Below are 115,343 nucleotides of genomic sequence, written 5' to 3'. Positions count from 1 at the left end.
AAGTTTCGCTGTTCAAGTACCACACATGGCGTGGACGCACGCCGGCACCAATTTCACCTGTAGGAGCGTACAAGTCCAACATGGCAGCCAGGCTAAACACCTTGGACTTGAAAGGAGCGCGGATCTTCATCCACATATCCAGGTCACCACGGCTGGTGGTCCACTGGTTTGCATCACCGGAAGGACCGTCGGAATTGGCGTGTTCATAGTACAGAGGCAGAACGACACCGATATCCCAGAAGTCAAGGACACCCATGCCAAAGAAAATGTTACCAGCCTGGGAATAGTCAGCAGCGTTGTAGGAATAACGCTTGCCATCCATTTCAAATACGCCGCCACGAGAAAGACCCCATGCACTGGTAGAAATATTACCACCAGTACCCAAAGTCATATTACCTATACCAAGGGTTTTGGTATTGATCTGATGAAGACCGTCAGTTCCGCCTTCAATACCCGGCTGGGCCAATGCAGCACCGGCAGCGAAGCCTAGAGCCATAACAGCCGTTCTTAAAGCCTTTTTCATAGTCCATTCCTTCCTAGATGAAAAAAAAGGTGAATTTCACAAAAATATGTAAAAAAAATAACAAAACAAACCGTTTGGCGAATAGAACAATTCAAATTTCACACCAAAATAGGGCGATTTCAGATTATAGGGGACTTTTAAAAGCTTCTCTCTCTCGATTAATGATTTCTTCAAGAAATGTTGAAAAACAGATTGCATAAACCTTAACAAAAAGAACTCAACAAGCAAAATAAACTAAACATACAACATATCACACAACACACAACATTAAAATATATTTATCTTATTTTAAAATATTACCATCATTTCCCATTGCGGTACAGAACAAACTATTGTATATTTGCAAACGCATCTAACAAATGCGTAGGGTTACATCGAGGTCAACAAAGAAACTACAGATAAAGCTGATAGTATACTCAGCTCATACCTATACTACCCCCCCCACACACATAAGATTTTTACCAATCGTAGTCCAAATACGGATTACAACGTATCAAGCTATACCCTACGCAAAACAAAAAAGCGTCCAGCCGAATGGCTGGGCGTTTTTTGTACAAAATCAAAATAAAAAATTAAAACAAAGTAAGAGGTAAAAAAAAGAACCCGCCGACAGCAACGTCGACGGGTTATTTTTGAGGTGTAATAGTCTCAGCAGGGATGCTACCAAGACAACGCAAAATTACTATAAATTTGTCCCTAGCAAAACTTTCTTTTTTCTTATAAAGTTAAAAAATTAAGGACAGACTAAAAACCTACGAAAATTCGAAGTAAATAAACCATTTTTACAAAGATTTCACCTTCTCTACATTTTTTCTTTCATTTTAACCAACCACCATTGCCACAATTAGATAGTTATGCTATATTTGTGATATTCATCACATTTGGGTTTTGTTGGAGAATAAAATGAGCATTGTCACAGGTACCTCTTCAAGGTACTGGATTGGCGGCAATAAGTCGCATTTCAAGCCTGATGCCAAAGGCAAGGGCGAATACATCTACATAGAAGATGCCGGTGAAGTTGAGCCCGGCAAGATGTGGCAGATGTCTATAACCTGGCAGCAACAAGACGATTCTCCTACTCACAGCAATAAATTACAGCAAGAAATGACCCTGACGGTCAATATTATTGGCGCTGGCAGCAAAATTATCAAGACTTACACGTCATCTCACAAGAACAAGGGGTACCAGAAGGTCAACTTTTGCATGCCCAAGGGCGCTGAACGCGTAGAATACAAGATTCAAAGAACACGAAATGCAGGCGGCAAGGTCAATTTAGGCTACAGCCTGCAGGTTTCCGAGCCGTAAAAGCTCCGAAAAATCGCATTTTCAAGGATTTTTTCATACACACTCCCGAAAAGCTGAAAGGAGATGACGAAAGCCATCTCCTTTTCAGATTCATCATTAAGTTAGCGATTCCCTAGAGCCACCCTCCCCCGCCTTATTCTTCGAGGAATCAAGGAAATCGTGGTCTTCCAATAACGCAATTCATGCCAAATCGCCTCTGTGGCATCAAATTTCAACAGCCAAATAAAACGTTTGCGGTCAATAATCCAGCGTTTTAGCACAGGAACCCGATAATCAGCCGCATATCGTCCAAAATTGCCCCCGTTCATAACAACATTAAGCAGTTTCTTCCCTCGTTTTTTATCTACAGGGCAAAGTAGCTGATTTTCACCGAGACCAAACACTTCACGCATCAACCACATAACGGCACCGGCCATGTGAAACAAGCCAAATTCACCCAGCATTTTCGACACGCGCACCCGATCTTCTTCGGTAGAATTCTTTAGCAGCTGGTGATAGTCCACCAACTGGCGCAAACCCACTCCGGTACTGAAAAAATGCTGTCTCAAATGGGACAACTGCATTACCAGGGCAAAGGGAATACTCGGAACGCAAAAACCTTGAGCCACCTTCCAGGAACTACAATCCGCACAGGAACGAAGTTCTTCCAGCTCACCATCTAGAAAACGAAGCATGGCTCTCGTCTTATAGGGAGAAAAGCTGGACGTCGGACAGAAATGGACTTCCACCGTAATACCACCAAAAAGGCCCGGCTCAAGATGCACATGATGATCGCTAACATCATCCTCGGCATCTACGTGCAGGTTCATCTCCGTTAGAGTTCGCAAAACACCTTCGCGGCCACCTTCCAGCAAAATATCGATATCGCCGGCCTGACGGCAAAACGGATCGGGATACAGAAGCGTATTCGCCTGCCCCTTTAATATAACAGGATGCAACCCTCGGCCACAGAACATCTCCGTTAAATCGGCAGCCGTTTTATTCATGCGTTCATTTACCAGCTGAATCTTATGAGATTCAAACGACCACCGTAGCAATAGTTCTCGAGGGGGACGCTGATCATGAGGCAACTTTTCCACAGCACGAAACAGCACCCCAACCAGGCACTGCTTTACGGAGTAATCATGAACCCACCGCCATTCGTCATCGGACAAGGCCCGAGGCAAGCAGGATTCTGTGGTCACATTCAAGGCAATCCGTAGCAACGAAAAATACAAGCCGTCTAAATTCTGCATACGTTCAACAAATGTATTAATAATTCACGCAACTTTTGTATATTGGAGCTAATGAAAGACAATTCCGTTACCATGATTTGCCCTCACTGCGGGGCCGAAATCAAGCCCGACGCCACCTTCTGCCGCCACTGCGGTAGCGACAAGAACACCGGCTGGAAAGATGGAGCCGAATTCGCAGACGAAGAGCTCCCCGACTACGAGGAAATCCTGGAAAATGAATTTGGAGACGATCCTAACAGCCCTTATGCCAAAAAGAAAAGCGGCTTCGGTGGCATTGTAGGCACCGTCGCCGCAATTATCGTAGTCCTGGCCTTTATTGCGGCCATGGTCCTTTAGTTTTTAGGCAATCGTCTTTTCCAGACTTTCCAGAACTTCGGCGGCTTCGCTAAAGTCATAATCGTCTACCAGTTCCTTCAGCTTGCCAATAAGCACGTCATGGTTGTTCTCGAAGGAGATTCCCTCCACTTCATCCAGGCTGCGTTTGCAGCGGGTGGCGGAGCAGATATCCAAGGCGTCCTTCAGTTCCGTTACCAGCTTCTGAAGCTTTTCCTTGGCGTTGGGATCTTTCTTCTTGGCGACAACAACCTGCTCAGACGCAATACCTGACAGTACTACATCCAAGTCAGACGTAATTTCCTGAAGCAACTTCTCAAAGTTACTGAAATCAATGGCGTTACACTGCCCCTGGGAAAGCTGACTTTCTAGAGTTGCGCCCAGATTCTGCAAATGGTTCGCACCGATGGTTCCGCACAAGCCCTTGATGGTATGCACAATTCGTGCAGCCTCATCGTAACGGACAGACTCGATCATCTGGCGCAAGTTGAAGGATGTTCCGCCGTAATCGCGGACAAAGCCCTGCAGAATCTTGAGGAACACGTTCCTATTGCTATTGGAATGGTACAGACCCGCTTCGGCATCCAGGTCGCGAATCTTCTGGAACTTGGCAAGGAATTCACTGTCTTCCTGGGACAGGTCCGAACTATCTCCGTCCGTAACCACCTTGCTGGATTCCGCAGCCACCGCCAGGAACTTGGCCAATTCCTCGTAAAGGAGGCTGGGGTCAATGGGCTTGACAATATGGGCATTCATACCGGCAGCTAGACATTCTTCCGTATCCTTCTGGAAGGCACGGGCACTCATTGCCAGAATGGGCACATTCTTGAAGTACTCGTCTTCGCGGGCACGGATTTCCTTAGTAGCGGTCAGACCATCCATAATGGGCATCTGGATATCCATGAGAACCAGGTCGAAGGAATCCTTCTGGAGCATGTCCAGGGCTTCCTTACCATTGTTAGCAATCATGGAACTGAGACCCACGCTATTCAGCAGGGACACCGCCAATTCCTGGTTCATCTGGTTGTCTTCAACCAGAAGGATCTTGGCTTCCTTAAAGTAAATCTTGCTCTTTTCCTTCTTGACAGCCTTCTGGTAGGTTAGCTCATAGCCCATGGCTTCTTCCATGCTACTGAGCAGGGAACTGATCTGCAGAGGCTTGGGAACAAAGCTGCTGAATCCCAGATTCTGGGCCGCAGTCAGATCCTTTTCGTCAAAATGGATGGGGTGCATCAACACCTTGGGAATCCGTATCATCTTTTCATCGAGACCATGAACGAAGTCGAAGCCGTTCAAGATCGGCATGTCATAATCCACGATGAACATATCGTAGGGAGCTTCGCCAGCCTCTTCATGCGCCTGAATAAGATCCAGGGCCTGGTCAACGGACTCCGCCTCTTCTACAATGCATTTTAGCTTGGTCAGATAGTGGCGCAATACGTCACGGAGGTTTTCGCAATCATCCACCAGCAAGACATTCTTTCCGGCAAAGCGAATCTGATTCTTCCACTTGGGATCCACAGACTGGGCCGCAACAGGGAGTGTAATACTGAAGAAGAATCGAGATCCAACGCCAGCCACGCTTTCCACCTGCATCTGACCGCCCATCAATTCCACCAGGGACTTGGAAATCACCAGGCCAAGGCCAGTACCGCCGTACTTGCGGGTCGTAGAGCCATCAGCCTGAGTAAAGGCGTTAAAGAGACGCCCAAGCTGTTCCGGAGTCATGCCGATACCCGTATCCTTCACGGAGAAATTCAGTTTGACGCTGTTCTCGGTGCGGGATTCCAGGGAAACGATCAGGGAAATATCGCCCTTCTCGGTAAACTTGGTAGCATTGTTAATCAGGTTCGTAAAAATCTGGGAAAGGCGCAGCGGGTCACCCATCAAGATTTCAGGAATTTCCGGATCCACATTCACAATCAGTTCGATGGGACGTCCGGCAATACGGACTTCGGCCAGGGCAGCCACATCGCTGACCACATCGCGAAGCACCAACTGGGTAATTTCCAGTTCTTGCTTCTTGGCCTCGATCTTGGAGAAATCCAGGATGTTATTGATGATTCCAAGGAGGGACTTGGCCGCCGTACTTACACGGTCTACAAATCCTCTCTGATGTTCATCCAACTGGGTTTCTGAAATCAGGTGCGCCATACCGATAATGGCATTCATGGGGGTACGGATTTCATGACTCATGTTGGCCAGGAATTCACTCTTGGCCTGGGTAGCCTGCTCCGCAATTTCACGGGCAGCCACCACTTCAGAAATGTCGATCATGGAAAGCATGTAGCCCACGACGGACCCCTGCACCATCAATGTACAGCCTTCCCCACGGAACCAGGTTTCACTCTTGCCGTCCTGGGATTTAAGCACGAAGGAATCCTTCCAGATTTCACGCCTGCTAAAGGTATCCTTTAAGGATGTAATCACCGATTCAGGCAGTCCCTGTTCCTTCAATTCATCCAGAGACAGGCCGATCATCTTGCGCCATTCCTTGCCCAGGAAGTCTGCCAACTGCTTAGACATGTACTTCACACGCTTGGCTCTATCAAAAATCACCAGGATAGAATGGTCTGCGGAAAGCATAATGGTATCCAAAATGGTATCCTTCTGGATGCCGCTAGTTTCATCGTTGATCATGAACAGATAACGCATTTCGCCGTTATCTTCCACAAGGACCTGGAAGAAAATGCCCCACCACGCCACTTCCCCGGAAGAACTCTTCACAGGCACAAGAATCTTGCGTTCGCTGGCGTGCATTTCGCCACCCATGGCCACACGATGCACAAATTTATTGAACTGGTCCGACGGGAAGAACTTGAACAGGATCTGTCCCTTCAAATCTTCACCACCATTCAGGAAGTCCGCAATAAAGGCGCTGGCATGCAAGATATCAAAGGTATCGTTCGTCAGGATAATCCTAAAATTATCACTCCCCAGAAGCGTATCGAAAAGGGTACTGGAGCTGACACTTTCGTTCAAGTCCCGCTGAATGAACTTGGTAAACAGTGTATGGGAAACGATAGCGGCACCACCCATCAACAGGAGCACCACCAGAGCCACCAACAGGAAGGTCTTGGAGGAATTTTCGTCTACGCCGGCAACGATCTTGTTCTGCTGACTCACATGAACCACATAGAAGGGCATCTTCTTGATGGGAGCCACCATGAACACCAGACGCTGTCGATGGTCGTTGGTCAATTCAAAACGGACAACCTTCCCTTCCATCAGAGTATCGGGCTTAAACTCGCTCAAGGCAAGCAGAAGCAGGTTTTCTACACTATCTTGCAGAACCTTGCCGCGGTTGGTTTCATACGGGAAATAGGTAAACAGGTTATCGTTGTCATTACCGGCCAAAAGGGTAATGCCACCTTCTTCCTTGGCTACAGCACCAAGAGAAAGTCGAACCTTGTGCAAGTCAATATCGGCAGCCACAGCGCCGCGGAACTTCTGATTCTTATCCCAGATCGGGTAAGAAATGGTCATGACCTGCTTACCGAAATCCTTACGGATTGTAGGGCCAGTTAGAGCGAGCCCCCTCTTACGGGAAGCCTCCAGATACCAGGCCTTGGTACGATATTCCGCCTGGCCACTTTCCAGCTTTACCCCCCTAGCAGATATAAATTCGCCTTCATTGCCCCCATAGTAGACATCCACGAGATCTTCACTAGACTGCAAGACCCTGTAGAGAATGGAGCGAATTCCCGATTCCTTGGCATTCTGAACACGCTTCGCCGCAGCGACAAATTTATCTTCGTCGTTTTTCAGCAAGGCTTCCACTTCAGAGAGAACTTTGTCCTGCAAAGCCGATTCCGTATTGGCGTATGCGGAATCAATCATCATTTCCTTGACGGTCAATGAGAAAAGGAAGACCAATAGAATGGAGGCGATAATCACGGGGACGGCAAAAACCGTCAGAATTCGGATTCTGAGCCTACGTCGCTGGGCGTTTAAAGGACTATGAGTCAATAGCTACTCCTTACTGAGCGCCATCCTTGAACTGTTCGTAAATACCGGGAAGAATGTCTGCAATTTCCATAAAGGCGTCGACCACATCGGGGTCGAACTGAGTTCCCCTACCGGCCTTGATTTCGGCCACGGCAACTTCATGGGGATATGGTTCCTTATAAGGCCTGCGAGATACAAGAGCGTCATAAACATCCGCCACAGACATAAGGCGGGCCCCCACAGGAATATCTTCTCCCTTAATCTTGTTGGGATAACCTTCGCCATCCCAGCGTTCATGATGGTTCAAAATAATATCTGCGCAAATCTTGACCAGAGGATGATTGCTCAGTTCCCTGGTCGCATTCAGAAGTACGTCATAACCCATCTGGGCATGGGTACTCATAACCAACCTTTCTTCATCGGTAAGCTTAGCCGGCTTTCTTAAAATATCGTCGGGGATACCCACCTTGCCAATATCATGGAGTGGTGCAGCCGTAGCGTAAAAATCAATATATTCCTTGCTAGAAATAGCGTGACTGAACTTCGGGTGGTTCTGCAGTTTCTCGGCCAGCATCTGGACCAACACCTGGGTACGCTTAATATGAGCGCCGGTTTCCGGGTCGCGGTATTCAGCCAGGGCACCCAAACTGGTCAACATGACCTTCAATGTCTTACGAAGATCCTTGGTTTTCTCGTCAACCAGTTCATGAAGATGGTCACGCTGCTGCTTAAATTCCAACTGATTCTTGATACGGAGACGTACCAAATCAGGATTGAATGGCTTAGTAATATAGTCGACGGCGCCTAAATCCAGTCCCATCTGCTCACTTTTGGCATCTGCCTTGGCAGTCAAGAACAGAACAGGAGTATTATTCACCAAATTTAGGGCATGCATCTGGCGTAATGTTTCGTAACCGTCCATTTCGGGCATCATTACGTCCAGCAAAATCAGGTCAGGTTTAACCTTTTCTGTAAGAACAAGAGCCTTTTTTCCGTTCAAGGCAACAAAAATATCATAGTCGTTAGATAAAATGCCCTCCAGGACTTCAATATTCGTCTTGGTATCATCAATAACTAAAATCTTTGCTCTTGCTCGTTCCATGTTCCATAATATATGTTTAGAATTTCAAATAGAACAATCTATTTTATTCCAATTTGGAACATTTTTCGCGAAATTCGCTTAAAAAACGCATTTTGTAATTATTTAGTAAACACTTTTACAAAGTCTGTGATTAAACGCACAGTCTGTTTAGCTTAATAAAGGCATTTATGGAGTCGGCGTAGTTCCAAATTCCACCGATTACAGAAGCGCCAGACACCCCAAATTCCCTGGGAAGTTCCTTGAAAAGGTGGACATTTTCCTCGTCGATACCCCCAAAAAGGATAACCGGGCACTTGGGAGGATTAGAAGATAGGTGGGACTGCAGGAGGTCTAGTCCAACCGTTTTGACCGGCTCAAGGCCGGATAAAGGTTGAAAAATCGGGCCAACAAGAGCTCCAGACACCCATTCGGGCAATTGGGCCAGCTGCTCCAGGTCGCGGCAGTAAGCGATACAGTTTACGCGTTTCCAGGATTCGGGAACCGGTCCCATCAGGGATTGAGCCTCGGCCACGCAACCACGGACATCCAACTGCTCCGCCAGATCGGGAGTACCACGCACCCAGATTCGGTCGCGGTATTCCATGGACAAGGACAGGAGCCAACGTTCATAGGACTCCGGCGTATTGCGACGTTTCTGAAGGATCAGGCGGGTAAGGCCTCGCTTGAACATCTCTTCGATGTCATCATATTCACCGGCAAAATCATCGGGGCAAGTGGTAAGCCAAAGTCTAAACATAATATCAGTTTGGAGTCAGGAGCGTCGGTTTAAGTGCTGATGCGTCGGGCTAGATGCGGGACTCGTCGGGCCAGTTCTGCCGCGTCAATAGGTTACAGCGCCAGGAAGGCAGCCTTCAGTTCGCGGGCGGCAGCTTCGGGATCAGCGGCCTTCTGGATGGCGGAAACAGCGCAAATGCCAGCGATTCCAGAGCCGGCGAGAACGTGGATGTTGTCCTTGTTCAAGCCACCGATAGCATTCACGGGAATAGGCACCGCCTTCACGATTTCCTTCAGAGTATCCACGGAAGTGAGGATGGTGACGACCTTTGTGGTTGTGGGATAAATGGCGCCCACGCCACAATAGTCCGCACCCTGTTCGTAGGCTTCCAGAGCCTGGGGGACAGTCTTGGTCGTAGCACCGATGATTTTACCCGGGCCCATGAGTTTGCGGGCTACAGCAACGGGCATGTCGGTCTGCCCCACATGAACACCTTCGGCACCGATGGCGAGAGCAACATCCACGCGGTCATCAATAATCAGAGGCACGTTATAGCGGCTGGTGATTTCGTGAACAGCAGCGGCCAACTCCATGTACTCACGGGTAGACTTGTTCTTTTCGCGGAGCTGGATGATGGTGGCACCGCCCTTGCAGGCAGCCTCCACAGAGGGCAGGAACTTTTCGGCGGGAACGGTAGAACTGTCGGTAATAAAGTAGAGGGTTGTATCAAGTTTCATGGGCTGCGCCAATATCCTTTACGTACAAATACAAGGTCTGATTTTCTGCGGTGTAATCATCGGAGGGAATCATTTCCATCATCACACGGCGGTAACCATCGGCAGAGAGTCGCCTATAGAAAATGCTCAGAGAGGTGTTACCCTTCGTAAAATAACTACGCAAGAATTCCAGGGAAGTTTTTTCCAGATAACCATCCAAGTCCTCAGCATGAACCTGCCCAGACTTTCCAAAGCCATGAAGCCATTCGGAAATCTTATGGGAGAAGCCCTTCTGTTCTGTTTTCTCATCCTGGTTCATCTTGATGATTCCATAGGAATCAGCCGTCAGGTTGACCTTCAAAATCTTGGTGTAGGAATTGCAGACGGCATCAAAGGCTTCGCGCTGTCCTCGGCGGTCTACGCCCTTGGATTTGTAATACTGTTCCTTATCATGATACATCATCTGGTCAGCAGACTTTTTCAATTCCATCAGGCTGGCGTTAGGCATATCCCGTTTGGCGGCATAACCAACAGAAAGAGACATGTCCTTTATTCTCTGGCCTTTCCACTGGTCAACTTCATTTTCAAGCCTGTCCTTATATTTCTTGCCGGATTCATCGGAATGTACAACAACAATAAATTCATCGCCACCCACGCGATAAACCTTGCCGCTGCCGGAAAAAGCGTTGGTAATGCAAAGGCTGGCCCCCTGGATCAGTTCGTCGCCAGCAAGGTGACCTAGGGTATCATTAACCTGTTTTAAGCTATTCAAGTCCACAGAAAAAAGAATCAAGTCATCTTCTATGGGATGATCCTCGTATCGCTTAAGGTCTTCTTCGTAGGAACGTCGATTGTAAACCTGGGTCAGTTCATCGGTAGTAGACGCCAGCACCAGGCGATCGTTATGCTCCCTTGATGCAATGAATACGTGAATGATTGTACAGCCTACCGCATAGCCAACAGCATAGAAAGGTGCGTTGGGGAAGAAAAACTGGAATATGCCGCACAATATGGGAGCCAACACGAAAACAAAGACGGCGGCATACTGTTTACGGGTATCCCCCTTCTTACTTAAAGCAGAAATTGCAGTAATCAAGCCAATCAACACATAGATAAAGTACTGGTTAAAGAACGCAACCTGCCTAAAGGCTTCGCATCGGTATTCGTTATTGGGACCAATGGTAAAGATGGTGGGAACGAAGATATTCCTTATAACCAAGGCCGTCTGAAAAACAACCGCCAAAAGAACCAGCGCACTGTAAAGCCTTTTGTGGTGAATTTCACTGCCCAGATAAACCAGAACAAAATGAAGCCAGACGTACGCCGTGATTACCGTGAAAATATGGAATCCGGTAGTGATCCCAAAAAGGAGCGACGGATGGCCAACTTCGGGCATGGCCGCAATTCCCCACAGGGCATCCTGCAAGCAAAAGAACACGCACCAGGAAACAAGAATTCGATAAGCCTTATCTACAGGCGAGGCTTCGTTCTTGTAGGTATAGGCATGCCACAAGAAAATCGCCAGAATTATGGCGAAAGTCAAAGAAGCAATCCAGTAAAGCGCCTGTTCCATCGCAAATAATCTAAATAAAAATCAAGTCGACGGCATCCCGATGGTTTAAACTACACGTACAAATAGTCATTTAGCACGGGCTGGAGGCCTTCGCCGCTAATATCCTTGTACATGGCGTTGAAACTACGGTTGTCGTTGATTTCGAACTGCTCATCGCCCTCGGCATCGGAAGTCTTCTTGCCGGCGTTTACGTCGGCGGTCTTGGTTTTAACCTCGTCGTCGCTGTCCTTGTACTTTTCCTCGTGGTCGCCAACGCCTGTGGATACACCTGCGGAAACCTTGGTAGCGGCAATCTTTACGATGCCGTTGCGGAATTCCTTGGATTCGCGGCTGGAGACGGTAATGCCAACAAAGGGCATGAAGATGCGGTAGGCGCACAGTACCTGGCAAAGTTCCTTTTCGTGAACGTCAAGAGGATTAATCTTGTCGTTGTTCACGATGGGACGAAGGCGTGGGCAGGACAGGCTCATTTCTGCATGAGGATACTTCTTCTGCAGATAGAACACGTGGAGGGCGCTGGCCAGGGCATCTTTGCGGAAGTCGGAAAGGCCAAGCAATGCGGAGAAACCGCAACCGCGCATGCCACCCATGAGGGCGCGTTCCTGGGAGTCGAAACGGTACGGATAGATACGCTTGTGACCCAGCAGGTGAAGTTGTTCGTAACGAACCTTGTCGTAGGTTTCCTGAAAGACCGTCACGTAGTCTACCCCACATTCGTGCAGGTACTTGTACTCGTCGGTGTTCATGGGGTAAACTTCCACACCCACCATACGGAAATACTTGTGGGCAATCTTGCAGGCTTCACCGATGTATTCCACGCTGCTCTTGGCGCGGCTTTCGCCGGTGAGGATCAGCACTTCTTCCATGCCGCTGTCGGCGATGACCTTCATTTCGTGTTCAATCTGCTCCATGGAAAGCTGCATGCGCTTGATTTTGTTGTAGCAGTTGAAGCCGCAATAGACGCAGTAGTTTTCGCAGTAGTTGGCGATGTACAACGGAGTAAAGAAATAGACCGTATTGCCAAAGTGCTTGCTGGTTTCCAGCTTTGCCTTCTGGGCCATCTTTTCAAGGAACGGAGCAGCTGCCGGAGAAAGGAGCGCCTTGAAATCTTCCACAGTGCAAGTGTGATGATCCAATGCAGCCAGCACATCACGAGCAGTGTACTTACTGAAGTCTACGGAATCCACATGTCCCATGACCTTGCCATAAATGTCGGACTGGATGACTTCCATACCCTTCATGTATTCCATGTGGTTGGAGCGCGCGGAAGGATCTGTTTCGATACGGTGCTTACGGGCCAATGCCTCGGGAGACAAGGTATCGGAATCAATAAAATAACGTTCGTCGTGATAATTGTTCATAAGCTATCAGTTATCAGCCCGCAGCTTCGCTGCTATGAGTTGTGAGATAAATAATCGCGGCGAAGCCGCCTTGCTTTAAGCTCAAAGTGAGCATCCGCAGGATGCGAACGTGCTCATACCTGAAAGCGAAGCGACCTCGTACCTGTTAGTCTCTCAGGAATCCTGTAAGGGGATCGCTGGCGGCGGCACCACGAACCAGCACGCGGCCCATACCGGAGAGGTAGGCGTTACGGCCAGCTTCGATGGCGGACTTGAAAGCGGCGGCCATGCGAGGCAAGTCACCGGCGGTAGCAAGAGCAGTGTTCGCCATGACGGCGGCGGCACCCATTTCCATGGCTTCACAAGCCTGGGATGGCTTACCGATACCAGCATCTACGATAATGGGAAGTTCAATTTCGTCGATGAGAATCTGGATGAAATCCTTGGCGGAAAGACCGCGATTGGAACCAATGGGAGCGGCCAGAGGCATCACTGCGGCAGCACCGGCATTCACCAGGTCGCGTGCCACGTTCAAGTCGGCGTGCATGTAAGGCAGCACCACAAAGCCTTCCTTGGCAAGAATTTCAGTAGCCTTGATGGTTTCGTAGTTGTCCGGCAGCAGGTACTTGGAGTCGCGCATGATTTCGATCTTCACGAAATCGCCGCAGCCCAGTTCGCGGGCAAGGCGTGCTATACGGACTGCTTCGTCGGCGTTGCGGGCGCCAGAAGTATTGGGCAGAAGGGTTGCACTCTTGGGAATGTAATCCAGGATGTTTTCGTGTTCCTTGGTATTGGCACGGCGAACGGCGCAGGTAATGATTTCTGCACCGGCGTACTGCACCGCAGCCTCAATCAGCTTCAGGGAGTACTTACCAGAACCGAGAATAAAGCGGGAGTTGAACTCATGACCGCCAAGAACAAGTTTATCGTTTTCCATATATTAGGGCGCGCCAAAGGCGCTTTGAGGTTTGAGGTCGCTGCTTCGCAGCTTCGAGGTGCGAGGGTTACGAAACCAGCTACACTTCAACATTTTTCTTGAAAAATAAAAAAGTGGGACTACTTTGGCTCCATTCCACAGATCAAGCGCACTACGGTTTGCGCCTGGTGGGCAGCACAGGCCATGACGCGGGGAGCCACAAGCCCTACCCCATCATTTACATCACTGACGCCATCGCCGCACAAATAAAACTTCTTGGATACGCGGCGAGTCTGGATGCTGTTGGCATCCCCAAAGCCAGCCATTCCGGAGGCCGCCACCAGAGTCTTTCCATTTTCCAGCACGGCGTTCACCAGCATGGCCTTGGCTTCCGCATTATCAAAGGCTTCCACCACGACGTCCGCCGTCCCAACCAGTTCCATCACGTTTTCCTCAGTGACGCGAACCTGATGGGATTCCAGTTCAATATACGGTGCAATTTCTCGCAAGTTTTCGGGCAGAGCAACAGCCTTCGCCACACCAACCTGGCTTGCCTTGTACTGCTGTCGGTGCAAATTGGTAACGTCGACGCAGTCAAAGTCAATAAGAATAAGCTTGCCTACGCCGGCACGAGCCAGAGCGATAGCCACATTGGACCCAAGGCCTCCCAGACCACAGACCGCCACCGTGGCCGCCTGCAATTTCTGAACATTCTCAGCACCTTGTCGTTCCACCAAGGCAGAGAGCATTTCCTCTCGTGAGGGCATGCGCGGTTCCAAACTAGCCCCCTCCCACAAAACTGACAACTTCCAGAGAATCCCCTTCTGCAAGGAGAGTTTCGCCATACTTGGCCTTAGGTACAATATCGCCATTCTTTTCAACAGCGATGCGCTTGCAGTCAAAATTTGTGGTGGAAAGGTATTCCGCGACGGTCTTGCCAGCAAAAACGGTTCCGTCTGCTTCGATGTCAATACCATTTACTTTAATCATCATACCTCCGTTGGCATTATCCAAATCAGGTGCGGTCGAAATCTACGCGGCGCCAACTCGGCTACCAGGCGAAATTTCCTCTCAGCCGGTTTAACCAGCTCCCGTATAGCTTAAAATTAGGAAATCTTAAAATTCTCGGCAACAGGTTACTTCACCTGTACAATGAAATTGCCCTTGGGCAAGTTTTCAAAGCGAACTTCTGTACCTGCCAAAGCGCCGCGAACGTTGCGGGCACCTATGACCCGTCCCATGGAATTCAAGAGGTAGACATTCTGGAAACCATTGCGGTTCAAGCGAACGCTATAAGTATCACCCATGCGGGCAACCGTATAGCGAGCTTCCACCGGCCAAACCTTCGCATGAATAGCAGAACCTCCACACTCGCCATCATCAACAACACATTCGGTGTTGCCAGATTCCGCGTTTTCACTAGAACTGGATTCCGATTCTACCGCCTTCGACTTGAACATGATGTTTCCCACAGCCACTTCGCCAGAAACCTCACTTGCAGTAAGGAAGAAATCCTGCACGCCAGCCAGCTTCTCGTCGCCACCAAGAGCGGAACATTCCACTTCATTCCAGCCACCAGCAGATGCAATTCCTTTGCCCAAGTCACATTCAGAAATTACGGTACCGGACTTGGAGCCTGAGCGAAGAGTCAACTTACCAGAAGAACCCTTCACCTGAACGCGAACTGAATTGCTGGCAATGGAATCAGTAACCACATTTTCGAACAAGGCGTAGCCGCCATCCTTCATGGCGAGTTCATCCTTTTCGTTCAAACGGATGCGGATACCATTATCGAAGCCATTACCGGGAATGGCATCGCGGTTAACGCGGAGGAAGTCGATGCGGTCCAGTTCCGCAAAGTTGGAACCATTGGGCACAGGACTTACATCAATGAAGTTGCCGCCACGCTTAAGTGTGGCAGGAATCAACACTACAGACTTTTCCGAGAATTCTCCCCAGGCACCAGTTGCAGGAAGCTTAACATCCTGAGCCACGCCGTTGACCGTTACGTTATGCGTAGCGGTACCTGTACCGCCGTTGGCGTAACGATAGCGCAGCAGATAATCGCCAGCCTGCATAATGTTCATAGGCAGGTGAATCTTGGAGCCCTTGGTATTGATATAGCCCAGGTATTCATTGCCGGAGGCCTTGGTACCGCGAGTCACTTGAAACAATAAAAAAGAGCCTGCATTTTTCAGCAGGCCCATTCGCTAAAGAATCATAAGTTAGTGAGTTACAATCTTCAAAGTTTCGCGTCCAACTCGCACAAGATAGGATCCCTTGGGCATGCTCTTCAACGCAATCCGAGAACCGAATCCGCACTGGACGACATTGCCATTCAAGGTAAAGATGGTCCAATGAGAATCATTTTCCAAGCGGACAATCCCGGCAGACATGTCGTAGTTCATAGAAGGTTTCTCGACCTTCAAACGCAATCCCGTTTTGCAGTTTTCGTCACTGGAATTTTCACAGTTACTGGATTCTTCGCTACCGCTCAGAATGACGCTGGAAGAGGAGTTCGGAACTACGTCAGAAGAAGAACTTTCAGGATCCTTAGGCAATTCAGCAGCTTTAAACTGAATCTTCTGATTATCAGTTCCAGTGCGAACCCAGGTGATCAAGGGCACGCCAGGATCCTTGGAAATATTCAGGATGTCGCCAAGATAATCATCATCGTAATTGGCAAACAGGAAGTAGCCCTTCTTTTCAGAAGCATTCTCAATGCGGATTTCGCAGGGCGTAGCGCTGGTGCGAACCGTATCCAGCAAGGTTGCAGACGGGCAATAATACTTCTTGGTACCATAATTCTGCAAAGTGTAGTGACGCTTGGTTTTCCCCTGAGCGATTACCCAAAGTTGATTATCTGCAGTTTCATCAGCAGTCTGCTGAACAACCATATCCCCATCATCCTGTAAAGCCAAGTTGCTATGGCTTACCGTAAGACGATAACCGCCATCCTTTACAAGGGCATTATTTACTTTGTCTACACCAGCGGTACGTACAATCTTCTGAATGTTTCCATCTCGATCGTAATACAGATAATCAATGTTCACGGAACGTCGATAAGTCCAGCCACCTGGAGAATTGGCGCCGTGATGCATAAAGTACCAATGGCCCATATATTTGAAAATGGCCTGGTGGTTAGTTTCGGAATTATCTTCCTTGGCGTTAATCACGCCCTTCTGAGTCCAGGGGCCGTTAATGGTCGGAGCCATGGAATAATTTGTGGTAGACGGATAACCGGAAGCGTAACTGAAATAGTAGTTTCCGCGAAACTTGTGCATCCAGGGAGCTTCAAAGAAATCCTTGATGCCAATATCTTCGGGCTTGCTTGCCAGCTCGATCATGTTCTCTTTCAATTTGACACGACGGCCAGCACTCCAGGAGCCCCAATAAAGCCAGATGTCGTCCCCATCGTAGAAGATGGCGGGGTCGATATTCAACTTAACATCGTTTTCAGTAAGGTCCGTAATGAGGGCAGAACCGATGGCGTCTTTCCACGGGCCAGACGGATGATCTGCTACGGCCACACCAATGGCAAATCCTTCATCCTGTTTAATGGATGCATGATGAACCGCCACATACCAGTAGAACTTTCCGTTACGATATTCGCAATGGCCTGCGAAGGCACTGGCATCAGCCCACTTGAAAGTCTTGTAACTGAGAACGGCACCGTAATCGTGATAATTTTCCATATCATCGGTGACCATCACATGCCAATCGTTCATCAAGAAGAACTTATTGTTGGCTCCTTCAGGGCCCTGTTCGTCGTGGCCAGCAAAAATAAACAAGCTATCGTTGTAGACAAGTGCCGCAGCGTCTGCAGAATAAAAATCCGTAGTCAAAGGATTAGCAGCCTGTGCAAGGCCAAACCCAAACACAGCGGCCATTGCACAAGCTGCAACCCCCAAATGCTTCCTTATACCCATATCCCAACTTCTTTTTGAAACTACGCCATATCCCTTAATTACTTCACGCGAACAATGAAATTGCCCTTGGGCAGATTTTCAAAGCGGACATCTGCACCCACCATAGAGCCACGAACATTGCGCACGCCCACAATTTGACCCATGGAATTCAACAGGTAAACGTTATTGATGTTAGAGTCATTCAGGCGAACACTATAGACACCTTCCATGCGGGAAACAGAGAAGCGAGCACCTGCAATTTCGCTTACGCGAATACCCGTACCGCAATCCTCGTCAGATTCGCAACCGGAGTCGCTAGATTCTACAGTTTCATCACTTGAGGAAGAAGCTTCCACGCTTGCAGCCTTAAAGATGATATTGCCAATAACAACTTCTCCGGACTGGCCGCTAGCGGTAAGGTAAAAATCCTGAACCCCAGACAACTTGGACTCGCCACCCAGCGAGGAACACTCAACCTCGCTCCAGCCGTTTTCGGCCTTTACGGTCTTACTCAAGTCGCATTCAGAAATTACCTTACCGTCCTTGGCTCCAGCGTGCAGGGAGAGCTTGCCAGAACCATTCTTAACCTGCATGCGAACCGCGGTACTTGTAATGGAATCCGTCACCACGTTCTCGAAAATGGCATAGCCCCCATCCCTGATAGCTAGCTGATCATTTTCATCAAGACGAATACGGATACCATTATCAAAGCCGTTACCCGGAATCGTATCACGGATCACGCGCAAGAAATCGATGCGGTCCAGTTCAGAGAAGAAATCATTGGGAACGGGGCGAACTTCAATAAAGTTACCACCACGCTTAAGTGTAGCAGGAATCATGACCACAGAATTTTCGGGGAAGGTCCCCCAGGAACCCGTAGGCGGCAATTTCACAATCAGCTCTTTTCCATTGACAGAAACCCCGTGGGTAGCATCACCCGTACCGCCATTGGCATAACGGTAGCGCAGCAAATATTCACCCGCCTGGGGAATATTCATAGGCAAACGAATTACAGTACCCTCGGTATTGATATAAGCCAAGTATTCACCGTTAGACGCAGTCTTGCTAGAGGTAATCACCAAATCGCCGCTAACACCGCGAGTCAAAGCACCATGTTCCACTTCGGCACTCAAATAACGCCCCAAGAAAGGCTGGCCCATTTCGGCCCAGTTGTCATCCGTGAAAACGACATCGCGAATATGGATGTGATTGTACTTGTCGCCGGCATTATCATAGTAGTGATGGACAAAACGGACGCGGTTAATATCCTGGAACGGTTCGCCACCACCGGGGCCCACATAGCGACCATAACGTTCCAGCAAGATAGTGCCACCGCCAGTCGCCATGTTGTAACCAGCCCTATCCTTGTAAGGACCGGTCACTTTATCTGCGCGGCCATAGGCGGTTTTGTAAGTGGTCTGCTCAATGTTGTTACCCTGCTGGCAGCACTTATCCCATGCAGTAAACAGGAAGAACTGGCCATTATGTTCAATCAGGGCCGGGCCTTCTTCAGCGCCACCACTGGCAGTACTTGTACGACGGGCAATGTTATAGACAGTCATGTCATCGGAAGCCTGGTAGCCAGTCTTGCCATCAATCTTGATCAGCTGAATGCCCAAGCCAAAAGAACCGAAGGCCATCCAGTATTCACCCTGGCTAGTCTTGATAATATCGGAGTCAATGGCGTTATACTTGTCAGTACCTTCCTTGGTGTGGAACACATGACCCTTGTCGGTCCAGCCGTAGCCAGCCGTACCTGGAATCATGGACTTGGAAGCGGTATAACCGATGGCGGAGTTACGCTTACCAAATTCAGAACCGCAGTAATAAACACGGTATTCGTCATCAAACTTGTAAATATCCGGAGCCCAGACGTCTTCCATGCCGGGGGCGTACTGAGTAAGCCAGGACGGCACAACCTGCATGGTACGACCGTTATCCTTCCAAGTGTAGGCGTCTTCGGAAGTCCAGAGCTGCAGATGGTTATTGGTACTCATGAGAGCATAGCCATCATCCAGGCGAATCATGCTTGGGTCATGCCCAGGCTGCAAGTTATCCTTGGCATACCAATCGGCAGCCAAAGCAGAACTAAATGCGGCGTTTAACACCAGCATTCCCACCACAGAACCGGTAAAACGTTTCATGACCATACTCCAGACAATAATATTTTCAGTTATAAACCAAATCCCAATTTTATAGGGAATATAAAATTCCATTAATTAAAAGTCAACATTTTTATTAAAAACAGACCCTAAAGTAAGCTAAAAATACACTTCAAACCTACCTAAACAGAAATTAAACATCAAAATTAGACGTCCACACTTCAACATTTAATGTCCACACTTTTAATCATTCCACATTGGACGTTTCCTCATGTTACACAATCCATACAGAAATTATTTTAAAAAGAAAAGTTTTATTTACAAAAGGCAAGGAGAAAGTCCATGAACATCTTCCGTTTTGGAATAGCCCTGGCATTGAGTCTAGCCACCACCACAATGGCCGCCACTCCCAACCGCATCGGCCCCGTCACCCAATACGGTCAGCTGCAGGCAGATAAGAATGCCAGTAACCAGGGCCGAATCTATGGATCCTGCAAAGATTACAACAAGCAAAGCGGAAACGCAGTAAAGGTCAGGGGTATGAGCCTTTACTGGAGCCTACTCAAGGACGCCACCGACAAATATTATACAGAACAGGCTATCGACGCCATGGTCAGCGAAATGAACATTGAAGTCATCCGTTTCGCCATGGGCACCGCCAGCGACTGGGGCAACAAAGGCTACGACTCCGACCCTTACACCCAGGAAAGCCTCCTCAAGACCGTAGTGGAAGCTGCCATCAAGAACGACATCTACGTCATCATCGACTGGCATTCCCATACGGCCCACACCGAAACCCAGCTGGCCAAAAAGTTCTTCAAGAAAATGGCCCAGACCTACGGCGGCTACAACAACGTCATTTTTGAAATCTATAACGAACCCGCCAAGACCTGCCATACCGCCACCGGCGCAGACGATGAATGCGAAAAAAGCAATGAATTCGTCACTTGGTCAACGGTCAAGTCCTACGCCGAAGAAGTCATTCCCGTCATCCGCGAATATTCCGACAACTTGATCGTAGTCGGTACGCCCTCCTGGTCCGCAGACCTTAGCGGCGCAGCCCAAAGCCCCCTTACCGGCTACAGCAACATCGCCTACACCTTCCACTATTACGGTTCCACCCACACCGTAAGCAACCAAGGCAATAGCGCTGCAAACGCCATCAAGAGAGGCCTTTCCGTATTCGTAACCGAATGGGGCGTATGCGAAGCCTCCGGCAACGGCTCCATCAATAATGAAGAAAATACCAAATGGCAAAATTGGATGAACACATACGAGTTGTCCGCCGCCAACTGGTCCGCCTCCCAGGTCAACGAAGCCTGCGCCGCATTCACTCAAGACGATCAGGGCAAAGGCTCCCTGATGAACGAAACCTACTACACAACCTCCGGTTCCATGGTAAAGGGCTACCTCTCCAGCAACCCCACCTCCTACAGCGAATGTGAGAGCGGATACGAAGTCCCCGAATACATTCCTGACACCCCCACCATTCCCCAGGACGCCGAAGACGGCAGCGACATCATTGACGATCTGGAAGATGGCGACAACTTCCCCTACACCCCCGGCGAATGGATTGCCTACACCGACAACACCTCTAAGGACGACGACGGAAACAGCCCCAACTCCACCATAGGAAACTCCTCCAAAACGGTCAAGGGACAGATCGCCTACGACATCACGTTCCCTAACCTAAACGAATCCAATTATGTAGCAGGACTCCAGGATATCAAGCTGGTAAAGGGCGACTATATGTACGATCCCTACGTTACCTTGGCACTAAACCTGAATAAGGACGACGGCTACGACCTAAGCAGTTGCACCGCCATCAAGTACGAATACAAGGGAGCCGCCCACAATTTCAAGGCCGTCATGGCCGGAGACTTTGACGGAAAACTCACAGAATACAATAATCACCATACAAAAGTTAACGCCAGCGGCACCTGGACAACAGCCGTCATCGACTGGGGCGACCTTTACCAGGATGTAGGCTGGGGCAAAGAGGCCGAGCTGGACAAAACCAACATCGGACGATTCTCCTGGGAAGTCAAGGACAAAACCTACAACTACCTATTCGTAGACAACATCCGTTGCAACGGCACAAAAATCGAAAGACCCGCCTCCAGCGCATCTACCGATGACATCAGTTCCAGTTCTGGCGAAATTTTGCTCCCGCCCACCAGCGCATCCTCCGGAGACATCAACTCCAGCTCTGACGACGTTCCACTCCCGCCCACCAGCGCAAGCACCGGAGACATCAACTCCAGCTCTGACGACGTTCCGCTCCCGCCCACCAGCGCATCCTCCGGAGACATCAACTCCAGCTCTGACGACGTTCCGCTCCCGCCCACCAGCGCAAGCTCTGCAAGCCAGCAGACTGAAAGCAGCTCCTCAACGGACGAATGCTCCGACTGCGAAACAACAACCATCGCTAAGGCCCAAGCAGCCCGTGCAGGCTACACCATCAGCCGCCAGGACAACACCCTCTGCATCTACAGCCCCAACGGCAGTGCCTTCAAGGTTGAAATGTTTGACATCATGGGCAACACGGTTATGAAAACCCGCGCCACAGGCAGCATCAGCCTCCAGCTGAACAATATGCTTAGCGGTACCTACCTAGTCCGCATCAGCGGCAAGAGCGGGGCGTCCACAATCAAGGTGAACGTAAAGTAAAAAAAGCAAACAAAAAAAGAACATTAGACAAGAGGCCCGGTCATACGACCGAGCCTTTTTCGCTCTTCCCGCCGAATACACATCTGGCATCCAATAATCATCTCAGCAATCTGCCGATGATTCAATTTGCAGTTATTCACCGAAATATCAGCCGCCCCCAACGTAGGCTCCCCCGCCATCTGCAAACCACAAAAATGATCCGAGGTTTTAGAAGGATTATAACCATTCTTCACAAGACGATTATAATCCTCGGCAGTCCGAACTCCACTGGTAATCGAAATTGACACCTTTTCCCAGAAACAGCATAGGGCTGAAGCAAATCGCGAACCTTCTGCAAATTTTTCGCCAGCAACTGCAGCAAGCTAAGTTGATAATCAGTTACGGAAGACTTGGCAAATTCAGAAAGTTTAAAATTTGGGGTAAGATACTTATCGGTCATAAAAACGCTCTTTTTTAAACAACGAAAACCTAGCAAACACAAAATCACGCCCAAAAATGAGCGAAGACGCCAAACACGTTTGATATTTTACTCAAAAGTATGTACTAAAGTGTGCACACCGCCATCAATCCACTCATGACGCCATTTACCTTTCATTTCGGGATTTTGATCACAAGCAATGTCAAAATCATTAATCAATTGCGCATGTTCCTCATCAATCCAAACTGTATATTCTGGAGCCAAATCCTTGGGATTAACCCCCTGTAGGTACGGCACGAATGTGGTAATCCACCATTGCTTCTCGGTAGGTTCATAGGAGTGAATCAAACGAGGAAGATTATTTTTACCCGCAAGAACAAGCTTCATGCGAAAAGTCGGGGTACCACTAATTGATTCATAGTAATCATATTCATCATTTGTAGCAACCATACTCAAGATTTTCTTAAAGGCTGTTTTAGCGGTAAGTTCAGTAAAGGGCAAAGCGGGAAGCATATACTTAGCATGTTCTTTAAAAAACTCGCTAATGCCTTCCATCATTTTATCAGTCAATTCCTTCAAGCTCATCCGTTTAACAAACTCGTAGAAACCCATTTCTGCGCCTGCACCCAAATTAAGGTAATATCCTTTCCAAGTCCAGAAAATATACTTTTTTTCCTGAGAAAGGAATTCAAACTTTTCAAATTCCATGGTTGTAGCACAGTTGAACACTTCATCGTATAAATCGCAATATCCAAATCTCCGTTGTAAACAGTCAACCATGGCATGATAAAAACGCCTTCCGGTATCTTTATCAACAACACTTTCAAAACCAACCGTCTTAAAGAAATCTTGAAATTGGCCATTGGCCGTGATGGATCTCAGTATCGGATCTCCGCCCATTAGTTTATCGTTCCAAGATATATAAATAATGTCAGCATTACTTCTACAGCAATCGGTACTTTGTTTTTTCGCGAGTTCTCCATAGAGAAACACATCTTCTTCATAGCAATTATAATCCTTGTCAATGAACCAAATGTGTCCTACACCATCATCCTTGGGCCCCGAAGCATAAGTGGTAATCTGAGACTGATTTTTTTTCTTTTCAGCAGTAATCAAAGCAATGCGGCCGTTATTTTTAAACAGCATGATATCAGCAAGATTGCAACTCTCAACTCTTACACAACCATTCACAAACAAACCAGAATCATCTTTAGAATAAATACTGAAATTTCTAAATTTTTCTTCTTTAGCGTTTTCATTTGCAAACGCATTTATTTTTTGTTTGTCTAAATCATAACTAAAATCTACTGGGGAATAAACCTTAACGCCATTGTAATTAATTCTTGGATTAAGTGTAGTGCCCTTACAACAGTATCTTGCTATTGCCGTTATATCCTTTTTATAGGTAAAATATTCGTTGGCGATAACGTTGCTATATCCCGCAACAACATCCATCACGAAACGGAATTGATAGTCCGAATTGATACCATCTACATCGCTGATGTTTACCATTTCGGGAATACCGGCCGTAACACTAACTATGTGATTCGTGGTATTCCAACTAGAGTTTCCATCCTTACGATATTGAATTTTTACTTTATAGGCATAACCACCCGTCACTTTTAAAAATAATGCGGAAGCTTCGCCGGCATTAATAGCAGTGGACAATCGTCCCTTAAAATCGGCAACATCAATGAAGGAAGGTGATCTACCCTTAAACACGCTTTTAGGATTGGAAATATTCTTTCTGGTACCATTGTACGTAGCATAATAGTCGCTGTTTTTTTTATAAACAAAAATTTCGGAAGCAACTACCGTCCTCCCCAATCTTATATCCATAACAAATCGTACAGCAGCCCCTTCCTGGATTCCAGAAACATCTTTCAGATAGACTTCTTTGGATATGCCCAAAGACACGTTAGCAAGGTTACCACTTCTTTTCCAGTCACTTTGACCAGGGTTTTTGAAATCAATTTTTGCACGGTAGGCAAATCCACTTGTAACGGTCAAATGAAGACGATAAATGTCGTCCATACTCACTCCAGATTGATAAAATTAAAGAAAATGAGATTTACAATCTTTTACAGAAATCTTTTTCGCATATTATACCAACCAGGAACCATTCCAGAGTCCTCTAAAGCAGAAAAAAGAAATATTTTGTTTAAATCGGTCATTAAAGGTACGTTCCATTTACTAATATCACCATTGAAGTCGGAATGGTAAAACATCATACTCATATCCGCAACTTTAGATACATCCCACTTGCTAATGTCACCATTAAATTTGGAAAATTGAAACATACAACTCATATTCTTGACACTCGAAACATCCCATTTTCCAATTTCGCCATTAAAAATAGATTTTAGAAACATACAGTTCATATTGGCTACATTAGACACGTTCCACTCGAGAATATCGCCATTAAATTTAGAACCGCAGAACATGCCATTCATATCCACAACGTTGGATACATTCCACTTGCTAACATCGCCAATAAATTCAGTTTTTAGAAACATGCAACTCATATCGGAGACTTTAGATACATTCCACTCGCTGATATTGCCATTAAATTTAGAACCGCAGAACATGCCACTCATATTAACCACTTCAGACACATTCCACTTGCTAATATCTCCGCTAAATTTAGAACAATAGAACATATCACTCATATCAACCACTTTAGACACATTCCACTCGCTAATATCTCCGTTAAATTCAGAACAATAGAACATATCACTCATATCCGCAACGTTAGATACATCCCACTTGCTAATGTCACCATTAAATTTGGAAAATTGGAAGAGCCCATTCATATCAGCAACTTTTGATACGTCTATAAAATTAAGATTACACTTTTCCCCATTTCGTTTGACAGTTTCTTCAATAATCCGTTTAAGATGAGTACAATCTTGCGCAACGACAATTTTTTTAGGCATAAGCAATCTCTTTTTTCTCATAGAAACCTATTCTCGAGTTAACGATTATTTCAATTGGCTCCAACTCAACTTGATTAATCTCTTTAATCAAACCAACACTATCAAAGATCCATTTTTTACCCAAATAGATATCCGTTATGGTTATTTTTCCAGAAACACAATCCAATCCGGATTGATCATCCCCATTCTTTATTATGATTTTCAAAAGATTTCCTATTCCCGAATAAGATATCATTGAAAATGATGTATTGCCATCGATTTTTTGAAAAGGAATATCGCCTTCTTCTCCAACAAGAGAAATTTCAGTACCTATCTTTTTATCAGATTGTGGTAAATCAACTCTAAAATAACGCCCACATCGATAAGCCAAAGTAATCATTTCATTAGCTTTAATCACACAATTATTGCCTGCAGCAAATTGCCAGACCTTTCCATTTACCAAATCAGCAATATTAACATTGCCTAATTTCCATTCAGACAATTTTCCTGAGCCATCATGAGAAACAGTAATATACGATGGTTCTTCAACAGAATTCTCATATACTACAATAAATGAATCTTTATCTCCTGATTCAAAATTATCTTTTCGATTGTTTAGCAACTTTTGAGGACAATTGCCATTAATATCTATTTTAACATTAGCGTTTGTCCCAGCCCCAGTTTCATCACTCGTATAAACATCAATCTCAAAACAGGTATAGTCTTTACATTTTTTCAAGAGGAACTCATTTTGAGTTGTTTTTTCCGGAGCAAAAACCCATCGATTATTTGAATTTAAATCAGATATTATGACAATCTCTGGAGTCCAGCCATCAACAGCATTACACAAAAGTTTAACGACAGGATTCCAATCACAGCCACCTTCACCTGCAACTATGAAAGGTTTGTCAAAATGAATTGTAAACGAATCTCGATCCCCAGCTTCAAAGTTATTATGTCTATTATCAAGAACCTTTTTCACGCCGTCTATTGAAATTTCTACAGAACCATCGGTTCCCGAGAAAAGATTTCCATCTGTATATACATCAATTACAAAATGTCTTAATTCTTCATGAGATAATGTAATTTCCTCTTTATTTCTTATCCATGAATTAGCGACAAACATCCATTCTTTCCCTGAAATTGCATCACTTATTACAATTTTATCTAAATACCAATCATCAACTCCTTTATGCCTTACCCTTACTTCATTTATATCATCAACATACAATTCAGTATTAAAAACAAATGAATCAACATCTTTTTTTTCATAATTATTTTTAAAATCATTCATTGCAGTAAATGGTATTATTTCAACACCTTCCTTTCCAAAAACCGCAAACTCAATAACATCGTCAGTCCCTGCATATGATTCTGCACTTGTATAGACATTCATTAAGAAGCACTTCCCTCTCTCACTCCTATCAATTTTTATAGCATCACCTTTAGCAATCTTTTTATAAGGAACCGGAATAAAGGTCCATTCAGTTTTTGAGTAAATATCCGTTATGATAATTTTATCCAAAAGCCAGTCATCGTGGATATCCAAAAGCCAGTCATCGCGGTTATTTTGAGTTATTTCAACATACTCAATATTATCATACGAGAGGTTCTTTTCCTCCAGCGAAGTTGAAACAATAAAGGAATCCTTACTATTTCGTTCAAAATTATTTTCCGAATTATCCAACTTTGTAAAAGGAAGGATCAAAGCACCATCTTTTCCATAAATGGCAATTTTTACATCCCCATCAGTTCCAGCCTTATATTGATTACTTGTATAAACATCAATCTTAAAATTCACTAAAGAATCCTGTTCAAGTAACCTCACTTCTTGATTTTTTTCAATGGCTTGATTAGTAGTAAACACCTTTACATTTTCAGTTTTTTCATCCGTCACAACAATCTTATCAAGTATCCATTTATCACTACCATCTTTTTTCACACCAATTTGTTTAATACTGTCAAAGTCATCAAATATGTACAGAGTAAACAAATCTCGATCACCACGTTCAAAGTTGTTATGCGAATCATCGAGAACTACGAAAGGCAGGATAACTTTATCATTTTCACCATAAAGAGCAATTTCAACCTTATCGTCCGTTCCAGCATAATCGTCATCGCTCGTAAAAACCTCTAACTTCAAACGAGTCCGAGATTCCTGGGTCAAAACCACTTCATTATTTTCAAGCCATTGATTCGACATAAACACCCATTCCTCATTCGTGATCATGTCAGTCACAACAACTTTATTAAGGAGCCAGCGTCCACTACCTTTAAGGCGAACCTTAATTTTCGTTATATCACCAATCGGTTTTTCAGAGGAAACTACAAAAGTATCTTTACCATCATTTTCAAAATTATTTTTCGAATCGCAAAGTTCGTAATCTTCTATTTCACCATTTTGCCCACAAATAGAAATAAACACATCATCATCCGTTCCAGAACCAAATTCCGTTCCGGTATAAACATCAACGATAAATGACTGTTGCGCAACATGCGGATAAAAAGGACCATCATCCTTACCAATTTTTCTATTAGGAACAAACACATTCTCTTTTTTTGTTATCTCATTTTTTATAACAACTTTCTCAAGGAACCAATCATCGTTCCCATCTTTATACACCTTTATGTAATCAATATCATCAATACATACATCTGATGTAATTGTAAAAGTATCCTTATCCTTTTTTTCAAAATTATTTTTTGAATTATTAAGTTGTTGTTTAGGTATCAGCCTATTATTTTTCCCATGAATAGACATATACACATCATCATCAGTTCCGGCATCACTTTTATTACTGGTATAGACATCAACTGTAAACCAGCTTTCCACCGTCATTTTAGGTAGTCTAACACATTCATCATCTCCAATTAAGCAATCGGCAACAAATTCTTTCACTTCATCCGTAAGCATATTTTTTACAACAACTTTATTTAGGAACCAATCGTCACTACCCTCCTTATAAAGTTCTATGTAATCAATTTCATCAACATAAACATCTGATGTAATCGTAAAGGAATCCTTACTACCTTTTTCAAAATTATTCTTCGAGCCATCCAATTTCTGTTTTGGGATTTCATTTCCATTTTTTCCATGGACAGCAACGAAGACATCATCATCCGTACCGCCATTAGATTCATAACCAGTATAAACATCTATAGCAAAGCAACTTTTTAGTTTTGGGTTTGGCAAAGAAACGGATTCATCATTACCCACTTTGCAATTTGCAAAGAAATTCCATTTTTTCCCGGAAATATTATCTGTTACAACCACTTTATCAAGGAACCAATCATCTCGCCCATTCTTTCTTATTTTAACACCAGTCACTACACCAATGCTATTTTCAGAAGAAATCCAAAAAGTATCCTTGCTTCCTTGTTCAAAATTATTCTTTGAATCATTAAGTTCAGTTTCTTTCGTTTCGCCATTTTCGCCCAAAATGGTAATAAACACGTTAGAATCCGTACCACCACACGACTGCTCTCCAGTATAAATATCTACTACAAAATTACAGCCTTCCTCTCGACTTAAGAAAAGATCTTTATCATTCGTCACCCATTGTTTGGCCGTAAAAAACCATGTTTTTTCAGTAATAACATCGGCTACAACAACTTTATCAACAAACCATTTATCAGATCCATCATTTTTCAATTTTATCTTACAAATATCATCAATACTAGACTGACATTCTATTGTAAAAAAGTCTATATCACCAGCTTCAAAATTATCATTCACATTATCAATTAATTTTGCGTCTGTTTCAACAACTTCACCGTCTTTTTTAGTAAATATTGATATATATATATCTGAATTCGTTCCTGCCCAATGCTCAGCACCAGTATAAATCTTTAAAGTAAAATACCGCATCTTTTCAAGCGGATATGCAGACAAATTCATTTCTTCATTCTTATCAATCCAATCTTTGACATGAAATACCCATCCACTTTCCATCAAATTAAGAGGGGCAGACACAATGATATCATCAACATACCATTTATCTCCCCACCATTTACCATTATGTCCAATCGTGATACTTGTAATCTCGAAAACATCTTTATCAGTATAAAATTCAAATATTTCAGAAGAACATCTTTCAAACGAGTTTCCAATATTATCGATTAAAGGATATTCTCCAACTAAAATTTCTTTCACTTTACCATTTTCGTCTTTTATTTTCCCATAAATTTTCAAATGGACATCGGCATCCGTACCAGCACATCGTTCATCACCAGAAATAATTTGTACTACAAAACATTTTTCCGTCATGCCAATTTGCTTTTTTTCTTCAAACGACTTACTCATATCGTTATATTCTTTACAGCAATTGACGCCCTTGTTTCTCATTATATTTTCTAGTAACGTTTTCACCAGTTGGGCTGATACATTCACGTCATTTATACGACTTTTCGTTTCACCATTATTTACACCATCTAGTTCATCAGCTTTTTTTTCGATATCATTTAGGCAACTACATACTTTTAAAAACAAATAATATATGCTTCCTGCACACTCAACACAGAAAGAACTCAAGCCTGGACAATCCTTATAAGTTCGTGCAAGCACAAATGTCCATGAGTATATTTCGTTAAATATTTCACAAACATGATGAAAGCACTCATTTCTCCGCAATCTATTTACTATAGAAGTGCGTCGAAAAATATCCTTAAGTAAAATAATAGTTCTATTAAAAGTTATGATTCGACTAACTAAAGGCTCATTAAAATTATAACACATTAAGGATTCTATTGCATTTTCATATCTATTTTCAACAGAGTCCTTCAAACAATACTGCAAGCCCGATGTAGTTGTTTCACCCAAACTACGAAAAGAAAGATAAATTGAATCAAGAAAGTTTAATATTTCTTCCTTGGGATAATCCATTGCGGTCATATAAACAAACATTTCGGAACAATCTCTCGCCATTGTCGCATTCAATGTCTGCACATAGAAGTCTTCATGCAAAGCATCATCTGTTTGAGGATTATTAAAAATCCACTGACCTACACGACGGACATTCGTTTTCTTTTTTTGACTATCTATATGAGTCAAAAAAACATCAGCATGCTTATGTTTCGCTGCATCCTGTTTTTCATAATTCGCATATAGAATTACAGGCATCGCCTGACGAGACAACGATTCTCTAAATTTATCATAATCCCATTTTTCCTTACCATTTTTGACATTTTCTTTACAATTTTTAAACTTATCGTTTTCAACTTGTATGGGATTACCTGCCAACATTTCTGATTTATCATCTTTACCATCAAGAGATATATCAACAGAATCACTTGATGATTTTTTTTTCTGACCATCGATAGACAAATCAAAATCAGATGAGCGTCGTATCGCAAACGGATCCAAGCAGCGTTTTACATGAGACAAAGCAAAACTATCTTGAATCATATGCGAAACACAACCTAGCGCAACTGATCCTGCATCAAATTTATCACCCCCAAAAAAATATTTAATTGATTTCGAACCATATGCACTATCAAGCAAATCTCGCATCATGATTCGGAACAATTCATCATCAACTATATTTACATATTCATCAATGGTCAAATCCTGAATATGTTTTTTTACTTGAGAAACTTCAATATTGTTAAAAACATCTATACAAAATTCAGTCCATCGCCTAATTTTCCTATAGTTAAGCGATTTACATCCTCCACTACAATCCATTGAATGCAAGAATTGCATTCTTTTAAGATGACTTGAGTAAACAAAAGCATCTTTTTCAAATAAGTCTCCAGAAAGTTCTGCAAAAAAAAACTTCATGGCAAAATTTATATTAGAATAATGCCACCGATCATTCCATTGAGCCCCTTGTACAAATGATTCGCAATTAATTTTATGTACAATTTCTCCGTTCTTTTTTGTAAAACAATTTCGTCCGCCATTACCCGTATTTTCAAAACTTAATTTGATATTTAGCGCTTTGGATCTTTCGTCAATATGCTGATTACAATTTTTTTCAAGCTCAATCAAAGCATCTCTTGCATACGTTTCATGAATGCCTTCTTCTATAGCAGCAGTTTGAACATCAAAAACTTCATCAGAAAAATCTTTATCAGCCTTTATCGACAATGTTTTTTCTAATAGTTCATTCAGTTCTTCATCATTTTTCACATTTTCTATAGCAGCTTTCACGTCTTTTTTTATATCATCAGCCTTTCCAGCCTTTTCAGGATCTTCCGTCAACAATGCTTCCGATAAAATTCCATCAACCATCCACCATTGAACAGAAAGATTATCATAATCAAAAGATGGCGAATCTTCAAGAGCATCAGAAAAATCAATTAAAGAAATTACCTTTCTCCACATATCCCCACAAGAAAAGGAAAATGCAATTTCATCAGCATTTTTTTCTAAAGAGTCTCTATTTAATTGAATAAAATCAGCAATTTCATCCTTTGAAAGCATTTTAGACAACACAGACTGTTGAATAAGATGAGCTATCTCATGTAAAAGGATAAAAATGAATACGTTTTTCGGTAATAGATTTTCTTGTTGCATTGAAACCAATTTCTTTGATAATACAATAGTATTGTTGAATGCACCGGACAATGCATTGACTGGCAAATCTTCGCGAACCAAGACTTTCAACCGACCACAATTCAACTTACACAAAACATTTAAAATCCATTCCTTCATACAAATCCTTTTTTACTGTTCTAAGATTAAAACGAAGAACCTGTTTTCATCAGTTTGAAATTTTGCAGAGAGATTTCATGGGAAAATTTATCCCACACATCACCTTTAACAGACAATTGATCAAGTAGTTTAAACATACTTTCATCCAATTTTTCCCCAAGTTTATCAAGATTATTACCTAAACTATCCTGAACCTTGACCAGCCCATTTTCGGAAAGGTATTGAGTCACTGTACCAAGCGCATTTAACGCTTCTTCAAATTTTGAAGACATCAACTCCTTTATAGTCAATGTTTCAACATCTTTGTAGTAGTCTGGATCATTTATAATTTCTTTAGCAATTTTTTCTAAAGCGAATTTTCTGTATTCATAAGCGCGGATTAGAAAAACTTTTGAATTACAGTTTTCATTATTTTTGTCATACTCTTTCAATTTTTTTTCTAAAAACGTATTCCACAATTCGCATCGATCTTTTTCATCGCCATCGGTAAAACAAATTTTACCAGCATTTTCTACAAAATCTGGGATATCTACATTCGATGAAATTTCATACTCTCTCTTTTCATATAAAGCTTTCATGATATAATACATTTGAGCAAAAGCTTTCCTGAATCGATCTGGGTTATCAACTGTAATAGACGAATTTGAATAATCTGGAATATAAGTGTACTTTTTCCCAGGAATATCAGGGAAACTTCCGGAGGTTCCATGTCCCGTCCATATAGCCGAAAAGCAGCGAAAAGGAGTATCTTTACCAGTATATTCAAACCATTTTGAATTTAACCACGCAATTTTTCCAAGTCCAATTTCCCCCCAATTGGGTTCAAATGAAGTTCGATTGCCACCCTCTACAATCGCACCACGATTTACATGCATGTTACATGAGCCACAAAAATCTTGATGCGACCATGTATCAGCAATTACATGCATAAAAATTCCAATCGAAAACAAAACTTCATCACTAAAACCGGATTCTGGTGTAGAATTGGATTTAACAAAATCAAGTACAAATTGAAAAATTTGATTTGCCAACTTTGAAGAAGGTTTGCAAACCAATTTCAAATCCTTCTTGTATTTCTTTTCGGCAAAATCCGTATCATACCCCTCTATTTTCACCGTTTTCAATTCAGGAGATCTATCTTTTAATTTCAACTCATTGTCAGTTATATTTGCCGGCAGAAAATGAAAAACAGACCAAACAGATTCAATCTGCTTCGACATTTGCAACAAAGAGTCTTGTCGAGTCCATTCTTTTTGAAATAAATAAAAAATGAAGTCATGTACGGTAACCACATTGTAGTATAGTTCAGTATATTCCTTTTTTAGAGTTTCATTTTTTTTTGATTTATCTTTATTTTTTTCCAATTCAACAGCATTATCTCTAAGCTTTCTAACGACATCATGATCCATTTCATCCACAGATTGAGCAGCCCAGGCGATTTTTTCAGCTTCTTCATGGTTAAATCCAGCTTTCGTAGCCATATAATAAGTTCCATAATAGTGGCAATCCTTCTGCATATCGAAGACCTCCTATTTTCAGGAATTCATCAAACGTTCAATTTCACTTTCGTCAAACTGGGCGTAATGCCCCTGACCAATTGACCTAAAATAATCTACACGACCTTTTAATGCCCGCAATAATTCTTCTTTATTATGATCAAGTTTAAAGTGATTTATCGCTTTATCAATAAATGTTCGAGCAGCCAACCTATTCTGCACATCTTTATAATAAGAGAACAAAAGCAGTTCTATTTTTCCACACAACGTTTTATTACTATTTTTACGAAGTTCGTTCTTTAGTTCAGATTCGGCCACTTTTCCCTTATTCATTACAAACAAGCAGCTAGCCTGAGTCAGTTTCAAATTCCCACGGTCATCATTATCGGACTGCATTGATTTCAACATAGCAGCCTTACTGATATTCGCCAAAGCTTGATCATAGTCATTTTGCATCATGTATATATTCGCAATGTTCAACATGGTATGGCCGCAAAGTTTTTCAAGTTTCAGCTGTTCTTGGGCTTTCAAAATTTCTTTATACACGGCAAGAGCATCATCATAATTTTGATTACTTAAAAAAAGTGCAGCTTTTTTATCCATATCGTGTAGTATGTCAACGATATTCTTTAACTGTTTAGACTGCATTGCTAATGCCCTCCATTTTTTCAATTTCCTTATTTACAATTTCCGCTCTTTTTACATTTAAGAACGGCAGAACATTCTTTAATAGGGACAATGAGTCTGCAAAATGTCCATCCTTTTCTTGTCTTAGTCCTTGCCTCAAAACCTCCATAGAAAGTTTCTTCAAAGCATTCGTAACAAAGACCAGATCATTCTTTGTTTTGATTAAATTTCTCGCCTCATAAGCCTTTTGCAAAGCGTTACAATAATCCTGAGGAACTAAAAAAGACTGGACATCATCAAAGGTTACGTTAATCTGTCCCTTATCATTGATTACAATGTATTCTAACAACTTAAAAGCCATATCATGAAGGTTATTAGATGCTTTTTCCCTGACATTATCTGTCACACTTTTTTCTACAGCATCAGTAGCAAAAAGCAAAGCTTTTCTACATTCTTTTCTAAAGTACGTTATCTTGGAAAAATTTATAAGCTGTTCTGCTGCGGTATCGCCGCACTGGTAATACTCCAAAACAGTTATAGCTTCATTGAAAATGGCTTCAGCCAGTTCAAACGATTTCGATTCATCCAAGGCAAATGAAATAGCCATATTTATTTTTTCTGTCAATTGTTTGACAATTTGCTCTATCTGCTCATCAAACCCTATAGTAGCCATTAAAACAACCTTTTTTTTTGATTAAAACTATTTTTCATATTATCACAAGAAAAAAATCTTTTTACATCACGGGATATCAACATCCTTGTTTTTTTTTCATTAGCATTACCCCTTAGGCCTCTAAATGAAGAAGTAATACTTACCGAAGAAAAAGATTCTCTTTTAGAATTAATTGAATCGGAACTTTTCACCTTAAGTTCAACAGCGACAGAAAAATTATTGTCAAATCTTTTTTGATTCTTTAATTCAAGAGGTTCTTTCGTTTTATTTTTTTTATCAGATTTCGTATCAATGGAAGCTTGATTAACAGAAACAGAAATTCGTTGCGCCTCCATTTCAAAATTATTTTTTGAAACTTTTACGGATTCTGATCTAATAAATACACTATTTTTTTCAGTTTCATTTTCGGATAATTTCGATTCTTTAACAGAAATTATAGAGTCACGACGCAATTCCGTTTCCAGCAGACTATTTTTTGAAACCTTTGCAGAATCCAATTTAATTGATGAATCAATTTCATCCTTTCTACATTCGGATAAACTTGATTCTTTAATCGCAATTTTAGATTCACAACGCAATTCCATTTCCAGCAAACTATTTTTTGAAACCTTCACAGAATCCAATTTGATTGATGAATCATATTTTCCCGTTCTACGTTCAGATAAGTTTGATTTCAACAAATCTTTTTTTGAAACACTTACAAAACCAGAATTGATTGATGCATTATTTTCTTTTAAACAAGATTCAGCTAATCTCAATTTATCCTTTGCGACAATGGTTTCACAAAGGACTCTTGCATCAAGCATACTTTTTTTTGAAACCTTAATGATTTCGACATCCTCAGAAACCATTCTTTTTTTCATGACCGGAGATACTTCTGATTCTTTATGGAATTCTTCGGTATTATCGGAAGATTCATTCACAAAAGAATCTCTTATTTTCGCATTAGCCCTTTCTGCATCAAAAATCACACTTTCTTGAGACAGAGATTCAGCAAATCGATTTTCCCGTTGACAAATCCGTTCAATTTTACCTAGAGATTCAGGCCCGACATTTTCTTGTAAAGAAAAATCATTAAATTTTGAACCAAAAAGAGACCCTTGATTCCACAAGGAATCACAAAAAAGCCCAGAAAAAAAAACTTCGCGACCAGCTATTTTTTTTTCTTCCTGATTTACAGAAGAAAAAATGGTCCGTTCAGCACTATCAATAGAATTACGTAATGTATTTGTTTCAAAACCTTCTCTAATTAAGGAATTTTTCTTCTCTTTAAACGCTCCTAAAGAGGTACGTAATTCTTCTATGGCAAATGAATCAAGTTCTCTAGCAAACGAATCATCCCCATCATCAATTTTTAGAACATTTTCTTTTTCTATGGACGATTCACTATTAACATTTTTATTTTCATCAGGAGATACAGCAATATTATCTAAAGTACTACAATCGCTGGGAATTTCCGATTCCGCAATTTCAGATATTAACGACGCATTGTCGTCTGAATCAGCATATTCTTCAGAAAACAGCAGCCCTTCAATATCATCAAACAACAGGCTGTCTAAATATTCTTCTGTATTTTCATCCATGTGCTGTAATAATCAAAATCTTAATTTGAGAAATGAGCACCCTTAATATTCTAATCAAGGCTGCTCATTCCAATGACAATTTCTGTCCAAAAAAGAAATTGTCACAACAAAACATCCATATAATTAAACGATATTACTCGATTTAATTACTGATCCGTTTCTTTGTTGTCTACTTCTATTTGAGGTGAGGGGGTAGAAGTATGTTTTGTATCATAAGCATTATTGGCCGTTTCAATTTCCATAGCAACCCTATCAGATTCAATCTGGAAAATCTTATTCATAGCCTGGCTCCTCATATCAATTGCCTGAGCAATGATCGTATTAGGAGGTACAGGAACCAAACGAGTTCTCAACAAACTTGAGCCTTCAGCACTATAGCTATATTTACTAGAATACGTTGCATCTACAGTAGATACATTAGCACGACTTTTACGCCAAGACTTTTTTGTTTCTTTGGATTCATTATGTGAAGTAGATTCAGAAGTTGTTTCCTGATTCATACTAATAGCAATTTTGACCTCAATAACAGTTTCTGCAAACTGGTAAAAGGTTGGCTGAAAACCAGCACCAATCATAGAAGTTTTAAATTCCTTATCAGTAACTTCAATGCCAGTCTTTCCACCCTTTTCTTTTGTACTGTCATAAGAAACAGAAACCATGGGAAGGGACACTGTATCATCTTCCCCCATCATCTTTAGAATTTCAATTGAATTTTCATCAAGAGATTTTTGAGCGTTAGCAATAGCCATGCCCAAATTAGCAACCATATCACTAAAGGGTACATCCAGTAATTGTTGACCAATACTCATATTTATAATCCTCTTTATTTATTTTAGTGTTAAGTTTCAGCAGGTTCTTCTGCCGGTACATTTTGATTATTTTCAGAATTATTCGATGCAGGTTTATTTTCCTCTGAAGAGGTTTCCTTTGCTATTTCCTGTTCGATTAACTGCAATGTTTTTTCAAACTTTTTCTGCTCCAACTGGGCTTTCAAATCCAACAATTTTGACATAAAAGCATTTGGCGGAACAGGAGTAATCTTCGTCCTAATCAAGCTAGATCCCTCTGCAGAATAAGAGTACTTTGCAGAAAAAGAAGCATTCACAGACGCACATGAACAGGTAAAGCCTACTGACGCCGACGTTTCTACAGACATAGTCGTTGAAATTGAGATCTTAACTTCAATAATTGTATCAGTAAACTGATAAAAAGTTGGTTGAAAACCAGCACCAATCAAGGAAACCGTTTCAGAGCCAGTTAACGAATCACCGAAATTAGGAATTTCAATTCCACATGTTTCAACATCACCCATTAACTTGGCAATCTTACAGCTGGCCATATCCATTTTGAACTGACCTTCCGCAATCGCATTAGCTAACTGCATGACCATGTCACCAAACGGAACGTTTAAAAGATCTTTTCCGATTGACATATCTATTATTCCTTTTTTTCTTGTTAAGAAGCCCCCTCTAAAAAAACATTCTAGTCAGGACTTCAGCTTAAAACATATTCATTAAATACTTTTTTCTATAGATAATCCTCCTAGATTCAATTGACGTGACGGTACTTACTAAAAAAATCATTTTTATTTTGGAACCGCTTGAATTGTGATTTTTATACTACTCAAGCTGTCTTCAGTCGTCTCACTAATGCTAGGTGCAGTAAACTTGAATGATTTTTCACCATTATTTTTACTATCATCATAAATTCTCACCTTCAAATCAACATCCATGTTGTTGATGATATATTTGGCAACATCAGTATCAGAAGCAGAACTTGTATTAAAATCATTTATCATCTTGTTCAAGAAAGATGAAATGTCTTCCGTTGAATAAGATGCTCTAATTTGTGCTTGTAATTTTTCTAGTTCTTCTTTTGAGCTTAAATACTTTTTATACTCTTCATTGAAAGCATCTGTTTGCTTTTGTGCTTCTATTTGTTCCGATTCCAAACGAACTTTTACAGAAGCCAATTCCACGGATTTTTCTTCCAATGTTTTTTTTACGACATCAAGTTCATGAATTTTTCCTTCATACTCAACTATTTTTTCTTCAAGCGTTTTAAGCTCTTCTTGAATTCTCTTTTTGGTCAATGAACTCGATTTTACATACAGACGAGATAATTGTTCAGAAAGTGTAGCCATTCTTTCTCCGCTTTATTTATTCTTACCATCCAATTCATTTTTGGATTCTATTTTTTTCAACGTTATTTTCGGGACGACGCCCATATTTAAAATCGTATTCTTGGCAGGTTCTTGATGAATTACATTCACATGTACACCATCACTCCAATTCTTCGCTTCTTCCGGATCAATTTCATAAACAGAAACATTTATTTCATCCAAAGCATTTCTTATTTCCCCAATAGTAGGTAGGAGACTTAAATCCGGCATATATCTTCTTACAACAAACTTATCACTTGGAGGAATCGGAACTATTCTCAACTTGATAGTACTCTCCTCTTTTTTCGAAGATTTAAACAAGTTAGAGAAAGTCGCATTACTTGGAGCAATACTAATTTCAGAGCTAAGAACCTGTCCTGTCATACTCCGTTCTTTAGAAACTGCGTAATCTATTTTCATTGTAAATTCAACTTCAGGCATCACATACCATGTGGCCTGCATTCCTGCACTATACAGTCTATCATTCTGCAAAATTTCATTCTGTATAGCCATAGAATTTTCATCCAAAGCTCGTTGCGCTTGCGCAACGCCCTTACCCAATTCCGTAATAACACTCGATAGATCAGAGTAAATGCTAGGAGTATCGCCACTGGACACAACCAACTCCTTTTGAATTGAGCAGGAATCAAAGGCTTTCGCAGATTGCACAGTTGATTTTTGCAATTGCAAAATTTTACTTTCTGTAATATTAGAAAAGGTATTTATTTTTTTTATCTTCTGCAATATTTCCTTTGCATCGGTATTTTTCAATTGTTCAACGGAATAAATTCCGCCATCAATCAAATCATACGCTTCATTGTAAGACATTTCATCAACACGAAGTAATTCCGCCTGCGTGGCCCAATGGCTAATATTGGCCAACGCGATACCCGTTTTTTCGGACAAGATTTTTCGATCTTTAGCCGACCGAGTCGCATCATAAAATTGTTTTAAAGTCTTGATTCCAGCCTTTGACGATAAAATATCAACCATTTTATTGTCAATTCCGGCAATACTAATTAAGCTACTGGACATGTTTATCCCTTGAAAAGTATGGCATTTTGTCGAGTAAAAAGACTCACACCAAAGTATTTCTAATTGTTACACAAATGACAACCGACAAGATAATAAGAAAAAAGTATCATTTAAATTTTTAATTTAATCGCAATAAAAATCAGTACAAAGCAATTAATACAGCAGCTATACATTGTATAGCACCACGCCTGTAAAAAAAAATATACCAAAAAAATCTCAAAGAATTTTACCAACAAAACAAAAAAAATCCATCCGCATAGCGAATGGATTCTCATTTTTTATTTGAATTGTTTACCTATAGCGCAGACGGATTCTCGGTCTTGAATCCGGATCCCAGGCGTTTATGTAATAGTAGTAATGATCATTGCCATAGTAACGAACGAATTCATTAATGCAACCATTTTGTCGAGAAAAGGTTAAAGAGCCAGAATCTTTCGTCAATGTAGGAGTATTGCCAAGGAACAAATCCACATCGCTATAAGACATACAATCGTCTTCATTATTATCGGCATAAACTTCGATTTGTTCAGCATTAAACGGTCCGTGTATTTTTGACACAGTAGCTTCAGAAAGGCCAGGCCTACCACTAAAATAAAATTCTTCTTCATAATAGGGGGCAGCCTGTCCAATATGCAGAGGGCCGCTTCCATCCGGATCGGTTGTATAAGAAAAATCAGATTGGCCCGGCTCATTCGGCTGGTCATCAAATTTAACCATCAACATTTTTCGCACAGGCTTCTTGGCACCTATCGCAGAATACTCAAATATGACAGCTCCATCCTGAAAAATACCGTTTCCCGATATATGAGCAGGATTCTGGTCCCCCTGATTCTGGTGGATCAGATGCATTCCGTATCCCTTTGAATAAGGGGCACCAAACACGTAAATTCTCTTGACATTTTTAAAGAGATCATCAAACATCGGCAGCTTATACTGCATAGGATCACTTGTCCGATAAGCAATAGCATGCTGCCATCTTCTACCAGCGATATCAAGAAGAATTCCTTTATGACGAATGTAGTCCAAAGCTCCTTCTGAAGCGGTGCCGCCCACACCCGAAATCATTGTAATCGGGTGATACGCATTTGTTGCAGACCATATATTACCATAATAGCTAGCGTTATAATCACGCATGTCGACAATTCTATACGGGAATTCATACTTATGCCCATTTTTGACGTCAATAACGCATTCATACACCGTATTGTTACTTGTCTTTATTTTAAAACGATAATGAAGAAACTTACCTTCTTGCCCAATGCGTTCCACTTCATTTGAGCCAGAAACAAAAGTTCCCACAACATAACCATATTTACTCTGCTGAGCAAATACAGATGCAGCCAAAGCAATTAAGCCAAGCAACGCAACCTTTTTCCACAATGATATCTTCATGCAATTCCCTTTCGGATTAACGCTCTAAAACTTTTAAAGCGATTTCATGTTAGAAAAATCACATTATTTTGTCTATGTGTTTTCATCTAAAAAAATTTTCCATCATTTTTTACAACTTTCTGCAGACAAAACATTTTGCTACACAATGTATTACATAGTTGGCAAAAATCAATACAGCAGTCGTTCAAACAAATCATTTATCTATACATTATTCTCTTACTAACAATTTCATCGCACTTAAAAAAAATTTTTGAAAATACAAAATACACGATAAACAAAACAATCCATAAAAATATTTTTTTCAAAACAAAGTCCGTATTTTTATACAAAATCTTATATTTTCGCAAGAAGATTCGTTAGACGAAAAAATCGGTTAGGAAGATTCTATTCATAAACTAACGAAAGACCTTCTCGTACCTCATTACAGTACGATTATTTAACGTACCGTTTCTTAACCAAAGAAATGGTCTTTGGAGTATATCCCCAATGAATAAAAAAATACTGGCTTCAGCACTTCTGGCGGCAACAATGAGTTTCGCCTCCAACAATCTCCGCGTAGATTTCTACGGTTCGCAGGGTGCACAATGCGAATACGCACCTAGATTTCAAATCTACAACTACCTTCCAACAACCAATTGGACTTTAAAGCTTTACGCTTATTTCTCAAGCAACGATGGTTCCGACCCAACCAAGGATTTTAAACTCAACGTTGACTTCCCTGCTCAAATTGAAAAAGTTAATGGTAACGTATACCGAGTCGTCATTAATTACGGTTGGTATCCTATCGGTGATTTGCAGACAAAAGATTTCGGCAATCCCTTCTCCATCAAGCCGTCATCTTCAAATCGCTGCTACCAGCCCTATACCCGAAACAACTATCCTTACGACATAGTCCTTGAAAGCAGCAATGGAGGATACCTTTCCAACAGCAAGCACCCCACATTCAACAACAGAATCGGTTTGCTGGTAGACAAGGATTACGTCTGTCCCGGCTTTAACGGCAAGAAGAATTACATTCATATTGATGCCGAAGACACAAATCCCGCCACAAAAATCAGTAGCGGTTCAAAAAAACCGAAAGGCGTTGTAATTGACGACAAGAAGAATCCCGAATTCTACTATTGCCCTCTTCGTGTCAGCAACATGTCCTTATACCAGGCCACATACGATTACATCGTTTTGAAGCTTGATGACGAATGTCCTAGCGGATCCTACGAATTCGTTAGATATCACGATACCGAAGATAACACCCCCAGCAATAAAGTATACGGATTCATGGAACCCAGCGTAATCCAAAAAGACGCCAAGATGTATTATTGCTTCGTACCGGCAGCTACCAAGAACGGCAGAAGCTATCCTTTCGCAAGCACTTACGGTATCTTCGCAAATCCCACGGCATCATCTAATATATCCAAGAGCACCCTGCATGTTGATGACGAAGACACCCGTAACAACAACTCCTGGAATTTCTTCAACCTGAGCGATGATTACATCAGCCGCATCAAGAACATCATTTCAGGATCGGCAGATACCGACTACCGAATCGCATGGATGACAGGATCCTCTGCAACTAAGGAAGCCGCTTCTGAAGCAAAGCCCGTGGTTGCCGAAAACATGGTCAACGTCCCCATTGCAGCACCTTCTGGAGTCGCAATCAAGGGTATAAGCCGTACTGCCATGAATGTAGAACTGCTCTCCGAAGGCAAGGTCGAAATCAACCTTATCGGTGTTGACGGCCATTCTTACGCCAGCATCACCACCGAAAACCTCCAGCCGGGTTCCCACAGCATCAACTGGAATTCCGCAAAGGTTCCGGCAGGTCGTTATATCATGTCTGTCAAGCAGAACGGTATCGCCAGCGGCAAGAGCATTATCCTGAAATAGGAAAACTCTTATCGCACACAAAAAGCCAGGCGTCTCGTCTGGCTTTCCTTTTTTAAAGGTTCACTGCAACGAGCACACTCGCATCGTCATACATTAGCTATACATTTGTCATACAACGTACTAGTTAAACATTTTATTTAAAATATGCAAAAAATTATTTTCACAACAAAACAAAAATTTTACGCATAAATTCTATTACTTTCTACAAAAAAACATACATTTTGGCTAAATTTTGCCTCATGTTTGGAAAATCAAAAAAAGAGGAATTATCATCCCGGCAACTTGAAGTCTTAAATCTGCTGCGAAGGGGATTAACAAACGGGGAAATTTGCCGTACTCTGAACATTTCAGAAAATACGGTAAAAACCCATCTAGCGAACATCTACAAGATTCTTGATGTAACTAACAGGACTGAAGCCGCATCGATTGATTTGACAGAAGAGAACTTTAGCCAGCGTCCATCTTCTCAATCGCCAAACAAGAGAGAGATTGTCGTAGCCTTTGAAAAAAATTCCATTCTCGAAAGCACTCCCCTAGCCTACAGCGTCGTCTGCGCAACGATCGAGGCGCTGCACCAATACCATATTTTCAAAATACAGGTCGTTCCTCCTGAAGAAATTAACAACGGCACGGATTACCAGATTAAACTTACAGCTACTCATGGTTCCGGCGACTCTCTATTCATCACTCTTTACCAAGATGAATCTTCAACCTTGCTTTGGTCCAATCTTCAAAAGATCAAGTCAGAAGACGAGATCAAACTTTTCGCAGCCCGCATCGCCATACAGATTTTCCGCAACATGACCATTTCGGCAGCGTCCAAGTACGCCGAAAATTCGGATCTAAAATCCGATTGGTGGTACGCTTCCAGCTTCGCAAACGTAATGATGGAAAATCGCAACAGGGACGAATTTTCGAAATGCGAATCAAGTCTGCAATCCATTCTCGACTCCCAGAAAGGAAACGGTTATCTCGCATACACTCTAGCCAACGTCTATTACACAGCCATCATCGAAAACTGGGTTGACGCGACAATTTACACGTCCAAAATCGGGGCGTTGGCCTGCGAGGCCATGCGGAACACACCCTATTCCGCCTATTCGCAGTTCATGATGGCCCTCTACAACATCCTAATAGGCAACAAGAGCGACGCCATAGCCTATTTCGAGCAAATCCTGGAAGCAAATCCTCAGGACGTCATGGCACGAAGATACCTGACGCAAATCTTCCTGCTGGTAGGCAAGCAAAAAGAAGCCCTGAAGCTTTTAGACGAAAACAGTCTCTACATTCCCGATGTAAATCAGCAACCATTCCAACTTATCGCCAAATCCTTTATCTACCTGCTACAGGACGAATACGAGAAATGCGAACTCATTTCTCAGCAGGTCTTGATGATCCACCCCGAGACTCCATTCGCCCGCCTCTTCATGATCGCCTGCAACAATAAGAAGGGCAACTTGAAAGAAAGCCACAAGCATGTGCAAAAACTCAGGGAATACCACCCTAATTTCAAGAAAAACGACGTAAAGGAATTCCTGAAAGGCGTTACTGAAGAGCAGCAGGAATGCTTTATTAGCCTATTGTGGAATCTAGACTAATGCTAAAAATCACCCATTTGAGTGATGGACGAACCATACTACCAGGGGTTATCTTTGAAACATCAGCAAAGGAAACCTAAAAATGGAAGAGAACAGCAAAAAGATTGACACCTACCTAAAAAAAATCACCGGCAAGAAGCCCGACGATTATTACACTAAGATAATTCCTCTGGAAGACCTACGCCCCGGCGACATTTTGGCATTCAGTGGCGAGGGAGAAGAATCCCTTATCACCAAGTTGATCCTCTGTTTCACCAACTCCTGGGTTTCTCACGGAGCATTATTCTATCAGCATGGGCCCGTTGAAGCCCTAACTGACGCAGGATCCACCGGAATCCAGGGTCATAAGGTAACCAGTAATCCCGAAGATCGCGTTGCTTATGTCAGTCGCCTGATCAAGACTTCTAAAATTGGCAACAAGAGCAGTTTCTATTCCGATAAGGAAATGGCCCCCGTTCTTGCAGCCGCCAAGGGATACGTGGAACAGGACCTCCCCTACCCCTACGCCGACTTGGTATTCCTGGCCCTAATCCTCCTTTACAAGGACCATTCCCAGGCAGGGATCAAGCAATCCATCATCATCGCACTTCTCAGATGCCTTGCCGCTGAATTAAAAAAACTGTTAGACGATAAATATCGACACAATTACACCATGGTCTGTTCGTCCCTGGTTTACCAGTGCTATTTGGATGCCTCAAAGAAGAATCGCAAATTTAAGCTGAAACTGACAAAGGACGCCGATTTGAGTTGCCGCACCTCCAAGAAGGGGCTGCTCAACCAAAACCGCAGAAAGGCCAATACACTCCTGGATTTGTACGCAGAACATGCCGCAGAATACGATTTCAAGACAGAGGCATTCCACCAGGCTGTGGCCCCAAAAGAACCTGTTGCCAATCTTGAAGACCTCGCAAAAGAGATCGTCGAAAGCGACCGCAGTAACCGCGTCATGATGCTAAAGGGAAACGCACTCAGCAGCGCCATCGAAAACTTGCTGAAAACGCTCATGGAAGTGCTGGGATTTACCTTCACCTCGATTAAGGACATGATCAAGAACGCTCGAGAGATGCAGGCCATGTTCGTAACCCCCAACGACCTATGCTTCAACATTGAAAATGTCAAAAAAATCGGCAAGGTCCACCTGAATCGTGCAGATGAAAACCTGCCCCACGAACAGTTGACCGATTTTAGCAAGATCTAGGTCCAAACCCCAATAAAGAAACTACACCTCAAAAAATATAGGGGGCGCGCAAGCATCCCCTATTCCGAAAAACACCCCATGGGAATCTCTACACATTCCTAGTTAAAAACACGCCTAAGAAGGAGAATAAAATGGCAAAAATCAAGCACATCAAGGCAATCACGCTGAAGAATTCTGGTGCATTCGTTGTTAGAATGCGAATCAACTGGAATGACCCGGAATCCGACAACAGTTCGGGAGTGTACGAACCCTCCGGCTACCACGACATTTGCGCAGCCGGGGAAAGGACAATCAACCTCTCCGAAACCGGCATCCCCGAAGGAGCCAACGTCCGTCTGCACGCAGATGTCGTCTTGGGCAAGGATAAGGAAGGTGGCGAGCAGTTCCGATACACAAGTGACGCCTCGATGATAGCCCACTACACCATTAGCGGCACAACGCTCATCAACGACTTGAAACTAGATGACGTAAAGTAAAGCCATAAAAAAGAAGGAGAAAAAGAAACTCATTCGCGAAAGCGGATGAGTTTTTCACATTCAGTCAATGTATAAACAGTGTAAGACGGCATATATACAAACACACAAAAAAAAAGTCATTCCAACCAGATACTTTAGTCCAATTTTCACAAAAGGAACCCACCGTCATCGCCTTAGTTTATTTGCCTGGCGACAGGAACCCTATGGGGAGGCCGGCCCCAGATGATCAACGTAGAGCTCTCGATATTATGTCAAAAATGACATATATTTAATGAGTCCAAAACATAAACCTTTGGCATGGTTGATATCCCAACCAAAATCTCCGCCGTTGTCTCAAAAAGCCAGAATTGAAACAGGATACTTACTTCGCTTGTTACAATCAGGTTTACCTTTGTCAATGCCGCAAAGTCGACCGATGTCATCCATTGGCATTCGTTGTCAAGAACTGCGAATTAACGACGAAGATGATTATTCCGGAGCGGCGGAGCCGCCAGTCCGGAGAAGTGAGAGCCACTAGTCCGGTCTGACGGAGCCACCTGTTTTAGGGTTATTGTGCTTCAGAAGGGTTCAGCCCATACACTTCTCGCATGGATTTGTCAACGGACTTGTCGACGTACTCGATGTTTATCTTGTAGGAGTCGAAGGATATCCGGTCCATTATAGCATCCGCAAGCGTACTTTCACCTTCGCATATCTGGTCATACCAGTCCTTCTCCTCGAACTGCGAACAGAATATGGTCGAAGACTTCCTGCGTCTCTTGTGGATTACCTCCAGGAGCAACCTCGCCTCATTTTCCCGCAACTTGAACAGAAGCCATTCATCGATGATCAGGAGCGTGGGCTTGGTGTATTTCTGCAGGGCGTTTTCAAGCGTACGCCGATCCTCCGCGGCCGACAGGTCTATCAGAAGGTCGGGCAACCTCGTGAACTTTACGGAGTAGAACCGCTTGCAAGCCTCCATCCCGAAGGCACATGCGAGATATGTCTTCCCGCTGCCTGTTGCTCCAGTGATGAAGATGTTCCTGTATTGCGAGATGTACTCGCAGCTGGCCAGTTTCTGGATGAGAGCCTTGTTCAGCTTGCGTCCGGAGTGATAGTCCAGCGCGGCTATGCTGGCGTCATTCTGTTCCTGTTCGGCTCTCTTTACCAGGCGCTCCAGGGCGTGGCTCTTGCGGCTGGCGTATTCGGCATCGACCAGCATGCCGAAGCGTTCCTCGAAGGGGATTCCCGCCATGTTCGGGTCCTTTTGCTGGTTGACGAACATGTCCGACATGGTGGTCATGCGCATTTCTATCAGCTTGTCGATTGTACTGCTGTTGTTCACTTGCTTCCTCCGTAGTTTCTCGCTCCGCGGGTGATTCCTCGACGAGACCCTTTTTCCCCGTCAGGCTTCGTCTGCGGCCTGTCACTTCCGCACAGCAGTAGATCCCGGATATTCTTGTAGCTTGGTCTGCTTGTGTATCGTAGAGTTCTCTCACAGGCCCACTCAAGCATGGCGTTGCCGTGACGCTTGCCCAGTTTCAGTACCCCCATGCAGGACCTGTAGGACTGCTGTTCAGCGGAGCTTCCCGACAGCAGGGCGTTTATCACGGCGGCTGTATTTTCACCCACCCCGGTGGCCCAGCGGCGGAACCGTTCTCCGTCCCATTCCAGGTATCCCTGGTGGCTATGGGATTTTACCGTGGAGTATTGGCTCGGCCTTCCGTGAAGCCTTGCGTGGCTGGCGATCCGTTCATGCTCGTAATACACCTCCACAGTGGAGTCGGTCAACCGTGACTCCACCTGCTTTTTTATATACTGATAGGGGACGGAGTAGTACATGCCATCCAGGACGATGTGGTAGTTGAACTGGACGGTGGATGTCTTCCATTCCGCAATCTCGAAGGGTGTGGCGGGCAGGGGCCTTAGCTGCGGACGCTCCTCGTTCTCGAAGATCTCCTGCCTGCTGCATTCCTTCTTCTGGAAGGGCCTCGCATTGAACTGGTCGAGACGGTTCCTTATGGCAGCATTGAGTTCCGCAAGCGAGAAGAACTCCTCGTTACGGAGGGCTGCTGTTATCCATGAGGATATCTTGCCCACGTTCCCCTCTACGCTGGCCTTGTCCTTCGGGTGCCTCACCCTTGCCGGGACTACCGCCGTGCCATAGTGTTCCGCCATCTCGCCATAGGTCCGGTTCAGAGCGGCCGTGTACCAGTCGCTTCGCGCGTGATTCACTGCCGTAGTGCAGTTGTCAGGAACGAGCATCGTCGTCACCCCTCCGAAGAACTCGTACATGTGCACATGCGCCCTGATCCAGTTTCTGGTCTTTTCGTCAAGGAACGCCTCCACGTAGGTGTACTGGCTGTAAGGAAGCGTGGCGACGAACAGGTAGGCGTTCAGGAGTTCTCCTGTGTCGGGATCTATTATGTGGGCCGGATCGCCCGCCCAGTCCACTTCCACCATTTCTGCTGGACGGCGAGGGATGTGCATGGTTGCCCTGCGTTTTTGTTCCTCCTGCTGGATGTAGTAACAGAACTGGGAATACATCAGCGGTTCCCGGTTGCATAGCCTGCAGCTCTCGCAGTATTCCGTCCACAGGAGTTTCTTGGTGACCCCGTTGCGCATCAGCTCCTTGCGGATATATTCGAAGTCTATGGTATGGGCTGGCTCCGACGTTTTCCGATTCGGGAAGAGACGATTCTCTATCGTCGCGTCGTCCATCTGTTCGGCCGTTTTCCAGTCAATATTGTTCGCCGAAGCTGCCTGGGCGACGCGCTTCACTGTATTGCGGGATACCCCCGCATTCCTTGCGATATTTCGCTCGCTGAAGCCAAGGTGCTTCAGTCGGAGTATTTCGCGATATTTGGTCATGAGACCTCCATGTAAAAAGTCCGCGGCATCATTGTCGTGGACATTCGCATTATAGAGTTTTCATGACATTTTGTGGATGGCTCTCATCCTCCGGAAGGGTGGCTCCGTATTTTCCGGAAAAGTGGCTCTCTAGTACCGGACTGGTGGCTCAAAGTACGCCGGAATAATCATTTCAAAATTGATTTTTTGAAAAAAGGCGGCTCTATGGCAAGCAAAAAAGCTACACAACTCAGTTTATCTGTGCTCTCTGATGACATTCTTGCAGATGTAACACAAATTGTCCAATATACTAGGGTATTTGCAAGTGCTAAGGTGAATCTTGCTTTGCTTCAACGTAATTGGTTTCTTGGTCGAAGGATTGCTCTGGAAGAAATGCAAGGCAAATCTTTATTGCTTTGTTCAATTTTATACGCTTTTTCCAAAGATTTTCCACGCAGTGAGTGGAAAATCTCAGATGGGTTTGCTTTCTTGGACTCACTACAGAACGTTGCTGCGTGTTGAGGATGAATCTGCTCGAGAATGGTATGCTCAAGAAGCGTTTTCTCAGGCTTGGAGTTCACGAACTTTGGATAGGAATATTTCTACGCAATATTATTATCGTATGCTGGCCTCCCAGAAGAAGTCAAAAACTTTTTCAAGCGAAGTACATGGCGTACATGCCAACTCCGGAGGTTTTGAAAAAAGAAATCGAAAAACAGAAAGAAATTTTTTGGCTTGATGAAAGGAAAATGAGTCTTTCTGATATGCGAGCGGAATATTCGTGCCGTAACGCCTGAGGATAGTCGCCATGGAGAATCGTGTGTCTAAAACTGAAAAATTCCATTTCCTTGGCCATGTTCAATCTCTCAAATAAACGGAATTCTGCGGTTTTCCCGTTATCAATTCAGCTTCCCACGTTCGTCATCTGGCCTTGTTCCTTGTACGGGAGCATGGAATAGCGCACGGCTTTGAGCTCCGGGTTATCCTTCAGCATCTGGGAGAGCGAATACATGGATATTCAAAACGCCTATATGGTCCAGTCCGAAGACAAGGCGTTCATAGGCGTTATGACGGAGATGATGTACCGTTTTTTTGGGGGGAGGAAGCGGGGTGTAGTGCAGTTTATTTTATACTCTCATTTTTACTTTTTCCAAGATACTCGTCTAACAAATTTTCAGTACCTATGACATATATACATTTATCATGCACACTTTTTTTTAAACATCTTTTTAACCAATTTAGGTGGTATGAATGATTTTGAGGTACATGAATGACCGCATAAGTAGATTTTTCACCATGCACCCCATTTAATTGTATTTGCAAGTTTAACCAAGGAGTATCGCCCCTTTTAAATTGATTTTGAGAATCTAAGCGCCAGGTATAAGATCCATTTTTATCACCGAAATGATAATTATCTATACAACGATATAAATTTTCATATTTTTTTAATTCAGACAGTGGGGTACTCGGAGAATCAAACACGTTTGATTTATAACAATAAATTTGTTGTCCTTTCCCGATGTTTCCTATTTCCACATAAGACGAATCAGGTTTCGGTTTTCTTTGACCTTTATGTTTACCACATTGTAGCACAGTCGCCATCAATTGCGAGGTATTTTCAGCACTATTGCTTTGTCTCAAGCCCCCACCATCCACCTTCCTCTGTGTCACCGCCTTCTCCCCCATCACGTCGGCTTCATGTTCCAGCGCGGCGTTGTCGTTCACGGGCATGCCGCCGATGTTTGTGGTGGGAGTTACGCGGCCGGCCATTTGCTGGGTCACGTGCCAGGCTTCGTGCGGGAGGGCGTGTTCCTGGCCGGGAGCCACATGGATGTCGGTGCCTTGGGTGTAGGCGAGCGCCTGCACGGTCGCGGATTTTGGGCTGTTGTAATGCACACGCACATTGTCAAGCGAATAGCCGGAGAGGGACTCGATGCCGTTCTTCAAGTCGTCAGGGAGGCCCGTGTTGTTCGGGCGCGGCGGATTTTCTGCACGCTGCACTGCGGCATTCGCGAGGGAGGCATGACGTTGCAAAGTCGCAGATTGCGACGAAGAATCAACGACTGATTCGGCGGTGTTCGCTGAGGCCTTTTGAATTAAAGAAGATTTAAAAACGTATGTACATTGCACGACTTTTCACCAATTATTCCTCTTAAAAGCTTGAAGTAATTTCATCACGTCTACTTTTTGATAGACCATTCGTATTCTGCACCATATTGATCGCCTGTTGCCGATTAATTTGTTGCAAAATACGAATTCGAATTGGAACACCTCTTACATTAAGAATATAAGAACCATTCTCAAAATAATATCCGTTTCGCAAATAACTCAGCTGCGAATATGTGAACACCAATCCATTGAAGTCAAAACGATCTTTTTTATTCTGAATAGGAATCTGCGCCGCAGAATCAACATAACATGAGTGACCATCATTAGTCAGAATGTAAACACAGGCATTTTGAACACGCTGCGGTGTAAACAATAGCTTATAGAACAATCCCTGATTAGCGATACCTAACGAATAAAAAACAACCTTTCCAACATTTGCTAATCCTTGAGGTACTGGGGTGTTATTGGCGTCCATATTTAAATTAGTATCACCATGACCATGAAGCCTGCGTCCATCTGGACCAGGTACAGGATCCAGCATAGTTAATTCACAATTAATAACATTTGGATTATTGACAAATCTTCTATAAAGTTCTCCAGCCGCAACAGCGCCTCTACTGTGTCCCTTTATTATCAAATGAATAGGACCTCGATTATGAATTGTCATATTTGTAATTTCATCGGCCCCGTTAACCAAATCATCTATACTTGGAGAAGCATCAAGTGCGCCGTTTAAAGACATTGGTCCTGGAAATGAATATTCCAATATGTTATTTCCTTTTATGTTAATAAGAATATCATGCCCAGAAATTTGAAATACCTGCACTCCTTTATTCTGTTTTCCCCATGAGGCATAGCCACTTCCCGCAAAATTTATTTTCAAAACTGTAAATCGGCGTCCTCCGTTATTGACAATGTCGCCTGCACGACCACATTGAATTGGTTGATCACCATTTCCCAACCGTTTTAATTGCGCTATATTCTTTTCACACTTGCATTGCACCGCCTTCTCGCCCATCACATCGGCTTCGTGCTCTAGCCCAGCATTATCGTTCACGGGCATGCCGTTGATATTGGTGGTTGGCGAAACGCGGCCGGCCATTTGCTGGGCAACGTGCCAGGCTTCGTGAGGTAAAGTATGTTCCTGGCCTGGGGCCACATGGATGTCGGTGCCTTGGGTGTAGGCTAGCGCTTGAACGGTGGCGGGCTTAGAACTATTGTAATGTACGCGCACATCGTCCATAGAGAAACCCGAAAGACTCTCGATACCGCTCTTGAGGTTGTCGGGCATTCCCGTAAGGTTCGGGCGGGGTTCCGGAGCACGTTGTACAGAAGCATTCATCAAGTCAGCTTTTCGTTGCAGGCTTTGCGCTTGCGCAGAATTATCCCGTACGGATTCAGCGGTGTTCGCCGAAGCAATTTGTACAGTATCGTTCTTTTGTGCGTATGTGTTTTGCATAAGGAGCTCTTTTTCGTTTATTTATCGCGTATCGCAGTAGTTCCGTTGTTAGCAGCACTCTATGCAGTTTCATTTTTTATAGAATATGAGCATTGTATACTTCTCTCCTACTATTCTTTATGAGGCATCATTATATTTTCTGTCTGTTCAAGTTTCTTTAAAAATTTCTGAATCGTCTCTTCTGTAGTATCAGCCATTGTCAAGCGATCCGTATTGAGAAATCGTTCCTTGTAAAGGGAGTCTGAAATACTTCTTTGGCGTCCACGACTATTTACGATAAACAATTGCCTTTGCTTATTGTTAAAAATATCAATGTAAGAAACATTAAGCAGATAAGCAACTCGAAGATTTCTGAACGACATTTTACCAGAATCCAGTCCCATACCCTGAATTTTGTCATTTACTTTTTTAAAGAATTTATTCAATTCGGATTCATGACACTTTATAAAACCATTTTCATCATCAGAAAGGCATGTTGCATACTTTTTTGATCCTTGAAACAAAAAAGTTGCTGATTTCATTGAAGTCAAGGACTGGTCATGCACAAATCCCTCAAAAAAAGTCAGCATAGGTTTTACTTCTACAAAGTTTAGACCTCGGTATTCTTTTTCGATCTTGACATTCAAGGTATCATTCTTTATGAACGATGTTATTATAGGTTGAGCACTACGTTCTTCATTTGCAAAAGACCTTTTTGATATTTCATTCGAATTAATGGCGGCATAGCACGAAAATACAGCCGTAACGGCACCACATAAAGTAATCAAAAAATTTATAAAGTAATTAAACCGATTCCATTTAATTGATACGAAGTCATAAAATTTTGATTTCATTTTTTATCCTAGTTAATTTTTTTCAACATTTTTTACGGTCTTTTGAGAAAACATCGTTTTAACAATTCATTTTCCCAAAAATCTACACCGCAGAATTCTTTATCAAGTCTTTTAAATAATCTAAAGCCTTCACATTTCCTGTTCCTGCAAATATATTACATGCTTCTTTCAAGTCTACAAGTCCTTGAGACGTTTTTGTCATTTCATGCAACTGGCTCATGGCAAAATCCTTAGTATGCTCATCAATAAAGTCCTGCGCAACTACTGATGCAAAAATGCAGGCTAGATTCATTTTTTCCTCCTAGGAAAATCAGCAGAACGGTACACCTGCAACAAGGTTATAGCGATTACCGTAAGAATGATGATTACAAAACTCCCCCACTGCCCCACTTTACCTACATAATCCATAATGACAGGATCGAAATTGGTGAGAATCAGCGAGGTAAAAAGGGGAGGAATCGCCACTAGAGCAACCAACAAGGCTAAACGTCGGCTAAAATAGTCATTAACCCTACAGATGGCAAAGTAACTAATCAACAGCAAGAAAACTAGGCCATACACGATTGAATTCAGTAAGCGGAAAGCCCAGCGATGTGTACAGAAAAATGCAGCAAAACCACTCTGACGTTTGTGAGCACCATCCTCTTTTTCAAAATTTTCTAGCAAAATGTCGCTCAATCGGCTTTCCATATGGGCAGAATCATTCAAAAGTCCAAAGGGAGCGATTCCCAGGGAATAATAGGCATCATTATAGAACGAAGCATCGTCAGTCAATTGTTCCCACTGCTGATAATCTAGCCATAACATTGGAACTACAGCGTGAAGCACTTCTCGCCGCATATCATTTTTCAGTTGCTGATTCAGGTCACGGTAAATCACCAGTTTACTGCGAGACACTGGTTCATCGCTGAGTACAATCAAATAATTTTTTTGAGTTCCATTGAAATTAGATTTCATCAGTTTTCCAAAAAACTCATAGCTATAGATTCCCTTTTGAGGGGGCACATAGTTGGAGTCTACAGACACATTCTTCTCTTCACCCAAATCAAGCAGATTCATCATCAAGTTGACCATGGCATAGGGATTTTCGCGATTCAATTTGTTCTGCAGGGAGTCAAAGTAATCCTTGAAAATTCTTGTATTTACAGAATCCGTGGGATAATTCTGGAACCAAAGGGAAACTCCATCTCCGCGAAAACCGCCATCACGACCATCAATAGCAAGACAACTCACAAACTGCTGGAACAGGGAATTGACTCTGGTATTTACCAAGGAATCCACCTGTTTGACCAAGTTTCTAAAGAAATCCTGCATTTTGTCCGCATCATGTGAAAGTTCTCCCCACTGGCTCTTTTTAATAATCCAGTCCACCTTTACATTATGCTTGTGAGCCTCATTTACAAAATCACTATAGCCATCCTTATTAAAGAAACTTAGAGATTTCGTGCCAGAAGGCATCTGCAAAACGCCTTTATCGGAAGCCGATATTCCATAGTAGGCAATGCGAGTAATCCCCGAAAAATCGAGCGTATCTCCCCCTTCCTTTGCAAGCCAATAAGGATAAACCGCATATACATTTCCATTTAAATCCTTGTACTGACTGCAGCCACATCCATCTGTTTTCCAAACTACCGGGATTTCATCATTAAAGGAATTGATTTTCTGATAATTGGCCTCTACGGTTTTCTGAAGAAGACTAACATACAGCGAATCAACCAAGTCAAACGAAAAATTCCAGCGGTCATCGGAACAACGATTAGAAATAAAACGACGTTTTAATGTGCGATACCTAAAGCAATCTTTATAGATTCCTACAGTATCCTTATTCATATTTTCACGGAACTTCTTAAAAACGTCCATGCTCGGTTCAACGGAACCAAAGCACATCGATTGAATAGATTCCCTAAATTTGCTCTTGTATTTTAATCTAAATAAATCCTCGACTTCATTCTCCTCCCAAGACACACTTGAAATTTTATCGTAAGGGCCATTCCCTTCATAGCATACCCCTAAAGAAGCTGCCAAGAGGCTCAAGGCATACCTCCGCATCATTACGGAATCTGCAAAAACAATTCCCTGCAAGTCATGCAAAAAACGAGAAACCGCTTTGGAGTAAGAATCTGTTGCAACATGCTTACGAATGAAATTCTTTATGGTATTAATATTCTTTCCATCAAGCCACACAAAATCCACTATGGAATCATCAGGGGTAAGGCCAACGGTTTTACGATGTTTGAGACTCTTGTTTCCCAAGGCAAAATTATTGAGAATTGGATGAAACCGAGGGAACTTCGCCAAGGAAGTTCGCAAAGCTTTATCCAGTTCAAATCGATCCATGTAATAGATTCCCTGCTGACGATCCAAGGAATCAAAGGCCTCTAAGGTATCGTTGGCATTAGGAAGCTTATCGTATTCCATTACCAGAGAATCGGGAACGACGAAATATTCCATTTCGTTTGTAGAGGCTATTACAGTGCCCACAAATAGCAAAACATATATAAACCAATTTCTCATAAAGCTTTTCCTTCTTTCTGTAATTCCTTAGAAAGGCCTTCTTGAATGTCACACTTATTTATGATTTTTCGATTATCCATTAGAGCCGAAAGAGCGGCATAGCGGGCTACATTGGTCAGGGCACCGCCGGCCAGTTCATATTTTTCAGCAAATTCCTTAAAGATTTCTTCCCTATTTTCAACTTGAGTCTTTTCAAAAATATTATTCCATAAGATTAGACGTTCAGCAGGTTCCGGCATGGGGAAATACACGGAACTTTGGAATCTTCGAGAAAACGCCTCATCTATATTTGATTTCAAGTTGCTAGCCAAAATTACAATACCCGGAAAATCCTCTACACGTTGCAGCAGGTATGAAATTTCCTGGTTAGCAGCACGGTCATTGGAATTGCTAGCCTGGGTTCGAGTTCCAAATAAGGAGTCAGCTTCATCAAAGAATAAAATCCATTTACGGCTTTCTGCTTGATCAAAAATGTTAGACAGATTTTTCTCCGTTTCGCCGATGTACTTAGAAACCACCTGCGACAAGTCAACCCGATAAACATCCATGCCGACCTTCTTGCCAATCAATGTCGCCGTCAAGGTTTTTCCAGTTCCCGGAGGACCATAGAACAAAACTCGATAACCACGCTTAAGATTTTTTCGCAAGCCAAAACCATCCAAAATTTCGTCGGAATGGTTAATCCAGGTAATCAGTTGGTCTATTTCACAACGGGTTACGTCTCCAAGAACAAGGTCTTCCCATTGTAAACGGGATGTAATCAGTTTCGCGGGGAAATGGATACTGTAATCAGGTTTATTTTGCACCCCCGTCGTTAAAAATTCCAAATATTCCGAAGATATACGCAATGCAGCCGAATTCTTGGGTTCTCCCGGTTCACCATATTCCAATTGAAGTATACGGTTCGCAGTCAATTTATGATCAGTTTCGAAAAAACGCATCAATTGGATTCTTCGTTCCAGATTATCTCCAGCCAAAAGAAACAAAGCCGTTTCACAAGTGGGCAAAAAACCTGAATGGCTCTTGCTATGCCAACCACCAAATTCAGTATAGGGACGCCCCAATACTTTATTGTTCAAGAAAAATGAGTCTAAAGCCTGGGGGCAAAAATGCGGAAGTAATGAAAGCACAAGAATGAACCTTTCTTCAAAATTCAGTTCATTCTGCAACACCAGCTGAGCATAAGGAGAATCATCATCCAGTTCTGGAGGCAATATAGCCTGCACCTGAATCATTTTACGTTCATCAGCAGCAGCAGAAAAATACTGTTCAAAGCGAGCATCAATAATCTGGCGACACCAACAAATTTCCTTATCTAGAACGGCACTCATTCTACCTCCACGCCACGCTAATCTTAGATTTCATCCAAGATGTTTTAACCATGGAATAACCCCAGGGGAGTTTATCTAGCAGCATATCATAAGCACTAGATGACACCTTAAGCAACAAGCCATCTTCAACGTCTTCAATGCTACCGGAACGAATCAAAAAACTGGTACGTAACCCATCTGCAGAAGTAGAACCTAAAGCTCCCCAATTCTTGACAACTGCATCAAGCAAGCTATTGACAACAGACTTGTCATCATCAGAAAGAATCGGTAATTTTTCGGAATCAAAAGAGCGATCATAACCACAGATAATGTTCATCAGTGAGGCTGGCGTCTTGGGGACTTCATAACTTCCATAAACAGCATACTTTAAAAGAGACAAACCTTTCAATCGGGCGTCTTCAGAAGTAAACGTATTCCCAGATACACAACCCAAACGACCCAATAGCACAGGAATGTAAGGAGCCAATAAAACCAAGCCGGCATCATGAACTACATTCCTAGTTTCCTTAGGAGAAATCTTTTGGGGGGCAGGACGTTCCATCCTTTTAATATTCTGATATACTGAACATGCGATTTGACGAAAATCCAAACCAGGATTTCTCTGCATCATAATTTTGATAATGTATTCCGAGACTGCCAATGGGTCAAACTTTGAATTCGGATTTTTTACAAGCCATTCTTCGGCATAATATTCAAACTCTTTCTCAATATTCATCACTTGATTTATGGGAAGCAAGCGTCTGTAAGTTTCAGAAAGCATATTTAACGTAAGCTGGCTATGTTTCTTAAAAACAACCTTGGATAGGCTCTCCTTTAGAGTCACCGGCAATTTCCCGGAAAAATGTTGCAAGGCATTTTCAGAATCAACCTCTCCCACATCAATCGTAAGGTCATCTATTTCTAATTCACCGTCAAAATCCAGTTCATTTAAAATTTGATCCAATATATCAATCAATGTATTCCGGGCAAAAGAATAGAGAGAACCTTCCAAATTCTGGCAGGTTTGCGAGTCTGCAGCGACAATATTCAATGTCAAATTGTCAATGACGTTCATTTTTCATAAAACCAAGAAGCAGAAATTTTTTCGGGTAACGATTCAGAAAGCCAAATAAAAACAGGAATAAGATGAGCGGGCAATTCTTCTCGCACAAAATCTTCCATACTGTTGCGGGTTTCTTCGCTATAGGTATCAGAATTTCCCCATACAACAAAAATTTTTCCAAAATTTTTATTTAGGTAAATTCCATCCACAATATGATTTTTAACGCCAAGCATTATTTCAAGACGCGTTCCAAAATACTTTCCGCAACGATGCATGTGTAAAGCTGGCAAAGATCTAATGTATTTCACTTTAGCTCGTAACAGATTAACAAATGCCGTCTCTCCTTCGTGTTCATGGATTTTCATGAACAATTCATCAGGATACTCCATGCCATACATAGCGAGCATCTGGTCCAAAATTTTGCAGTACTTCTTTTTACTTGTCTTTAAAACGTCTACAGAAAAAAGATCTGCAAAATCATCTATTTTCGAAAGGAATTTCTTAATCAAAAACTCAACTGGTTCAAGAAACTTCTGTAAGGTTAAAGCATCTTCCCCCTTACGATATATCATAGGGAACTGATCAACAATGGGAGCAAAATTCAAGAAATCTCTCCGTATACCTTCAACAGAAACAACCTGATGTTTAGCAGTCTCTACAACAACCTTTTCTATATCCGAGTCTTCGTCAAGCCAGAGAAACTTCACTGATGAGATATTTTCGCCAAGAAGTCGCCAATCATTCCACAATTCATTAAAAGATTTCAGCAGGGCGATTTCTGCATTTTCCTTTTTAAGTTGGCTATTATCCTTTGCTACAATCATCACTTCGTAACAGCCATCTGTACAATTCAAGAATTCTGTCCGAATCGCGCCCTTCAAATACTTGGAAAAAAAACTGGAGTAATCTTCCGCCGAAACAGGAAAACATTCCTTTACCTGTTCTGCAGTATACAAAGCTTCACGACGCAGATCAATATTTCCATCTTTGGATGTCAAATAATCTTCAATATCAAAATCTGTTTTATAACCCAATTCCGATATAGCAAAGATGATGTTTTCCAAAAGGGTAATACCAGGATCATGGGCATTGAAATCTGTCCATATATTCCCACTCAGCTTTTGAATTAAAGCTAGGGAATCAAGGCGCATAGCCTCGTAATCAAGATCTTGCGCTCCACTTATTTTCGAAATTGTCTTAGCCAAGAGACTGCACCATCATGTTATCAAACCACAATTTTGTCAATCTATAGCGAATCAAGGATCCATTTTTATAGGCACAATGGGTGCGGAGTTGTAATTTAAAGGTATAACGCTCCTCCCCTCTTGCCCAACGAATGTCAATGCGGGACCCTCTACCTCCATAATAAGATTGGGTTTTATTAATAGCCGGCTTTCCATGAAATACGTTCATAGCAATAGCATGTGTCAAAGCAAAACGGCCTTCATTTTCTTGACCACCAACGCCCGCGATAATCTCAAAGGCTTCGCATCCATTCAGTTCTTCCGTAATATCGTGCCACCTACCATCAGCCTCAACTTTAAGTTTATCATTTTCTTTACCAATTCGACCTTCACTACTTATGACACCATTCACGTCCAAGGTACATTCAGGAGTTCTTGTGCCAATACCGACTGCGGTAACCGAAGATGAGCCAACTAATGAAACCACACTATTTGACGACTCTTGAGAAGGTGTGGAAACATGCAAGCTAGAAGCATCCTCTTCAGCACCATTCTTACGAAGCTCCACTTGCCAAAGAGGAGTACCTTCGGTGACATTTTCATAAAAACTCATCAGTTTTCCAGAATCAGTCAACTGAGAAATTTTAAGTCCATTTTCAGGAGTCTTTTCAAAGCCATCTTCTTCGATATTTACAGAAGAATCGATCAAATCATTAAAGTCTTCTTCACACGGCATCTGTCCAGCGCGAAAAAGTGATTTAAGAGCATTTCTACTTAATTGCATTACCTCTCCTTCGAATAATGAAAGTGGAGCCAATTTCCAAGTCCCCAAAGCCAACACTGATGGGTTTAGATTCATTAATTTCGGGAACAATGTTTAAGAAGTGCTTTGCCATCGGAGTAGATACACTCCAGGGACAAAGGCCGCGAAGAATTCCCGATTCAAGTTGCTCAGAATGGTCCACATAAAAATTACAGTCATCTTCGGACGCAATCCTCAAAATGGACAGTTCCTTGATAAACTTTACATATTCCAAATTTTCAATGAACGTTTTCAGGTCATTTTCATTTAAGGACCAACCAAAGAATTTCTGTTGTCCTATCGGATACCAAGGCGAAATAAAACGGTTAATCTGATTGTTTAAATCCAACAGACATTCGCCTTCACCGAAACCATCTCGGAAATCCACAACACAGCGAACTTGCATCCTCTCAAAATACGGATTCAACACACGAATTTTTGCCGATGCCGGGATTTTTTCTTTCAAGAAATTCTTAATATCGTAAAGAATTTTACCTCCAAGACAAGGATCCCAGGAATTACCCTTTGTCTCAACCAATCGGGATACGGGAACAATGGTCACATAGCCAGGAGTCAAAACGCCCTGATTTTCAGGATTCAAACCCGCAAAACATTTGACCATGTGCACTTCCGGGAAATGTTCCAAAATAATGCGCTCATAATCCTTAGGTGAAAGAGCGCGCCCGCGATGATAAAGAAATTCCGCCACACGAGTGCGCATCCGTTCCTTATCTTCGGCCACCCGACCACCAAAAGATTCCGTTATCTGGAAAACTTCAGAAAGGCCTGCTCGGCTTTGCGCAAGTTCAGTAATGGTTTTCGGCTTAATTCTTTCCAATTTTCCGTAAGAATTTCCATCCATGCAACGCTTAACTTCAACCGCATTGGTGTAAACGGAATAAATTCGGCTGCATTGTTTCCAATTTCCTAAGGGTCGCAAACGAATCCAAGCTAGATTACCATACATTAACTTGCCCCCCTGACTCATTTCCTTTGGAAGCTTTAACGCAACAATTCCTGACGTAGTAAAACCAGAAGTTGAATTGTAAAGTACGTTTTCCGCAGGCAAATTCACCCAATTATCATTGCACAAGACGGACCAGGAAAAATCACCGATATCATCGGAAACCACGTAATCAGAATCCCGTTTCAAATGAAAAAAAAGATTTAGTCGCTGAGGAATCTTATTACAGGATATTCCTATCAGAAATGCGCCACCCAGATCATTCAAACCTTTTTTGGGGCTAAAGCCTAGAGGATGTAAGAAGAAAATCGTACTTGATTCCCCATCTTTATTAGAGTGACGGACGCCAAGTTCACATTTTGCTCGATAATTCAATCGCAGATTTTCTAATTCAGGAGTATACGGCTGATTCGGCAACGGCATTCCAGAAACCTTCTTTAAAGCCTTAGCCATCAGGGAATCACAAAGAGCACGAGTATACTCCTGATGCATAAAGGCCGCCTCGGGAGAATACAAGCGCATTCTATATTGAGCCCAGGCACTGCTTGATGCCAAAACCTCTCTAAATGATATATGAAAATCCGAAGACACTCCATTTTTTTGCGAATCAAAAAGATTTGCTAAAATAGGTTTCATATTCGCAGAAGGGTACTGTACACCATTATTAGTACTGCAAAGAGAAACCTTAAAATCAGCCGTATTAGGAACATTTGGATAAAGGCTATACCAAGAAGAGAAATCCCGTGAATTCGGAAGACCGCGCCAAGTTCCATACAAATCTATATCGGTCAAACGTTTACCAAACAACTCATCACTAGCAAAAGCAAATGTATTCCCAACACTGGGCAAAGGACCAAAGGGTTGTAACGGACTAGAAAGCGATAGAGGGCCTAAATCGTTCATTACATCAAATGAACGCAATCCACACACATTCACATCTGCCTGGATTTTCTGTAACTTCAGTAGACGCAGTTGTTTCCAGGGATTATAGGAATTTTGAGGATTAATTTCGATTTTTACAACAGGATGTTCCGTATCAAATAAATCCTGATGAATAACGGAATTATATGGAACAATCGAGGGAACCGATTCCGACAAGACAAAAGACAGGCTAAAGCAATCACTTTCGAAACGAGGATCAAGAATACAGGATTCCAACTGATAGCCTTCAACGCCATACCATCCTTCTTCAGTGGTCAAGTAAATCTTGAATGCAGTCGAGAATGTCTTAAGAAAGAGGTCAGGATCACTACCATACTCCAACAACGAACCTTCAACAGAATCTGGATCAAAGAAGAAGGTCAACTTAACTTTACGACACCCCTCTTTCAAGCGAAGAATCGGAGACGCAAATGCAATTCCAAGACGAGCATTTTGCGCATTTACAGAACGATTTCTGGATCTTGTCAATCCAAACAGCGGATAGGGGGTAATATCATCTCCATCGGCAACCAATTTTGGATCATAAATAGGAATTTCGGTTATAGTTGCCGGGGAATCGTCATGGATAGCAATTGAAAGTAGTCGCGCAACAGAAGCATCATTAATATTTGCGTCCTTAACCGACTCAAATACGATATCCATTCCCGCATCATCAAAACCAGCCAAAAATTTTGTCCCCGCCGGAAGATCACAGCAAGTTCCCACAGCCGGTTGCGGAAAAACAACATGGGCAGAGTCACCTTGGGTGGCCATTTTTTTTTCGCCAAGAATTTTTTCGTAATAAAAATCAACTCGCTTATCCGGTAAAGTATTCAAGCGATTCTTGACACGCAATAGTAAAGATGCGCATGTAGCATAAAGAGCTGTTGCAGGTTCCATATTGCCATCGGCAACACCCTCAACCTTTCTCACAAGGTCATCAACATCTACCGATTCTAGTATTTCAGCAATACCACGCTCTATGCAAACAGCCTTTAATACAGCCAATAGATCCCGTAACGAAGAAACGTCAACGGAATAAAAGCCCTGTTTCAATTCCTTGAAAAGGCGAGTTTCCTGGCTAAGTCCATCGCGAATGTTAAACCTAATTTTTTCCATAAACTACAGGGTCACATCCGTTCCTTCGTTAATATAGAAGGGAAAAACTAAATTGCTTCGTGAATTAGTCATTCGTACAGTGTATTGAATTTCCACATTCACAACGTCATCATCATCAACTTTCGTAATCAAAATTTCATCTACATCAATTCGAGATTCGTTCAGCAGAATGGCCCGCAGTATTTCATCTTTAAGTTGAGCAATAAATTCTTCATCAAAATTTCTATAGCAGAAATCTCGAATACGGCATCCAAAATCAGGATGCATCAAACGTTCTCCAGGATAAGTAAACAGGAGAATACGCAAACTCTCTTCAATATCCTCTTCAGCTACAGACATTTGAACCCCATCCTTTGAAAATGAAAGAGGGTACTTAAATCCACGTCCTAAAAATTCAGCAATACCCAACTCAGCCTCCAATAATAACCGTAGGGCATCCCACAGATATGGCGCCTCCATGAGCAGTTGTATCACCCATACGGGCAGCAGGTTTCTTACCAATCATAACCGTTGCTGACCCCTTGATAATGGTATCGGGAGGTCCAACGCAAACACAGGAATCCCCCATAACAGCCGCGGGCATACCTCCAATTAATACAGTAGGAGCACCGGGGCCTACAACTGGTCCTCCAACATGAGGAACCGGCGGAACGCCAGGAGTTTGCATGGGGCAAGTATGTAAATCTGTAATTCGAGCTGCGGGAGGCATACACATTCCTTAATTAATCATAACCATTGCACCCTTAACGGTCGTCTGTCCCGAAGCGGATATTTCAGCAGATGCATTACCCTTTACGGCGACGCCAACTTGGGCGGTTAAGTTCACATTCATCCCCTCACCTTTCAAATCACCTTTGGAGTTAAGATTTATGCCGCCCTTGGCATCCACATTAAACTTTCCTGTTACATCAAATGTCACGTCTTTAGAAGTTTTAACCTTTACACCACTATCCGAAAGTTCAACGGTATTTGTAGAATCGTCAAGAGAGATTTTCTTTTGATCATCATCAAGAACGAACATTCGGTTTCCGGGCGTTTTTATAGTAATAGATTTCTTCTCTTCGTTAAATTCAACACTCATTTTTTCGCGAGTGAGAAGCATCTTTATGTTATTAGGCTGTTTCAAGGCTTGCGGGGGAACTCGATTGGCGCTATAAAGGCTACCAAGAATCACAGCACTGGAAGGATCCGCATTAAAGAATCCAAGAATCACTTCATCTCCCACTTCCGGAAAAACAAGGCATCCAACGCCATTTGATGCATAAGGGCCGCCTAATCTTGCCCAAACGCCTTCTTCCTGATTCTGCATCAAGGGAATTTTAACCTTGACGCGATTCATCTTGTCAGGATCGTCATTAATCTGAATAACGACACCGGTCAACAACCCACTCACGCCACAATTATATCCAGAGCATGTAGGAGCTTCAACATCAAACTTTTCCACATGCCAAACCTTTTCCATTCCAAAGAAAATTTTAGTACACCACCGTCCCGGCTCCATATGATGCTGAATACCCGACACAAGGGCATTACCGTTAAATCGATCTCCCAAATAATTCAGTTTGACCAAGCCCCCCAATTTTACCTCAAGAGTACCAATGCAAGTTACAGAACCACAAATTCTTGAAAGTTCGTTTTTAAGTTGTTCCGCCTCGGCCCAAGTATCCAATTCAGACTTTTCGACCAGGGAATTAATCTGAAGTAAACGCGTGGGCGCATCAAGGACCTTGGCCATAGTACTGTTATCCAGATTCCCCACACAAGAAAGGCTCTGCAAAGAAGCCTTTCCCGTAATCACATCCTGTTTAGAAACGTCCCAAGCACGGGCTTCTGTCTTTTTTACTTGGTGAGTAGCATCGGCATAGGCATCAAACTCAATAATATCGGTCCCCCAGGTAAGGGAAAGCGAAGGTCCTCCATTGGTTGCAATTTTCTTGATGCTAACGCCATCATTATCATCAATAAGCCAGCAGCCATTGGCCTCAGCCCTAGCCATAACAAAATCCCAATCTGTACAATAGTACTGAAGCAATTCCTTATGATTTACGCCACCAATAGTCGTTGAAGCGTTTATACCATACGTCTTGAAAATATCCCCAACAATGGCATCATCACTCTTATTCAGATAGTTGGCGTTTTTGCGGGAACAGGTCATGGCAATAGCCTTATGACGACATTCGATTTTCGTGTAACTACGACCATCATGAGATGCAAAAATTCCAAGCTTTACAATTATCCCTGTAAAAACCTCATTCATCTTCGTGCCATAGCCAGCCTTTATGGTAATTTCGTTACCGGGCTTAAGGTCATCTCCTTCACACAGGGGGAATTTACCCTCTCGCATATAACCATCATCCACAACAACAACTGCTTTCGCAATGCCATTTATACGATAAATGATATCTGCCGAAATAACAACGAGTGCAGACTGCAGAGATTTACCCTTCGAAAAGACAGCACACTCTACAACACCATCGGCTTTGGAAAATGGAGAATTAGGCATAATACTTAATCAACAAGGGGCGGAAAATACAACTGAGATCCAGGTTTCAGACTTCTAAAATTGGTCAGGTTGTTGGCCTTGGCCACCTGCAAATAAAGGGAAGAATCCTTATAGACTCTAGCACACATCAAAGGAAGAGTATCCCCCACTTTGACCTCTACCAAATGAGTCAAATCCGGAGATTGTTTGTTCTGCCTAGCCAAAAGTTCTCTTATAGTTACATATTGATTGAACTTTAAGGAAACTTCAGCTCGCACAGGCTTTCCAGAACGATTGAACATTTTATATTCAATATTCATGGAACTAAGCCGAGCATACTGCAGAAATTGCCCCCACTGAATCTTTACAATAGGGGGCTCATGTTCAGCACTTATATAATCCGAAACAACCTTTTTCAAGGCGGCAATCATTTCGGGAATATCGTTGCAATTAATAGGCCAATCACATTTAGGAATGGCACCTGTAGCATCTAAAAATATTTTAGGGACAGCAAATAATTCACTATCATAGCCACCAAAACGAACCAATCCATTATAGTACCAAGTTTTGGTATAATTCAGATTCTGCGTCGTGTTTATAGTTTCGGGATTTACCATTACCGAAAATGGATTCACGCCAGAAACGGGAGACTTATCGGGATTGCAAGCCGTCAAAGTGAGCTTAGTTAATTTCATTAGCGATCCCTACTTTCAGAAATAGCATCTTGAACCATGCGTCGACATTCGTTCAACAATTCAGAGCGAAGGGACTCCTCATTTTTCGCCTTATTTTCGCTCTTAGGGGCTACAGATACATTAATACACAGATTTTTAATTTCTAGAGACATAGCTACACAGACGACATGCTTTCGTACTTTAATGAGATTGATTCTATGGCAATTTCATTCTTCATAGCATCCAGTGATCCCAACGACCACTTATATGGATAAGCCCTTATAAAATGCCAAGTCCTCAAAGGCTGTTTTTTTTCATTCAACAACGAAACCAGCACATTCCTTGTTTCGATGCTTATTTCACCATTCATTGAAGCAAAAGTATTCTTGCACCATTCATATATAATGGAATCCTTGTGAACAAAACCTTTCTTTAAAACAAGGTCATCATGCTTACAATGCTTGGGCAAGAAAAAGGAACGTGAATTGTCGCCTCCAGAACGAATTTCTTCACATTCGATAGAAGTGGAAAGTCCTTCAACAACTTGAAAGGATTCCTCCGCACCTCCAATCTTCACTAGGAAATGAAATACAACCGGAAGCGACCATTCAACGTTTTCCATAAAAACCTACAGGATTAGCCGTTAGAAATGGTAAGGCCTTCGTGAACAATTTCGATGCTTTCAACAGCAACTTCATTGCCTTCGGCCTTCAGTTCATAACCAGAAATCTTGGTGGGCCAAGCATTCTTCAAGGTCCAAACCATAGTAGGTGCGCTGGTTTCATCTAGCAAGCTGATCACAATATCAATACGTTTAATGGTATTCTGTTTGATCTGATTAAACCAATCCCAGAACTTGTTATCACCCTTGAAGATACCCTTCTTCATAGTCACATTGCTGTACTTGATGAGACCAGGCATCTTGATTACAGAGAACACAGCGCTGTCGCCTGTACGATACTTGATTTCTTCGGACTGAGCATCCAAACCAGTCACTTCCTGGAAGGACATTTCCTGATCGCCCCACTTTACAGAAAAGTGGAATTTCGGCAAGGGCCAAATGTTTGTACTTTGGGTAGAACCATCTTCTGCCATATTTAATTACCTCCTATTAGGACTTCTGCTGTTGTTGCTGGAAAGTGAGTTCAATAAATTCTGCCGGGCGGAGCAAAGCCACCTTAACGGTGATACGCAGAATTCCTTCAAGAATATCTTCGGCAGTCATAGTTTCGCCAAGACCAACATAGACTTCAAATGCATCGGTCGCACTAGCTCCAGCCAAACCGCCACGACGCCAAATGTTGAAGAGGAAGTTCTGAATCATGCTCTTCATGGTCACCCAAGTATTTGCATTATTGGCTTCGAAAACGAAAGCCTTAGATGCCTGCTTAATGGATTCTTCGAGCATAATCATAGTTCGGCGAACGTTCACATAGCGCCAATCCAGACTATTGCCATCGAGAGTACGGGCGCCCCACACCTTATTGCCATCGCCAATAAAGCTACGGATTGCATTGACTGCCTTACCATTTACAGGAACGTTCAAATCTTCCTGCTGTTCATCGGTCAGGTTAACTGCAGGAGAAATCACGCCATTAATTCCAATATTTGCAGGAGCCTTCCAGACACCAACATTGTTATCGACCATGGTATAAAGACCAGCAATAGCACCAGAAGGAGGAATCAAATTCAACTGCTCACGAACAATATCCATAATGGTGGAATAATTCATGCAAACCACAGAAAGGGTACGATGGAGAGCAAGAACTGCTTCTTCATCGGTCAAATCTACCATAGAAATCTTTGCAATTTCAGCCTTTACAGCTTCAGCCTTTGCAGCGGGTTCCGCAGGAACTGCGGCATTGAGCTGCGCCACCAGAGCATCGAGATTTTCGACATTGGCAAAAGTTACTTCATTAGACTGAACAACACTTGCATTTACCCACGGATAATATGCAGCACCATAATTCAGGAATGAGGTCACCTTTTCGCGAAACTGAGAAATGCATTCATCAGTATCCTTAAAGCCATCAAACACATCGAGAATGGCAAAGCGGTTCTTCATCTTACCACAATGAGCAAGCATTGCATTTTGCACGTTTGCACAAGCATCCGCAGATTCCAGAGAAACTGCTTCAGGAATCACAACGAGAGTGGGTTCCTGTTCCTTTTCAAAAGGAACAATTGCTTCAGTCAAAGCCTTTTCAGAAATTTCTTCGCCATAGGCACCTACAGACATGATGTAGCAGGTTGCACCACCGTTCTGGAAGAACATGCGAATAGCATCAAAAAGACGGAAACGAACCTTAGGAGATTCAACCGCACCATCATCCTTCAAGGTAAAGCGCATCAAAGCGCCTTCACCATAAATGGAACGAAATTCAGCAAAAGAAGTAACACGCTGCGGTTTATTGAAAACAGACTGACCTTTATATTCAGCCTTGGCAGTATAGCCAATGAACGCAGGAATCGCAGTTGCGACTTCTACTACGGAACTAGGAAAGGCGTTCTTTTCTACTAGATAGACGCCCGGTGTTTTGTAAGCAGTAGCCATTTTTAGCTTGAGCTCCTTTTTTGTTAGAGATTAATGAAAGATTCTGCTATTATTTCATAGCCATTATCGTTTAACTCTATTCGCGATAAAGATCTGTAATCCATATTAGGCATGGCCTTCAACAACAATCGAGACGTTTTCTTTGTCTTTAACTGAAATCTTGGCGCATCACCATAAACAATGGGGTATTTATGTCGAGAGATAAACGCAACAGACTTTTCATCCTTGCGATACACATCAAAATCAGATTCATCATTTCCTCTTAACCCATAAATTTTCAAATCATCCAAATCGATGTCGCCCTGAATGTAATAACACCAACGGCAATTCCTTGTCTCTAAAGGGATTTCCAGGATCTCTGTGGTTTCATGATTTTTTGAAATTTGATAGTTTAGAATAAACAGAGGTCTTCTTAATCTCAATTCCTTTTCACACTCATCAAGGGGAATTTCAGAAAAAAACACAGTATTGTCTTTAACCACCACCATAGATATATTGTCAGAACTAGTCTTAAGGTTTGTTACACCATATAGGTTTGAATCCGTCAAAAACACGCCAAACCGCATAGATTCAAGATTATCAAGAGATTCATTCGGTGCTAAAATCTGCAAGTTTCCCAAATTCCGACGCAAAACGATATTACGATGAGCCATTTCATCGGCAGTAACTTCCGTCGGTACAAAGGAAAAACTGGAACAACGTCCTCCGTAATATTCATGCGACACGCTAATATCTGTAAGAAACCGATACGGCATCAAACAATCCCAATCGAAGCATCTTCAGGAAATTGGATAACATAGGGGCTGTAGTAAGAGTACCCTTCTCCAAGAGCAACTGCACGAACTTTGTACAATACAGAAGGAACGTATTTACCTCCTAAAATACTCCAGAGGCTATTTAGTTCTTGTATGCCCATATTTTCCATATCCAGGAACATTTTTTCTAGACCTATAGGCATATCAGGGGAATTAGTTCGATCAAACACGGTATGATCTTGCAAAAATGAAATTGTTTTGGAAAGATACCGCAAAGATTCACTATAATTAGAATTCTTGAAATTCGCAGCAATCATTACATCAAGATTCAAAAATACCTGTTTTGAAGGAACGACATTCCTATACCCGTCAAACGTAGTTGTCGCATTTTTTCGAGCATTACTTTCACTAGAGACATTCACAAGAAATAAATTCAATTTATTTATAGATTGCTCAGACTCTCGGCCATCATTTTCAAACAGCCTTGAGACAACAACCAAATTTTCTTGTAGTGATTGCCTTGTTCGCAGCCGATTATTTAGTCGAGTTGCAAGAAATTGAAGCGTTGCATTAATCATTAGAACAAACTATTTATATTTTTTTGATACAAATTTATAATCGCAATAAAATAACGTCAATCCGCACAAAAATCATCCAAATTGCATAATACATATACACCATATAGTACACATACAACAATCATCAATACGCTGTACAACAAAGTGTAATAAAAATATTTTTTGTTATTTTTAACTTACATTCATTTTTTCATACAAAAAAAAACTACCATCAGGTAGTTTCAAAAATTCAAGCAAACATTTATCCCATACCCCCCCAAAAGTTTTAGGTGACTACCCATTAATCAATCGTGATTCACCTCCCCTTACTTCAAAAGGCAAACGATTCTCACGAATAGAAGACTTAATGAAGATTGTAATCGCTGACGTTACCGAAATTCCAACAGAATCGCAGAATTCCTGAAATTCCTTTTTTGTTTTCTCGTCCAACCTAACGCAAATTGTACTCATTATGCATTAACCCTCTCTTATAAAGAAACCAAATTCAGTGTTTTTATCATCCGAATTTCTGCGCGAAAAATAATATAATACACGAACAAAATCAACACAATTTATACATTTTTTTCAATTCAAAGTAAAACACTTTATTAAGACACTTTATATAAGGTATTACAAAAATACAACAAAAATAATACAATTGCAGACAATGTAAAAAAGAACAAATTCTACAAACTAAAAAAAGACCTGCCCTTTAAGGCAGGTCCTTTTTACACGAAGGGGCTAATAATTAAGTATTAGCGTCAACCCATTCAGCGTTCTTCTTGCAAGCTTCGATAGACTTTTCGAAGGCAGCCATTTCAGCGTCGTTCATCTTCACTTCGAAGATCTTTTCGACACCGTTTGCGCCGATCACGCAGGGAACGCCGCAGTAGAGGCCCTTGCCCTTACCAGCATATTCGCCGTCCAGCTTGACAGCGCAGGTAAGAACGCTCTTCTTGTCCAGGAGGTAAGCTTCAGCCATCTTGATAGCGGAAGTTGCCGGGCTGTAGAATGCAGAGCCGCGGACGAGGAGAGAAACGATTTCGCCACCAGCGTTAGCAGTACGAGCAGCAAGTTCGTCGAACTTTTCCTTGCTCATGAGCTGCGGCAGAGGAATGCCACCGACGGAGACGCAGTCATAGAGGCTGACCATGGTGTCACCGTGACCGCCCATAACGATTGCCTTAACGTCTTCAGCAGAAACGCCCAGTTCCATTGCAACGAAGCAAGCGAGACGAGAAGAGTCCAGAACGCCAGCCATACCGATAACCTTGGAGGAATCGAAGCCGGTCACCTTCTGCATGTTGTAGACCATTGCGTCCAGCGGGTTGGTGATAACGATAACGAATGCGTTGGGAGCGAGTTCCTTGATCTTGAGGCCCACGTCCTTGATAACGCCGCAGTTGATGCCCAGGAGGTCATCACGGCTCATGCCCGGCTTACGGGGAACGCCAGCGGTAACGATAACGACGTCTGCACCAGCGATATCGTCATAGTTGGTAGAACCGGAGAGGTTGCAGGAAGTGCCCATAACGGAGCGGCCTTCCATAATGTCGAGAGCCTTACCCTTCGGCATACCTTCAGTCATCGGAATATCGATGAGGACCACGTCACCCAGCTGCTTCTGAGCGAGGACGAGAGCCATAGTACCACCAATCTGACCAGCACCAACGAGTGCAATCTTCTTTCTTGCCATGATTTACCTTCCTTAATAAGGTGTTGAAAAATTTACGCCATAAATATAGCACATTTAGGAGAAAGGATAAAGGTTAAAGGATAAAGGTTTTGGCAAAAGAAGATAAAAAACACGTTTAGCGGAAAGCGTAAAAGGATAAAGATTAAAGAAAACTCTGTTTTATAACATTGAAAGGGGGCAAACTGCCCCTGGAGGCTCAATTTACTCATCCTTGACACATCGAATAGAGTAGCCATACGTCTTATACTCTTCTGTATCAAGAATTACGTCCGAAGGATAAGAGAAATACATAGTCTTGGCTATAGTCGTAGAGACATCTTCATCCAGCCAGAAATACGCACGCTCGCCCTTGCCTTTAAAATCTGATGAACTGGAATAATACCCTATGGGGAAAACGCCAAAGCCCCAGCGGTCCTTGCCACTTTCGACGCCTGCATAACTTTTCCATCCATAGGATGTCTTCAGGAGAGATGGCGTTGAACCATATTCCGAGAAACCACTCACAAAACCAAGAAGGGTTTTGAACTCATCCAGACTCGGCAAATGCCAACCAGAAGGGCAAGCACCCTTATACGGGCGTTCTATTTTACAACGACTCGATGCGCAAATCGCTTCTGCAGTATCTAAAGCCTGCGCCCAGGTGTAAAGCTTTCCGTAAGAACTGTACTTGATAGAATCGTTATCGTAGAATTTTCCATCTCCGTACGCAAGGTTTTCCGCCATCCAAACCTGGTCTCCCATGGTAACGAATTTATAGGCTCTGCCATCACGCTTGTCTATAAAGCACGTATTCTTGTCGGCCCAGAAGGCCTTAGCCTCAAACCACTTGGTCGAGGAAGCCAATCGATTGGTGGAATAGGACGCACGGAGAGTTTCCTTATCCTTCACAAAGACTTTCTTCTCGAAGTTTTCTTCTCTTACAACCTCGGGATCCTTCGTGAATTCAACGTAACCGATACGTTCCGTACCATCTCCACCAGGAACCGTATACATATCAACCAGTACGCCATAAAAATCAGATTCTGACGAAACCCGGATGGTCACCGCATCGTTTTCGGTAAGGCTTTCATCCACAAGTTTCAGGACAGCCTTGTCAGTAACATCCATATACAGGGAATCACCGAAAGATACCGTTGCGTAAAGAGCAAATCCAGCCTTGGCCATATCCTTTGATACAGTCCCTAACGTTGCGTCTTTATACTGGATAAGAATGGTGTCCTTTTCATCAATGGCCAGAACACCATCATTCTTGAGGCCATTCATAAGGAATTCTCCATAGAAGTAATCCTTATATCTGTAAGCAACAGCGCGGATTTCATCGCCTTTTACCTTACTGGAGATCGTCACCTCTACGGAGTCCTTACCGCAACCTTCGTCATAGACATAGAAATGTCCCTTGGAAGCCTGGTTATATCGATCCGCATCAAACTCCACTCGGCTATCGGCATTTTTCTTCCAGTAGACAGTTACGTTTTCAAATGTCTTTTTTTCATCTTTAAAGGTATATCGCACATCAACTGTCAAAATTTTCGCAGGATCAGAATAGAAGTAGTTATCGTGATTCTTGCCTTCATTCACAACAAAAAAGCTTCCTTTATAAAGGCCACCTGCACCAGCAAGCTTGAGTTTGGCATCATAGGTACCGAAGCCACCCTCATTTTCTGTATAATGGCATTCATAGCCATCATTATAGCACAAAATCATGGATACCTGAATGGTATCCCCTTCGGCATTCTTATCGTTAACGGTAACAATCACTTCGGCACTGTCCCCGTAATACCAAGGTTTATCCAGGGAGATGAAGTCCCGTTCATTCCTGGATGCTAGGATAAAGGCTACATTGCGTTTAATGACTCTTTCTGGATTTTCATCCTTGTAGCTGATAACCACGTTATCCCCATCCTGCACCTTGATCGTCCTGGATCCAGAACTCTTCTGAGCGAAGAACAGAATGGCATAGTAGAAACCGTCCCTAAGTTCTGCAGTCAGCACAATCCCCTTGGAATCAGAGGTACTGGTCACAGTAACTTCAACAGTATCCTTTTTAGCCAGGATATCGTTATCGCTAATACGAATTAACAAGGAATCGGAATAACTCCATACGGTATCGCCAATTTCCACATGTTCGGCCTTATTAAAATCAATACTTGCAGTGGTACCACCATTGTTACCGGTCTGACCATCGGTTCCATTCCAAATCGTTCCTATAAAATCTTTGCCACAGTAAATATCGATTCCCTTTTCGTCATCGCGGTATTCACCAGAACAGCTTAGACCATCCACACCATCCTTGCCGTCAACACCATCTTTGCCGTCTTCGCCGTCGGTTCCATTGACACCGTCCTTGCCATCGGTTCCATTGACACCATCTTTACCGTCGGTTCCATTGACACCATCTTTACCGTCGGTTCCATCTTTTCCGTCGGAGCCATCCTTACCGTCACTTGACTCGTATACGGGAATCTTGCTCACACCATAGGTTTTCCAGTCCCCTTCCAGGCAAAGCAACAATTCGCCCGTACTTGTCACATAGGACATTTCCCCTTCCATGGATTTCTTGCAGGAATCAAGGTCTGATTTTGCAGAAACAACCTTCAATCCTTGACGATTTGGAGAATCGCCCTTCTCCGCGGAGGATCCGTTATCATCCCCGCAGGCCCAAAAACACATAACTGCAACTAGCAGCAAAAATGAATATAAAATTTTTTGCATTTTCATATTTCCCTCTTATTCTATGCAAAATTATAGTAAGATTTTTAAATTTGAGATTGATAATGGAAATACATTACATTCTCATACTGGTAGGCATTAGCTGCATGGGTAGCTTCATCCAGCGGGTCAGCGGTTTCGGGTTCGGCATTTTCGTGATGACAATCCTCCCCCACCTACTGCCCAGTTATGGAGAAGCTACAGCCCTATCGGGTATGTTGGCAGGTTCCATGTCCATCGTCGTGGCCCTGCGAATGAGAAAGTTCATCGTCTGGAAAGAAGTTTTGCCCATCCTGGCCATTTTTGCCGTAGTCAGCTTTTTTGCTGTAGGGGCCGTGGCAAACTTCGATGACAAGATGCTGAAACATGTGCTGGGGGTAATTCTAATTGCCATCAGCATCTACTTCTTCTTTATCAGCGAAAAAATCAAGCTGAAGCCCACCATTTTCGTCCAGGCAGTCCTAGGGATTATTTCTGGAGTCATGGGAGGCCTGTTCGCCATGCAAGGGCCGCCAGCAGCGCTCTACTTTTTGGCATCTTGCGAGACCAAGGAAAAGTACATCGCCCACAGTCAGGTGTATTTCGCCCTAGGGAACCTAATGATGACGTTCTTTAGAGCGACAAACGGATTCGTAACACCTGCAGTAGGAGCCGCCTACGTTTACGGTTTGGCCGCCGTGATTCTTGGAGCTTTTATTGGCGGCAAGGTTTTCAAGAAAATTCCCCACAAGGTGCTAAAGAAAATCGTGTATGCGTATATGGCCGTGAGCGGAATCGTGGCACTAAACGGATGAGAGAGCTGGTAGTAGGTAGTAGGTAGTAGGCAGTAGGCAGTAGACGGGAGGTAGTAGACGGGAGGTATGAGGGCGGAGCCTGCGGCTCCTTTCAGGTAAATAATCGCGCCGATTGCACCTGGCATATTAATTCATATCTACGTCACTAGATCCTTCGACTTCGTCGCTTCGCGACTTCGCTCAGGATGACACGCAGCCCCCCACTCTTCACTCTTCACTATTCACTGTTCACTATTCACTGTTCACTCTTCACTATTCACTGTTAATTATTTACTTTTGCTTCGTATGCGTGCTTTAATTCTTTCTGATATTCATGGTTCTGCAATCGCAGCACGACGGGCATTGTCCTTCTTCGAAAAGTTCGGCTGCGACAAGATTTTCTTGCTGGGAGACACTCTTTATCACGGGCCACGCAACCCGCTGCCCGAAGGACACGGTCCCATGGGAGTTGTGGAAGCGTTGCGACCTTATGCGGATAAGATTGTAGCCGCCCGCGGCAACTGCGATGCCGACGTTGACTTGATGATGCTGGACTTCATCAAGATCGAAGATGAATATGCCGTAGTTGAAGATGGACCCGTGCGCTTGTTCCTAAGCCATGGCCATATTTTTATGCCGGATTGTTTCCCGTCTAACGCACTTTCTCAGCTGGACCCCACCCTTAAAGAAGACTGCCCCATTGACGCCTATCTTTATGGCCATACACACATTTACCAGTTGCAAAGGAACTTCAAGGGCGTGCTCATGGTAAATCCCGGATCAACCAGTCTGCCCAAGGGCGGCAACCCACCCACCTTCGGTTTCTACGATAACGGCAAGTTCAGCATCCACCATCTTGAAACCGGCGAAGAATTAGCTTCCGTCACCTTGTAACGCAGGCTTCACTTGCAGTTCACAAAGACCTTTTGATTCAGGTATTGGAACAACGTCTTTTCTAGGCTATCCAGGGCTTAGTCCTTGATGCAACGGACGGACATGGCGGAGGTTTTCAGACCAACGTAAGATCCGATGAAGTCCTGGTTGCCGTAGTAGAGGTTCCAGTAAGATGCCCTGTTTTCACCGATGATTTCGTGTGAGGTCCAGAAATTGGCTTCATCGCCAACGGACACGTAGAGTCCACGATTGTCGCGATAGCCGGCAGGTTTTGCACCAAAGCCATAACGGTTTGTACCCACAGGGACCTCACCCATATCATCGTCATTCCAGCCGACAATAGTCTTGAGGCTCGTTCCAACACCTTCTTGACCGGCATTCTTCTTGAGCACATAATCATGAAGAATGGCAAAATCCCTCATCGTGGGAAGATGCCACCCTTCGGGGCAAGAATTGGCGGAACTCCACTGATAAAGTCTACCGTAAAGAGTGCAGTTTTCTTCCTGATCGTTGGGACACCAGCTGCCTTCTGTTTCGTAAGCAAGATTACGACGGAACCAGGTCTGACGGCCAATGACAACAATATCGTAGCGCTTACCGTCGCGAAGATCGCAGAATTCGTTCTCACCCACGTCGCTGCAAAGAGCCACCATGGCGGAATCCGGTTCGGTAGGCACAGGCAAAAGGGCCAGGGAATCGACGGCACTGTTATTAGATTTTTTCTGAGACGTAATAAGGGAAATCTTCTTTTTGGAAATAGGCTTCGCCTCGACCTTTGGCGGTGGCACGGGAGCCACGGTATCAACCGCAGGAACCGTATCGACAGGTGTTTCGACAGAATCAACTACTGTATCGGCAGGAGCAGGAACAGTATCAACGGGAACAATAACGACAGTATCCTTGGGGGGCGGTACAGGGTTCGAACGGAGTATGACAGACTCGTCTTTCTTGCATCCAAAAAGGACACTTGCAAGAAATAATGCAAGAATGCACAAAAAAGCCGATGTAAATAGACGAAATAGCTTCAATATTTCCTCGTTTCATCCCATACCACAAGGAAATATAAATACAATTTAACGAAATACGTCATGTCTAACCTTAATTATTACGTCAAAGAGCATTATCTGTTGCGACATTTGCATCATTTTTAAGCTATTATTCAAGTATGAACTACACGCCTTACCGTGACTTGTTAGCAAAATTGTTCCCGAACTACCTAAAAGTGAGGAAACTTCCTCTTAACGGAGGCATGAACTGTCCTAATTTGGACGGTACCAAGGGTTTTTCGGGCTGTTCTTACTGCAACAATCGCAGTTTCAGCCCTGTTTTTGACCAAGCCAAGGTCAGCATCCAGGAACAACTGGAAAAATTCGTGCCGAAACTGAGGGACAAGTACCCCAACGCCGGTATTTTGGCTTATCTGCAGCCTTATACAAATACCCACGCACCCCTGGAACACTTAAAGGGGATTATCGGCCCCATCATCAAGCATCCGGAAATTGCCGGTCTCGCCATCGGAACCCGCCCCGATTGCCTGGAACAGGACAAGGTGGACTACCTGGCGTCTCTAAACAAGAAGAAGCCCATAATCGTGGAAATCGGACTGCAGACAGCCAGCGACTTGACATTGGCTGGCATTAATCGTAGACATACTCTGGCGGAATTCGAAGACGCAGTCACCCGTTGCCAGGCAGCAGGTCTCTGCGTGACGACCCATGTCATCGTAGGCCTCCCCGGCGAAACCATGGACGACTTCAAGCGCACGGCCCAAGTGGTTCGCGACCTGCATCTGGCCGCCGTGAAAATTCACCCCCTGCATATCGTGGTGGGAACAGCCATGGCCGAGGATTACGCCAACGGACAGATTACCCTCCTGACATTCGAGGAATACTGCGACGCCGTTGCAGAAATGATCAAGATTATCGGAACCGAAACAGCCATCGAACGTTTTAGCGGTGAAAGCCCCAGCGAACTGCTGATCGCCCCCAACTGGTGTGGCGAAAGGGACAAGATTATCGCGCTGGTAAATAAAAAACTGGAAGGCTAAAAGACGTTTTATCCCATATGAAGAAAGGCTGCTGTTCAAAAAGAACCGCAGCCTTTTTAAGGTCCATTTCTTAATTAGACCTTCTTGAAAATCAGCGAAGTATTAATACCGCCGAAAGCGAAGTTGTTGGACATAAAGTATTCCACATCCATTTCGCGACCGGAACCGGTAATGTAATCCAGGGGAGCGCATTCCGGATCCACGTTCTTCAAGTTAAGATTGGGGCTGAACCAGCCACGATTCATCATGTTGATGCCAAGCCAGGCTTCAATGCCGCCACAGGCACCGAGGGAGTGACCGATGTAGCTCTTGAGACTGGATAGAGGAACGGCCCGATTCCTGAAGGCACCGTAAGTGGCCCAGCTTTCGGCAATATCTCCATGATGGGTAGCAGTGCCATGACCGTTCACGTAGCCAATGGCTTCGGGAGCAACACCGGAATCCAGAAGAGCAAGTTCCAGGGCATGCTGCATGGTTTCTTTCTTGGGCTGGGTAATGTGGTCGCCATCGGTATTGTGACCGAAGCCCACCAGTTCTGCATAGATGTGCGCGCCACGGGCCTTGGCGTGTTCATATTCTTCAAGCACCAAGGTACCGGCACCTTCGCCAATGACCAGACCGTCACGATCCTTGTCATAGGCGGCAGGAGTCAGTTCCGGAGTATCGTTCTTGACGCTAGTTGCGAACAAGGTATCAAAGACTGCTGATTCTGTAGGATCCAGTTCGTCGGCACCGCCAGCCACCATCACATCCTGCATGCCATACTTAATGGCTTCGTAAGCGTAACCGATAGAAAGGCTTCCGCTGGTGCATGCGGTATTGGTGGTAATCAGACGTCCAGTCATGCCAAAGAACACGCTGATATTCACGGCGCAAGTCTGGGGCATAGAGCGGATATAAGTGGTAGCTGTAATCTTGGAGCAATCGTAGGGAGGATTCAACATGGAGAAGAAATCCATCAGAGGATTGACGCTACCCATAGAAGAACCGTAAGCCACACCCACTCGGCCAGACTTTAAAAGTTCGGTATCGCCAGTGAGGCCAGCCACCTGCATTGCCTTGTCGGCAGAGGCCAAAGCCAGGAGTCCCACGCGACCGGCACCACGGATTTTCTTGCGGGGGTATTCCGGCAAGTCATAAAGAATGGGTGCAGCCAGACGAGTGTTCATCTGGGTATACTTATCCCAATCTTCCATACGGACAATGCGATTCTTCAAAGACTTTAGGCTAGTGAAGATTTCATCCAGTTCCATGCCGAGGGAAGAAATGCAGGAACCACCGGTAACGACAACTCTACGACTCATGCCAAACCTCCATTTACAGAAATTACCTGGCGGGTAATATAGGCTGCTCCATCAGAAAGCAAGAACACAACCGTGGCGGCCACTTCTTCAGGTTTGCCCACACGTTTCATGGGAACTGCCGGCAAGATCATATCCAGAGGGGCATCCTTGATCATTTCTGTTTCAATGATGCCAGGAGCGACGCTATTCACCGTGATGTTACGGCTAGCCAGTTCGGTGGCCAAAGCCTTTGTGGCTCCGATAAGGCCAGCCTTTGATGCGCTGTAGTTTACCTGGCCACGATTACCGATAACGCCAGACACAGAAGAAATGGTCACAATACGTCCACGACGCTTGCGGCACATGGGCATTACAATGGGGAACATCACATTATAAAAACCGTTCAGGTTGGTATCGATCACCTTGTCCCAGAACTCGCCGGTCATGGCAGGGAAAGGCATATCGGCACAGACACCGGCATTGGTCACAACGCCATAATAAACGCCATTTTCGGCAATGTCCTTTTCGATTACTTCCTTGCACTGCTCGCGATTGCTGATATCAAATTGCAGAGTACGAACACAACCGCCATTGGCGCGAATCTTTTCGGCCAAGGCATCAACGGGAGCCGCATTTCGATTGTAATGAGCCACCACGGTGTATCCGGCATTGGCCAAGGCTTCGACAATGGCAAGTCCAATTCCGCCACTGGCTCCAGTAACCAATACACTCTTAGCATTTTCAGTCTTATTATTATCCATTTTACCCTCTACACACTCACAAACCCAAGGACGCCTTGGGATCAGGAACCTCTACGGTATTCAACGTTGCAGCAACGACCTGCTTTCCGTCTACCGAAGCGGATCCATCAAATGTTACCGCCATATCCATGCGGATGGTCTGGCGAACTTTTACCACGACAGTATCCCCCGTCTTAAACACAGGAATATCAGTCTTGAAACTAGACACGCTCATAATAAAACCGACCTTCGGTTTTTCGCCTTTGGAACGTCCATAAATTCCCGACAGAGCGGAAATACTCTGCGCCATATATTCAAAGGCAATCCAGGCGGGCACACCGCCTAGATTTTCATCATAGAACATGCAGTCCTTGCGAATATCAATTTCCGTGGATATGGAAATCTCTTCTAGGCTATAGCTCTGGACTCGGTCCAGAAGAAGCATTTTACCCTTGTGGGGCACAAGTTCACTGACGGAGTCTCTTGTCTTGAATTCTTCAATCATCAGTATTCCTACATCTTAGCCGTTTTCTACAATAAGCGAAACGTTACATCCGCCAAAGGCAAAGGAGTTGCTCATACAATACTTCAACCCGTTGGCAATTTCGCCAGGAGCCACGAGATGAACCGCAGGGAATGCCGGATCCACCACCCCATCATTCAGATGAGCAGGCAACACTCCCCCATTTTTTAGAGACATGCAACAGAACGCAATCTCTAGAGCACCGGCAGCCCCCAGAGAATGACCGGTCAAGGCCTTTGTGGAACTTACCGGGACAGACGCCCCATTTTCTTCGGAGCCGAACACCTTGGCAATGGCCTTGCTTTCCATGGAATCGTTCAACCTGGTTCCAGTACCATGCAGATTCACATAGCCAATCTGATCCGCTGAAATTCCGGCATCTTCAAGAGCGGCATGCATCGCCTGAACAGCACCCATTCCATCGGCCCGGGGTGCCGTAATATGGTCGGCATCGGCACTTTCACCACAACCAATCACCTTCAAGGTCGGCTCTGCACACAGTTCCGGGCAAGGCTCCCTGGTCACCACAAAGAAGGCTGCCGCATCGCCCAGGGTCAGACCTGAACGATTTGCACTAAAAGGATTGGTAGGCTGATCGCTCATCGCTTCTAACGATGCAAACCCGAGAATGACCGGTAACGAGGAAATATCCACCCCGCCCACAATCGCCACGTCACAATGACCGGCATAGAGACTATTTCGGGCAGAAATGAAAGCGCTGGCACTAGATGCACAAGCTGTGGAATGAACAAGAATCGAGCCCTTGATTCCATAACGTTCCGCAATAAACCTTGCGGGGAAATCAGCACGCTGCATATCCAGGACATAACCTTCTGGATACTTGCCCGTTTCTTTAAAACAACGCAATGCCGAAAGGGATGCCTCAGATCCATTATCGCAGGAACCGATAAAAATACCTACGCGGTCTGCACCAAACTTTTCAACGGCTTTCCTGATTGTATCATCCAGTCCGTCGCCATTTATACCAGACAAAGCCGCCTGAGCCAAACGGTTCACGCGATTATCGAACCACTTGTCAGCTACAGGAGGCAAGGTATTCGGATCAATCGATGCAGCCGGCCGCATAACGCCTGCCACATCGTACATGGTAAATTCACCGCGTTCTGCATTATTCAATTTTTCAAGAACTTCATGGTGATTGGCCATGTTACCACCGCCAAGAATGCAGTGGAAGGCAAAGTCATTAATGTATAAAGGACGCTTCATCAGTTTTCGCTAAGGGTAATATGGTAACGGTATTTTCGCAGCTCGTTCACAAGTTCAATTTCGGAACCAGACTTTTTGACAAGAAGGATTGTATTCCCGTCTTCAAGAAGGGTCCGTTCAAAGTCAGCCCCCTCCACCTTCTCACGGAATTCAAAACCAGCCTTTTCAAAATTATTCTTGAGAGCGTCAAAAGGATAAAAACAAACCTGGAAATCCGCCAGCACGTATTCAGCCTTCATCTTTTCGCCATCGATGAAGGAACTGGACAGGGATACAGAATCCTTGGTATAGGTCAATTCTGCAATGGTCGTACCAAAACCGCCAAACAGGTGAATCGAAAGAATGGAATCATTGGCACGAACCCAGGTGTCACCCGAAAAAGAGCTGGTATCGCCATCGGGTTTTGCAAAATGTCCCTCTAGACGCTGAGCCATGTCTATGGAACCAGACATGGCCTGTGTAGGCAGCAATTGTACGGAACGTCCATCGGAATAAAACACCGGGGCTGTTGAATCCGGTTTTACTACAGCCTTATGGCATGCCCCAAAAAACAGGCAACATAGACATGCTGCGGCAATAAAAAAAGCTCTCGGGGTAAGGAATTCCATCGAGAGCAAAGCTAGAAAATTTAAATTCACTCCCCGCTAAAGGGAGACAAAATAAAGCAACAAATAATGCCTAGAAGGGTCGCTAGGCCAAAGGTGGCGACCGGCACAAAACTACTAAAGGCTAGACTGCCAAAAGAAATCAGCGTGGTACAAGCCGAAAGCATAACCGCCAACGTGGTCACCAGATTCCTACGCCCCCCCTCCTTGAAGAATAGGGCATAATCGATACCGATACCAAGGGTAAGAATCACCCCTACAATGGCAAAGAAATTGAAATCGATTCCTGCATACCCAAAAACAGCAGCCAAAAAGAGGCACGCCAGAACAGGTGCGCGAATTATGCGGACTGCCTGACGAATTCTGTATACAAGAACAAGAACCAGGAATACAATTACATAGGCAACAGCTACCAGCAACAGAGACGCATGGGATAGTTTTGTCAGGGTTGCGTTAATATTCGCCATCTTGTTCACGGCATAAACTTTAGGTAGGTCTTGAGTCAGTGCAGCTGCATCAAATTTTAAAGATACGTGCAAAGGTAAAACCGCACTGTAGAATTTCCCGTTCACCTCGCCAATCCACAACATATTCAGAAGGCTCTTGGTAGAAGAGGGGAAACGACTTTCGGGAGTTAAGTAAGCGGGTTCCGTAGCAAGGCTCGCCTTAAAGGCTGAATCGCTGACGATTCCCAGTTCGGACACAAATGACTGCACTGATGGAGCAAGCTGTTGAACAGCAGTCCAAGTTTCCTTCTGCGTTTTTACCGAAGGCAAGAAGCTGCTTGTGGCCAGAAAACCGGATAACAGGGAATCCGTTTGGGCGGACGCCAATTGCAGAGCAAGCGATTCCTCTCGCTGGAGAACCTCTTCAGGAGAATCGCCTTCTACAATGAAATAGTTGGCTGAAATTCCAAGGTTGTTAAGACGGGCGTTTAAAATTTCTGCGGCCTTCAGTTCATCGCTCATGCTATAGAGAGCTCGCATATCCGTATGAACATTCAGCAGGTAAAGTCCCGGAAGCAACGCCACAACAAATACGCCACCTAAAATTTGACGAAGATTGCGACCCGCAGGAAAACGTTCGTATACCTTCAGCACCTTTTGTGGAACGAGGGCTGGCAAACCTCCCTGGCGGCGAGGCTGCGAAATAACCGGGAACAACAAGGTAATTGTCGCAAAGGAACTTGCCAGGCCGATAAGCGAAAACACAGCCATCTGACGCAACAAAGGGAATTCAGCAAATGTGAGGGCAATGTAGCTGAGTTCCGTGGTCATAAATCCCAACAGCAGTCCCTTGAAGATATGCCTGCGAACGTCCTTCACCCCATTCTTCCAGCTGGTAAAGAAATGAATGGCATAATCAATGCTCACGCCAATGACGCTGGTGCCGAAAACAAAAGTGAAAATATGAATCGATCCGAAAATAGCCCAGGTTCCAGCCAAAGCCGTAGCGGCGGCCACGGTAATAGACAAAACAGTAGCCACAAGGGGGAACACGGTTTTAAAGGCTAGCAGAAGAAGCAAAATGATCAAGGCCATGGAAATTCCAGAAATCCAGGCGATTTCGGACTGGGCGTTGCCAGAACTTTCATAACTATGGAAAGGTACGCCAGACTTGGCTACCTTCAGCCCAGGGTAAACCTGCTGCAGGGAATCCAAGGCTTTGTCCAATCGAGAGAGAACATGTCCCTTTGAAGCCATGGACGGTGTTTTTTCTGATAGGACGGCACTCCACATGACGTAATTAACGGGACTTTCCAATAAACCGTTTGCGGAATCCGTTGCGGTAAGCACCCCTTCCTTCAAGGTAAACTTGCCGCCCATCAATGGCGAATTCAGGGTGAAATATTCAAAGCTCTGTTCCCCAAGTAAAAGCGGATCCTGTTCAAGACGATTCAAGTCGGCCAGGGAGAATGCACCATAAACTTTCTGAAGAGCTTCGTTCTTCAAGGTTTCTACATCCCCGGACTTCAACATTTCACGTACAGGAGATCCCTGCAACACATAGCGATTTTCAAATAGAAAATCTCTGTTTTCCTGCATGGCATTTTCATCTACATGCAGACGGATTTCATCAAAAGATTCATCTTTTTCAAAGGACGCGAACAGCGCTTCAGCGGAAGCCTTGGCAATAGAAAAATTCTCGTGCCCCACCAGTACCGAAATATTCCGTATACTGCGAGCGCTCAAGACTTTTTCGGCTGCACTTACATGATGCAATTCATCGGAATCCGGCAACACCGAATAAAGATCGGACTCCACATTCCAGGGAACAGAAATACCGATAATCAAAAGAAGGGCGTGAAGCACAACCCAAATTGAGACACCGATTTTCTTATTCAAACCCATAGAATCACCAAGTTACGGATTATCTCTAAGAGTTTTATAGATCCTGACCGGAACGTTTTCTTCTGCAGAAATTAGCGAATCCATCTGGGATTCACTCATCTGCTTCTGGTCAGAAAGTTCATACACAACAGGGTTGCCTTCCCCGTCGGAAATGCTCATCTTGTCAAGACTTGAGGAGCCTTCAAGAACAATGCTCTCGATAACCTTACGAACAGCTGGTTCGCGAGGCACGAGGCCAATCACCACGTTCTTTCCTGCTTTCTCAAAATACACCGAGAAATTTTTCTCTAGCTCCTGACAGTTGCCAGAAAAGACCGCTTGTATCGTCCTAGAAAATTCGGCAAAGACCGGATTTTCCTGGGAAGAAATTTTCTTGATAGGTCCCTTTCCCGCCTGCTGGAAAATTCCGCTCTGAGTCACCATCATCAAGGAGGCAAAAGGTTTCAGGGTGTTCCACGAAATTCCATACTTGCTGGAAATCATGAAGTTCCCCGTAGAAACGAAATCGCGGTTCAGCTTCTTGATGGACTTCGTCTGTTTGAAGTTTCCATAGACAATTCCATGGGAAGTCATCTGTTCAAGGGCTGCAGTTAATTGCTTGCGGGATCCGTCATTTACAGGATGATCAAAGACTGCGCCCAAAGCAAAAGTCGCGGAAACCATCAAACAAAAAACGGAATAGGCAAACTTGTCCAGGAATTTCATCAGTCTTCCTTATCCAATGCAGTTCTCACCCGATCAACGAAGCAGGCCGGGCAAGTCCAGAGGGATTCCTTCGTATTCATATCCACGGCCATCTGGGTACTTTCAGCCTTTGTCAGCACGGCACCCGTTTCGGCATCCATAAACTTGTAAGCCAGCTTCATACAGACTTCGTATTCAGTCAAGGTTACTTCGCAACGGATTCTCTGCATAAATACCATAGGGCGAATGTACTTCACATGCAGATCTACCACAGGCCAAAGGTAACCGCTGCGGGTCATATCCCTGTAATCATAACCGATTTTACGAAGCAAGGCACAACGGGCCACTTCCATGAACTTCACATAGTTCCCATGCCAAGCCACCTGCATAGAATCCACATCGTAAAATTCAACATTAAATTCGACGGTTTCTTTAATTTTCTTCATTTTAACCTGTCTAGTTTAAACTGCGTAGAATTTCTGACGGATCAGTTCCAAGGTGTTGCGGAGATCACCTTCCAGCTGGCGATCACATTCCAGGGGAGCAAACTTAGAGAAGACCTGATCGTAGGTGTTCTGAAGATTGATCATGCGGTCTGCGGAAATTTCGCCACGTTCAAACCGAATGCGCACAGCCTGGGCAGAGGCCAACAGTACAGCAGCAGCCACCTGTTCAGAAAGTTCCAGAATGCGGATACAGTCACGGGACGCAATTGTACCCATGCTAACCTTATCCTGATTATGACATTCGGTAGATCGGCTAAAGACGCTCATGGGCATTGTCAGGTGCAGCGCTTCTGCGGTCCAGGAAGAGACGCCAATCTGAACAGCCTTGAAACCGTGATTAATATCGTAATCACCCTTAGAGCCAGCCAAGTTCGGCGGCAAGTTGCGATTGAACTTGATGTCTACAATCATGGCCATCTGACGATCCAGAAGATCAGCCACATTGGCCACAATATTCTTCAAGGTATCCATAGCCAGACAGATATGTCCACCATAGAAATGACCGCCGTGGAAAATATTGTGGGTTACCGGATCCACAATGGGATTGTCGTTAGCGCTGTTCAATTCCACTTCAATCAACTGACGCAGCAAATTTTCGGAATCGTAGAAAAGTCCGATAATATGGGGAGCACAGCGAAGAGAATAAGGGTCCTGAATTTTTTCGGGAACCACATTGTTGGCCTCGGCCAGATTCAAGCCATGGCGAATTTTCTTGGCGGCCTTCATCAGCCCCGGATGAGGTTTAACTTCGAAGAGGCGCTTGTAGAAATGGTAGGCATTGCCCTTCATGGCAACAGTAATCAAGGCAGTAATTCGACAAGCCAGGTCAGACAGATACTGGGCACGAGAGAATGCCATGCAGGCCACGGCGTTCATGGCGGCGGTACCATTCATAATGGCGATTGCTTCCTTGGGACGGAACTTGTGAGGGGTAATACCCAGTTCATTCATCACGTCTAGAGATTCACGAACTTCGCCCTTGTACAGCACCTTACGTTCACCGATTACAGCACCGGCCAAATAAGACAGCGGAGTCAAATCGCCGCTGGCGCCCACGGAACCTTCCTGAGGAATCAGAGGAAGAATGTCGTTCTGCAGGAAGGTCATCATGATCTTGAGGAGAGCATAGCTGACACCGGAATAACCCTGTGCCAAGGTATTCATACGCACCACCATGATGGCGCGGGTGGTTTCAGGATCAAAATAGTTTCCCATACCACAACCATGAAAACGAGTCAGGTTAATGGGAAGCTGGTAGTAATGTTCCGGAGGCAGGACCTGAGTACAGGAATCACCGTAACCAGTCGTTACGCCATAGATGCCACCATGTTCAGCCAGAGCCTTATCCAGGAATTCTGCGCCGGCATCAATCATTCTCTGGAAGGCTTCGGAACTATCCAGTTCAACATTGACCTGCTTTTTGGCAATGGCCACCACATCTTCGACGGTCAGTTTTCTGCTACCAACAACTACAGTTTCCATAATCATTCCTCAATCATCAAAAATTTTTCTGTCTGCGGATCAATCTTCCCAGAAGTTGTAAAAGTTATACCACTGGTATGGATGTTTCAAACAGAGTTTTTCCAAAATCGATGTGTATTCCCGCAGCAACAACTTCAGACGTTCAGGGCGTTCCTTACGGGAACATTCTAATGAAGTCTTGGCTCGAATCACATGCATCTCATAAGTGGATTTAATATCGAAATCCTTCTTGCGGATTGCGAACATAAAATAAATCGGGGCGTTCAGAATTCCAGCCAGAGAGAAGGAGCCTTCCGGGAAGTTCGCCTTTTCGCCAAGAAATTCCGTTTCCAGTTTGCGGTCGCGGGAATTGGCAGAGGTTCGGTCCCCGGCAATCACCACCAGATTACCGGCAGCAATCTGATCCTTCATCCAGACGGCGGTATCGACGCCGATATTATTGGCATCAACCACATGATCCATAAGATCGGGATTTAACTCTCGAAGAAGTGCGTTAAACTTTGAGGTACCCGAGAAATCAACGACAGGGAAAACTTCAAAATCCTTCTGGGTATGATATTCATCGTAACCCGTAAGCGAACGGAGCATTTCCATATTGCCTAGATGAGAGCAAAGGAGGAATGCCCCTTCCCCACGATTCAGCTGATCCACCAAGGCATTCAAATCATCGTCTTGTGTTTCGATGTTGTTCAGTTTGATGGCCCCTTTCCAGCCAAGTAGCTTTTCCATCATGGAAAGGGCGAAGGACAAAATGTGTTTATAGGGCCCAAGAAAATCAGGACGTCTTTTTTGAACGCGAGCCAAATGTTCCAGATAAATCCGTGAGCGGGCTCGTACCGGCTTGGCCCCAATCCAAAAGAAAAAACAAATAATCGCCGTGCAGACTTCTACGAGGAACAAAGGCAAATGGCACACAATCCAAAGCATAAAGCGGAAGTGCCAGAGGCTACCTCCAACTTCTTTCACTTCGGACCAATGCTCCGATCTTACCTTTTCGTTTTCCATAAAATGCCTTTGAAAAAATCTACTTCTTCTTAAAAAGTCTGCGAGCAAGAATCATGGGACTGCGAAGGAACATGCCGCAGCACAGCTTAGTGTGCGTTGCAGATATGGCGACATTGTCGTGAAAAACACGGAAGTTGGAAACACCGTCTTCGGGATAGCTAACCTTGATGGGATAGAAGCGCATCTTAAGGCCCTTCCAGGAAAGTTTCACTAGAATCTCAATATCGAAGCCCATTCGGTAATTGCGAATTTTCTTTGCTACGGGCCAGACACTAGCCAGCGGATAAACTCTGAAACCGCACATGGAATCAGGAATTTCCCTGGACATGGTTTCAATGGACACCCAGAAGTTGGTAATCTTGCGCCCCTGCTCGCGAGCCTTGGGAACGGTTTCGTCATACTGGGGGAAGCCGCCAATCAGATCGTCAGGATGCTTTTGCGCGGCCTTCACAAAGAAGGGAATCTTGCCCATGTCATGCTGACCATCCGCATCCACCTGCAACGCGTGGGTAAAGCCAGCCTTTACAGCAGCTTCAAGGCCAGAACAGACAGCCTTGCCCTTGCCACCATTTACGGCGTGGGTCACAAGAATGGTATTGGGAACTTCACTAGCAATCTGTTCCAGAATCTGATGCCCTTCGGGCGCATTACCATCGTCCACAAGAACAACCGGTATGCCATAAGAAGCCAGCACATCCACCACATGACGGGACGCCGCCTCATGACGGTATACAGGAACGACCGCACAAATCTTAATATCAGTCAAACTAGCCATTCAAGCCACCTACATTCATAGTGAAGGAGCCATTTGACAAGGTCTTTTCGCCCAATTCATCGGTATAGTTAAAGGAAACCTTTCCTGCTTCCTCATCATAGGAAATTTTCACATTCACCGGCGTATCCGGGAAAATGGGATTTGCAAATTTCGTTCGATGAATCTTTGAAAGTTCCTTGGGAACATCCAGGAAATTACGGGCCAACTTAAGAACCATGTCAACCTGCACCACGGCGGGAAGCAACTTGAACTCCGGGAAATGTCCGTCGTAATAATCACTTGTCGCAGGGAAAATCAGCTTGGCGGTCAGCACGCCCGTCTCCCGACGGAATTTCAAAATTCTGAAATTGGGACTTTCAGCTAAACCAAAGAGCGCCTGCACATCACGCATGCGGATCTTGCCTTCGGTATTCTGAGGCAATTCTTCTAGATAGCGCCACTTCTTGGGAGACACCGTATTTTCGATGAACTTGACCAGGTAATCGTGGAAGAAATTATTCATCTGAAGTTTGGTGGAGCCCGCAAACTTTTCACGGCCTTCGGCATTCAGCACAATGGCTGCAGCCAAGTACTGACGCTTGCCCACCATGGGAACCACACGCACATCCTGCACCAGCCCCGTCTGCTTCAAGCGGTTTTCGACTTCGGGCAGGGAGATTCGCTTTTCTTCAATCTTTACGATAGAATCGGAACGTCCCTTCAAGAGGAATCGACCGTCATCGTAAATATCTACCAGATCGCCTGTGGTAAAACCATCCGGTTCCAGGATGTAGCTGGACTTGATGTTCAGACAATCATTTTCGCCCAGACTCATCTTGCAGACTTCAAAGGGTGTCCACACAGGGCCATTCTTAGACTGTCGATAGGCAATGCCACCTGTTTCTGTACTGCCATAGATTTCCATGGTCCAGTAGCCAGTCAGTTCGCAAGCCCTTTCGGCAACTTCCTTAGGCAAGGGACCACCGGAAGAATAAATGATGGGAGCGCACTTAAAATCGAAAGGCTTGTCGCTATCGGCGGCCAGGCGTTTCAAGTATGCAGGGCTTGATGCAATGACAGCCTTTTCATTTACGAGGCCGGCAAGTTCCTGAGGGAAGTCGATTCGGCGTCTACGGAAAGGCAGTCCTGTGGCGATAGGCAAAAGTACCGAGAACAGCAAACCATAAATATGATGATGGTTGACCGTACTATAGACCTTGTGGTCTACCCAGTCATTACCAAAGACCTTCACCAGTTCAAACAGTTCGTTCTCAAATTGCAGGAACAGCTTGAATACGGCCTTAGGTTCGCCAGTGGTGCCTGAAGTGTACATGACCATTTCGGCCTTGGACTTATCAAACTTCCCAAATTTCAGGTTTGCGGTATCGGAAGTTTCGCCCTTCAGGATATCCTGAATCAGGGAAGCCCCATCGGCCGCCGTACCAAACGGTTCGTCGGTAATAAACCCATATTCAGGCTTCTTGATTTCCTTGATGAAGGCATCCTGGCGATTGGCAGTCACGAGAGCCTTACGGCCACTCTGCAACATGGCAAGCAGGGCCACCACAAAGAAATAGGAGTCTTCGCAATGCAAAATCCAGGGGCAATTATCCCGGGATTCCAAGAAGGAACGAACCTTGGAAACGTCACTTGTAAAGTCAGACCATGTCTTTACGCTTTCACCATCAAAACTGACAACAGCCCCTTCGGGGCGGGAATTCAATTCCAAGTCGCAAACAGGAACATAGGATTGCAATTTACTCTGCATAATCTTTCGGATCAAAAATTCAACGGCAAAAAATACACCGATTAAAATGTAGGAAAAAAGCCCGTTGTACAAGGACCACAAACGGTCAGAACCAACGAACACGGTGGTTGCAGACACACAGGCGTTCGCCACAAAGAAGATGCACCAGGCAAAAGTCACCCTGTCGCAGTACCGTTCCACATAATTCCTGCTTGGCGAAGTCTTGATAGTCTTATCGCCCAGGTTGGCCATGCGGAATACGAAACTAGGCTTTTTCCATAGGGTAAAGCCAAAAAAGGCGAGCAAGCTCAAGTTCACCAACACGGGGTAGAACTTCAGGAACAAAATGTTGTCTGCAAAAAAGGAGACTACCCCACAGACTAGGATCAGCACAACGAGAACCGCTGCCTTTATGGAATTCGCGCGGCCGAGTTCCCCTGCCCCACGGTTGCGGGTAAAATTGAGGAACTGATAAAAGGCAAGCGCCAAGAGCAAAATGCTCAAGCGCCTAGGAGAAAGTCCCCAGAACTCCATCCCGCAAAAGACGAGTACTGGGTACAGAACAGAGATTGCGGTAAAGAAGACCTTTCCCGCTATAGATTTCATTATTTGGATTCCGCAGTCTGGATCAGGTTGTAGATGGCATCCACCACATCCTGAAGGGTACGCACGGTCTTGAACACTTCCGGATCGATATTGCGAGGCAGGAAGGACTTCAACTTCACAATCAGGTCCACAGCATCGATGCTATCCAGTTCCAGGTCTTCGTAAAGACGAGCCTCGGGCGTAAGCTTGGCCTCATCCATTTCGAATTCTTCGATGAGGGCGGTCTTGATCTTATCAAAAATTTCCTGTTTTTCCATTTGTGTACCTTTAAGCCCTTATGCGTCAGTGTGCTTGGAAATGTATGCGGCAAGAGCATCCACAGAGGCGAAATGCTTCTTGGTTTCTTCGTTAGCCACAGTGAAGGTCACGCCAAAATTTTCCTTGATGGCAATACCCAATTCCAGAGCGTCGATGGAATCAAGACCGAGACCTTCACCCTTTTCGTTTTTACCAAAAATGGGAGCCGCATCAACAATGTCGGCCGGAGTGATATCTTCCAGTTCCAGTGATTCGATCAGCACTTCCTTAATGCGGGTGTTCAGATCAGACATGAGACCTCCAAATGTTTATATACATGACAACCGAGTCAAGAGTTACAAAAATACGATCAGGCAATATAGAAAAAATTATATTTGAAACTGCTTTACACCCCTCTAAAAAGGTTTCGGAGAGTGGAACATGTTTGACTTTTATATTAACGACAATATTGACGCTGTAAACGCCAAGTTCGAAGCTCAGAAGATTGCGTTTGCCCCCCTTAGTTTCCAGGCCGCCCGCGCCCTGCGCAACCTGGGAATCCTGGATGAAATTAGCAACGCCCGCAAAAAGGGAATCAAGATTTCCGAACTATCCCAGAAGTTGAACATTTCTCTCTATGGAATCGGCGTACTGGTAGAAATGGGACTTGGCATGGGAGCTATCAAGGTCCACAAGGATTCTGATGACGATGACCTGCGCCTTACCCTAGGCAAGATCGGCTTTTTCCTCATGAAAGATGAAATGACCCAGGTAAACATGGACTTTTCCCAGGACATCTGCTACCGCGGTGCCGAAAATCTGGAAGAATCCATCCTGAAAGGCAAGCCCGCAGGACTCCCCCACCTGGGACCGTGGAAAACTGTTTACGAAGGTCTTTCCCAGCTGACCGAACAAGAAAAGAAGAGCTGGTTCGGCTTTGACCATTTCTACTCTGATTTGGCCTTCCCCGAAGCCCTGCCCATCGTTTTCGAGAAACCCGTTGGACGTCTCTTTGACATCGGAGGCAATACTGCCAAGTGGGCCATTTCCTGCTGCAAATACAACGCAGACGTAAAAGTTTCCATTATCGATCTTCCGGGCCAGACCGCCGTTGCCGAAAAGAATGCTGCCGCAGCGGGTTTTGCCGAACGCATCAATACGCTCCCCTGCAATGTGCTGGACGAAACCACCGCTTTCCCCACCGGAGCCAATGCGGTATGGATGAGCCAATTCCTGGACTGTTTCTCTCTGGAAGAAATCACCAAGATTTTGACAAAGATCCGTAAGGCTGCAGCCCCCGATACAGACGTCTACGTTCTGGAACCCCTTTGGGACAAGCAGCGATTCGAAGCAGCAGCATATTCCCTTCAGGCGACATCACTGTACTTCACCTGCATCGCCAACGGCAACAGCAAAATGTACCGTTACGAAGAACTGAAAAAGGCAATCGAGGTTGCCGGTTTCGAGCTTAAGGAAGCGCACCACAACGTTGGCCCCAATGCTTATTCCCTTCTTCGTTTCCGTATCAAGTAAGACGCTCTTTTTGTAAGGAATCTTATGACAAAGAACGTTTATATCCAGCGACTGGCAAGTTTCATTCCCAACGACGCCCAACCCAAGCCTGACGTATCTTTCGTCCCGATGCTTACCCGCCGTCGCCTAACCTATGTTTCCCGCATGGTCGTTCTCGTAAGCGATATGGTATCCAAGGATAGCGAAGGCAACAAGTTGCCTCCTTGCAAGGTGACGTTCGCCTCTCAGTTTGGCGAAATCACCCAGCAGCTCAAAATATCCCAGGCGCTAATTGATACGGGCGCGGTTTCTCCGGCCCATTTTAGCCTTTCGGTATTTAACGCCTCTGTCGCAAACGCAACCATTCTCGAAAACAACACCGCAGGCTACTCAGCCGTCTTCTCGGGAAAGGAATCCTTTACCTCGGGCCTCACGGATTGCCTCGCCGCCTTGCAAAATTGCGACGACGCTACGGAACGAACCTTCATCTTTGCAGACGAACTAATTCCCGAAACTTACGCACCCGTGGCAGGAGTCCCCTACCCCAATGCCGTTTGCGGTCTCGCCCTCCGACTCACCACCGACGAGGCTAAGGCCGACAAGGCCTACAAGGGAATCAACCTGAATTCTCAGTTGGAGTACCTCAAGATGCTTCAGGGGAATTTTGACACCGCGGCAGAACAGGCCATCGCTTTCCTGAGCGCCCTAGAAATGCAGAAGCAACCCGTATTCTAGACTCTATGCAGAAGATTATCTACATCTACCGAATTGCAGTAAAACTTTTCAGTTTTGCATTTTTTGGTTTATGCAGTCTAGGATTGGCCCTTGGGCTTTTCCCCATTATGCATGTCTTGGCCGGATTCTCCGAAAAAAAGTTTAAGGCCATTGCCCGACGTTTCAACCATTGGTATTTCAAAGTTTTCGTAAACGTCATGAAGACCATTCGGTGCATCAGCGTAAACGTCGAAAACAAGGAACAACTTTCGAATATCAAGTCCAAGGTGGTTATCGCCAACCACCCATCCCTACTGGATGTGGTCATATTATTTTCGCTGATACCCAACGCAGACTGTATTGTCAAGGGTTCACTCATCGAAAACAAGTTCATCTCCTTGATCGTACGCAACCTTTACATTCCAAACACAATTCCTTTTGACGAACAGATGGAACGGGCAAGGCAATCCATGGAGGAAGGCAATAACCTGATCATCTTCCCCGAAGGAACCCGTTCTAGGCCAGGTCAACCCTGGGAATTCAAGAAGGGAGCCGCACGTTTCGCCCTATACTCCGAAAACGATGTCGTACCCATATTTTTCGGCGGAAACGAAAAGATTGGACTCCGGAAGTGTGATAAACTTTTGCAGTACCACCCCACGGAACGCTACCAGTACAACCTTAAAGTTCTACCCCAGATATCTGCGGCACCATACAAAGGTGTACCTATGACGAAGAGTGCCATTAAACTCACCGAAAAAATGAAGATGGCGCTTGAACAGGAACTTTCAAATGTCTAACTTTGGTATTATGAAAAAAACAGTCGCATTTCTTGTTTTGGGAACGTCAGTTCTCATGCTCACCTCATGTGGTGGCGGTAAATTCCAAAAGTTCCAAACTTCAGAACAGATGAACACTCCTTTTAACTGCTCGGGCCTCCACATGCGAAATGCCCAGTGGCATTTTGTGGATGATTTTGGTCAAACCGTAGATGCCATCGGAACCTGCAAGAAGGGAATGAAACACGGAAATTTCAAGTTTTCCATCAACGGCACGGTTGTAGCCAAGACTAAGTACAACAAGGACATTGAAATCAAGTCCGTATGTATGCTGGATCCCAAAAATTCCGTTAGCTTAGCTTCCTGCATGGAACAAACCGCAAAAAATAACATCGCAAACATAGAGCCTGTTGACGCAGAAGACGACAGCGACTTTTTAGACGAAGAATAATTCAAAGAGAGACGTTATATGTCAATGAATACAAAGACCGTTAAGGCCCCCAAGGCTGAAAAGAAAACCTCTGGCAAGTCCGGCACCCAGACCAACATGTGGACCGGCCGTTTCGCTAGCGGCATGGCACAGTCCATGGTTGACCTCTCCTTCAGCCTCCACTTCGACTCCGAACTGATTGAAGAAGATATCGAAGGCAGCATCGGTCACGGCAAGGGTCTGGTAGAATCCGGCGTTTTGACCAAGGCTGAATACAAGAAAATTTGCGACGGTCTCAAGACCATTCTCGATGACTATCATGCAGGCAAGAACCTGTGGCAGCCTTCCGACGAAGACATTCACATGGCAGTGGAACGCGTTCTCACCGAACGTATCGGCGCTCTGGGCAAGAAGATCCACACCGGCCGTAGCCGCAATGACCAGGTCTGCACCGACTTCAAGCTTTACATGCGTCACCGCGCCGCAGAAATTCGCGCTTTGGAAGTGGAACTGATGGACGTCGTTCTGGACCTTTCCAAGAAGTACTTCGGCAAGCTGATGCCGGGCTACACCCATCTGCAGCAGGCACAGCCCATCTACTTCAGCCATTATCTGATGAGCATGTTCTTTGCCGTTTCCCGCGACGTGAAGCGCTTGGACAACTTCCTGGAACTGCACTCCCAGCTGCCCCTGGGTAGCGGCGCCATGGCTGGTTCCGCATTCCCCTACCAGCGCGCATTGGTTGCAAAGGAACTTGGCTTCAAGGATGTGAGCCCCAACTCCATCGACGCCGTAAGCCATCGCGACATGATGCTGGAATTCAACGCCGACCTCGCCATCATCGCAAACACCATGAGCCGTTACGCCGAAGATTTCGTAAACTGGAGCACCAGCGAATTCGGCTTCCTCACTTTGCACGATGCATTCAGCAGTGGCTCTTCCATGATGCCCCAGAAGAAGAACCCGGACTCCATGGAACTGATCCGCGGTAAGTCCGGCCGTATGCTGGGTAACTTCAGCGCCATGTACACTCTGGTGAAGGGCGCCCCCCTCTCCTACAGCCGCGACCTGCAGGAAGACAAGGAACCGGTATTCGACAGCGTCCACAACGTAAAGGTGATCCTCCGCGTCATGAAGGAAGCTCTGGAAACCGCACGCTTCAACTTCGACAAGATGCAGGCCAAGATGCTGCCGGCGCTGCTGGCTACCGACCTGGCAGACTTGCTGGTGGAAGCAGGCGTTCCCTTCCGCGACGCACATCACGTTGTGGGTAGCCTGGTTGGCGAAGCCGCTCGCAGCGGCAAGGAATTCACCGAACTGTCCGACGAATCCTGGGCAGCCGCCGGCGTTCCCGACGTGCAGAAGATGAAGAAGACCCTCACCTTCGAATACAGCGTCAGCCGCCGTAACATCGAAGGCGGTACCGGTCCCAAGTCCGTGAAGCAGCAGTTCGCAAAGGCCGAAGCTCTTCTTAAAAAGTTTAAGGCAAGCGTAGCAAAGAAGCGCTAGTGCTTCTTTATTACCGAGCCGCCAACTTCTGCACTGCGAATCGGTGCCAAAAGTTCCGCAAGGATTAATGCTAGATTCTACACCCCTTACGGGGTTCAGGATGACACGCGAACGGAAACGTTCCCTAGTACAATTGAAAAACCGCAGCCAATCTGGTTGCGGTTTCTTTTTTATAGTTTGCTTTTTCTCTTTAAAGATTCATAGACTTTACGCAACGTACAGAGTAAGCGATCTTCTCTTCACGGGAAACTGTTTCAAATGTATCGCTGGTATAACGGAACCAGATCACTTCCTTGAGATTTCCGTTAGGTTGCATCCAGAAGTAGGCACTTGTACTCAAGTCAATAAAGTCCCCCGATTCGTAGCCTCCTGCAGGATAACGTTAAACCCAAAGAGATCATCACCGTTATTATCATCCTTCCAATCAGTCGTAGATTTTAAATAGTATGCATTGGAAGTTTCGAATCCCGCGTCTGACTTATCCCACAAAAGGTACACAGTCGCCATAGACGGAAGTTCCCAGCCTTCGGGGCAAACGTTGCTAGCCGCTTCATAGGTGTAAAGACGGCCATACTTCTTGCAGTTCTTTTCGTCATCCTTATAGCAATAGCTGCCATCCACATTGGCGTTCATATTTTCGGCAAAAATGGAATATACTTTCTAGAAAAAAAATGGACTGTAAAAGCCCATTTTTCAATAAAACTACTTCTTATCCTGCGGAACCAGGCGTTCCACGATGCGGAAGAGGTCGTTATAGATTTCCAGGAAGTCTTCTACCCAGATGGGGTCGCGTTCGCCCACCACATGGAAGGTTTCTTCCAAAGTATGACGGGCATTGTAAGGACCAACCAGGCTGCCCGTAGGAATGGAAACATTCCCCTGATAGGCGGACTTGGCCACGATGCGGGCACGATAGCTTCGGCGCAAACGGGAAATCAGGGCGGCACGGAGGGCCAGCAGTTCATCGTGAGCCAGCAGGAATTCACCAGCCTTGATCCAGGCTTCAACCTGAGTCAGGCGGCGCAAGGTGGCGTCACGTTCCGTTGCGGGAATCAACTGGCGCTTAGTAGAAAGAGTCTGCTTGATTCTTTCGGAAATCTGGGACAGCAGAGATTCATTCCAGATGAGCAAGGGGCTTTCGGCAAATCGGTTGTCGGTCTCCACCTTGGGCGTATGGGTCGCAATCCAGCGGTCCAGCTTTTCGGCCACCATGCCTGCTTCGGGCAGACGGTCAACGGCGATATACTCACCGGCACGATTCAGCAGGTTGTCGGCATAAACCATACGCCAATGCGGCAGCTTTCCGGTCTTGCGGATAGCATCTACACTCTGTCGTAAAGATTCCAAACGGTCCTGCATAAAAATCCTTCAGTATCAAGCCTTACTGCTTCTTATCCATCATCTGGAGCGGGGTCACGCCAATTTCTACGCGGCGGTTCAGTCGGCGATGTTCTTCGGTATCGTTAGGATACTTGGGCTGGTGTTCGCCAAAGCCTGCGGCAAAAAGACGATCCGGGGGGAATCCCTGGGCAATCAAGGTCTTCACCACATTCACTGCACGTTCCGTAGAAAGATTCCAGTTGGTATAAGTATTGGATTTGATGGGAATGTCATCAGTAAAACCGCTAACCATGATTACATCCGTAGAATCCAGTGCGTCAAGAAGGCCCTTGCTGATTCCCTTAATCACGCCCACACCTTCGTTGGTCAGGTCGGCACCATTCACCGGGAAAAGGAAGGATGCCTGAATCTGGATCTTACCCCCTTCCAGGGCAATAAGGCCAGCCTCGATAGAGGTCTGCAAACTCTTGGAAAGAAGGGCGTTACGTTCAGCGGCAATCTTGCGCATTTCTTCCTGACAGCTCAGCACTTCCTCTTCGGTACGGGTAAGGTCTTCGGCCTTCTGTTCCTTGAGGGTCGCCATGGCCACAAAAGCCAAGATGAACAACGACACCAGGGCAACGCCCAAGTCCGTGTAGGCCATCCAGGGATTGCTGTTTTCGTCTCGCTTGAAACGCATAGATTATTCCTCGACCTTGTTCTCTTCGGAAGAGGCGGATGCAACAGAGTAAGAGCCCGGACGCTGAGTCTGTTCCAGAACTTCCAACAGGATTTCCTGAGTTTTGACCGCATTTTCCATAAGCACTTCGCTGGCACGTTCGTGGAAGGCTTCCAGAGACTGATTCAGATGTTCGATGAAGTTTTCTTCTTCGTCGCGTTCTGCAGTATCGCCGCTGAGCTTTTCAAGAATGGTTTCAAGACCAGCGCGGAGCATTTCAAGGTTGGCGCTCAGTTCAGACTGGTTGACTCGCATGAGTTCTGCCGTTTCTACGATGTTGCCGCCAAGAGCGTCGGTTGCTTCCTTTTCCTTGACAACGCGTTCGTCGATGCTGACGGTAAGAGCCTTCTGGGCTTCGAGCAGAGTTGCAGAAGTTTCGGAAAGTTTCTGGAAGGCGCCCAGGATATCGCTGGAGAGGCCAGCCAGCTTTTCGGAAACAGAAGCGGAAAGTTCTGCAGAACCGGCCTGAGCCTTTTCGGCCACCTGAAGGGCAACGTTCTTGAGAGTTTCAAGACCATCGCGCTGGGCATCCACATTGGCATTGGTACGTTCTTCCAGGCGCTGCATGAATTCATTCCACTGTTCGTTGGACTGCTTGACCTGTTCAGAAATGGAATCTGCAATGCTGTTGGAAGTATCGGCCAGAGAACTCTGGGCAGATTCGCTAACCTTATAAAGGCCATCATAAACGCTGCCAGAAACATCGCTCAGGGCAGACTTCACATCGTCAGCCACACTGTTAAGGCCAGCCTTCACGCCGCTGGCAATATCGCCAAGACCAGAATCCAGTGCAGAAGAAAGGCCGTTCAGCTGATCTTCAAGCTTAGACGGAATAGATTCCACAGAAGCAGACAGAGCCTTCACGCTGTTTTCCATGGGAGCAAATGCAGTAGAAATAGAAGCGCTAACAGAGCTACCCAGATCCTTGACGGATTCGTTCATGCCGCTCATGGCAGAAGCCAGAGATTCATTCAAAGTCTTCACGGAAGCAGACATTTCTGCAGAAACCTTTTCTACAGAGGCGTTCACGTTAGCAGAAACCTTGGCCACGGAATCAGAAACATTCTGGTTCATCATGGTGGTGGCGGCGGTCAGTTCCTCGCCCACCTTAGCCACAATACCACCCAGGCCATCCTGCACAGCAGAAGTCACCTTGGCCAGATTCTTTTCCACAGCGTCAAACAGACGTTCCAGTTCATTCTTGTTCTGTTCCAGTTCGTCACCGGTTTCGCCCTGAAGATTCAAAGTCATGGTATCCAGGCGGGCCATAAAGGAATCGCGGGCATTGAGCAACAGGGAGCGGCTAGTATTCAAAATCAAGGCGGCAAACAAACCACAAAGGCTAGTACCGAAAATACCCTTCATACCCTGGAACAAAAGCTGGATAGTATCCAAAGTTCCCTGGGTGGTAGAATTGTCGATGGCACCACCGGCTGTGGCCACGGAATACATCAAACCGAAGAAGGTTCCCATAAGGCCCAGCAGAATAACGGTACCGCCAGCGCTACGGGGAACGTTAATGCCCACATTGCTGTTGAGCACTTCGAAAGCGATGGGAGAATCCAGACGAATCCTTTTTGCCATCAGGCGGTTGGCCAGCTGAATGCGGTTAGCCACAACACCTTCGCCAGACACACTGTAAGAACCGCGGCTTTCGCATTCGTCTAGCACCAGGTTTTCAGCTTCGATCAAGTTCAACTTCTTAAGAGCCAGAAGCTGTTCCATCACGAACACGACAAAGATTGCGCCCATGATCACCCAGCCAAACAGCGGAGCGCCAAAGTACAATGCGCCTGCCACCAAAACGACAAGGCCCACAATGGTGAGTAATAAGATGGAACTAAATGCACTCTTCATTTTTTACCTGCATTTCATTAAGCCTTAAAAGAGGCCTGGGTTTCAAACAAATTCATCTGACCGCGGTTGAATCCGCGAAGGAACATAGCCCACTTGCTCTGGTACCACTCGATTACCTGAATGGTAAGTCCGCGGGCATAATCACAAAAATCATCGGTAAAGGCCAGGAAGCCATTTTCGTATGCGTAATGAGGATTCCAGTAACGACCTACATTACGGGCACAGGAAGCGGCAGAACTGTAGTAATGAGTATTACCCTTGGTAGCAAAGGCCGCAGCAAAACGCTTCTTGGCCAGGGCGTTCAAGGAACTGCGCAACGAAACCACCATGGAGTTTTCCTTATCGCGCAAGGAAGCTTCTAGACTGGGCAGCAACTTGGACATGGCGTCTACGGCGGATTCGCTATGCCAGTACTTGCACAACTTTTCCTGCAGTTGCATCACGCGGCCATGCATACGCACAAACAGAGGTTCCGCATCGCTCACCAGCAAATGGATGGTTGCCGAATAGAAGGCATTAATATCCTGTTTGCTGTTCTTGACCGTCAGATACCAACCCTTTTCTTCGTCATGATGCAAAAAGTCACCTCCTTCCAAAAGGAGTCGCATCACTTCATCAGTAGAAAAACGCTGCATCCACTTGGTGCGGAATTCATCGTAAAGCTTATTTGCATCAGCGATAATCTGAGGGAAGCTGGCATCGGCCAACTTATAAGCGGTTTCGCTATACGAAATCAATTCCGACGTTCCTACGTTCACAGACGGGTCGTTCAGCATGGCATCAAGATGTTCGTACAGCACGATGGACCAAGTGACCATCATGGACTGCGACAGCGTTGCCACCATGGAGGAACGGTTAGGGCGCACCGTCAGACGGACACTGTTGCCCGTCATCTTTCGAATTGATCTGCGGAAATTTTCCTGCACTACGCCAGATGCTCCCTAGAAAGCCGTTTCGATACGATGCCAAATACTGCGGTTCACGCGCTTGCCCTTGCCAGCCATTTCTTCCACTTCGCTGCGGACATCGGCTTCAAGATTGTTATTGATCAAGCTCTTATCACCGTCAAACTTTCCACCGGCTTCAAGATAGAGGCCGTAAACATTGTTGGAAATCTTGGTTTCGGCAGACATCACCTGACCAGCACGCACAGAAAGGGCAAAACGGTTGCGGGTGAATTCGCAACGGGCCAGGAAAACCTCGGGCACGTCGTCGATCCACAGGCCATAGTAGTTGTTAATGAACTGCACACTTTCGAAAATACCCTTGGAGCGGAACACCGTATTGCGGAAGGCATTCTCCACCACCAGGTTCTTCACTTCGAAAGGACGGCTAGAAGAAACAAAATGTAGACCGTTCCAGCTTTCGCTAGAGTCGGCACTGCGGAACACCACAGGCTTCTCGTCGGTACCGGAAATCTTTACGGAACCGCGAAGCATCAGCTTGGCGTATTCACCCATCAAAACGGTAACACCCGGTTCCACCATCAAGGTATCATTAGCAGAGAACACCACCCCCTGTTCCAGAAGGTAAGGGCTGTCAGCCTCCACAAGAGTAACCTTGCCGTTCTCGATCTGCGGGAAAGGCATCTCACCAGCCACGGCAAGACCGCACACAGAAAGAGCAGTCAGCGCAGCTGCAATAACCCCCGCAACTCGCTTAGGAATCAAAATCAAAATTCACTCCTCAACTTGATCTTCTGGATCACGTGCATTTCGGGAATAACACTTTCGGCCACCAGGTCGCTTACTGCCAGGTCGCCAGTCAGTTCCAGGTTCACAGAAGAAATGGCCCCGTGGGTCATATCAAACAGAATCGTTCCGGAACCCACAATAAAGCCCTTGCTGGACATACGAACGTCGGCAGTAGAGTCGGCCACTTCCTTGTACTTCAGGTTCATGCCGATCTTTGCCATCTGCACGCCGTCGTGAACATACTGGTCCTGCAGGGTAAATGCCTTGTACACCACCGTATTGGCCTTGTTGTTGCCCGGAATATCCATGGGACGTTCCCAGGTTTCGCCAACGGCAACGGGCTTACCCGGCAGCAACGGCTGCACCTTCAGGAACAGGCGGATCAAATCCAGGGCTTCGGTTCCGAGCATCACGGAATCTTCGATGACCGCATTGCTGACAATGCCGTCCTTGGCCATCTTGAACTGGAAATGTTCCGTGGACATATAACGTTCCATGCTGCGGAATTCATCCACAGAACGCTTGTCGGACTTGTAGTCCACAGAATCAATCTTCATCTGGAACTTGGCAGCCCCATCATCATAGGCGGTCACCAAAGTATTGGTAGCCTTGACCACCAGATGTGTATTCATGGCCTCGGGAGTGCCAGTCACCGTATCCATCGGCAAAATGGCATTCAGGGAAGATTCCAGGTAATAAGTCTGGGGCGGAACGTTCTGGGTATTAAAAGCCAAAGTAAATTCGTTACCGTCACAGGAACACAAAAACATGAGCGCAGCAGAGCTGGCGAAAAGCTTAAAGAAATTCATAAGTAAAATTTAATTTTTTCAAATTACGACACAGGCGGTTTGGCGCCAGAGTCACCCTTTTCAAGGCGCATCCGCTGAAAGAACAGCTTTAACAGCCCCAAACATTCCCCTGCCAGAACCCCGCCTGTCACGGGAACCACCCTTTTCAGGGCATTATTGGCAATCACGTCAATGGTCGTGCCGCAGCCACCGAAACGGGTATCCGGGGAACCATACACAACGCGACCGACACGGCTGTTCAAAATGGCACCGGCACACATGGGACACGGTTCCAAAGTCACATAGAGAGTGCAACCATCCAAACGCCAGTTATCCAGCGCATTGGCCGCCGTACCGATAGTCAGAATTTCGGCATGGGCCGTGGCATCCTTCAGCATCTCGATCTGATTATGCCCCTTCCCTATGACCACACCGTCCTTTACGATAACGCAGCCAATGGGAATTTCACGTTCATCAAAAGCCTTTTCGGCCTCACGCAAGGCCATACGCATAAAGCGTTCGTCTTCAGCATTCTGGTTTTCTAGGGAATCGGCCATAAACAAACTAAAAAGGGATTATACAAACAAAGAAATAATGGAGATAATCAGGGCAAGAACAGCTAACGATAAAGAGACAATTGAAATCGGAGACTTCGGCTCCTTAGGCAGCTCTGCATCGGGTCGAATATTTTCGGGAAGCAACTTGATCAAGAACCTCACCTGCTTTTCCAGGGCGGCACAACGGGATTCAAGACCCTCGAAACGATTATCGTGTTCTTCGTCCTTGATGGCCTGACGATGGAGTTCCTGATCCTGTGCATCATTCTTGTTGGTAATGGAATCAAGGCGGAAATCATGTTCGCGATCCTTGGCCACCTGAGACTTCAACTTGAATTCCTGACTCTGATTCTGTGTGCTCAGGGAATCAAGGCGAGCATCGTGCTCACGATCCTTTTCACGAAGTTCCGAAATTTCACTTTCTTTTACGTCTGACATAAACACCTCATCTTATACCCAAACGTGATCCCGAATATTTCAGTCTACTTCAAGCCTCTTCCATAGGCGCAGTTGTTATCTTCCTGCATATAGTCGCCATCGTGATAGTAGGCGGCACGGGCGCGACAGCCTCCGCAACGGTCATTGAACTTGCACTTGCCGCAAGCCCCTTCGTAAGCCTTGGTACGCAGTTTCTTGAAAACTTCCGCATTGGCCCAGATTTCGTCAAAGGGCGTATCGTGAACATCGCCTGCGTCTTCAAGCATGTAAGCACAAGGGCGAACGAGGCCCACCGGATTTACAATGCAATAATCCAGCCCGGCAAGGCAACCGCGGGTGTAGCGAGTCTTGATGCCCAACTGGTCAGCAATACGCAGGAACTGCGGAGCGCAAGTAGGCTTTACAGGAATACCCAGAGTGCGGCTCTTTTCCATAATGCTGCGGAGCAACTTTTCATACTCCGCTACATGAAGTGCATGATCCGCAATTTCCTTGCCACGTCCCACCGGCACTAAAAAGAAAATCTGATGGTTTACAGCACCGATGCTCTTGACCCAATCCATAATTTCCAGGATTTCGCCCTGGTTCCAATCCATAATGGTGGTATGAATCTGGAACGGGAGACCTGCGGCCTTGCAGTTTTCGATACCAGCCATGGTCAGTTCAAAAGCGTTGTCCAAGCCACGGAAATCATTATGACGCTTGGGATCGATACTGTCAATGCTAATGCCCATGGCCATGGCTCCGGCCTTCTTAAGTCCCTGGGCCAATTCAGCGGTAATCATGGTACCGTTAGTACCGAACACCGGACGGAGACCATTCCTGGAAGCATGTTCCACCAATTCCAAAATGTCCGGGCGGGTCATGGGTTCGCCACCGCTGAAAATCATGATCTTGAAACCGGCCTTGGTGATTTCATCAATGAGCTTGTGGCCTTCGGCAGTTGTCAGTTCTCGATCCCTGGTACCACCAGCGTTCTGGTAGCAATGCTTACAGGTCAAGTTACACTTATTGGTGGTCATCCAAGAAACGATCATGATTATCCTCTTTTTACTAGGGCTAAATATAAAAAATGGAAATCCTCAGTTTGGATTTCCATTTCCATATCAGTTAATAACTTGGTTATCAATTACAAACAATGTCTGATTAGAACTTATGGCAGTCCGTCATGCCTTCCCGATAAAAGTAGGTAGCGCCTTCACCCACATCATTCGGGCACTCCATGGTATAGCCTTCCGGGCAGGCGTCCACCAAAACCGAAGACTTCAAGTCCGAACTGGAGCCACCGCAAAGGAACTCTACAGACTCGTGAGTAAAACAACGGATTTCTCCATCATTGAATGTGTTAAGGCAAGCCTTGCCGGACTTGCTTCCGCCATTGTTTCCACCATTGTCCCCACCGTTAGATGCAGACGGAGACGAAGAAGAATCATCACCGCAAGCAGAGATTGCAGCGGCAAGACCCAGAGAAGCAAGAATCATAAAGAACTTTTTCATTTATTCTCCTAAAGATTTTGAAAATTTCTTTCCTAAAATATAACAATGAAATATTTTTTCATCATCGATAAAAATATAGAAAAAACTACTTCTTGATTTTTGCAGCAAATGTCAGTGCTGCAGAAATTGCAACCGCAAGCAAAGTGGGGCCAACAGCATCAAAGCCAGTATTTACAGCCACCTGGTAAGATGCAAAACCCACCAGCCAGGCAAATAAATTCCAGATCCAAAAACCCTTTCTTTCGAGATGTTCCTTCACAAAGAAGAACGAAACCAGAAGAACAGCCGCCATGGGCGCAAATACAGAAGCGATCAGGTACAAGAAATGAATGTAGTGGTCCACGATTCCCCAAATAGCAAGAACCGTACTGAGGGCGCAAACCACGACTCCCGTAACCTTGGGATTCAGCCTACCCACAATGGCCTTGGCCGATTCACCTGCAGAGTTGGCGGCCAAAAAGTTGGTCGTCACCGTAGAAAGGGCGACAATCAGAATGCCTGGGATACCGATGCCAGCCAAAAGAATTGCCTGGGCGATGTTGGTCCCTACACCAAGACCAGCAATCTGCAGGCCAATAAAGTACATCCAGAAGCTGGCGGCAGAATAGGCAATGGCAGAAACCGCAGTTGCCGCCCTGGGGCGAGCCACGTCCTTGGTATAGTCAGAAATTACCGGCAGCCAGGAAAGGGGCATGGCAATGGAGATCTCAAAGACCGTCCAGAAATTGAAGGTAGGAAGACTAGAGGCTGCTCCACTGGAAGCTACCGTAGCCGCGGCACCACCCAGGCCAAAGAACTTCGCGGTAAGCACCACCAAAAGAACGGCCAGCAAGCCCATGACCACCGTGGTGATCTTCTGGGTACGGCGAAGCCCCACAAAAACCCAGGCCGCAATAAGCACAGCCAAGATAATGCAAGTCAACGGGAATGAAACCGGCAAGTTCAAACCCGCCAAAGCCATGGCACCCTGGGCATTCAGAACTGCAATCCAGCCAATAAGCTGCAGCAAGTTCAACGAGGCAAAAAACTTGGAACCGTACTTACCAAAAGTGGAAGCCGTAGTCTCCATGGCGTTCAAGCGGACCCTGGCACCGATAAGTCCCACAAAGTACAGCATGATACCGCCCAAGACATGACCAAGAATCAGCGGGAGCCACAAACCATCGGGGGTATTGGAAGCCCCAATCTCGATACCACATTCAATTTCAGAAACGGAGATGGCTACACCAAACCAAATGATTCCGTTAGTAAAAACGCTCGTCTTCTTTTCCATATAAGTTCCTAGGAGTTTTTCAAATTTTGGGGAAAAAGATAGAAATAAAAGTCTAGTTTTATTACCCTAAAAGCAAAAAAGGCTTCCTGACATCAGGAAACCTTTATATGTGAAACTTGATTTAGAAAGACTAATTATTAGTCTTCACCGTCCAAGAGTTTATCACAACTGGAGTCGGCGGCATCAGCGTCGTAGAAGTACACAGCACCACTTCCGTCAGGAGAATCGCACTTCTTCTTTTCGCCACCGGCGCAGCCAGAACCCTTAGTAGCTGTAATTCCGAAATCCGGTGCACCTACACAGCTTTTTTCCAACTCATCAGCAGCAACAGCATTGGAAGAAATTTCAGCACAGGAATGCGAAGTAAGGGTTTCACCCATAAAAACGCGTTCAGTCTTCATGTCGCAAGATATAATCTTACCACCGCTAGAGGAAGAGTCATCACCGCAAGCAGTAATCATGGCTGCCAAACCCATAGCAGCAAGTGCGAGAGCAGTCTTTTTTCAAAAAAAGTGATTTAAACCTAAGCTAAAGTGCTTTTAGGACCTTGCGGGCAGCTTCGATAGTCTTTTCGATGTCGGCATCAGTGTGGGCAGAGCTGACGAAAATGGCTTCGAACTGGCTGGGGGCCAAGTAAATGCCTTCATCCAACATTCCCAGGAAATACTTGCGGAAAAGTTCCAAGTCAGACTTCTGAACATCTGCGAAGCAATTTACAGGACCATCAGTGAAGAAGACGCAACCCATGGAACCCACCTGGTTGGTAGTCATAGGGAGACCCGCTTCCTGGGCAGCAGCCTTGAGGCCTTTTAACAAGTTCGTCGTGGATCGTTCCGCACGAGTGTAATGTTCCGGATTGCGGCTCAGTTCGCCCATGGTAGCAAGACCAGCAGCCATGGCCACCGGGTTACCTGACAAAGTACCAGCCTGATAGATTCCGCCCAAGGGAGCAATCTGCTGCATCACATCCAGGCGGCCGCCATAAGCACCCACCGGCATGCCACCGCCAATGATCTTACCGAAGGTGGTCAGATCCGGCTTAATGCCGTAAAGGCCCTGGGCGCAATGAACACCCACACGGAAGCCGGTCATCACTTCATCGAAAATCAGGATGGAGCCATGCTTCTTGGTTTCTTCGGAAAGAGCCTGGAGGAATTCCTGAGTCGCAGGAACAACGCCCATGTTGCCAGCCACCGGTTCCACGATAACGCCTGCGATTTCATCACCGATGGCGTTGAAAGTTTCGCGAACCTGAGCCACATCATTGTACTGGAGCGTCAAAGTATACTTGGCAAGGTCTGCGGGAACACCCTTACTGCTGGGCTTGCCCGTAGTCAGCATGCCGGAGCCGGCCTTGATCAGCAGGCTATCGCTGTGACCATGATAGCAACCTTCAAACTTGATAATCTTATCGCGCCCGGTAAAGCCACGGGCAGCACGGATGGCACTCATGGTAGCTTCGGTACCGGAGTTCACCATACGAATCATCTCGATGCTGGGAACCAACTGCATCACCAATTTCGCAAGTTCAGATTCCAGACCGCAGGGTGCGCCAAAACTAAGGCCATTCTGAGCCGTTTCGGCAACAGCCTTGATAACGGCATCGTGAGCGTGGCCCAACATCATGGGGCCCCAGGAACCCACATAGTCCACATAGTCGTTTCCATCGACGTCATAGATATGGCTACCCTTGGCACGAGCGATAAAGGGAGGAGTTGCCCCCACGTTTCCAAAGGCTCGAACAGGACTATTGACACCACCCGGCATCAGGGACTTTGCTTCAGCAAACAGTTTTTCACTAACAGAATGATTCATAGGATACAATATAGGAATTATGAACTTTAAGCATCCCCAAGATTTTACAGTTGTGCATCAAAAAACTTCATGATTTTTCTGCAGCATCTCGCTTGACAGTTTGTTCTAAGTTTCATATATTCCGTCTATCTGCGAGTGCAGATTTTTTCATATATCGTATTCATCTGCGAATGCAGATTTTTTTTACATAGCTTCAACCTTTAACCTGCATTTTCCGCAGTTTGGATTGTCACCTTCTTTACAACAATCTAAACCGAGGTCACCCTTGAATTCAGGAGGTGACCCGAGGGCAGGTTCCCGGCGATTACAGTAACACAGAAAAGACTGGTTATGCGGACTTGGTATTTATCGCCGAAGTTCGTCAGGAATTTCTGACGGGCAAGGCCAAACCGGTTCAGGTCTGCGTCGGCTTCCTGGTGGAGCACAAATCTTCCAGCGACGATGGCGTCATGGATCAGCTCCGCAAGTACCACTACTATCTGATGGAAAACTAGCTGAAGGCCAATGCGGAAAAGGGGATTCCCTCCGTGGCAATCATCCTCTACAATGGCAAGGACAACTGGGACCCGCTTAAAAAGCTGCAGGCGTACCCCAAGGAACTCCAGAGGTACCTGCTCCCCTTCAAGTGCATCCTGCTGAACGTGAAGGAGGTTTCTGACGAATCTCTGAACGGATTCGGGGCGCGCCTTGCAGCCTTCATCTGCGCCATGAAGTACATCTGGAATCCAGACAATTCTCGGGAGACATTCTCTAAAGTACTGGACCGAATCCACAGGGAACTGCCCAAATCGGAAGCCCTTGACTTACTGTACCAGATGGATGTATATTTGAAAGGATGGTTAAGAGCCAACTTTATGGAGGCATTCAAGATGGATTTCGTTCGTCCCAATTACAAGACTGTCGGCGACGTTCTCAGGGAAGAAGAAGAGATCAGGAAGCTTGCAATCCCAAAGCCCTAAGATTCAGATTTCTTTCAGAAAAAAATCTCACCCGCGGTTATATACTGCGGGTGAGTTTTTTTTGAAACCAGTAGTAAAAAAAGCCCGCCGGCACTAAAACCAGCGGGCTTTTGAGAATTAAACAGTTATTCTTTATCCTTTACGCAACGGATGGATATTGCATAAGCTGTCTTAGTTTCAGTAAAAGACATTTTTCCTTTATTAGGGTCATCATCAGCATAGTCAAAAGCCAAGGTGGAATACGTACTTGTTGCCACCGGATTAGCATCAGTCGTCCAGAATGCCGTATACTTGTCAGGATTCCAACAATCGCTCGATCCACAATTACCTGTGGGAACGACACTGAATCCCAGTTCATCAGTTCCGTCCCATGTCGTGGATCTCAAAACTTTGGACGGATCGCCGGTTCCCCCACATGTGGCACGAGCGATTAGATCCTCAAAATCAGCCCTCGACGGCAAACGCCAATCCTCAGGGCAAACACCATTTGCACCGTAATAAAGCAGTTGTACACCGTCAGTATGTACTTTTGTCGTGACGGAAGAAGCAGGATATTGAATGTTTTCAGCAAACCATGTCCGATCACCGATGGTCACTGTCTTGTACTCATGCTTATCGCGAGTATCGATATAGGTACCCTTAACAGTCTCTTCACAAGAGGGGGCTGCACCGCTGGAGATTATCGGAGCGGCCGCGCTGGAGCTGTATTCAAATACTTCCGGTACAGCGCTGGAGCTCGGAACAGATGCGCTAGAGCTAGGAGCAGCTTCGCTAGAATAGGATGCGCTGGAGATTATCGGAGCGACCGCGCTGGAGTAGGCAGGTGCAGCGCTGGAGCTCGGAACAGATGCGCTAGAGCTAGGAGCAGCTTCGCTAGAATAGGATGCGCTGGAGATTATCGGAGCGGCCGCGCTGGAGTAGGCTGGTGCAGCGCTGGAGGTTGCTGTGCTGGAGGCAGTATTTTGAAGAAGTTCATCGTCGTCAAGGCAAATCCATTCTTCCGGATCATAGGGAGTGCTTCCGCACAAGGGCTCTTTGAGATTGACGGAATTGTCACCGCAGATAAGTTTCACGACACCATTGCCTTTGTCACTGATGCTGCAGCTGGCACCATCCTTACCGTCATTCACCACATATTCGGCAGATTCGCCTTCGGCGGTTTCGCAAGTGATGGTCGTCGTCTTCGTGCCATCATTATTTTCGATCTGCGATGCAGAGCAGGAAAGGCCATCTTCGCCCTTATCGCCCTTGTCGCCCTTGTCACCCTTATCGCCCTTGTCACCCTTATCACCCTTCAGGCTGGCAAGCCAGTCTTCCAAGGACAATTCGGATTCAGCCAGTTCGAAGGCGCTCTTGCCATTCCTGAGGGTGTCTAGGACTTCGCCATCGCAGCTAACTTCGATGCCTTCATTAATGATTTCGGCTGTACAGCTGGTGCCGTTGTCGCCATTGTCACCCTTGTCGCCCTTATCACCCTTGTCACCCTTGTCACCGTTCTTGCCGTCTTCGCCGTTCTTGCCGTTTTCGCCGTTCTTGCCGTTTTCGCCGTCTTCACCATTCTTGATGGTGCCTACGACTTTGCCATCGCAGCTAACTTCGACGCCGTCATCAACGACCTTGGCAGTACAGCTTGCGCCATTCTTGCCATCCTTGCCGTCCTTACCATCCTTGCCGTCTTCGCCATCCTGGCCCTTCAGGGGAACCCATTCCCCATCAGCACAGAAATACAGGGCAGCGGAATCAGTCACATAGGCCATTGCGCCCTGGTTGCTTTCGCTGCATTCACCAAGCTTCTCGTCAAGAATCGAGACGTTAGATCCTCCGTCAGATACGGTAGATTCATCACCGCAAGCAGACAATCCCAAAATAACAGCAGATGCAACTACTGCATATTTACCAAACTGAGCACTCATACTCACTCCTTTTAAAAAAAGACGCGGTAAATGTAAGAAAAAAAAATGATTTTGTCTACAAAAAGTAAGTTTATTTTTTTCCAGACAAAAAAATTTTTTATTTATTATTTCCTGCATAAAAAAAGAACCCAACGGCTGGGGTTTTTCATTTTATACAAAAAACTCCCCTGCAAAAACAGGAGAGTCATTTTTAGACAACAAGCACTCTACCCTAGCAGTCCCTTTTCCAGGATTTCCTTGGCGTGGTAGGTAATGATGATGTCGGCGCCGGCACGCTTGAATGCAATCATATTTTCGCGGATGATGGAATCTTCGTCGATCCAGCCCATCTTTGCAGCGGCCTTCACCATGGAGTATTCTCCACTGACGTTGTAGACGGCTACGGGGACGTTGCTGATTTCGGCAGCACCGCGAAGCACATCCAAAAAAGCAAGACCCGGCTTTACCATAACGATATCGGCACCTTCTTCCAAATCCAGTTCCACTTCGTGCATAGCTTCACGGATGTTGCGGACATCCATCTGGTAAGTTTTGCGGTTGCCGAAATGGGGTGCGGAATCGGCGGCATCGCGGAAGGGGCCGTAATAGGCGCTGGCGAACTTAGCGCTGTAACCCATAATGGGAGCGTTGGTAAAACCAGCTTCGTCCAAAGCTTCACGGATGGCGGTAATGTGACCGTCCATCATATCACTGGGGGCCACCATATCTGCGCCGGCAGCAATCTGAGAAACAGCTGTCTTTGCCAGAAGTTCCAAGGTGGGATCGTTATCCACATCGCAATCCTTGATGATTCCGCAGTGGCCGTGGCTCATGTATTCGCAAAGGCAGACGTCGCAAATCACGTAGATTTCCGGGAATCTGGCCTTGATTGCACGGGTGGCGCGCTGAACGATACCATCATCATCATAAGCCTGTGAGCCCATTTCGTCCTTATGGTCGGGAATACCAAACAGCAACACGGACTTCAAGCCCAAAGGTCCAAAGGTTTCAATTTCCTTCAGCAGTTCATCGATGCTGAAGCGGAACTGGTTGGGCATGCTGGGAATTTCTTCTTTGACGCCCTCCCCTTCTACCACGAACATGGGGTAAACGAGGCAATCGGGGCTAACGGAAGTTTCCGCAATCATGTTGCGGATGGTAGTATTCTGACGAAGACGACGAGGACGGATAATCATAGGTTAAAGTTTTAAGGTTAAAGATTAAAGGTATGAGGTTTAATAATCGCGCCGAGGGCGCCTTGTTTTAGCACAAAACTCATTACTCATAGCTCACAGCTTTCTTTTTCAATTTGTTCTAGGTCTTTTTTCCAGTCTGCCTGAATTTTCTGTTTCAGTTTTTTTGCCAGGCTGGGAGCGCGGCCCTGGGAGGAAACGGTTACGGTGATGTTTTTACCAAAGTCCATTCGGGCGGGAACAATGAAATCACCGTCCAGGTAATCGCAAGCGTTGTTCACCAGAATGCGGCGGGCTCGCGCATCGTTACTGACTTGTGCATTTACTGCCGGCTGATCCGTACAGATGAACACCATAGAAACGGAACGAAGATCCAGAACATCGTAAGGACGCTCTTCCAGAGTTACAGTCGTAAGAGAATTCTGCGGCACTTCTAGAGTCTTGAACTCAGGATCAAACATGGGTGCCACCACGGTGATGCGGGCTCCTGTAGGAAGCAAGGTCTTTACCTTACGAAGGGCTATGCGGCCACCGCCCACCACCAGCACATTTTTACCTTCCAGATTCATTTCAATAGCGAAAAGGCTGGAATTGGAATGAGCTTGATTTTCCTTTTGTGCTTCGGCGCGATTCGCACGACGAACACCATTGACCACCATATCCGCAAAGCCATCCCATTCTCCCAGGGGTGGCAAAAGCGTCATGGGAATCTGTGGGAAGTCCTTCTGGGCTGCGGCAACAATGGCGGGAATATCACCCTTGGAATGCTGACCGTTCAAAAGCAAGTAAGGCAACAAGGTTACGGATTCCACATCCTCGCGTAAGATAGCACGCAAATCATTATCCAAATCCACAAGGCTAGTACTTGCTATACGAGCGTCAGGCATATCCTTACGAAGGCGGTCAAGAACAGTTTCAAAACCGCGGTAAGCTCCCGGACGGATGCAGTTATGGGCGATAATCAGAACGACTTTCATACGGCGTAGTATTCCGTGATTTTCTTGACCAGGGAATCCATGGAAGTCTCTTCGCTTTCCACAACTTCAAAGTCGTACTTCTTGGCGGTGGCAGAGGTCAGGCGACCAATGGAGAAGGCCAAATGAGGGCGCTGCGCGCTGAGGTTTGAGGCCGCACCTTCGGTGCTTTGAGGTAATTTCAAAGCGTTCATGAAATTTTCCACGGCACTGGAGCTGGCGAATACGACGGCATCAGCACCGGCAACGGCTTCACGCTTCCAGTCGGGCAAGGTGGCCACAGGAAGGGTTTCGTAAACCACCCAACGGGTTGCCTTCGGCAAAAGCTTCAAGATGGTATCGTCGGCAAGATTTCCCTGGAGAAGGAGGATGCGAGATTCTTCGACTTCGCACTTCGTGCTTCTACCCAAAGGGCATAACTCAACTTGAGAACTAAAGTTCTTAGTTTCGTATAGCTCAGAATGACTCGCACACTGTGTTTCTGAAAGACACTTGGAGGCGAGCAATTTGCCCAGACCTTCGCCGGTGTGATCTTCGGGAACGTAATCACAGCGAATACCCCGTTCCAACAATTTCTTTTCGGTAATCTTCCCAACACTGGCGATTTTCTTTCCGGCGAGAGAACGAATATCCAGACCCGCCCTGAACAACAATTCAAAGAAGGAATCTACGCCGTTGGTACTGGTGAATGCGAGGACGTCAAAGTTTGAAAGGTCTGCGAAATCAGCAGCAGTCCCATCCAAAGAACCTACGCGAGGTTCAACACCACGAGTCTCGATCATGGGCGTCTCAATAACTTCGGCTCCGAGAGCCGTCAGGCGGGAAGCGATTCCCCCAGCCTGCTTTGCGGCTCGAGTAATCACCAGACGCCTACCGGACAGGGGCAAATCCTTTCGCCATGCAAGAAT

The 115,343-nt window shown here is 45.0% G+C and carries 103 protein-coding genes, 3 pseudogenes and 1 riboswitch (2 of these 107 running past the window's edge); of the genes and pseudogenes, 20 read left to right on the top strand and 86 right to left on the bottom strand.

Annotated features, from left to right (window positions below; translation table 11 throughout):
- Positions 1–523, bottom strand: the 5' end (the start) of a protein-coding gene (locus BUB73_RS05730; protein ID WP_073284308.1) for an OmpA family protein. Its footprint begins 1,595 nt before the window's first position; only the first 523 of its 2,118 coding nucleotides appear in the window; its start codon is at positions 521–523; its stop codon lies beyond the left edge, outside the window.
- 903 nt (positions 524–1,426) lie between these two features.
- Between BUB73_RS05730 and BUB73_RS05725 the strand changes: the two genes are divergently transcribed.
- Positions 1,427–1,828: a hypothetical protein gene (locus BUB73_RS05725; protein WP_073159265.1), complete on the top strand. Its 402-nt coding sequence runs from the start codon at positions 1,427–1,429 to the stop codon at positions 1,826–1,828.
- Positions 1,829–1,929: 101 nt separating this feature from the next.
- Here the strand turns inward: BUB73_RS05725 and BUB73_RS05720 are convergent, their stop codons facing one another.
- Positions 1,930–3,063: a nucleotidyltransferase family protein gene (locus BUB73_RS05720; RefSeq protein ID WP_073237509.1), complete on the bottom strand. Its 1,134-nt coding sequence runs from the start codon at positions 3,061–3,063 to the stop codon at positions 1,930–1,932.
- A gap of 51 nt (positions 3,064–3,114) precedes the next feature.
- Here BUB73_RS05720 and BUB73_RS05715 point away from each other — a divergent pair, with 51 nt between their 5' ends.
- Positions 3,115–3,399, top strand: coding sequence for a zinc ribbon domain-containing protein (locus tag BUB73_RS05715; protein ID WP_249269262.1), 285 nt, complete (start codon positions 3,115–3,117; stop codon positions 3,397–3,399).
- Between the two features lie 3 nt (positions 3,400–3,402).
- Here the strand turns inward: BUB73_RS05715 and BUB73_RS05710 are convergent, their stop codons facing one another.
- The 12 genes from BUB73_RS05710 to BUB73_RS05655 all read right to left on the bottom strand — a co-directional run bounded on the left by BUB73_RS05710 (position 3,403) and on the right by BUB73_RS05655 (position 19,758).
- Entirely contained in the window at positions 3,403–7,365 is a 3,963-nt protein-coding gene (locus BUB73_RS05710; RefSeq protein ID WP_073284305.1) for a response regulator, read from the bottom strand.
- 10 nt (positions 7,366–7,375) lie between these two features.
- Positions 7,376–8,446, bottom strand: coding sequence for an HD domain-containing phosphohydrolase (locus tag BUB73_RS05705; RefSeq protein WP_073284302.1), 1,071 nt, complete (start codon positions 8,444–8,446; stop codon positions 7,376–7,378).
- A gap of 130 nt (positions 8,447–8,576) precedes the next feature.
- Positions 8,577–9,182, bottom strand: coding sequence for a thiamine phosphate synthase (locus BUB73_RS05700; protein WP_073159273.1), 606 nt, complete (start codon positions 9,180–9,182; stop codon positions 8,577–8,579).
- A gap of 92 nt (positions 9,183–9,274) precedes the next feature.
- Positions 9,275–9,898: a thiamine phosphate synthase gene (gene thiE, locus BUB73_RS05695; RefSeq protein WP_073284299.1), complete on the bottom strand. Its 624-nt coding sequence runs from the start codon at positions 9,896–9,898 to the stop codon at positions 9,275–9,277.
- Positions 9,888–11,450, bottom strand: a complete 1,563-nt coding sequence (locus BUB73_RS05690; protein ID WP_073284296.1) for a GGDEF domain-containing protein — start codon at positions 11,448–11,450, stop codon at positions 9,888–9,890. The genes thiE and BUB73_RS05690 overlap by 11 nt, the downstream gene beginning before the upstream one ends.
- 50 nt (positions 11,451–11,500) lie before the next feature.
- The gene (gene thiH / locus BUB73_RS05685; protein WP_073284293.1) at positions 11,501–12,811 is read right to left on the bottom strand and encodes a 2-iminoacetate synthase ThiH; all 1,311 of its coding nucleotides are present in this window, start codon (positions 12,809–12,811) and stop codon (positions 11,501–11,503) included.
- Positions 12,812–12,956: 145 nt separating this feature from the next.
- The gene (locus BUB73_RS05680) at positions 12,957–13,727 is read right to left on the bottom strand and encodes a thiazole synthase (protein ID WP_073159283.1); all 771 of its coding nucleotides are present in this window, start codon (positions 13,725–13,727) and stop codon (positions 12,957–12,959) included.
- A 119-nt stretch (positions 13,728–13,846) separates the two neighbouring features.
- Entirely contained in the window at positions 13,847–14,473 is a 627-nt protein-coding gene (gene thiF, locus BUB73_RS05675) for a thiamine biosynthesis protein ThiF (protein ID WP_170932258.1), read from the bottom strand.
- Between the two features lie 13 nt (positions 14,474–14,486).
- Positions 14,487–14,696: a sulfur carrier protein ThiS gene (thiS, locus tag BUB73_RS05670; RefSeq protein WP_170932259.1), complete on the bottom strand. Its 210-nt coding sequence runs from the start codon at positions 14,694–14,696 to the stop codon at positions 14,487–14,489.
- Positions 14,680–14,811, bottom strand: a riboswitch (TPP riboswitch). It overlaps the preceding gene by 17 nt.
- 31 nt (positions 14,812–14,842) lie before the next feature.
- Positions 14,843–15,880 carry a carbohydrate-binding protein gene (locus BUB73_RS05665; RefSeq protein ID WP_139259126.1) on the bottom strand — a complete coding sequence of 346 codons (1,038 nt, stop codon included), beginning with the start codon at positions 15,878–15,880 and terminating at the stop codon, positions 14,843–14,845.
- Between the two features lie 51 nt (positions 15,881–15,931).
- Positions 15,932–17,596, bottom strand: coding sequence for a glycoside hydrolase family 43 protein (locus tag BUB73_RS05660; RefSeq protein ID WP_073284284.1), 1,665 nt, complete (start codon positions 17,594–17,596; stop codon positions 15,932–15,934).
- 77 nt (positions 17,597–17,673) lie between these two features.
- Positions 17,674–19,758, bottom strand: coding sequence for a family 43 glycosylhydrolase (locus BUB73_RS05655; protein WP_254795007.1), 2,085 nt, complete (start codon positions 19,756–19,758; stop codon positions 17,674–17,676).
- Positions 19,759–20,058: 300 nt separating this feature from the next.
- Here BUB73_RS05655 and BUB73_RS05650 point away from each other — a divergent pair, with 300 nt between their 5' ends.
- Positions 20,059–22,386: a cellulase family glycosylhydrolase gene (locus BUB73_RS05650; RefSeq protein WP_073284281.1), complete on the top strand. Its 2,328-nt coding sequence runs from the start codon at positions 20,059–20,061 to the stop codon at positions 22,384–22,386.
- Positions 22,387–22,615: 229 nt separating this feature from the next.
- Here BUB73_RS05650 and BUB73_RS16850 read toward each other — a convergent pair whose 3' ends face one another.
- From BUB73_RS16850 to BUB73_RS05590, 13 genes are all read right to left on the bottom strand, one after another.
- Positions 22,616–22,825: a hypothetical protein gene (locus BUB73_RS16850; RefSeq protein ID WP_088658488.1), complete on the bottom strand. Its 210-nt coding sequence runs from the start codon at positions 22,823–22,825 to the stop codon at positions 22,616–22,618.
- A gap of 87 nt (positions 22,826–22,912) precedes the next feature.
- Entirely contained in the window at positions 22,913–24,838 is a 1,926-nt protein-coding gene (locus BUB73_RS05645) for a DUF4474 domain-containing protein (protein ID WP_073284278.1), read from the bottom strand.
- Between the two features lie 47 nt (positions 24,839–24,885).
- Complete coding sequence (locus tag BUB73_RS05640; RefSeq protein ID WP_073284275.1) at positions 24,886–25,740, bottom strand: BspA family leucine-rich repeat surface protein; 855 nt, start codon at positions 25,738–25,740, stop codon at positions 24,886–24,888.
- Positions 25,733–32,374, bottom strand: a complete 6,642-nt coding sequence (locus BUB73_RS05635) for a PLAT/LH2 domain-containing protein (RefSeq protein ID WP_073284272.1) — start codon at positions 32,372–32,374, stop codon at positions 25,733–25,735. The genes BUB73_RS05640 and BUB73_RS05635 overlap by 8 nt, the downstream gene beginning before the upstream one ends.
- A 26-nt stretch (positions 32,375–32,400) precedes the next feature.
- Positions 32,401–33,891, bottom strand: a complete 1,491-nt coding sequence (locus tag BUB73_RS05630; RefSeq protein WP_139259124.1) for a DUF6765 family protein — start codon at positions 33,889–33,891, stop codon at positions 32,401–32,403.
- Between the two features lie 18 nt (positions 33,892–33,909).
- Entirely contained in the window at positions 33,910–34,518 is a 609-nt protein-coding gene (locus BUB73_RS05625; protein ID WP_073284266.1) for a tetratricopeptide repeat protein, read from the bottom strand.
- A complete protein-coding gene (locus tag BUB73_RS05620; protein WP_073284264.1) occupies positions 34,508–35,170 on the bottom strand; it encodes a hypothetical protein in 663 nt (220 codons plus the stop codon). The genes BUB73_RS05625 and BUB73_RS05620 overlap by 11 nt, the downstream gene beginning before the upstream one ends.
- The gene (locus tag BUB73_RS05615; RefSeq protein WP_073284261.1) at positions 35,170–36,753 is read right to left on the bottom strand and encodes a hypothetical protein; all 1,584 of its coding nucleotides are present in this window, start codon (positions 36,751–36,753) and stop codon (positions 35,170–35,172) included. Before BUB73_RS05615 ends, BUB73_RS05620 begins: the two co-directional genes overlap by 1 nt.
- A gap of 146 nt (positions 36,754–36,899) precedes the next feature.
- Positions 36,900–37,562 carry a hypothetical protein gene (locus BUB73_RS05610; protein WP_088658489.1) on the bottom strand — a complete coding sequence of 221 codons (663 nt, stop codon included), beginning with the start codon at positions 37,560–37,562 and terminating at the stop codon, positions 36,900–36,902.
- 29 nt (positions 37,563–37,591) lie between these two features.
- The gene (locus tag BUB73_RS05605; RefSeq protein ID WP_073284255.1) at positions 37,592–38,185 is read right to left on the bottom strand and encodes a hypothetical protein; all 594 of its coding nucleotides are present in this window, start codon (positions 38,183–38,185) and stop codon (positions 37,592–37,594) included.
- Between the two features lie 153 nt (positions 38,186–38,338).
- Complete coding sequence (locus BUB73_RS05600; protein WP_073284253.1) at positions 38,339–38,896, bottom strand: hypothetical protein; 558 nt, start codon at positions 38,894–38,896, stop codon at positions 38,339–38,341.
- Between the two features lie 12 nt (positions 38,897–38,908).
- Positions 38,909–39,949 (bottom strand): DUF4332 domain-containing protein, encoded by a 1,041-nt coding sequence (locus BUB73_RS05595; protein WP_073284250.1) that lies wholly within the window; start codon positions 39,947–39,949, stop codon positions 38,909–38,911.
- A gap of 291 nt (positions 39,950–40,240) precedes the next feature.
- Positions 40,241–41,341 carry a DUF2278 family protein gene (locus tag BUB73_RS05590; RefSeq protein ID WP_073235395.1) on the bottom strand — a complete coding sequence of 367 codons (1,101 nt, stop codon included), beginning with the start codon at positions 41,339–41,341 and terminating at the stop codon, positions 40,241–40,243.
- A 486-nt stretch (positions 41,342–41,827) separates the two neighbouring features.
- Between BUB73_RS05590 and BUB73_RS05585 the strand changes: the two genes are divergently transcribed.
- The 5 genes and pseudogenes from BUB73_RS05585 to BUB73_RS05570 all read left to right on the top strand — a co-directional run bounded on the left by BUB73_RS05585 (position 41,828) and on the right by BUB73_RS05570 (position 46,497).
- Positions 41,828–43,225 carry a hypothetical protein gene (locus BUB73_RS05585; protein WP_139259123.1) on the top strand — a complete coding sequence of 466 codons (1,398 nt, stop codon included), beginning with the start codon at positions 41,828–41,830 and terminating at the stop codon, positions 43,223–43,225.
- A gap of 239 nt (positions 43,226–43,464) precedes the next feature.
- Positions 43,465–43,638: pseudogene (locus BUB73_RS17950) on the top strand (response regulator transcription factor); the annotation flags it as partial.
- Positions 43,639–43,656: 18 nt separating this feature from the next.
- The gene (locus BUB73_RS05580) at positions 43,657–44,823 is read left to right on the top strand and encodes a tetratricopeptide repeat protein (protein WP_254794908.1); all 1,167 of its coding nucleotides are present in this window, start codon (positions 43,657–43,659) and stop codon (positions 44,821–44,823) included.
- A gap of 82 nt (positions 44,824–44,905) precedes the next feature.
- A complete protein-coding gene (locus tag BUB73_RS05575; RefSeq protein WP_073284244.1) occupies positions 44,906–46,021 on the top strand; it encodes a hypothetical protein in 1,116 nt (371 codons plus the stop codon).
- Positions 46,022–46,152: 131 nt separating this feature from the next.
- Positions 46,153–46,497 carry a hypothetical protein gene (locus BUB73_RS05570; protein WP_249269265.1) on the top strand — a complete coding sequence of 115 codons (345 nt, stop codon included), beginning with the start codon at positions 46,153–46,155 and terminating at the stop codon, positions 46,495–46,497.
- A 547-nt stretch (positions 46,498–47,044) separates the two neighbouring features.
- Here the strand turns inward: BUB73_RS05570 and BUB73_RS05565 are convergent.
- Positions 47,045–47,821 (bottom strand): ATP-binding protein, encoded by a 777-nt coding sequence (locus tag BUB73_RS05565; RefSeq protein WP_073284241.1) that lies wholly within the window; start codon positions 47,819–47,821, stop codon positions 47,045–47,047.
- Positions 47,818–49,347 (bottom strand): IS21 family transposase, encoded by a 1,530-nt coding sequence (istA, locus tag BUB73_RS05560; RefSeq protein WP_073284239.1) that lies wholly within the window; start codon positions 49,345–49,347, stop codon positions 47,818–47,820. The genes BUB73_RS05565 and istA overlap by 4 nt, the downstream gene beginning before the upstream one ends.
- Positions 49,348–49,551: 204 nt before the next feature.
- On the opposite strand from istA, the gene BUB73_RS17660 reads away from it, so the two are divergent.
- Positions 49,552–49,848, top strand: a complete 297-nt coding sequence (locus tag BUB73_RS17660; RefSeq protein WP_249505548.1) for a DUF1016 N-terminal domain-containing protein — start codon at positions 49,552–49,554, stop codon at positions 49,846–49,848.
- A complete protein-coding gene (locus BUB73_RS17655) occupies positions 49,784–50,065 on the top strand; it encodes a DUF1016 N-terminal domain-containing protein (RefSeq protein WP_346348698.1) in 282 nt (93 codons plus the stop codon). Before BUB73_RS17660 ends, BUB73_RS17655 begins: the two co-directional genes overlap by 65 nt.
- A 932-nt stretch (positions 50,066–50,997) precedes the next feature.
- Here the strand turns inward: BUB73_RS17655 and BUB73_RS17945 are convergent.
- The 23 genes and pseudogenes from BUB73_RS17945 to BUB73_RS05445 form a co-directional block, all read right to left on the bottom strand.
- A pseudogene (locus BUB73_RS17945) lies at positions 50,998–51,297 on the bottom strand (DUF4157 domain-containing protein); the annotation flags it as partial.
- A gap of 1,141 nt (positions 51,298–52,438) precedes the next feature.
- Positions 52,439–52,915: pseudogene (locus BUB73_RS17940) on the bottom strand (DUF4157 domain-containing protein); the annotation flags it as partial.
- Positions 52,916–53,004: 89 nt separating this feature from the next.
- On the bottom strand, positions 53,005–53,727 hold the full coding sequence (locus BUB73_RS05540) for a hypothetical protein (RefSeq protein WP_073284233.1): 723 nt from the start codon (positions 53,725–53,727) through the stop codon (positions 53,005–53,007).
- 82 nt (positions 53,728–53,809) lie between these two features.
- Positions 53,810–54,019 (bottom strand): hypothetical protein, encoded by a 210-nt coding sequence (locus tag BUB73_RS05535; protein ID WP_073284230.1) that lies wholly within the window; start codon positions 54,017–54,019, stop codon positions 53,810–53,812.
- Complete coding sequence (locus BUB73_RS05530) at positions 54,016–56,241, bottom strand: hypothetical protein (RefSeq protein WP_073284227.1); 2,226 nt, start codon at positions 56,239–56,241, stop codon at positions 54,016–54,018. The genes BUB73_RS05535 and BUB73_RS05530 overlap by 4 nt, the downstream gene beginning before the upstream one ends.
- Positions 56,238–57,572 carry an ATP-binding protein gene (locus tag BUB73_RS05525; RefSeq protein ID WP_073284225.1) on the bottom strand — a complete coding sequence of 445 codons (1,335 nt, stop codon included), beginning with the start codon at positions 57,570–57,572 and terminating at the stop codon, positions 56,238–56,240. Before BUB73_RS05525 ends, BUB73_RS05530 begins: the two co-directional genes overlap by 4 nt.
- 1 nt (position 57,573) lies before the next feature.
- A complete protein-coding gene (locus BUB73_RS05520; protein WP_073284222.1) occupies positions 57,574–58,626 on the bottom strand; it encodes a contractile injection system tape measure protein in 1,053 nt (350 codons plus the stop codon).
- Complete coding sequence (locus tag BUB73_RS05515; RefSeq protein ID WP_073284219.1) at positions 58,623–59,819, bottom strand: hypothetical protein; 1,197 nt, start codon at positions 59,817–59,819, stop codon at positions 58,623–58,625. Before BUB73_RS05515 ends, BUB73_RS05520 begins: the two co-directional genes overlap by 4 nt.
- The gene (locus BUB73_RS05510) at positions 59,812–60,582 is read right to left on the bottom strand and encodes a hypothetical protein (protein WP_073284216.1); all 771 of its coding nucleotides are present in this window, start codon (positions 60,580–60,582) and stop codon (positions 59,812–59,814) included. The genes BUB73_RS05515 and BUB73_RS05510 overlap by 8 nt, the downstream gene beginning before the upstream one ends.
- Positions 60,569–63,604, bottom strand: coding sequence for a hypothetical protein (locus tag BUB73_RS05505; protein WP_073284214.1), 3,036 nt, complete (start codon positions 63,602–63,604; stop codon positions 60,569–60,571). The genes BUB73_RS05510 and BUB73_RS05505 overlap by 14 nt, the downstream gene beginning before the upstream one ends.
- Before the next feature lie 3 nt (positions 63,605–63,607).
- The gene (locus BUB73_RS05500; RefSeq protein WP_199505714.1) at positions 63,608–64,012 is read right to left on the bottom strand and encodes a GPW/gp25 family protein; all 405 of its coding nucleotides are present in this window, start codon (positions 64,010–64,012) and stop codon (positions 63,608–63,610) included.
- Between the two features lies 1 nt (position 64,013).
- Positions 64,014–64,313 (bottom strand): PAAR domain-containing protein, encoded by a 300-nt coding sequence (locus BUB73_RS17650; RefSeq protein ID WP_073284208.1) that lies wholly within the window; start codon positions 64,311–64,313, stop codon positions 64,014–64,016.
- 9 nt (positions 64,314–64,322) lie between these two features.
- Positions 64,323–66,107 (bottom strand): type VI secretion system tip protein VgrG, encoded by a 1,785-nt coding sequence (vgrG, locus tag BUB73_RS05490; protein WP_073284206.1) that lies wholly within the window; start codon positions 66,105–66,107, stop codon positions 64,323–64,325.
- A gap of 5 nt (positions 66,108–66,112) precedes the next feature.
- Complete coding sequence (locus BUB73_RS05485) at positions 66,113–66,781, bottom strand: CIS tube protein (protein ID WP_073284203.1); 669 nt, start codon at positions 66,779–66,781, stop codon at positions 66,113–66,115.
- Positions 66,781–66,933 carry a DUF5908 family protein gene (locus BUB73_RS17935; protein WP_369077388.1) on the bottom strand — a complete coding sequence of 51 codons (153 nt, stop codon included), beginning with the start codon at positions 66,931–66,933 and terminating at the stop codon, positions 66,781–66,783. The genes BUB73_RS05485 and BUB73_RS17935 overlap by 1 nt, the downstream gene beginning before the upstream one ends.
- A gap of 2 nt (positions 66,934–66,935) precedes the next feature.
- Entirely contained in the window at positions 66,936–67,382 is a 447-nt protein-coding gene (locus tag BUB73_RS05480) for a phage tail protein (RefSeq protein ID WP_073284202.1), read from the bottom strand.
- Between the two features lie 14 nt (positions 67,383–67,396).
- Positions 67,397–67,855 (bottom strand): phage tail protein, encoded by a 459-nt coding sequence (locus tag BUB73_RS05475; RefSeq protein ID WP_073284199.1) that lies wholly within the window; start codon positions 67,853–67,855, stop codon positions 67,397–67,399.
- A gap of 16 nt (positions 67,856–67,871) precedes the next feature.
- Positions 67,872–69,314 (bottom strand): phage tail sheath family protein, encoded by a 1,443-nt coding sequence (locus BUB73_RS05470; protein WP_073284196.1) that lies wholly within the window; start codon positions 69,312–69,314, stop codon positions 67,872–67,874.
- A gap of 23 nt (positions 69,315–69,337) precedes the next feature.
- Positions 69,338–70,069, bottom strand: coding sequence for a hypothetical protein (locus BUB73_RS05465; protein ID WP_139259122.1), 732 nt, complete (start codon positions 70,067–70,069; stop codon positions 69,338–69,340).
- Positions 70,069–70,647, bottom strand: coding sequence for a Pvc16 family protein (locus BUB73_RS05460; RefSeq protein ID WP_073284190.1), 579 nt, complete (start codon positions 70,645–70,647; stop codon positions 70,069–70,071). The genes BUB73_RS05465 and BUB73_RS05460 overlap by 1 nt, the downstream gene beginning before the upstream one ends.
- 273 nt (positions 70,648–70,920) lie before the next feature.
- Entirely contained in the window at positions 70,921–71,097 is a 177-nt protein-coding gene (locus tag BUB73_RS17930) for a type II toxin-antitoxin system RelB/DinJ family antitoxin (RefSeq protein ID WP_073159319.1), read from the bottom strand.
- 277 nt (positions 71,098–71,374) lie between these two features.
- On the bottom strand, positions 71,375–72,322 hold the full coding sequence (mdh, locus tag BUB73_RS05450; protein ID WP_073159321.1) for a malate dehydrogenase: 948 nt from the start codon (positions 72,320–72,322) through the stop codon (positions 71,375–71,377).
- Between the two features lie 201 nt (positions 72,323–72,523).
- Positions 72,524–74,992: an FISUMP domain-containing protein gene (locus BUB73_RS05445; RefSeq protein WP_073284187.1), complete on the bottom strand. Its 2,469-nt coding sequence runs from the start codon at positions 74,990–74,992 to the stop codon at positions 72,524–72,526.
- Between the two features lie 104 nt (positions 74,993–75,096).
- On the opposite strand from BUB73_RS05445, the gene BUB73_RS05440 reads away from it, so the two are divergent.
- Both BUB73_RS05440 and yfcE read left to right on the top strand, forming a co-directional pair.
- Entirely contained in the window at positions 75,097–75,825 is a 729-nt protein-coding gene (locus tag BUB73_RS05440; protein ID WP_073284364.1) for a sulfite exporter TauE/SafE family protein, read from the top strand.
- A 285-nt stretch (positions 75,826–76,110) separates the two neighbouring features.
- Positions 76,111–76,698 (top strand): phosphodiesterase, encoded by a 588-nt coding sequence (gene yfcE / locus BUB73_RS05435; protein ID WP_073284184.1) that lies wholly within the window; start codon positions 76,111–76,113, stop codon positions 76,696–76,698.
- A gap of 77 nt (positions 76,699–76,775) precedes the next feature.
- Here yfcE and BUB73_RS05430 read toward each other — a convergent pair whose 3' ends face one another.
- On the bottom strand, positions 76,776–77,726 hold the full coding sequence (locus tag BUB73_RS05430; protein ID WP_139259121.1) for a fibrobacter succinogenes major paralogous domain-containing protein: 951 nt from the start codon (positions 77,724–77,726) through the stop codon (positions 76,776–76,778).
- Between the two features lie 137 nt (positions 77,727–77,863).
- Between BUB73_RS05430 and BUB73_RS05425 the strand changes: the two genes are divergently transcribed.
- Positions 77,864–78,745 carry a tRNA modification radical SAM protein MnmL/YtqA gene (locus tag BUB73_RS05425; RefSeq protein ID WP_073159329.1) on the top strand — a complete coding sequence of 294 codons (882 nt, stop codon included), beginning with the start codon at positions 77,864–77,866 and terminating at the stop codon, positions 78,743–78,745.
- A 74-nt stretch (positions 78,746–78,819) separates the two neighbouring features.
- On the opposite strand, the gene BUB73_RS05420 is transcribed toward BUB73_RS05425, so the two are convergent.
- From BUB73_RS05420 to BUB73_RS05355, 14 genes are all read right to left on the bottom strand, one after another.
- Entirely contained in the window at positions 78,820–80,049 is a 1,230-nt protein-coding gene (locus tag BUB73_RS05420; RefSeq protein ID WP_073159331.1) for a beta-ketoacyl-ACP synthase, read from the bottom strand.
- Entirely contained in the window at positions 80,046–80,789 is a 744-nt protein-coding gene (gene fabG / locus BUB73_RS05415) for a 3-oxoacyl-ACP reductase FabG (RefSeq protein ID WP_073159333.1), read from the bottom strand. Before fabG ends, BUB73_RS05420 begins: the two co-directional genes overlap by 4 nt.
- Before the next feature lie 16 nt (positions 80,790–80,805).
- On the bottom strand, positions 80,806–81,273 hold the full coding sequence (locus tag BUB73_RS05410; RefSeq protein WP_073159335.1) for a hotdog family protein: 468 nt from the start codon (positions 81,271–81,273) through the stop codon (positions 80,806–80,808).
- Between the two features lie 15 nt (positions 81,274–81,288).
- Complete coding sequence (locus BUB73_RS05405) at positions 81,289–82,518, bottom strand: beta-ketoacyl synthase N-terminal-like domain-containing protein (RefSeq protein ID WP_073284178.1); 1,230 nt, start codon at positions 82,516–82,518, stop codon at positions 81,289–81,291.
- Positions 82,518–83,018, bottom strand: coding sequence for a DUF3261 domain-containing protein (locus BUB73_RS05400; RefSeq protein ID WP_158535419.1), 501 nt, complete (start codon positions 83,016–83,018; stop codon positions 82,518–82,520). The genes BUB73_RS05405 and BUB73_RS05400 overlap by 1 nt, the downstream gene beginning before the upstream one ends.
- A 134-nt stretch (positions 83,019–83,152) precedes the next feature.
- Complete coding sequence (locus BUB73_RS05395; protein ID WP_249269267.1) at positions 83,153–85,474, bottom strand: MMPL family transporter; 2,322 nt, start codon at positions 85,472–85,474, stop codon at positions 83,153–83,155.
- A 12-nt stretch (positions 85,475–85,486) separates the two neighbouring features.
- Positions 85,487–86,179 carry a LolA family protein gene (locus tag BUB73_RS05390; protein ID WP_073159341.1) on the bottom strand — a complete coding sequence of 231 codons (693 nt, stop codon included), beginning with the start codon at positions 86,177–86,179 and terminating at the stop codon, positions 85,487–85,489.
- Complete coding sequence (locus tag BUB73_RS05385) at positions 86,179–86,604, bottom strand: acyl-CoA thioesterase (RefSeq protein ID WP_073159343.1); 426 nt, start codon at positions 86,602–86,604, stop codon at positions 86,179–86,181. Before BUB73_RS05385 ends, BUB73_RS05390 begins: the two co-directional genes overlap by 1 nt.
- Positions 86,605–86,619: 15 nt before the next feature.
- Positions 86,620–88,146: an HAL/PAL/TAL family ammonia-lyase gene (hutH, locus tag BUB73_RS05380; protein WP_083539663.1), complete on the bottom strand. Its 1,527-nt coding sequence runs from the start codon at positions 88,144–88,146 to the stop codon at positions 86,620–86,622.
- Positions 88,147–88,185: 39 nt separating this feature from the next.
- Positions 88,186–89,151: a lipid A biosynthesis acyltransferase gene (locus BUB73_RS05375; RefSeq protein WP_073159346.1), complete on the bottom strand. Its 966-nt coding sequence runs from the start codon at positions 89,149–89,151 to the stop codon at positions 88,186–88,188.
- A gap of 19 nt (positions 89,152–89,170) precedes the next feature.
- Complete coding sequence (locus BUB73_RS05370) at positions 89,171–89,926, bottom strand: glycosyltransferase family 2 protein (protein ID WP_073159347.1); 756 nt, start codon at positions 89,924–89,926, stop codon at positions 89,171–89,173.
- Entirely contained in the window at positions 89,919–92,258 is a 2,340-nt protein-coding gene (locus BUB73_RS05365) for an ApeI family dehydratase (RefSeq protein ID WP_073159349.1), read from the bottom strand. Before BUB73_RS05365 ends, BUB73_RS05370 begins: the two co-directional genes overlap by 8 nt.
- Positions 92,258–92,515 (bottom strand): acyl carrier protein, encoded by a 258-nt coding sequence (locus BUB73_RS05360; RefSeq protein WP_073159351.1) that lies wholly within the window; start codon positions 92,513–92,515, stop codon positions 92,258–92,260. Before BUB73_RS05360 ends, BUB73_RS05365 begins: the two co-directional genes overlap by 1 nt.
- 18 nt (positions 92,516–92,533) lie before the next feature.
- Positions 92,534–92,809 (bottom strand): phosphopantetheine-binding protein, encoded by a 276-nt coding sequence (locus BUB73_RS05355; protein ID WP_073159353.1) that lies wholly within the window; start codon positions 92,807–92,809, stop codon positions 92,534–92,536.
- Between the two features lie 127 nt (positions 92,810–92,936).
- Between BUB73_RS05355 and BUB73_RS05350 the strand changes: the two genes are divergently transcribed.
- From BUB73_RS05350 to argH, 5 genes are read left to right on the top strand one after another with little or no spacing between them, the layout of a single operon-like run.
- Positions 92,937–94,028 (top strand): methyltransferase, encoded by a 1,092-nt coding sequence (locus tag BUB73_RS05350; RefSeq protein ID WP_073159355.1) that lies wholly within the window; start codon positions 92,937–92,939, stop codon positions 94,026–94,028.
- Between the two features lie 24 nt (positions 94,029–94,052).
- Positions 94,053–94,742, top strand: coding sequence for a beta-ketoacyl synthase chain length factor (locus BUB73_RS05345; RefSeq protein ID WP_073235362.1), 690 nt, complete (start codon positions 94,053–94,055; stop codon positions 94,740–94,742).
- 5 nt (positions 94,743–94,747) lie between these two features.
- The gene (locus tag BUB73_RS05340; protein WP_073284172.1) at positions 94,748–95,521 is read left to right on the top strand and encodes a lysophospholipid acyltransferase family protein; all 774 of its coding nucleotides are present in this window, start codon (positions 94,748–94,750) and stop codon (positions 95,519–95,521) included.
- Positions 95,514–95,951: a hypothetical protein gene (locus tag BUB73_RS05335; protein ID WP_073159360.1), complete on the top strand. Its 438-nt coding sequence runs from the start codon at positions 95,514–95,516 to the stop codon at positions 95,949–95,951. The genes BUB73_RS05340 and BUB73_RS05335 overlap by 8 nt, the downstream gene beginning before the upstream one ends.
- An 18-nt stretch (positions 95,952–95,969) precedes the next feature.
- On the top strand, positions 95,970–97,439 hold the full coding sequence (gene argH, locus BUB73_RS05330) for an argininosuccinate lyase (RefSeq protein ID WP_254795005.1): 1,470 nt from the start codon (positions 95,970–95,972) through the stop codon (positions 97,437–97,439).
- 190 nt (positions 97,440–97,629) lie between these two features.
- Here argH and BUB73_RS17200 read toward each other — a convergent pair whose 3' ends face one another.
- From BUB73_RS17200 to hemL, 15 genes are all read right to left on the bottom strand, one after another.
- The gene (locus BUB73_RS17200; RefSeq protein ID WP_175552190.1) at positions 97,630–97,779 is read right to left on the bottom strand and encodes a fibrobacter succinogenes major paralogous domain-containing protein; all 150 of its coding nucleotides are present in this window, start codon (positions 97,777–97,779) and stop codon (positions 97,630–97,632) included.
- The gene (locus BUB73_RS05325; protein WP_073284170.1) at positions 97,776–98,072 is read right to left on the bottom strand and encodes an FISUMP domain-containing protein; all 297 of its coding nucleotides are present in this window, start codon (positions 98,070–98,072) and stop codon (positions 97,776–97,778) included. The genes BUB73_RS17200 and BUB73_RS05325 overlap by 4 nt, the downstream gene beginning before the upstream one ends.
- Before the next feature lie 69 nt (positions 98,073–98,141).
- On the bottom strand, positions 98,142–98,798 hold the full coding sequence (locus BUB73_RS05320; protein ID WP_073235353.1) for a hypothetical protein: 657 nt from the start codon (positions 98,796–98,798) through the stop codon (positions 98,142–98,144).
- A gap of 22 nt (positions 98,799–98,820) precedes the next feature.
- On the bottom strand, positions 98,821–99,459 hold the full coding sequence (locus BUB73_RS05315; protein WP_073159365.1) for an OmpA/MotB family protein: 639 nt from the start codon (positions 99,457–99,459) through the stop codon (positions 98,821–98,823).
- A 3-nt stretch (positions 99,460–99,462) separates the two neighbouring features.
- Positions 99,463–101,355 (bottom strand): fimbrial protein, encoded by a 1,893-nt coding sequence (locus BUB73_RS05310; RefSeq protein ID WP_073159367.1) that lies wholly within the window; start codon positions 101,353–101,355, stop codon positions 99,463–99,465.
- A 17-nt stretch (positions 101,356–101,372) separates the two neighbouring features.
- Positions 101,373–102,281 carry a hypothetical protein gene (locus tag BUB73_RS05305; protein ID WP_073159369.1) on the bottom strand — a complete coding sequence of 303 codons (909 nt, stop codon included), beginning with the start codon at positions 102,279–102,281 and terminating at the stop codon, positions 101,373–101,375.
- A 15-nt stretch (positions 102,282–102,296) separates the two neighbouring features.
- Entirely contained in the window at positions 102,297–103,031 is a 735-nt protein-coding gene (locus tag BUB73_RS05300; RefSeq protein WP_249269270.1) for a right-handed parallel beta-helix repeat-containing protein, read from the bottom strand.
- Complete coding sequence (locus BUB73_RS05295) at positions 103,028–103,858, bottom strand: hypothetical protein (RefSeq protein ID WP_073159371.1); 831 nt, start codon at positions 103,856–103,858, stop codon at positions 103,028–103,030. The genes BUB73_RS05300 and BUB73_RS05295 overlap by 4 nt, the downstream gene beginning before the upstream one ends.
- A 23-nt stretch (positions 103,859–103,881) precedes the next feature.
- Positions 103,882–104,394 carry a tRNA adenosine(34) deaminase TadA gene (gene tadA / locus BUB73_RS05290; protein ID WP_217650871.1) on the bottom strand — a complete coding sequence of 171 codons (513 nt, stop codon included), beginning with the start codon at positions 104,392–104,394 and terminating at the stop codon, positions 103,882–103,884.
- 18 nt (positions 104,395–104,412) lie between these two features.
- Positions 104,413–104,832 carry a hypothetical protein gene (locus BUB73_RS05285; RefSeq protein WP_073284167.1) on the bottom strand — a complete coding sequence of 140 codons (420 nt, stop codon included), beginning with the start codon at positions 104,830–104,832 and terminating at the stop codon, positions 104,413–104,415.
- Positions 104,833–104,876: 44 nt separating this feature from the next.
- A complete protein-coding gene (gene nirJ2, locus BUB73_RS05280) occupies positions 104,877–105,869 on the bottom strand; it encodes a putative heme d1 biosynthesis radical SAM protein NirJ2 (protein ID WP_073235350.1) in 993 nt (330 codons plus the stop codon).
- A 109-nt stretch (positions 105,870–105,978) separates the two neighbouring features.
- The gene (locus tag BUB73_RS05275) at positions 105,979–106,329 is read right to left on the bottom strand and encodes a hypothetical protein (protein WP_073159377.1); all 351 of its coding nucleotides are present in this window, start codon (positions 106,327–106,329) and stop codon (positions 105,979–105,981) included.
- Between the two features lie 85 nt (positions 106,330–106,414).
- Complete coding sequence (locus tag BUB73_RS05270) at positions 106,415–107,602, bottom strand: cytosine permease (RefSeq protein WP_073284165.1); 1,188 nt, start codon at positions 107,600–107,602, stop codon at positions 106,415–106,417.
- Positions 107,603–107,739: 137 nt separating this feature from the next.
- Positions 107,740–108,063, bottom strand: a complete 324-nt coding sequence (locus tag BUB73_RS05265; protein ID WP_175552189.1) for a hypothetical protein — start codon at positions 108,061–108,063, stop codon at positions 107,740–107,742.
- Between the two features lie 67 nt (positions 108,064–108,130).
- Positions 108,131–109,417: a glutamate-1-semialdehyde 2,1-aminomutase gene (gene hemL, locus BUB73_RS05260; RefSeq protein ID WP_073284159.1), complete on the bottom strand. Its 1,287-nt coding sequence runs from the start codon at positions 109,415–109,417 to the stop codon at positions 108,131–108,133.
- Between the two features lie 278 nt (positions 109,418–109,695).
- Between hemL and BUB73_RS05255 the strand changes: the two genes are divergently transcribed.
- A complete protein-coding gene (locus tag BUB73_RS05255; protein ID WP_073284156.1) occupies positions 109,696–109,911 on the top strand; it encodes a hypothetical protein in 216 nt (71 codons plus the stop codon).
- Positions 109,912–109,944: 33 nt separating this feature from the next.
- Positions 109,945–110,376, top strand: a complete 432-nt coding sequence (locus tag BUB73_RS05250; RefSeq protein WP_073284144.1) for an Rpn family recombination-promoting nuclease/putative transposase — start codon at positions 109,945–109,947, stop codon at positions 110,374–110,376.
- A 125-nt stretch (positions 110,377–110,501) separates the two neighbouring features.
- Here BUB73_RS05250 and BUB73_RS05245 read toward each other — a convergent pair whose 3' ends face one another.
- From BUB73_RS05245 to cobA, 4 genes are all read right to left on the bottom strand, one after another.
- Positions 110,502–112,289: an FISUMP domain-containing protein gene (locus BUB73_RS05245; RefSeq protein WP_073284141.1), complete on the bottom strand. Its 1,788-nt coding sequence runs from the start codon at positions 112,287–112,289 to the stop codon at positions 110,502–110,504.
- Between the two features lie 206 nt (positions 112,290–112,495).
- Positions 112,496–113,464: a porphobilinogen synthase gene (gene hemB / locus BUB73_RS05240; RefSeq protein WP_073159389.1), complete on the bottom strand. Its 969-nt coding sequence runs from the start codon at positions 113,462–113,464 to the stop codon at positions 112,496–112,498.
- Between the two features lie 86 nt (positions 113,465–113,550).
- The gene (locus BUB73_RS05235) at positions 113,551–114,438 is read right to left on the bottom strand and encodes an NAD(P)-dependent oxidoreductase (protein WP_073284138.1); all 888 of its coding nucleotides are present in this window, start codon (positions 114,436–114,438) and stop codon (positions 113,551–113,553) included.
- A protein-coding gene (gene cobA, locus BUB73_RS17645; protein WP_254795004.1) for a uroporphyrinogen-III C-methyltransferase crosses the window boundary here: on the bottom strand, positions 114,435–115,343 show its 3' portion. The gene runs 834 nt beyond the window's last position; 909 of the gene's 1,743 nt are visible here — the last part of the coding sequence; the start codon falls outside the window, past its right edge; the stop codon is at positions 114,435–114,437. The genes BUB73_RS05235 and cobA overlap by 4 nt, the downstream gene beginning before the upstream one ends.

This window comes from Fibrobacter sp. UWH6, assembly GCF_900142465.1.
Lineage (GTDB): Bacteria > Fibrobacterota > Fibrobacteria > Fibrobacterales > Fibrobacteraceae > Fibrobacter.
Note: the sequence above shows the minus strand (reverse complement) of the source record. Positions and strands in the feature narration are given on the sequence as shown.

Bases quoted from the DNA above. Each gene is read 5' to 3' on its own strand.
- BUB73_RS05725 (WP_073159265.1), top strand. From the start codon at position 1,427: ATGAGCATTGTCACAGGTACCTCTTCAAGGTACTGGATTGGCGGCAAT.
- BUB73_RS05720 (WP_073237509.1), bottom strand. From the start codon at position 3,063: ATGCAGAATTTAGACGGCTTGTATTTTTCGTTGCTACGGATTGCCTTG.
- BUB73_RS05715 (WP_249269262.1), top strand. From the start codon at position 3,115: ATGAAAGACAATTCCGTTACCATGATTTGCCCTCACTGCGGGGCCGAA.
- BUB73_RS05705 (WP_073284302.1), bottom strand. From the start codon at position 8,446: ATGGAACGAGCAAGAGCAAAGATTTTAGTTATTGATGATACCAAGACG.
- BUB73_RS05700 (WP_073159273.1), bottom strand. From the start codon at position 9,182: ATGTTTAGACTTTGGCTTACCACTTGCCCCGATGATTTTGCCGGTGAA.
- thiE (WP_073284299.1), bottom strand. From the start codon at position 9,898: ATGAAACTTGATACAACCCTCTACTTTATTACCGACAGTTCTACCGTT.
- BUB73_RS05690 (WP_073284296.1), bottom strand. From the start codon at position 11,450: ATGGAACAGGCGCTTTACTGGATTGCTTCTTTGACTTTCGCCATAATT.
- thiH (WP_073284293.1), bottom strand. From the start codon at position 12,811: ATGAACAATTATCACGACGAACGTTATTTTATTGATTCCGATACCTTG.
- BUB73_RS05680 (WP_073159283.1), bottom strand. From the start codon at position 13,727: ATGGAAAACGATAAACTTGTTCTTGGCGGTCATGAGTTCAACTCCCGC.
- thiF (WP_170932258.1), bottom strand. From the start codon at position 14,473: ATGCCCTCACGAGAGGAAATGCTCTCTGCCTTGGTGGAACGACAAGGT.
- thiS (WP_170932259.1), bottom strand. From the start codon at position 14,696: ATGATTAAAGTAAATGGTATTGACATCGAAGCAGACGGAACCGTTTTT.
- BUB73_RS05660 (WP_073284284.1), bottom strand. From the start codon at position 17,596: ATGGCCGCTGTGTTTGGGTTTGGCCTTGCACAGGCTGCTAATCCTTTG.
- BUB73_RS05655 (WP_254795007.1), bottom strand. From the start codon at position 19,758: ATGAAACGTTTTACCGGTTCTGTGGTGGGAATGCTGGTGTTAAACGCC.
- BUB73_RS05650 (WP_073284281.1), top strand. From the start codon at position 20,059: ATGAACATCTTCCGTTTTGGAATAGCCCTGGCATTGAGTCTAGCCACC.
- BUB73_RS16850 (WP_088658488.1), bottom strand. From the start codon at position 22,825: ATGACCGATAAGTATCTTACCCCAAATTTTAAACTTTCTGAATTTGCC.
- BUB73_RS05645 (WP_073284278.1), bottom strand. From the start codon at position 24,838: ATGGACGACATTTATCGTCTTCATTTGACCGTTACAAGTGGATTTGCC.
- BUB73_RS05640 (WP_073284275.1), bottom strand. From the start codon at position 25,740: ATGCCTAAAAAAATTGTCGTTGCGCAAGATTGTACTCATCTTAAACGG.
- BUB73_RS05635 (WP_073284272.1), bottom strand. From the start codon at position 32,374: ATGAAGGAATGGATTTTAAATGTTTTGTGTAAGTTGAATTGTGGTCGG.
- BUB73_RS05630 (WP_139259124.1), bottom strand. From the start codon at position 33,891: ATGCAGAAGGATTGCCACTATTATGGAACTTATTATATGGCTACGAAA.
- BUB73_RS05625 (WP_073284266.1), bottom strand. From the start codon at position 34,518: ATGCAGTCTAAACAGTTAAAGAATATCGTTGACATACTACACGATATG.
- BUB73_RS05620 (WP_073284264.1), bottom strand. From the start codon at position 35,170: ATGGCTACTATAGGGTTTGATGAGCAGATAGAGCAAATTGTCAAACAA.
- BUB73_RS05615 (WP_073284261.1), bottom strand. From the start codon at position 36,753: ATGGATGAAAATACAGAAGAATATTTAGACAGCCTGTTGTTTGATGAT.
- BUB73_RS05610 (WP_088658489.1), bottom strand. From the start codon at position 37,562: ATGAGTATTGGTCAACAATTACTGGATGTACCCTTTAGTGATATGGTT.
- BUB73_RS05605 (WP_073284255.1), bottom strand. From the start codon at position 38,185: ATGTCAATCGGAAAAGATCTTTTAAACGTTCCGTTTGGTGACATGGTC.
- BUB73_RS05600 (WP_073284253.1), bottom strand. From the start codon at position 38,896: ATGGCTACACTTTCTGAACAATTATCTCGTCTGTATGTAAAATCGAGT.
- BUB73_RS05595 (WP_073284250.1), bottom strand. From the start codon at position 39,949: ATGTCCAGTAGCTTAATTAGTATTGCCGGAATTGACAATAAAATGGTT.
- BUB73_RS05590 (WP_073235395.1), bottom strand. From the start codon at position 41,341: ATGAAGATATCATTGTGGAAAAAGGTTGCGTTGCTTGGCTTAATTGCT.
- BUB73_RS05585 (WP_139259123.1), top strand. From the start codon at position 41,828: ATGAATAAAAAAATACTGGCTTCAGCACTTCTGGCGGCAACAATGAGT.
- BUB73_RS05575 (WP_073284244.1), top strand. From the start codon at position 44,906: ATGGAAGAGAACAGCAAAAAGATTGACACCTACCTAAAAAAAATCACC.
- BUB73_RS05570 (WP_249269265.1), top strand. From the start codon at position 46,153: ATGGCAAAAATCAAGCACATCAAGGCAATCACGCTGAAGAATTCTGGT.
- istA (WP_073284239.1), bottom strand. From the start codon at position 49,347: ATGACCAAATATCGCGAAATACTCCGACTGAAGCACCTTGGCTTCAGC.
- BUB73_RS17660 (WP_249505548.1), top strand. From the start codon at position 49,552: ATGGCAAGCAAAAAAGCTACACAACTCAGTTTATCTGTGCTCTCTGAT.
- BUB73_RS05540 (WP_073284233.1), bottom strand. From the start codon at position 53,727: ATGAAATCAAAATTTTATGACTTCGTATCAATTAAATGGAATCGGTTT.
- BUB73_RS05535 (WP_073284230.1), bottom strand. From the start codon at position 54,019: ATGAATCTAGCCTGCATTTTTGCATCAGTAGTTGCGCAGGACTTTATT.
- BUB73_RS05530 (WP_073284227.1), bottom strand. From the start codon at position 56,241: ATGAGAAATTGGTTTATATATGTTTTGCTATTTGTGGGCACTGTAATA.
- BUB73_RS05525 (WP_073284225.1), bottom strand. From the start codon at position 57,572: ATGAGTGCCGTTCTAGATAAGGAAATTTGTTGGTGTCGCCAGATTATT.
- BUB73_RS05520 (WP_073284222.1), bottom strand. From the start codon at position 58,626: ATGAACGTCATTGACAATTTGACATTGAATATTGTCGCTGCAGACTCG.
- BUB73_RS05510 (WP_073284216.1), bottom strand. From the start codon at position 60,582: ATGCAATTAAGTAGAAATGCTCTTAAATCACTTTTTCGCGCTGGACAG.
- BUB73_RS05505 (WP_073284214.1), bottom strand. From the start codon at position 63,604: ATGGAAAAAATTAGGTTTAACATTCGCGATGGACTTAGCCAGGAAACT.
- BUB73_RS17650 (WP_073284208.1), bottom strand. From the start codon at position 64,313: ATGCCTCCCGCAGCTCGAATTACAGATTTACATACTTGCCCCATGCAA.
- vgrG (WP_073284206.1), bottom strand. From the start codon at position 66,107: ATGCCTAATTCTCCATTTTCCAAAGCCGATGGTGTTGTAGAGTGTGCT.
- BUB73_RS05485 (WP_073284203.1), bottom strand. From the start codon at position 66,781: ATGAAATTAACTAAGCTCACTTTGACGGCTTGCAATCCCGATAAGTCT.
- BUB73_RS17935 (WP_369077388.1), bottom strand. From the start codon at position 66,933: ATGTCTCTAGAAATTAAAAATCTGTGTATTAATGTATCTGTAGCCCCT.
- BUB73_RS05480 (WP_073284202.1), bottom strand. From the start codon at position 67,382: ATGGAAAACGTTGAATGGTCGCTTCCGGTTGTATTTCATTTCCTAGTG.
- BUB73_RS05475 (WP_073284199.1), bottom strand. From the start codon at position 67,855: ATGGCAGAAGATGGTTCTACCCAAAGTACAAACATTTGGCCCTTGCCG.
- BUB73_RS05470 (WP_073284196.1), bottom strand. From the start codon at position 69,314: ATGGCTACTGCTTACAAAACACCGGGCGTCTATCTAGTAGAAAAGAAC.
- BUB73_RS05465 (WP_139259122.1), bottom strand. From the start codon at position 70,069: ATGCCGTATCGGTTTCTTACAGATATTAGCGTGTCGCATGAATATTAC.
- BUB73_RS05460 (WP_073284190.1), bottom strand. From the start codon at position 70,647: ATGATTAATGCAACGCTTCAATTTCTTGCAACTCGACTAAATAATCGG.
- BUB73_RS17930 (WP_073159319.1), bottom strand. From the start codon at position 71,097: ATGAGTACAATTTGCGTTAGGTTGGACGAGAAAACAAAAAAGGAATTT.
- mdh (WP_073159321.1), bottom strand. From the start codon at position 72,322: ATGGCAAGAAAGAAGATTGCACTCGTTGGTGCTGGTCAGATTGGTGGT.
- BUB73_RS05445 (WP_073284187.1), bottom strand. From the start codon at position 74,992: ATGTGTTTTTGGGCCTGCGGGGATGATAACGGATCCTCCGCGGAGAAG.
- BUB73_RS05440 (WP_073284364.1), top strand. From the start codon at position 75,097: ATGGAAATACATTACATTCTCATACTGGTAGGCATTAGCTGCATGGGT.
- yfcE (WP_073284184.1), top strand. From the start codon at position 76,111: ATGCGTGCTTTAATTCTTTCTGATATTCATGGTTCTGCAATCGCAGCA.
- BUB73_RS05425 (WP_073159329.1), top strand. From the start codon at position 77,864: ATGAACTACACGCCTTACCGTGACTTGTTAGCAAAATTGTTCCCGAAC.
- BUB73_RS05420 (WP_073159331.1), bottom strand. From the start codon at position 80,049: ATGAGTCGTAGAGTTGTCGTTACCGGTGGTTCCTGCATTTCTTCCCTC.
- fabG (WP_073159333.1), bottom strand. From the start codon at position 80,789: ATGGATAATAATAAGACTGAAAATGCTAAGAGTGTATTGGTTACTGGA.
- BUB73_RS05410 (WP_073159335.1), bottom strand. From the start codon at position 81,273: ATGATTGAAGAATTCAAGACAAGAGACTCCGTCAGTGAACTTGTGCCC.
- BUB73_RS05405 (WP_073284178.1), bottom strand. From the start codon at position 82,518: ATGAAGCGTCCTTTATACATTAATGACTTTGCCTTCCACTGCATTCTT.
- BUB73_RS05395 (WP_249269267.1), bottom strand. From the start codon at position 85,474: ATGGGTTTGAATAAGAAAATCGGTGTCTCAATTTGGGTTGTGCTTCAC.
- BUB73_RS05390 (WP_073159341.1), bottom strand. From the start codon at position 86,179: ATGAAATTCCTGGACAAGTTTGCCTATTCCGTTTTTTGTTTGATGGTT.
- BUB73_RS05385 (WP_073159343.1), bottom strand. From the start codon at position 86,604: ATGAAGAAAATTAAAGAAACCGTCGAATTTAATGTTGAATTTTACGAT.
- hutH (WP_083539663.1), bottom strand. From the start codon at position 88,146: ATGGAAACTGTAGTTGTTGGTAGCAGAAAACTGACCGTCGAAGATGTG.
- BUB73_RS05375 (WP_073159346.1), bottom strand. From the start codon at position 89,151: ATGGAAAACGAAAAGGTAAGATCGGAGCATTGGTCCGAAGTGAAAGAA.
- BUB73_RS05370 (WP_073159347.1), bottom strand. From the start codon at position 89,926: ATGGCTAGTTTGACTGATATTAAGATTTGTGCGGTCGTTCCTGTATAC.
- BUB73_RS05365 (WP_073159349.1), bottom strand. From the start codon at position 92,258: ATGAAATCTATAGCGGGAAAGGTCTTCTTTACCGCAATCTCTGTTCTG.
- BUB73_RS05360 (WP_073159351.1), bottom strand. From the start codon at position 92,515: ATGGAAAAACAGGAAATTTTTGATAAGATCAAGACCGCCCTCATCGAA.
- BUB73_RS05355 (WP_073159353.1), bottom strand. From the start codon at position 92,809: ATGTCTGATCTGAACACCCGCATTAAGGAAGTGCTGATCGAATCACTG.
- BUB73_RS05350 (WP_073159355.1), top strand. From the start codon at position 92,937: ATGTTTGACTTTTATATTAACGACAATATTGACGCTGTAAACGCCAAG.
- BUB73_RS05345 (WP_073235362.1), top strand. From the start codon at position 94,053: ATGACAAAGAACGTTTATATCCAGCGACTGGCAAGTTTCATTCCCAAC.
- BUB73_RS05340 (WP_073284172.1), top strand. From the start codon at position 94,748: ATGCAGAAGATTATCTACATCTACCGAATTGCAGTAAAACTTTTCAGT.
- BUB73_RS05335 (WP_073159360.1), top strand. From the start codon at position 95,514: ATGTCTAACTTTGGTATTATGAAAAAAACAGTCGCATTTCTTGTTTTG.
- argH (WP_254795005.1), top strand. From the start codon at position 95,970: ATGTCAATGAATACAAAGACCGTTAAGGCCCCCAAGGCTGAAAAGAAA.
- BUB73_RS05325 (WP_073284170.1), bottom strand. From the start codon at position 98,072: ATGAACGCCAATGTGGATGGCAGCTATTGCTATAAGGATGACGAAAAG.
- BUB73_RS05320 (WP_073235353.1), bottom strand. From the start codon at position 98,798: ATGCAGGACCGTTTGGAATCTTTACGACAGAGTGTAGATGCTATCCGC.
- BUB73_RS05315 (WP_073159365.1), bottom strand. From the start codon at position 99,459: ATGCGTTTCAAGCGAGACGAAAACAGCAATCCCTGGATGGCCTACACG.
- BUB73_RS05310 (WP_073159367.1), bottom strand. From the start codon at position 101,355: ATGAAGAGTGCATTTAGTTCCATCTTATTACTCACCATTGTGGGCCTT.
- BUB73_RS05295 (WP_073159371.1), bottom strand. From the start codon at position 103,858: ATGAATTTCTTTAAGCTTTTCGCCAGCTCTGCTGCGCTCATGTTTTTG.
- tadA (WP_217650871.1), bottom strand. From the start codon at position 104,394: ATGGCCGATTCCCTAGAAAACCAGAATGCTGAAGACGAACGCTTTATG.
- BUB73_RS05285 (WP_073284167.1), bottom strand. From the start codon at position 104,832: ATGTCAGACGTAAAAGAAAGTGAAATTTCGGAACTTCGTGAAAAGGAT.
- nirJ2 (WP_073235350.1), bottom strand. From the start codon at position 105,869: ATGATCGTTTCTTGGATGACCACCAATAAGTGTAACTTGACCTGTAAG.
- BUB73_RS05275 (WP_073159377.1), bottom strand. From the start codon at position 106,329: ATGAAAAAGTTCTTTATGATTCTTGCTTCTCTGGGTCTTGCCGCTGCA.
- BUB73_RS05270 (WP_073284165.1), bottom strand. From the start codon at position 107,602: ATGGAAAAGAAGACGAGCGTTTTTACTAACGGAATCATTTGGTTTGGT.
- BUB73_RS05265 (WP_175552189.1), bottom strand. From the start codon at position 108,063: ATGATTACTGCTTGCGGTGATGACTCTTCCTCTAGCGGTGGTAAGATT.
- hemL (WP_073284159.1), bottom strand. From the start codon at position 109,417: ATGAATCATTCTGTTAGTGAAAAACTGTTTGCTGAAGCAAAGTCCCTG.
- BUB73_RS05245 (WP_073284141.1), bottom strand. From the start codon at position 112,289: ATGAGTGCTCAGTTTGGTAAATATGCAGTAGTTGCATCTGCTGTTATT.
- hemB (WP_073159389.1), bottom strand. From the start codon at position 113,464: ATGATTATCCGTCCTCGTCGTCTTCGTCAGAATACTACCATCCGCAAC.
- BUB73_RS05235 (WP_073284138.1), bottom strand. From the start codon at position 114,438: ATGAAAGTCGTTCTGATTATCGCCCATAACTGCATCCGTCCGGGAGCT.